Source organism: Alterinioella sp. B-7, assembly GCF_056857775.1.
On the sequence record NZ_JBSXNT010000023.1, the window covers coordinates 1 to 115,343 of the forward strand.

Below are 115,343 nucleotides of genomic sequence, written 5' to 3' on the forward strand. Positions count from 1 at the left end.
CTGGACCGGACCCGACTACCGGAACGACTTCATCGCTGTCTCCGGCAGCGACGATCCAACCGGCTATGAGAACTACACCTATACGCGCGAGGGAACGCCCCTCAGCCTGACCATGCCGACCGAACCGGGGACCTATGAGATCCGCTATTACGTCAACCAGGATCGCACCATCATCGCGCGGCGCCTGATCGAGGTTACCGAATTGGGCGCGACCTTGGACGCGGCTGCCACAGTCGAGCCCGGATCGACGGTCGACGTTGCGTGGTCCGCCCCCGATTACCGCAACGACTTTGTCGCCGTCTCCGCCACCGACGATCCGACCGGGTACGAGAACTACACCTACACCCGCGATGGCAGTCCGGCAGCGGTGCAGATGCCGACCGAACCGGGCGAGTACGAGCTGCGCTATTACGTCAACCAGGACCGCACCATCATCGCCCGCCAGCCGATCCAGGTCACCGCCGTTGCTGCAACACTGGACGCGCCTGCCTCAGCCGAGGCCGGATCGACGGTGCAGGTTGCGTGGTCCGGGCCGGATTACCGGAACGACTTTGTCGCCGTCTCCGCCACCGACGATCCGACCGGGTACGAGAACTACACCTATACCCGCGATGGCACTCCGGCAGCGGTCGAGATGCCGACCGAACCCGGCACCTATGAGCTGCGCTATTACGTCAACCAGGACCGGACCATCATCACCCGACGTGAAATCGTGGTAACGGAAGTCTTCGCCTCTCTCGACGCGCCCGCCACCGCCTCGGTCGATGAAACGATCCAGGTCGGCTGGCAGGGTCCGGCCTATCAAAACGACTTTGTCGCCATCGGTGAGCCTGGCGACGACTCGCGCTACCAGGACTACGCCTATGCCCGCAATGGCAGCCCCTCGTCGATCCAGATGCCGAGCGAGCCCGGCACTTACGAGCTGCGCTATTACCTGGGGCAGGATCGCCGCATCCTGACGCGGGTGGCGATCACGGTGACGGCGGAGTAGAGGGCAAAGCACAAGGCCGGTCCGCATGTTGCGACCGGCCCTGTTCCTGGGTCAGCGGATGCCGGTCACATGTGGATGACGCGCCCGTAGGCATCCAGCACGGCCTCGTGCATCATCTCGGACAGCGTGGGGTGCGGGAAGACGGTGTTCATCAGGTCTTCCTCGGTGGTCTCCAGCGTCTGGCCGACGACATAGCCCTGGATCAGCTCGGTCACTTCCGCACCGATCATGTGGGCACCCAGAAGCTCTCCGGTCTTCTCGTCGAAGACGGTCTTGACCAGCCCCTCGGCCTCACCCAGGGCAATCGCCTTGCCGTTGCCGATGAAGGGGAACCGCCCGATCTTGACCTTGTATCCCGCCTCTTTCGCCTTGGCCTCGGTCAGGCCGACGCTGGCGACCTGCGGGTGGCAATAGGTGCAGCCCGCGATGGAGTTGGGCTTGATCGGATGCGGGTGCCCGCCCGAGATCAGTTCGGCCACCATCACGCCCTCATGGCTTGCCTTATGCGCCAGCCACGGCGCGCCCGCGATATCGCCGATGGCGTAGATGCCGTCGACGCCGGTGCGGCAATATTCATCCGTCACGATATGGGTGCGGTCGACCTTGATGCCGAGCGCTTCCAGCCCCAGGCCTTCCGTGTTGCCGACGATGCCGACAGCGGAGATCACGGTGTCGAACTCGTGCTTCTCCAGTTTGCCACCCATCTCGATATGGGCGGTCACCTTGTCCTTGTCGCGGTCAAGCTGCTTGACCATGCCCTTTTGCAGGATCTTCATCCCCTGCTTCTCGAACGCCTTCTTGGCGAATTTCGAGATTTCCTCATCCTCGACCGGCAGCACCCGGTCCATCACCTCGACCACCGTCGTGTCGGCCCCGAGCGTGTTGTAGAAGCTGGCGAATTCGATGCCGATCGCGCCAGAGCCGATGACAAGCAGTTTCTTGGGCATATGCGGCGGTTGCAGGGCGGCCTTGTAGGTCCAGACACGCTTGCCATCGGCCTCCAGCCCCGGCAATTCGCGGGCGCGGGCACCGGTCGCGATGATGATGTTCTTGGCCGCAAGCTCCTCCTTGCCATTGTCGGTCTCAACCGAGACCTTGCCCTTGGCGGGGATCGTGGCCGAGCCCATCACGGTGGTGATCTTGTTCTTCTTCATCAGGTGACCGATGCCCGAGGAAAGCTGTTTCGCCACCCCGCGCGAACGTTTGATCACGGCGTCGAGATCAAAGCCGATATTGTCGGCCTTGAGGCCGAATTCCTTGGCGCGGTGCATGAGGTGGAAGACCTCGGAGGAGCGCAGCAGCGCCTTGGTCGGGATACAGCCCCAGTTGAGGCAGATGCCCCCCATATGTTCGCGCTCGACGATGCAGACCTTCTGACCCAGTTGGGCGGCGCGGATCGCCGCGACATAGCCACCCGGACCTGCGCCGATTACGATGGTATCGAAAGATTGTGCCGCCATGAGTCCAGTCCCTCCGCCAGAATTAGTTTAGCCCTAAACCATTCTACAGCGCGGCGCAAGGAAGTTTGGCGCGGTCGGCCGTGACTATAGTTTAGTCATTAAACCACCGCGAGTCTCACGCCGCCTTCTGCATCTCGTTCAGTATCTTGGCATAGCCGCCATCCGTGAGAAAGGACTTTTCCTGCGACGTGCTTTTCCGACCGAGCGCATCATTCCTATAGGGAAACCGCCCGTATTTGCGGATGATCTCGCGGTGAACGCGGGCGTGCAGCAGGCTGCCCTCGCGGCCCTCCTCCATCTTCTGGCACATCAGGCGCACGGAATGGTCCTGGTCGGTCAGCGACTCGGAATGCATGAAGGGCATGTAGAAGAACTGCCGCGCGGGTTCGTCGAACCGCATGTCCCACCCGTGTTTGAGCGCCGAGCAAGCCACCGATTTGGCGCGCTGGTCGGTGGCGAAGGCGCGAGCGTCGCCACGGAACATGTTGCGCGGAAACTGGTCCAGCAAGATGATCAGCGCCAGCGCCTTGCGCGGATGTCCGGCCCAATCGGCCAGCTTGCCGTCGCGCGCGTCGCGCCACAGCTCAAGGAAGCGGTCGCGGATCAGGGCGTCGAACGCCTCGTCGCTGGAATACCATTTCTGCGGGCCGGTCTCGTCCAGCCAGAATCGCAAGATGTCTTCGGAAATATGTGACATGGGCCTTTTGCCTCCTTCTTATGTCTCCTGCCCCTCGGTGCCGGTTCAGCCCGGCGGGTTGTCGTCGGCCTGCGCCTCGGCCATGTCCTCGGCGGCCTCGGCGTAAAGCTCCTGCGCGGTCACGACAGCATAGGGCGTCGCGGTCGGCAAGACCTGTGCATAGGGAACGGCGTCGTAATCCCCGGCTTCAACTGCATAGGCCGAGGGCCGAACCGTCATGCGATAGAGACAATACAGGGCAATTGCGGCCAAAACGAGGGCCAGGAACAGCCAGAAGCCCGCGGGCCCCACCGCCCCCATCAGCCAGGCCACCAGGGGCGGGCCCGAAATCGCGCCAAGCCCGTTGATGAAGATCAGCCCGCCCGAGGCCGCCGCCATCTCGTCGGGGTCCAGGTAATCGTTGGTATAGGCGATCAGCAGCGCATAGAGCGGCTGCGCCAGCCCGCCGGCCAGAAGCGCCGAGAGGATCAGGATCTCGAAGACCTCGCCGAACAGATAGCCAAGCCCCGAGGCCAGCGCCGCGACCGCGGCCACGCCGGTGATCAGCCTGCGACGGTCCATCCGGTCGGACAGCCAGCCGATGGGGTATTGCAGCGCGATCGCGCCCACGAAGAAGGCCGATACCAGGATCGCGATGTCGCGCACGCTCAGTCCCACCTCGGAGCCGTAGACAGCCGTCATGCCGAACTGCGCCGAAAAGACGAAGCCAAGCAGGAACATGCCAACGAAGCCGGTGGGCGAGCGGGTGTAGAGCGCGGCAAGGCTCATCGGCTTGACGGTCTCGAAGGCCGGTGTGGGGGCCACCGCCAGCAAGATTGGCGCGAAGGAGAGCGAGACCAGCACCGAAGGGATGATGAAGAGGATATACCCGCCGGGATCGCCGAAATTCAGCATCCCCTGCCCCAGGACAAGGCCGATCATCTGGCACAGCATATAGGCCGACAATGCCTGACCACGGGTCTCGTTGGTGGCCGAGTTGTTGAGCCAGCTCTCGGCGGTCACATAGACGCCCGAGAGCGAAAAGCCGATGATCACCCGCAGCGCCATCCAGAAGTAGGGGTCGGGGACCACGGGATAGAGGATCAGGGCCGCCGAGATGAACGAGCCGAGGGCGGCGAAGACACGCACATGGCCCACCCGCTGGATCATCAGGGGGGCCATGCGCGACCCGCCCAGGAAGCCCAGGAAATAGGCCGAGGCGATCAGCGACAGCTGGAAGGTCGAGAACCCCTCGATGCCGCCGCGAATACCCATCAGCGAGCCCTGCAACGAGTTGCCGACCTGGAGCAGCATCAGGCCCAACAAAATGGCCCATGCGCTGGCGATGACCTGTTTCATGGCGTGGCTCCCGCCTTTCCCGTCCGCATGTTCACTATGACAGCCCCGTACCGCGAATCTTGCCCCATTGCGACCCGATACCGCCCGGTTTTCAATCGTTTGCGGCAGATTGCGGAATAAGCAGCGAGGCATCGCCATAGGAGAAAAAGCGATAGCCCCCGGCCACGGCATGGGCATAGAGGGCGCGGATGCGCTCCACCCCCATCAGTGCCGAGACCAGCATCATCAGCGTCGATTTAGGCAGGTGAAAGTTGGTCATCAGCGCGTCGGTGACGTTGAAGCGGAAGCCGGGATAGATGAAGATGTCGGTCTCACCCTGCCAGGGCGTGATCTGGCCCGTTTCCCGCGCCGCCGTCTCGATCAGCCGCAATGCCGTGGTGCCGACGGGGATGATGCGCCCGCCAGCGGCTTTCGTGGCGGCAATCTCCTGCGCCGCCTGCTCGCTGATCTCGCCCCATTCCGCGTGCATCTTGTGTGTCGTCACGTCCTCGACCGTGACCGGCAGGAAGGTGCCCGCGCCGACATGCAGCGTGACATGGGTGAAACTGATGCCACGGGCGAGGAGCATAGCGAGGAGCGCGTCGTCGAAATGCAGCGATGCGGTCGGGGCCGCGACCGCACCCTTGTTGCGTGCCCAGACGGTCTGGTAATCCTCGCGGTCGCGCTCGTCGGCGGGGCGGCGCGCGGCGATATAGGGTGGCAACGGCATGGCCCCCGCCGCGTTCAAGGCCGCGTCGAAATCGTCGCCCGCAAGGTTGAAGCGCAGGCGCAGGCCACCCTCCAGCGCGACGACTTCCGCCGACAAGCCGCCGGGAAAGCCGACGCTCTCGCCAGGTCTCAGCTTGCGCATCGGCTTGGCCAGCGCGGACCAGGTGCCGTCCGGCCCCGGCTCCAGCAGCGTCACCTCGATCTTCGCGGCCACGCGGCCTTGCGCACTGTCACGCCAGCGCTGTCCGGTCAGGCGCGCGGGGATCACCTTGGTGTCGTTCAGGATCAGCCGGTCGCCCGCGCGCAACAGATCGGGCAGGTCGCGCACATGAAGGTCGCGGGTCGTGTCGCCATCCGCCACCAGCAGGCGCGCCGAGGAGCGCGGGCGCGCGGGCCGCGTCGCGATCAGGTGCTCGGGCAGGTCGAAATCGAAATCGGAGAGGTTCATGGCGCGGCTACTGTGCGGTTTGGGGCGGCGGGCTGCGAAAGATCTCGCGGAAGATGCCGGGCGTGAAAACAGAGAGCGGATTGACGGTGACGGTGCTGTTATCAGCCGGTCCTGTCATGCGATAGGTGAAACCGAAAAGCCCCTCGCGCCGCGTCGCAAAGAGCGCGCCGACCAGCCCGTTGACCACGTAGAAGGGCGACACCACGCCCTGGAAATCGACCCGGTTGGTGGCGGTGTCATAGACGCCGTCCAGCGACAGGCCCATCGACGGGCCGACGGCGGTGCCCTCGACGACCGTGATCGCGCGGGGGCTGATGCGGAAATCGGCGCGCACCTCGCCAAGCGCGATGCCCTCGCCCGAGGCCATCTGCTCCAGCAGGCCCACGACCGAGACGAGGTTCAGAAGCTCCGCAATCGCGGGCGCATCGCGCAGGCGCGGGTTGTCGATGGTCAGCAGGCCCGCATAGTTGCCCTGCCCCGGATGCGGGCGCAGGATCAGGTCCAGCGCGCCGCCATAGGCATTGGAGTAGATCCCCGCCGCGCGCAGCACCGCGCCGCCATCCTCGGCGCGCAGGCGCAGCGACATGCCGTTGGTCTCGGCCAGGATCGAGCCGACGACGCCCGCCTGCCCCCCGACCCGGCCCCGGAAATCCCCGCTGACCGGGCTGCCGCCGATGCTGGCGCTGAGATCGGTCAGGTAGATGCTGTCGGTCACCGTCAGGCGGTCCAGCAGCATCTCGATCGGCAGGCTTGTGGTCGCGCCTCCGCCCGAGCTTTGCGGCAGGCCGCGCAGGTCGACCGTTCCGCCGGTGATGCGCACCAGGGGGCGGTTGTCGCGCAGGGTCAGCCCGCCGGTCACATCCATCCAGTCCCCGATGTGAAACTCGTCGAGGCTGAGCTGCGAGAACTGCGTGCCCTGCAATGTGACCGCGCCGCGCATCTCAAGCCCCGCGCCGCTGATCGCCAGAACCGGCACCTCCGGTTCGGGACCAAGCGTCATCTCGGCGCGCAATTGCCCGGTCGCCGCTTCGGGCAGTTGCCAGCCAAGCGCCGGAATGGCCAGGCCGATCCCGGCAAGGTCGGACCGCAGCGACAGGGCGGGCGGCGCATCGGGGCTGAGGTCCAGCGTGAACTCGGCCGTGCCCTGCCCGCGCAGCATGCCGTCCGGCAGGATCACCCCGAAATCGGCCAGCGCGGCGGGGGACAGCGTCGCCCTGCCCTGCACCCGGCTGGCGGTCGTCGTATTGGCCCCGAGCGCGCGCGACCAGGTGGCGTCGGTGCGCAGATTGTCCAGCCGCGCGGGGCCGCCGATCTCCAATCGCGTGTTCCCCGCCTCGATCTCCAGACGCTCGGCCCGCAGCACCCGCCCCTCGACCAGTTGATCCGATCGGACATCCGTCAGGCTGCCGCCAATGCGGAAATTGACATCGGCGGGGGTGATCCTTTGCTGCATCCGGAAATTCAGTGCCACCTCAAGCGCGACATCGCCGGTCGCGACGGTGGCGGGATCATAGTCGAACCGGTCCAGCAGGGTCAGGGGCTCTGCCGCGATAAGGGTCAGGGCGGACGGCACGCTGCCCGCGACCGACAGGTCGAAATGCGTATCGGCCTGGGCCACGCGGGTATCGGCGATGCGCATGGTCGAGCCCGCAAGGTCCAGCCGCCCGCCATCGGGGGCGGTGACATGGCCGCCATGCAGCGCCAGCGTCATCGCGTTATCCGACATCTCCACATAGCCGCGCCCGTCCTCGACCGGGGCCATCGCGCGCAGGGCGCGCACGCGGGCATCTTCGAAATCGAAAGTCACGGCATAGCGCGGCTCGGTCCCGGGCGCGAGGCGCAGACCGGCATTGAGGTTCGAGATGGTGCCGCCCAGAAGGTTCTGTTCCAGCCAGTCGCGCGTGTTCGGGATCGACACGAGCGGCCAGAGCGGCAGGATCTGGCGTGCCTCGACCCGCGGGCTGGACGCATCCAGCCGGATCGCGACACCGCCCTCCTCGACCGCGACCTGCCCGCGCGCACTCAGATGCAGACCGTCATCGAAGAGCACCGCCTGCCCCAGATCGACGCGCAGAGCGGGCAGAAGCTGCACCCGCATATCCAGCGCGCCGCCCTCGAACCGGATCGGGTTTTCCAGCAGGCCGGGGGCCGCGGAGCGGATATCCTCCAGCTGGAACTGCGCCACGTAGACCGGCCCGTCCAGCAGATCGGCATGGCCGGCGATGCGCGCGCTGAAAAGCCGCGAGGCGACGTCCAGCTCCTCGACCTGCAACCGGCGCGTGGCGGCGTCGTAGTCAAAGGACAGGTCCAGACCCTCCAGCGCGATCGGCGTCACATCCGGGCCGGGGCGCAGAAGGCCCGCGCCGACCTGCAAGCTGCCGGTCAGGCGATCCAGCGTGGTATCATCGCGGATCACGGTCGACATCTGGCCGCTCAGCCCCGCCTCGATCAAGTCGAGCCAGGCCAGCGCATCGCTCACCGAGGCCACATCGCGGGCTTGCAGGTTCTCGAAAAAGGCGACGATCTCGGTCTCACCGCGCGCGGCCCATCGTGTAAAGCTGAGATCCAGCCGCCCGGCGCGCCCGCCCTCGATCGTGCCGCCAACGGCCAGCGTCAGCGCATCTTGCATCGGGATCAGCGTCAGGTCCGCCCCCGCCACCTCCAGCCGGTCGCCGGTGCCCGCGTTCTCGATCACTAGGTCGGCATCCTCGGCCGTCACCGTCTCAAGCCGCGAAAAGACGGGCTGCGAGAACATCGCGTCGATTCCCCTCAGCGTCTCGGCCAAATCGCGCGCGGTATCGCTGCCGCCCCCCGCAAAGGCCAGGTCGAGCGAGCCATCATTGCTGCGCACCAGCCGCAGGCCGGCGCCCGCCACCCGGACATGGCGCGGGCGGACCGTGCCCGACAGAACGGCGCGCGGATCGACCGAGATGCTGAGCTGCGGCAACACGATGCGCTGCTGGCCATCGCTGGTCAGCGCGACATCACGGAACCGGATCTGGGGCAGCATCCTCTCGCGCGAGAGGCGGATCCCGACCGCGCCGACGGTGACATTGCCGCCGGGCATCGCCGCATCCATGCGCGCCTCGATCCGGGCGCGGGCCCAATCGGGCAGCGAAATGTCGCGCCCGCCCGGCGGATAGGCCAGCACCGCCAGCGAGGCGATGGCGAGGATCACCAGCAGGTAGACGCCCCTCAGAGGCCAGCGCAAGGCACGCCAGCGCCGTTTCGGCTGCGGGTCGGTGGAGGGCTCTGTCATCGGGGTGCGCCGGGGCTCGTGTGCCTTTGGTTTTTCGGGCTTTATTCTGGCGGCATTTGCCCTAGCTTGCAAACGCCGGGACGTAAAGACCCGGTGATCAGAGCGCAAAGGAGCCGACACAGATGATCGAGACCGGAGACATCGCCCCCGATTTCACCCTGCCGCGCGAGGATGGCAGCCCCGTCACCCTGTCCGGCTTTCGCCCCGGCAAGGTGGTGCTCTATTTCTACCCGCGCGACGACACGCCGGGCTGCACCACCGAGGCGCAGGATTTCACCGCCCTCAAGGACGATTTCGAAACTGCCGGGATCGCCGTCCTTGGCGTCTCGAAGGATACTGTCGCCAAACACGCGAAATTCATCGACAAGCGCAACCTCGGCGTGGCGCTCCTGTCGGATGCCGAAGGCTCGGTCTGCGAGGAGTATGGCACCTGGGTCGAGAAGAACATGTATGGCAAGACCTCGATGGGCATTCAGCGCGCGACATTCCTGATCGACGGCGAGGGGCGGGTTGCCCGCGTCTGGCCCAAGGTCAAGGTGGCGGGACATGCGGCCGAGGTGCTGGAGGCGGCGCGGGCGCTGTGACGACGCTGACCGAAATGGCCTGTGCGGTGCTGGAAACGGCGGATGCGCGCGAGAAGACCACGCTCAGCCGCCGTCTGGCCGCCGACTGGTTCGCCGCGCGCCGGGGCGAGGCCGCGCCGATCGAGATCGGCACCGCCACCCCGCCCGACATCCCTGCCCGCCCCGCGAAACCGGACCTCCTGTCGCCGCGCGACGTGCCGCGCCGCAAACCGGGAACGCCCGAGGGGCGCAAGGCGCTGCTCCATGCTGTCGGCCATATCGAGCTGAACGCGGTCGACCTGCATTGGGACATCATCGCGCGCTTCGGACATATCCCGATGCCGATGGGCTTCTACGACGACTGGGTCAAATCCGCCGATGAGGAGGCCAGGCATTTCCAGCTGATCGAGGACTGCCTGGCCGAGATGGGCAGCTTCTACGGCGACCTGCCCGCCCATCTGGGCATGTGGCGCGCGGCGCAGGACACGGGCCGGGACGTCTTGGGGCGGCTGGCCGTGGTGCCGATGGTGCTGGAGGCGCGCGGCCTCGACGTGACGCCCGGCATGATCGAGATCTTCCGCGAGGCCCCCGATCCTGCCGCGCAGAAGGCGGTGGCGGCGCTGGAGGTGATCTATGCGGAGGAGGTTCACCATGTCGCCTACGGCTCCAAGTGGTTCCATTTCCTGTGCGGACGCGAAGATATCGACCCGAAAGAGGCGTTCCACGCCCTCGTCAAACGCTACTTCCACGGTGCCCTGAAACCGCCCTTCAACGAGGAGAAACGCGCCGAGGCAGGTATCCCGCCGGACTTCTATTGGCCGTTGACGCTAGGGAACCCAGCCGGATAGGCAGCGAATCGCCGGTGAATTTGGGCGGAAATTTGCCCAATTCTGGACAAAATCGCGATTTACCGTGGGTGTGGCATAAAAAGGTTTGAGACCGGCGGCCCTTTTGGCCTAAGCGGTTGACGTCGATACCTTGTGTGGGGACAGGAAGGTTTCGGCGATGGAGAGGGTAACGGGGCAACCAGACGTGAAATTGAGCCTGACCAGTCGCATGGGCGCGGCAATCGAAAAATTCCTGCCGGAACAGCGGCTGTTTCTGAAATCCGATCAGGGGATGCGCTATGTCCGGCTGCGGCCGATGACACAGGCGATCATGATCGGGGGATCCTCGCTGTTCGTCGGCTGGACCGTGATCGTCACCGCGATCTTCCTTATCGACGCGATCAGCGCGGGCGGCGTCCGCGACCAGGCGGATCGCGCGCAGGAGGCCTATCAGGCCCGCCTGAACCAGATGTCCGAGGAACGCGACATCCGCGCCGCCGAGGCGCGCGCCAGCCAGACCCGGTTCTCGGTCGCCATGTCCGAAGTGTCCGACATGCAGTCGCGCCTGCTGGCCTCGGAGGAACGTCGCCGCGAGCTGGAAACGGCGGTCGAGGTCATCCAGACCACGCTGCGCCGGGTGATGGTCGAACGCGACGAGGCGCGCACGCAGGCCGCCGAGATCCTGGCCGAGATCGAGGCCGAGACAGGATCGAGCCAGACCACCGCCGGACGCCTGCGCGACATGGAGCAGACGCTGGACTACCTTGCCGCCGCCCTGCGCGACGCCGCCGATGAGCGCGACGAAGCCTTCGAGATCGCCGAGGCCGCCCGCGAGGAGGTCGATGAGCTGCAATTCGCCGCCGCCCTCGCCGAGGAACGCAACGAACGCATCTTCACCCAGCTGGAGGAGGCCGTGCAGGTCTCGATGGAGCCGCTGGACGCCATGTTCAGCGCGGCCGGCCTCTCGACCGACGAACTGGTCAACCGCGTGCGTGCCGGCTACCAGGGCCAGGGCGGGCCGCTGATGCCGATCACCATGTCCTCGCGCGGCGAGGAGCCTGACCCAGTGTCCTTGCGCGCCAACGAGCTTCTGGCGGAGCTCGACACGATCAACCTGCGCCGGATGGCGGCAGAACAACTGCCCTTCTCGATGCCGGTTCTGGCCCGTTACACCCAGACTTCGAACTTTGGCTTGCGCAATGGTCGGCAACATACCGGCGTCGATATGGCCGGTCCGCTCGGCACGCCGCTATACGCCACCGGCGATGGCGTCGTCACCCATGCGGGCCGGATGGGCGGTTACGGCTTGCTGGTCACCATCGAACACCCGATGGGGTTCGAGACCCGATATGCCCATATGTCGCGCATCGGGGTGTCCGCGGGGCAAAGGGTCTCGCGCGGGGACAGAATCGGTGATATGGGCAATACAGGACGGTCGACCGGATCTCATGTGCATTATGAGATCCGCCGCAATGACACACCACTCAACCCGATGAACTTCCTCACGGCAGGTAGAGATGTTTTCTAAATCAAAGATCAACGAGCCGGGGCCGAAACAGGCCGGCGGTTCCTCGGATCAGGCGTCAGACGCGTCTGCATCCTCTGACAAATCCTCCAAAGAACGGAGCTCGATGCCCTTGACCAGCAATAACAAACCCAAGCCCGCAGTTTCCACGCTCAGCACCGATCTGACCATCGTGGGCAACCTGCGCACCACCGGCGACATCCAGGTCGAGGGTCACGTGCAAGGCGACATCCGCGCCCATCTTCTGACCGTGGGCGAAGGTGCCACGATCGAGGGGGAGATCGTCGCCGATGACGTCGTCGTCAATGGCCGCGTGATCGGCCGGGTGCGGGGCCTCAAGGTCCGCCTGACGGCCACCGCCAAGGTCGAGGGCGATATCGTCCACAAGACCATCGCGATTGAAAGCGGCGCGCATTTCGAAGGCTCGGTTCAGCGGCAGGAAGACCCGCTTGCCGGCGGCAGCGGCGCACAGCCCGCCGCGTCGCGCCCCGCCGGTGCGGCGACTGGCGGCAATGCCGGCCAGCAGAGTGGCCAGGCTCAGGCCAACAAGCCCGCCTTCGGCGCGCAGCAGAACAAGCCCGCCGACGCCAACAGCTAGGCGGCCCGCGATACCGCGGCACAGACACCCCCGGCCTCAACCGCCGGGGGTTTTTTCTTGCGCGGCGATCAGGGCGTGTCGCGCAAGGCCCGCCGGTAGATATGCCATGACGCATGGCCCAGAACCGGCAGCACCACGAAAAGACCCAGGAAGCCGGGCAGAAGCGCCGCGAAGGTCAGGCCCGCGATCACCACGCCCCAGACCAGCATCACGCGCGGGTTTCGCCGCACGGTGGCAAAGCTGGTCAGCATCGCGGTGACGAAATCAAGCTCCTTGTCCAGAAGCAGCGGCAGCGAGATCACCGTCAGGCAAAACAGGACCAGCGCGAAGACCGCGCCGAACCCCGTGCCCACCAGCAGCATCATCAGACCTTCGGGCTGGAACAGGTAGGCATAGGAGGTCGAGACATTCATCAGCACCGATGGCCCCATGAAGAGCGCGAACAGCATATGGGCGAAGAAGGACCAGAACAGGAAATAGACGATGATCACCCAGGACATCAGCGGCAATTGGCGCAAGCGCTGTTGCCAGACCACCCCCAATATGTCGCGTATCGTGTAGGTCCGGTCCTGCTCCAGCCGGTGCGAGACCTCGTAGAGCCCCACCGCCAGGAACGGGGCCGCCAGCGGAAAGCCCACCGTGAGCGGGATCGCCCACCAGATCTGATCGGTCACCACGAGGAAGAAGTAGAGCGCCCACCCGCCAAGCACGTAGATCAGCGCGAAGAACAGGCCCATGGCGGGCGCGCGGCGAAAATCATGCCAGCCCGCACGCAGGGCCGCGCCGATGTCGCCCATGTCCATATCATTGATCTCGGGAACCTGTGAGGCCGCGGGCAATGATGTGGTGCTGTCTGGCATGGTGATCCTTCCCCTGGCTTGCCGGGAAGAGTCTAGGCAGCGACAGGGCCGGGTTCAAAGGGTTTCTGCCGCTTCGGGGCGGGCTGGGGCGCGGAGAGTCTTGCAAGACTCTCGCCAATTTCTCAGCAGAAATTGGCCGCGCTCAATCCTCCGCCCGCGCGTCGGCCCGGCTCTTGCCCGCGACATCCATCGCCAGCGTCGCCGCCATCAGCCCATCGAGGTCGCCATCCAGCACGCCGGACGTGTCCGAGGTCTCATAGCCCGTGCGCAGATCCTTCACCATCTGATAGGGCTGCAACACGTAGGAGCGGATCTGGTTGCCCCACCCCGCGTCACCCGCGCTTTCATGCGCCTCGTTGACCAGCGCGGATCGCTTGTCCAACTCCATCTGGTAGAGCTTCGATTTCAGCGCCTTCATGGCAATGTCGCGGTTCTGGTGCTGCGATTTCTCCGACGAGGTGACGACAATGCCCGTCGGGGCGTGGGTGATGCGCACGGCGGAATCGGTCGTGTTCACATGCTGCCCGCCCGCGCCCGAGGAGCGGTAGGTGTCGATGCGGATATCGGACGGGTTGACCTCGATCTCGATATTGTCGTCCACCACCGGGTAGACCTTGACCGAGGTGAACGAGGTGTGGCGCTTCGCGGCGGAATCGAAGGGCGAGATGCGGACCAGCCGATGCACGCCGCTTTCCGATTTCATCCAGCCATAGGCGTTGTGGCCGCTGATCTTGTAGGTGGCCGATTTGATCCCGGCCTCCTCGCCCGCGCTCTCGGCCTGGAGCTCGACCTCGTAGCCCTTCTTCTCGGCCCACCGGACATACATCCGCGCCAGCATCGCGGCCCAATCGCAGCTTTCCGTGCCACCCGCGCCCGAGTTGATTTCGAGGAAGGTGTCGTTGCTGTCGGCCTCGCCGTCCAGCAGCGCCTCAAGCTCCTTCTTGGCGGCGGTCTTCTCCAGGGCTGCCAGGGCGGCCTCGGCCTCGGCAACGACCTCGGCGTCGCCCTCCATCTCGCCCAGTTCGATCAGTTCGGCATTGTCGTTGAGGCCGGTCTCGATCGCCTTGTAGGTGCCCATCTGATCGACCAGCATCTGCCGGTCGCGCATCAGTTTCTGCGCCTTTTCGGGGTCGTTCCACAGGTCCGGATCTTCGACGCGGGCGTTGAATTCCTCCAGCCGGTGCGGCGCGGTCTCCAGGTCCATCCGCTGGCCCAGAAGCTCCAGAGATTTCCGGATTTTCTCGATATGGCTTTGGGTTTCGGCCCGCATGGTCTGCTCACTCGGCTGGTTGGTTCGCGATGATAGGGATGTAGTCCAGCCCCTGCTCCGCTGCAAGCAGGCAGGAACGGGCTAGTAGAGCCCGCCCGAAGTCAACTCGCCAAAGCCGGTGCCAAGCGGAACCCGTGCCGTGCCGCCCGTCGAGGTCGTGACCGTGCCGCCATCGCTCGGGACCGGATCGCCATCGACAACCTCGCCATTCGCATTGGGATCGCCGGGGCTGAACATCGGCAGGTTCGACCCCATGCCGAAGCCGCCATCGACGATGGACAGCATCCCGAAAAACGGTTCCTCGCCCTCGCGGAAATACTCGGCCACCACATGCGGGCCGCTTTCGCCATCGGGCAGGCGCTGGCCGGAAAAGCGGTCGATATTGTAGAACTGGCCGCCCGGCGGCACCCGGAACGGACCGCCACCATATTCCTCGACCGCCTGCTGCATGAACTCCTGGAACACGGGGGCGCAGGTGCCGCCGCCCGAGGCCCCGTGCAGGCTGCGCGGGTTGTCATAGCCGATATAGCAGCCCGCCGCGATGGTCGAGGTGAAGCCCACGAACCAGACATCGCGCGAATCGTTGGTAGTGCCGGTCTTGCCCGCCGTGGGCACGCCCAGGTTGACCCGGCCCGCAGCGGTGCCACGTTCGACCACGCCGCGCATCATCGAGGTCAGCTGATAGGCCGTGATCGCATCCATCACCTGTTCGCGGTTCGACACGATGGTCGGCGCCTGACCGGGATCGAGCGAGGCCAGCTCGCAATCGCGGCAGATGCGTTGGTCATGGCGGTAGACGGTGCCACCGAAGCGGTCCTGGATGCGGTCCACCAGCGTCGGTTCAACCCGCTCGCCGCCATTGGCGAACATCGAATAGGCCGCGACCATGCGGAAAAGCGTGGTCTCCTGGCTGCCAAGCGCATTGGCGAGATAGGGCTGCATCTCGTCATAGACGCCGAAGCGCTCGGCGTAATTGGCGACAACCTCCATGCCGACATCCTGCGCCAGCCGAACCGTCATCAGGTTGCGCGACCGTTCAATGCCCGTGCGCAATGGCGCGGGGCCATAGAACTGGTTCGAGGCGTTGGTGGGCCGCCAGATACCCTCGCCCGTATCGACCTCGATGGGCGCGTCGATGATGATGGTGTTGGGGCTGTAGCCGCTGTCGAGGGCCGCGGCATAGACGAAGGGCTTGAAGCTGGAGCCCGGCTGCCGCGTCGCCTGCGTGGCGCGGTTGAAGCTGGAATACTGGTAGGAGAAGCCCCCCTGCATCGCCAGCACCCGGCCCGAATTCACGTCCATCGCCATGAAACCGCCCTGCACCTCGGGGATCTGGCGCAGGGTCCAGCGGATGAAACTGCCATCGCTGTCGCTGGTCATGGCGCGCACATGGATCACGTCACCCACCTCAAGCAGGTCGCCGGCATTCTGCGCGCGGTTGCCGGTGTTGCCATCCGCATCGACGGGGCGGGCCCAGGTCACATCCTCGGGCGGGATCCAGTGGCCGTCCTCGTCCTCCTCGACGCCCTCGATGCCGATCCGCGCATGTGTGGCGCCGACCTCCAGCACCACCGCCGCGTACCAGCCCTCGACGTCGCGGGGGAACTCCACCTCCTCCAGCGCGGCGCGCCAGACCTCCTCGCCGCCCTCAAGCTCGGACGGGTCGATGGTGGCCAGCGGATCGCGCCACAGGCCCTGATCGCGGTCATAGCGCTCCAGGGCGCGGCGCAGCGCGACCTCGGCGGCGGCCTGAAGGCTTTCGTCCATCGTCGCGCGCACGGCGAAACCGCCGGTAAAGAACTCATCCTGCCCGTAATCGCGGCTCAACTGGCGGCGGATCTCGTCGGTGAAATAGCTGCGCGGCGGCAATTGGCTGCGGAAGGGCTCGATATGACCGCCCTGCACGGTCTCCAGCGGGGCGGCCTGGGCCACTTCCATCTCTTCACGCGACAGGTAGCCGTTCTGGAACATCTCGCGCAGCACGTAGTTCCGGCGGATGATCGCGTCCTCGTAATTGCGCACCGGGTGCAGCGCGGTGCCGCCCGATTGCGGCAAGGCCGCCAGATAGGCCGCCTGTTCGGCGCGCAATTCACTGAGGTCGGCGTTGAAATAGGTCTGCGCGGCGGCTGCCACGCCAAAGCTGCGCTGCCCCAACTCGATCTCGTTGAGGTACAGCTCCATGATCCGCTCCTTGCTGAGCGTCTGTTCGATGCGCGCGGCCAGGATGATCTCGCGGATCTTGCGCTCGACCCGGCGCGAGCCGTCCAGCAGGAAGTTCTTGACCACCTGTTGCGTGATGGTCGAGGCCCCGCGCACGTCCTGTCCGCGCGATCGCACCGCGTCGATGATCGCAACAGCAATGGCGCGGGGATCATAGCCGGGATGTTCGAAGAAATTGCGGTCCTCGGCGCTGACGAAGGCGTGAACGACGACGTCCGGTATTTCCTCGTAGGGCGCGAAAATGCGGCGTTCGGCGGCAAATTCATCCATGATCTGGCCCTCACCCGAATAGATGCGGCTGATCGTGGCGGGCGAATATTGCGCCAGCGTGTCGTGATCGGGCAGGTCGCGGGCATAGGTGAATATGACGCCGCCGATGATCAGGGCACCCATCACCAGACCATTGGTGATGAGGCTGAAAATCGCTCCGAGAAAGGAGAGGATAAATCGGATCATGAACGCGCGACTCGAAAGGGCTTGGGCGTCCTATATAGGGGGGAAGCACGGGGCGGTCAAAAGCCCTGATCGCCCCAAGGCGGGTTTCCGCGACGCGGGACGCGCGCGCGCCCTAGCCCTGCGGCGGAATCGCGTAGGTCAGCGAGGCGCGGGCCACTGGCGCATCGCTGCCTTCCGACCGGATCAGGCAATCGCCAACGGCCAGCAGGCGGCCCAGTTTCAACAGGCGTGTATCGCCGATCAGGTCCGTCCCCGCCGCCGGTTTGCGCATGAAATCCATCGAGATATTCGTCGTCACGGCCAGCGCCACCGGCCCGATCATGGCGAGAATCGCCAGGTAGACCCCGACATCGGCCAGCGCGAACATCGACGGGCCCGAGATCGTGCCGCCGGGGCGCAGGTGTCGGTCCGAAACCCTAAGCCTGACGCTGAGCGCCATCTCCTCGACGCGCTCGATGCTGTAGTCGTCCGAGACCTGAGGAAATTCCGAGACCAGAAACGCCTCAAGCGCCGCTTTGTCCATCACCACTGCCATTGCCCTGCCCCCTTCTTTGGCCATAGGGTTTGCCCGAAACCGCGCTGATGACAAGAGGAAGGCACAAGATATGGCCGAGGATATTCTGATCCGCGAGGACATGGGCGCGATCACGCGGCTGACGCTGAACGCACCGGGCAGCCTGAATGCGCTGTCGGACGCGATGCTGGCGCGGCTATCCGAAGAGTTTGGCAAACTGATGCTCGATGCCGGACAGCGCGTGGTGATCCTGCGCGGCAATGGCAAGGCGTTCTGCGCGGGCCATGACCTCAAGGAAATGATGCAGAAACGTCAGGCCGAGGATGGCGGCGCGGCAAGCCTCGCCAACCTCTTCACGCGCTGCTCCGAGGTGATGCAGACGATCCGCCGCCTGCCGCAGCCCGTCATCGCGCAGGTCCACGGGATCGCCACGGCGGCGGGATGTCAGCTTGTCGCCTCCTGCGATCTGGCCGTCGCCGCCGATGACACGCGGTTCGGCGTCAATGGCGTCAATATCGGGCTCTTCTGCTCGACCCCCATGGTGGCGCTGTCGCGCAACATCCCGCGCAAGCAAGCCTTCGAGATGCTGACCACGGGCCGGTTCTTCTACGCCACCCGCGCGGTCGAGCTTGGCCTGATCAACAAGGCCGTCGCCGCCGAGGCGCTGGAGGCCGAGACGCTGGACCTGGCCGAGACCATCGCGGGCAAACTGGGATCGGCCGTGCGCATCGGCAAGCGCGCCTTCTATGACCAGATGCAGATGACCCAGGACCAGGCCTATCACTATACCGGCGCGGTGATGGTCGAGAACATGCTGGAGGACGACACCGCCGAGGGCATCACCGCCTTCATCGAGAAGCGCCCCCCGAACTGGCCGCAAGACTGAGCACAACCCGCGCAAGCCCCCCCGACCCCGCCACCAGCACCAAAGACAACACCAGCAGCCCCGGCACCCCCGGCCCGGCCAGCATCACCGCGCCGACCAGCGGGGCGGCGGCCCCCGCCAGCAGCGCGGGCATCTGGATCGCGCCCGCAATCGCGCCGTATCCCCCCGGCCCCATGACGGTGGCGATCAGCACCGGGCGCAGGATCGTCATCACGCCGATCGCCCCGCCCTGCACAGCGGTGAACACGAAGATCAGCCAGGGCGCCAGCCCCGCCAGCCACAGCGCGCCGGTGCCAATGATCATCCCCGCAAGGCAGATCAGCGTCGTCCGGCCCGTGCCAAGACGCGCCTCGAAGCGGAAGAGGATGAGCCGCCCGGCCACCTGCGCGGGCCCCACGGTGGAGGCCGCCAGAACCGCCACCCCCTGCCCCGCGCCCCGGTCCAGGAAGATCGGCACCGCGAAATTGACCACCATCCAGTGATTGAGGCTGACGGCGGCGAAGATCGCCGCCAGCAGGTAGAACTGTGGCCGGGTCAGCGCGCGGGCCAGCGCGCCCCGGTCGGCCTCCGGCGTAGTGATGACCGGCAATCCGGCAGATCGGATCACCCGCCCCGCCGCGACATAGAGCGGCAGGAGGATCAAGGCCGCCACCCCCGCCGCGACCATGACCGCGCCGCGCCAGCCGATGCCCTCCGACATCGCGGCACCCGCCGGAAAGGCGATGGTGCCCGCAAACCCCGCGACCAGCGTCACCCGCGTGATCGCGGGGCGGGCATGGTCGCCCAAACGGCGAATGAGGAAGGCGAAACAGACCTCGTAAAGGCAGGCCGCCTGCGCCAGCCCGATCACCCCCCAGGCGATCAGGTAGCTGCGCGGGGTCTCCGAGACGGCCAGCAGCACCAGCGCCCCCGCCCCGATCAAGGCCCCGCCCGCCATCACCTCGGGGCCCCGTCCGGCATCGACCAGGCGTCCCATGACCGGGGCCAGCGCCGCCGCGATGATGATCGAGAGGGTCGGCCCCGCCGCCAGCACCGTGCGCGCCCATCCAAGATCGGCCTGCCAGGCCACGATCAGGGCCGCGAAGATGTAGTAGAAACAGGCATAGGCCAGCGTCTCCGCCAGCGCCAGCATCCAGATGGCAGGCCCGCGCGCGACATCCCTGACCCGCGCGGACATTGGGTCAGACCCCGTAGACCGCGCCGAACTTGGCGTCGAGATAATCCAGCAACGGGCCTTCGCTGACCTGCATCCGCGCGGCGCGCTCGACCACATCGCGCGGCTCGTAAAGCCCGCCATGGGTTTGCACGTTGGCCGCCATCCAGGACGTGGCAGGCGACGGGTCGCCCATGGCCAGGGCCACGTCAAGCTCCGGCACATCGCCGCGCAGGGTCTGGAACAGGCACCCGGCATAGGCATTGCCAAGCGTGTAGGTCGGGAAATAGCCGAAAAGGCCGACCGACCAATGCACATCCTGAAGCATGCCGTTGGAAGGTTTATCGACAGCAACCCCGAAATCGGCCTTGAACCGGTCATTCCAGGCCGCCTCCAGATCCGCCACCGCCAGGTCACCCGAGATCAGCGCGCGCTCAAGGTCAAAGCGCAGCAGCACGTGCAGGTTGTAGTGCACTTCGTCGGCCTCGGTGCGGATATAGCCCGATTGCACCCGGTTGACGGTGGCGTGAAATGCCTCCGGCCCGTCCAGCCCCAGATCGCCGAACTGGTCCGTCATCGCGCCGTAAAGCCAGCCGGTAAAGGCGCGGCTGCGGCCCATCTGGTTCTCATAGGAGCGGCTCTGGCTCTCATGCACCCCCATCGAGACCCCCTGCCCGAGCGCACTCAGATGATAGGCCGGGTCGATACCCAACTCATAGCAGGCGTGGCCAACCTCGTGGATGGTCGAATAGAGGCAATTGAACGGATCGGTTTCCACCACCCGCGTGGTGATGCGCACATCGCGGCCCGAGCCGGAGCTGAACGGATGCACCGCCTTGTCGATGCGGCCATGGCGGAAATCATAACCAAACCGCATCGCCAGATCATGGGCCAGCGCCATCTGTGCCTTGTCGTCAAAGCGCCCTTGCAACGGCGCCGGGGTCACGCCGCTTTCCATGATGCGCGCGCGCAGATCGACCAGCCGGGGCCGCATCCGGCCAAAAAGCGCGGCGATCTCCGCGCCCGTGATCCCCGGCTCGTAATCCTGCAACAGCGCGTCATAGGCATCGCCCCCTTCGGCAATCGCCGCCGCCTCCTCGCGTTTCAGCCGCAGCACCTCGGCCAGTGTCGGCAGGAAATCGGAGACCGACTCAGCGGCGCGCGCCTCGGCCCAGATGCCCTGCGCCCGCGACGTGACCCGCGCGATCTGGCTGGCGAGCTTTTCGGGCACCTTGGTCGTGCGCCTGTAGACCCGCTCGATCAGGCGCAGCGTGGCGCGCTCGACATCGTCCGCCGCCTCGGCCTTCGCCAGCCACTCGCCCACGCGCGGATCGGTCCGGCGCGCGTGCAGCACGGCCTCCATCGCCGCCATCTCGTCGGAACGCTGATCGGCCGCCCCGCGCGGCATCACGGTTTCCTGGTCCCACCCGAGCCGGCCCATCACCTGCGCCAGCGCCTGGGTTTCGCGATCGAACGCGATCAGATCGTCATAGGCGCTCATGTCGCGCGCCCCCGGACCGATTGCGCCAACGGATGAATGGCCAGGAACCGCGCCCGCAGGATCAGCACGACCGTCAACACCGCGCCAAGCTGGTGCACGATCGCCAGTTCCAGCGGCGAGGAATAGATCACCGTGACAATCCCCAGAACGGCCTGCAGCAGCACCATCGCGCCCGCCACCTGAAGCGCCCCGCGCGAGGCGATCCTGCCCGAGCGCCGCGCCGCGATCATCGCGCCAAGGGCGACCAGCGCCAGGCCATAGCCCAGAAGACGGTGGAAGAATTGCACCGTGCCCGCATTCTCGAACAGGTTGCGCCAGGCGGGCTCATAGAGGGACCACATATAGGGCGGGAAGAACTCACCGGCCATCAGCGGCCAATCGGGGAACAGGCGACCTGCGTCGATGCCCGCGACCAGCGCGCCAAGGATGATCTGCAGGAAGGCCAGGATCAGCAGATCGTCGCACCAGCCCTGCAGCCTCGTATCACGATCACGCCGCGCGCCCATCAACTCGGCCTCCTCGCGGCCAAGGCGGAAGGCATACCAGGCGATGAAGGCCAGGATCAGGAAGGCCAGCCCCAGATGCACCGCCAGACGGTAGGAGGCGACATCGACCATGCCCTCTTGCAGGCCCGAATACACCATCCACCAGCCGATCGCGCCCTGCAATCCGCCAAGCGCCCCGATAAAGAGGAACCGCCCCGACCAGCCGCGCGGCATGCGCGCGGTCAGCGCCATGAAGGCGAACCCCGCAAACCAGACCAGCCCGACGACCCGGCCCAATTGCCGATGACCCCATTCCCACCAGAAGATGGTCTTGAACGCCTCAAGCGTCATGGCGCTGTTTTGCAGCTGAAATTCGGGCGTCTCCTGGTAGGCGGCGAACTCCGCCTGCCAATCGGCCGCGCTCAACGGCGGCAAGGCGCCGCTGAAGGGGGCCCATTCGGTGATCGACAGACCGCTATCGGTCAGCCGCGTCAAACCGCCCACGACGATCATCCCCACGACGAGCGCGAAGAGCACCATCAGCCAGCCGCGCGCGAAAGCCCGGCCCCGCCCCGCGCGTCCCGCGCTCATCGCGCCGGGCGTTGCCGCCCGCTTCTCTGTGCTCTCGACCTCTTCGAAAATGCTGCGCTTCCCAGCCATCACATCCCTCACGATACAATCCGCCGTCAGACCTAGCCCCCAAGGCAGTCCGCTTCAAGCGCGCCCTTGCTTCATCTTCTTGGCCAAAATACTCAAAATCCGCCGGTCGGTCCCGGTCCCGACGCCGCCGATCACCCGCAGCGGACGATCCGGCCGAGGAGGGCCGCAAGGCCCGAGGAGGCGCCTCACCCCCGCTCCTTCCAGCGTACCATCTGGCGCAGCACCCCGTGCAGCGTTTGCACATCGGCGCGCGTCAGCGCCAGCCGCGCCCACATGTTGCGCAGGCTCACGCGCATATGGCCTGCCTTGGTCTCGGGAAAGAAGAACCCGGCCGCCTCCAGCCGCTCCTCGAAATGATCGCCGAGCTTCTCGACCTCCAGCCCGGATGCGAAATCGGTGCGGGCCAGTTCCATCACCTCCGGCGGCACCTCCACGCCCGCGCGCCGCCATTCATAGGCTGTCAGCAGCACGCATTGCGCCAGGTTGATCGACGGAAAATCCGGGTTCACGGGAACCGAGATGATCGCATTGGCCAACGCCACATCCTCGTTCTCCAACCCCGCGCGCTCCGGCCCGAACAGCACCGCCACCTTGCCGCCTTCGGCATGGATCGCGCGGGCCTGCGCCATCGCGCGTTCCGGGCTGACGATGGGTTTGGTCAGGCCCCGGCTCCGACCCGTCGTGGCAAAGACGTAAGTGCAATCGCGGATCGCCTCGGCCACCGAGCCCACCACGCCCGCCCGGTCCAGCACCCGGCCCGCACCGCTGGCCAGCGCCACCGCGCGTTCATTGGGCCAGCCGTCGCGGGGGGCCACCACCCGCATATGCGAGAGGCCGAAATTGAACATCGCGCGGGCGGAAGCCCCGATATTCTCGCCCATCTGCGGGCGCACGAGGACAAATGCGGGCTCGGGTGTGTCATGTGTCATGGCGCGTCTCGTAGCCCCGCGCGCGGCCCCGCGCAAGCTGCCCATTGTTCTGGCGGCGCGAGGGCGGTATCAGGCGCGGTGACACTGGCCAAGGACGAGAGAGAGATGAGTGACGACACACGCGATGCGCCCCGGATCTACCTGGTCAGCCCGCCCGCCTTCGACCCCGAAAGCTTTGGCGCCACGCTTGCCCGCGTGCTGGACGCCCATGACATCGCCTGCCTGCGCCTCGCCCATGCCTCCACTGACGCCGATGAAGTCGCCCGTGCCGCCGATGCCCTGCGCCTCATTGCCCATGAGCGCGACGTGCCGCTGGTGATCGAGCGTCATATCGGTCTGGTCGAGAAACTGGGCCTCGACGGCGTCCACCTGACCGATGCTGCCCGCTCCGTGCGCAAGACGCGCAAGGATCTGGGGGCCGATGCCATCATCGGGGCCCATTGCGGCACCTCCAGCCACGAGGGGATGAGCGCGGGCGAAAATGGGGCCGATTACATCGCCTTTGGCCCCGTCGGCGACAGCCCGCTTGGCGACGGCACACGCGCCGAGCATGACCTTTTTGCCTGGTGGTCGCAGATGATCGAACTGCCCGTGGTGGCCGAAGGCGCGCTGACCGCCGATCTTGTGGCCGCATTCGCCCCCGTCACCGATTTCTTCGCCATCGGGGCCGAGATCTGGAGCCAGGACGATCCCGCCGCAGCACTGACCGCGCTTACCGCCCCGCTGCGCTGAAGCCCTCGCGCACCGCCCGTTCGGATACCGCCGCCAGCGCCTTTCTGTCCGGCATATCAGCGGGCGCAAGGGCTGCGTGATAGGTCACATGCACCCGGCCCTGACGCCTTGCTGCCAGCACCTGAAGCAGACTCGGGCCGAATTCCATGCCGCCCCACCAGCCGTAGAAGCGCGGATCCGCCGCCTCGGGCGCCTCGTAGCGGATCGAGACCGGCTGCACCATGATCCTCTCGCGCACGTCCTCGGCGCAGAAGGCCGCGAACAGGGTTGGCTTGAAGGGCAGGACGCGCTGGCCATCGGTGCTGGTGCCCTCGGGGAAGAGGAGCAGCCGGTCGCCGCGCAGAAGGCGCTCCCGCAAGATCGCCTGCTGCGTCCCGGCCTCGCGCCGGTCGCGGCAGATGAAGACGGTGCCGGTGGCGCGGGCGAGCCAGCCGATGACCGGCCAACCCGCAACCTCGGCCTTGGAGACGAACACGACCCGCGCGCTCGCGTTCAGGACGAAGATATCCAGCCACGAGGCGTGATTGGCCACCATCGCGCCTTTGCCACGCAAAGGAATACCCTTCATGTATCGCTTTAGCTGCATGATCCAGAGCGTTGATATACATACACTTTGAGTCACAAGTGGCGTGACGATGCGTCGCCCGCGCAGTGTCACAAGCTCCACCAGCCGCAGGACCAGCAGAACGGCCAGGCCAATCGCCAGCAGCACGGAGATCGCTCCGCCGCGCAAGACAACACGCGCCCATCCAAACGGCCCGATGGGTTGCGCCTCGGGTCGAGTCCCGTCATCCCAGGTGCTCATCCGCGCAAGCCTTGCGCATAAAACCCGCGATGGCGGGCCGGGATGCGGGCGACATCGACCACGAGGCAGATATCGGTCGTGTTGAAGGCATGGTCGATGAACGCCCCCGCGCCCACGAACCCGCCCATGCGCAGGTAGCCCTTGATCAGCGCAGGGATCTTCCGGCTGGCGGCGGCGCGGTCCAGGTCGGCCTGCGCGATCAGGTCCATCCTTTGCCGCCCCGGTTCACGGGCGGTGACGCGCAAAGCGGGCGGGGCGAGGTGACGGTGATGCAGGAACGAGAGCTGTGCTGCCAGCGGGGTGACGTCGGTGCCGTGGAACGAGGCAACGCCGAAGATCACTTCAACCCCATGCGCCTCGACGTAAGCGGCCAGCCCCGACCACATCTGCGCCATCGCCGTGCCACCGCGATAGTCCGGGTGCAGGCAGGATCGGCCAAGCTCAAGCAGCCTGCGCCCCGAGGCGCGGAGCACGCCCAGATCATATTCATCGTCGCAATAGAATTGCCCCGCTTCCCGCGCCCGGTCCTCGCGCATCATCCGGGTGACACCGACGCAAGGATTGCCCGCGCGGGTCCGGTCGAACAGCATCAGGTGATCGAAGAACGGGTCGAACCGGTCGGCCTCCAGCCGCGCGGCATGATCGACCAGTGGCCCGTCCGCGCCCAGTTCGGCCACGAACACCTCGTAGCGCAGGGCCTGCGCCAGCCGCAGATCGACCGCGTCGCGGGCCAGCCGCATCTCGAACCGGGCATCATCGAGGATCATCTGCCATCCCTGCCTTTTCCTGACCCGGCCCCGCAGGTAAGCGATTGCCCGCCTGTTTGCAACGGGAGGGGCCTTTGCGTTAGCCTTCTGTTAACCTTCGCACAGGTAGTCTCGGCCCAACCCCGAGACACGCGGAGCAAAGGTCAGGACGCGATGATCAGACCCACCTCATCCCCGTTGATCACCACCTTTCCGGCGTGTTCGAAATTCACCGTGATGCGGCCGCCGATATTGGACTGCACCTGCCCCAGGCCCCAATCGGGCTGGTCGGGGTGGCGCACCAGCATCCCCGGTGACAACATCGCGTTCAGCCCCTTGGACATAGTGGAGACCCCCTTGTGATGGATGACCGACGGGACTTCCCGGCCAGTGACCTTTCGCAGCTTGTCGGCTCGCGGCTTTGCCACGACCTGGTAAACCCGATCAGCGCCATATCGAACGGGCTGGAGTTGCTGGCGCTCTCCGGCACCGCCCCCTCACCCGAACTTGAACTGATTGGCGACGCGGTCAAGGACGCTTTGGCGCGGATCAGGTTTTTTCGCATCGCCTTCGGGGCCGCGCGCCCCGGCGAAACCCTGTCGGCGCGGGAATTGCGCGAGGTGCTCGGCGGCATATACGGGGCCGGTCGGCTGGAGGTCGACTGGCAGGTCGCAGGCGATCTGCCGCGCCGCGATGCCAAGCTGGCCTTCCTGATGCTGAACGTCGTGGAAACCGCCTTTCCGCTCGGCGGCACGCTGACGATCCGGCAGGACGGCACGGCCTGGAAGCTGGACGGAACGGGCCGCAAGCTGTCGGTCGACGATCCGTGCTGGCAGGCGCTGGCGACACCGGGGATTGTCGCGGCCCCGCCGCCCGCCAAGGTGCAATTCGCGCTGCTGACACAGGAGGTCGAGGCCCGCGACGCGGCGCTTGAAACGCGGATCGACATCGACGCGCTTGGCCTCTCCATGCGGATCGACCTGCCTTAAAGCGCGCGCAACCCGTCGCGGAAGCGGCGCATGTTATCCTGGTAACGCCGCGCCGAGTCGCGCAGCGCCTCCAGCGCCGCCTCATCCAGCCTGCGCACCACCTTGCCGGGCGAGCCCATGACCAGCGAGTGATCGGGGATCTCCTTGCCCTCCGTCACCAGCGCGCAGGCCCCGATCAGGCAGCCCTTGCCGATCTTCGCGCCGTTCAGCACCGTGGCCCCCATGCCGATCAGGCTGCCATCGCCGATGGTGCAGCCATGCAGCATCGCCTTGTGCCCGATGGTGCAGTCCCTGCCGATGGTCATGGGATAGCCCAGATCGGTATGCAGCACCGCGTTTTCCTGGATATTGGTGCCCGCGCCCACGCGAATCTCCTCGATATCGCCGCGCAGCGTGGCCCCGAACCAGATCGCCGCGCCCGCCTCCAGCACAACCTTGCCGATGACATTGGCATCGGGCGCGACCCAGGTATCTTCGTCGATCTGCGGCGCGATGCCGTCCAACTCGTAAATCACATCTGTCCCTCGATGAATTCCTGGTGCAACCGGCGCACGTGATCCTTGAGCCCCGGCTGCTGCGCGCGGCGCAGACGCTCGGCGGTCAGGATCGTCTTGAGCTGCGCCTCGGTCGCATCCAGATCGTCATTGACCAGGACATAATCGTAGCCGTCCCAATGGCTGATTTCATCCCAGGATTTCTGCATCCGCTTGGCGATGGTCTCCTCGTCATCCTGACCCCGCGCCTCCAGCCTGCGGCGCAGTTCGGTGATCGAGGGCGGCAGGATGAAGATCGACAGCGTGTGAAGCCCCAGGACCGAGTTGCGGATCTGCTGCGCGCCCTGCCAGTCGATATCGAACAGTACGTCGCGGCCCGCCTCGATGGCTTTTTCGACCGGGGCCATGGGCGAGCCGTAGAAATTGCCGAAGACATGGGCGTGTTCCAGCATGGCCCCATCGGCGACCATGGCCTGAAACGCGGTCTTGTCGTGGAAGTAGTATTCGCGGCCATGCTCCTCGCCGGGGCGCGGGGGCCGCGTGGTGGCGGACACCGAGAAACTGAGCGTCGCGTCCCAGTCCATCAAGCGCCGCGCCAGCGTCGATTTGCCAGCCCCCGAGGGCGACGAAAGAATGACCAGAAGGCCGCGGCGGGGGTTGGTCAGTTCCATGCTCACTCCACGTTCTGCACCTGCTCGCGCATCTGATCAATCAACACCTTGAGGTCAAGCCCCACCTGGGTCAGCGCGCCGTCGCCGGATTTGGAGCAGAGCGTGTTGGCCTCGCGGTTGAACTCCTGCATCAGGAAGTCGAAGCGCCGCCCGATGGGGCCATCCGTGGCCAGCAGCGTCTCGGCCGCGTCGATATGTGCGGCCAGGCGGTCAATCTCTTCCGTCACGTCGGATTTCACCGCCAGCAGCGCCAGTTCCTGCGCGATGCGGTCGGGGTCGGCCGCGTCCGTGGCCCCGAGCAGCTTGGCCACGTTGTCGCGCAGCCGCTCGGCGGCGGTTTCGTTGCGCGCCTTCGCCAGCGCCTGCGCCTGCTCAACCAATGGGCGCATCTGCGCGATCTGACCTTTCAGACTGTCGTGCAGCGCCGCGCCCTCGGCGGCACGGGCGGCGACGAACGCCTCGGTGAGGCTGTCGAACTCGGCCAGCAGCACCTCATCCTCGGGCAGCCCCATCTCGGCGGCGTCGCTGGTCATCACGCCCTGCATGGTCAGGATGTCGGTGGGCCGCGCGCTGGTCAGGTGCAACCCCTCGGCCATCGCGGCGCGTTCGACATGGGCGATGGCAGAGAGCGCGCCCATCAGGGCGGTCTCATCCACCGACACCGCGCCGGTCGCGCTGTCGCGGGTGATGCGCAGGTTGACAGTCACATTGCCACGCGCCAGCCGCGCTTTCAGCCGGTCCCGCAACGCCGTTTCCAGCCGCCCCAGCCGGTCCGGCAGGCGCATCCGTATATCCAGCCCCTTGCCGTTCACGCTGCGAATTTCCCAGGCGCGCATCTGCCCGTCGCCCGCCACGTCCTGGGCCGCGAAGCCCGTCATCGAGTTAACCACTGCGCAGATTTCCCCCTGCTCGAACAATTTTCAACGTGTTATTAAGAAACGGGTAAGGATTTCGCGCCTAGCGTTAACACAAGGCCACGTGTGACGCCAATGCGAGACCCTGAGCTGGGGCATGGTTTTGGTAGGAGCACTGAAGTGGTGAGCCGAAATACTGTGACACAGGACAATGTCGTTGCCCTCTGGCAGCGCCGGGATGCCATGATCAATCCGATCGTCAGCGATTTCATCCGATACTGGGAAGGGCTGCGCCAGGGCGCCGCCGTGCCGCGCCGCGCCGATGTCGATCCGCGCGACATCAGGCAGGCGCTGAGCTACGCCTTCATCCTTGATCACCTGCGCCCCGGAACCGTGCGGTTTCGCCTCGCGGGGCAGCACCTGACGCAGTTGATGGGGATGGATGTGCGGGGGATGCCGCTGCGGTCCTTCTTCGAGCTTTCCGACCGCAAGCGCTTGATGGAGCACGTGGAAATGGTGTTCGAGGGGCCCTGTTCGCTGGATATCGACCTGGTCTCGGACGCGCAGGGCCGCGCGCCGCTGGAAGGGCGGATGACGCTGATGCCGCTCACTGACAACAAGGGGCGGGTCAGCCGCGCGCTTGGCATCATGGTCACCGATGGCGTGATCGGCCTGCCGCCGCGCCGGTTCCGCATCCGCCGCCCTGCGCTGCATCCGATCCAGCCGGGCAAACCGGTCGCGCCCGCCGCCGGCTTCAACGAGGCCACGCCCCCCTATGACGCACCGGCCCCGCGCAGGGCCCCCCGGCTGACGCTGCTTGATGGTGGCAAGGGTTGACCGGTTAACCGAAACCACGGCATTGAACGGAAAAACCCCCGGCGGCCTTGCGGCAACCGGGGGTGTTTTTTTGCGTCCGAAGCTGGCCGATTAACCAATCGCGCGCGACGGTGCGGTTTCGCGGTTGGACAATTCCTCGGCCACCAGGAAGGCCAGTTCCAGCGATTGCGAGGCATTGAGACGGGGATCGCAGGCGGTGTGGTAGCGGTCCGACAGATCCTCATCCGAGACGGCGCGCACGCCGCCGGTGCATTCCGTCACATCCGCGCCCGTCATCTCGAAATGCACGCCGCCCGGCACGGTGCCTTCCGCGCGGTGGATGGCGAAGAATTCCTGCACCTCGCGCAGCACGCTGTCGAAAGGCCGGGTCTTGTAGCCGCTGTCGGACTTGATGGTGTTGCCGTGCATCGGGTCACAGGACCAGACCACATTGGCCCCTTCGCTGCGCACCGTCTCGATCAGCCGCGGCAGATGGTCGCCCACCGATCCGGCCCCGAAGCGCGCGATCAGCGTCAGACGCCCGGCCTCGTTCTCCGGGTTCAGCTTCTCCATCAACACCTTGAGGTCCTCCGCCGTCGTGGTCGGCCCGCATTTCAGGCCCACCGGGTTCTGCACGCCGCGCGCAAACTCGACATGCGCACCGTCGGGCTGGCGGGTGCGGTCGCCGATCCAGATCATGTGGCCCGAGCCCGCGACCGGAAGGCCGGAGGTGGAATCGATCCGGCAGAGCGCCTCCTCGTATTCCAAGAGCAGCGATTCATGGCTGGTGTAGAAATCGACCGAGGCGATGGTGTGCGAGGTATCGGCATTCACGCCCGCGGCGGTCATGAAGTCCAGCGCGTCCGAGATCCGGTTCGCCATGTCGCGGTAGCGGTCGGCCTCGTCATCCTCGGTAAAGCCGAGGGTCCAGGAATGTACCCGGTGGATATCGGCGAAGCCGCCCTGGCTGAAGGCGCGGATCAGGTTCAGCGTCGCCGCCGACTGGGTATAGGCCTGCAACATCTTCTCGGGGCTCGGGATGCGCGCCTCGGGGGTGAAATCCAGCTCGTTGATGATGTCGCCCCGGTAGGAGGGCAATTCCACGCCGTTCTTCACTTCGGTCGGCGCCGAGCGCGGCTTGGCAAACTGTCCGGCCATGCGCCCCACCTTGACCACCGGCACCTTGGCGGCGAAGGTCAGCACGATCGCCATCTGCAACATCACCTTGTAGGTGTCGCGGATGCTGTCGGCGGAAAAGGCGGCAAAGCTCTCGGCGCAATCACCACCCTGAAGCAGGAACGCATCGCCGCGCGACACGGCCGCCAGTTCGCGTTTCAGGCGGCGCGCCTCGCCGGCGAAGACCAGCGGCGGATAGCTGGCAAGCTGGGTCTCGACGCGGGCCAGGGCCTCGCCGTCCAGATAGTCGGGCATCTGAACCCGAGGCTTCTGCCGCCAGCTTGATTTCGTCCACGCCTGTGCCATCACACGTCTCCTGATTGAAGTCCGAGGCCGCTTATACGCATCCCTTTGCCCTTGGCCAATGCGAAAATCGGGCCTGCGGGGATTGCGCCAGCGCCGAATTGGTGGTTTCGCTACTTGCAGCAACGTCTCGCTGACGCCATCTGGGAGGATTGCAGCGGCATGGTAACCTTGGTCAATGGTGTGCCCCGGCACCCCAAGAAATTCGTTTTTGTCCTGATGGACAATTTCACCATGCTTAGCTGCGCGGGCGCGGTCGATGCGCTGCGCATTGCCAACCGGCTTGCCGAGGCGAAGCTCTATGACATCGTGTTCGCGGGCGAAGGCGGCGAGGAGGCGCGATCCAGCTCGGGCGCCGTGTTCAGGCTGGCCATGGACCTGGAGGAGTTGAACCGCGAGGACACCGTCGTGCTGTGCAGCGGCGTCGAGGTGCAGGCCGCGACCACGCGGCGGCTGGTCAACTGGCTCAGGCGCGAGGCGCGGCGCGGGGTCAGCATCGCAGCACTTTGCACCGCCGGTCACGCGCTGGCCAAGGCGGGACTGCTGGATGGCAAGCGGGCCACGATCCACTGGGAAAACCAGGACAGCTTTTCCGAGGAGTTCGAGGAGGTCGACCTGACCAAATCGGTCTTCGTCATCGACGGCAACCGGATGACCACGGCGGGCGGCACCGCGTCCATCGACCTGATGCTGACGATCATCGCCACCGATCACGGCGAGGAACTGGCGAGCCAGGTGGCCGACCAGATGATCTATAGCTCGATCCGCACCGACCAGGACACGCAACGCCTGTCGATCCCGACGCGCATCGGCGTGCGGCACCCGAAGCTGAGCCAGGTCATCCGCATGATGGAGCAGAACATAGAGGAGCCGATCAGCCCCTCGATCCTGGCGCAGGAGGTCGGCATGTCGACCCGGCAGCTTGAACGCCTGTTCCGCCGCTACCTCAACCGCAGCCCGAAACGCTATTACATGGAACTGCGCCTGCAAAAGGCGCGCAACCTGCTGTTGCAGACCGACATGAGCGTGATCAACGTGGCGCTGGCCTGCGGTTTCGCCTCGCCCTCGCATTTCTCGAAATGCTACCGGGCGCATTACGACACCACCCCCTACCGCGAACGCGGCACCCAGGCGGCGCGGGTGACAAGCTAGAGCCGCCCCGCACGACCGCCGCGCCTGCCCTTCGCGGGCGGCGTCTCCAGCCCCTCGCGCAGCACTTTTGTCATCGGATGATCCGGGTGCGTATCCCCGTGTCGCGCCAGCAGCAGGCGCAGATGCGGGGCGGGGTCGGGGTCGGAGAGGCTGAGCGCCCAATCGACGAAGATCGAGCGGCACTGGGAAGCGTCGATCCCGTCGATCCGGTAGGCCTCATGGATCAGGTGTTTTGGGTCGCTCGCGTCGCGCATGTCACGCATCCTTCGGTGGCTTGGCCATGGCCTTCGCGATGATACCCTCGGCCCGTGCCCGTATGCTTTCCGTTTTCGCGGCAAGTTCGCCCACATCCGCGACATCCGTCTCACGCGAGAGGAAGCGCCGCCCGCCAAGGCCGATCTCGTCGAGGTCCAGCCGCTTGTCGGTCAGAAGCCGGGTGGCCTGGTTGAGACGGCCATAGAGGTGATGCGCCTCCTGCAGCGCATCCGCCTGCCCCGCCTCCAGCCAGCCAAGCGACACGCCTGCCCGCAATTGCGCCGCGACATCGCGGCGGGGGCAATGCGCGATGAGGGCAGCCGCCTGTCCAACCAGTTCGATATCCTTCATCCGGCCCGGCCCCTCCTTGGCATCCAATCCCTCGCCCACGCGCCCCGCCGCGGCCAGCCGCGCGCGCATGTCCTGCGCGTCGGCCACCACCTTGGCCGGGTCGCGGGTGACGGTCAGGACCTCGACGCGCACGGCCTCGATGGCGTCCAGAAGCGCAGGCTTGCCCGCAAGGGGCCGCGCGCGGGTCAGCGCCAGGTGTTCCCAGGTCCACGCCTCGCCCAGGTGATAGTTGCGGTAGCTGTCCACCGAGGTCGCCACCGGCCCCTGCCGCCCCGAGGGGCGCAGCCGCATATCGACCTCGTAAAGCGTGCCGTCGCCGGTGGGGGCCGACAGCGCGGTGATCAGCGTCTTGGTCGCCTTGGCGTACCAGCCGCGCGCATCCAGCGGGCGCTTGCCCTCCGACATCTCGACCCCGTCCGCGTCGTAGATCACGATCAGGTCGAGATCCGATCCGGCGGTCAACTGCCCCGCGCCGAGGCTGCCCATTGCCACCACCGCGCCACCCTTGCCGGGGGCCGGCCCATGCCGACGCGCGACCTCCTCGGCGACGCGGGGCCAGAGCGCGCGGATGATGGTGCTGGCCAGTTGCGAATATTGCGCGCCTGCCTCCTCGGCGTCGATCAAGCCGCGCAGGTGATGCACCCCGATGCGGAAATGCCATTCCTTCTTCCAGCGCCGCGTGGCGTTGAGGACATCCTCGTAATCCAGCCCCTCCAGGTCGCTTTCAAGATCGGCCTCCAGCGCCTCCTCGCCCGGCCAGGCCTCGAAGAACCCGCCGCCGATCACCGCGTCCAGCACGCCGGAATTGCGTGACAGGTGGCGCGACAGGCCGGGCGCGGTGCCGCAGATATCGACCAGCAGATCGACAAGGCTCGGGTTGGCCTCGAAAAGGGCGAAGAGCTGCACGCCCGCAGGCAGGCCGCGCAGGAAGCCGTCGAAATTGGTCAATGCCTCGTCGGGGCGCGGCGTGTCGAGGAACCGGGCCAGGATATCGGGTTTCAACCTCGCAAAGATCGCCTGCCCCCGCGCCGAACGCAGCGCCGGATAGCCGGGCCAGCGCGCGACGATATCCTCGGCGGTCTCGCTGAGGTCTGGCATGTCATGGGCGGGTGTGGTCTCGGTCTTGAAGAAGGGCTCGCACAGCGCGTCGACAGCGGCCAGCCGTTCCTGCAACCCCGCACGGAAACCCGCCACGTCGCTTTGCCCGCAGAGATTGGCCAGCCGCCGGAACCCGTCCTCATTGGTCGGAAGGTCATGGGTCTGGGTGTCGTGGATCATCTGCACCCGGTGCTCGATCTCGCGATGCGCGCGGTAGTGATCGGTCAACTCCCTTGCCGTCTGATCGCTGATCCAGTCCTTTTCCGCCAGCATCGCCAGCGCCGGAACCGTGCCGCGCAGCCGCAGATCGGGGTCGCGCCCGCCCGAGACGATCTGGCGGGTCTGCGCGAAAAACTCGATCTCGCGGATGCCGCCGGGGCCAAGCTTCATGTCATGCCCTTCCAGCTTGATCGGCCCGTGCAGCCCCTTGTGGCTGCGGATCTTGCGGCGCATGTTCTGGGTGTCTTCGATGGCAGCGAAATCCAGGTGCTTGCGCCAGACGAAGGGGGTCAGGTTCTCCAGGAACCGCTCGCCCGCCGCGATGTCGCCCGCCGCCGCGCGCGCCTTGATATAGGCGGCACGTTCCCAGTTGCGCCCCTCGGCCTCATAATAGCGTTCTGCGGCGGTCATCGAGATGCAGACCGGCGTGACAGAGGCATCGGGGCGCAGCCGCAGGTCGGTGCGAAAGACGTAGCCCTCGCGCGTGACGTCGTTGAGCGTCGCCGCCATCTTGCGGGTGACGCGGATGAAGCCTGCCCGCGCCTCCATCTCGTCCGCATCGTCAAAGCGGTCATCGTCAAAGAGGCAAATGAGGTCGATATCGGAAGAATAGTTCAGCTCCCGCGCGCCCATCTTGCCCATGGCAATGGCGACCATGCCCGCGCCGGTCGCCGCGTCCTCCTCACCCAGCCCGGGGATCTTGCCGCGCCTTGCCTCGGGCACCAGCAGGCGGCGCAGGCAGACCGAGACTGCGGCATCGGCGAAATCGCTGATCAGGCCGGTGACCTCCTCCAGCGGCCAGACACCGCCCAGATCGGCAAGTGCTGCATAGAGATGCACGCGGCGCTTGGCTTGCCTGAGGCCGGACTCAAGATCGGCCCGCTCCAATGCGGCGGTGTCTTTCAGCAGGTCGGACTGCACGTCGCCCGGATCGCGGGTCAGCGCCTCGGCCAGCCACTCCGCCTCCTTGCCGATCAGCAGCGCCAGGTAGGGGCTGCACCCGGCGGTGCCCTCAATGAGCGGGCGCAATTCCGGGGCCAGATCGGGCAGATGGGTCAGCGCATCCGCGCCAAGCCCCTTGTCGAAGGGGATCGGATGGCGGGTGAGGCGGGATGCAAGGCTCATCCTTCCTTGATGGCGTTGCCCGCCCCCCGCGTCAACGCCTTGCCAAGCCCCGCGCGGCGCGGCAAGAACACAGCCATGAGCAAGAGCCTGAAACGTGTGCGCGCGGCGCTGGAGGCGGGCGGGGTCGCACCTGACATCCTGGAAATGGCCGAGGGAACCCGCACGGCAGCCGATGCGGCGCGCGCGGCGGGATGCGAGATCGACCAGATCGCCAAGTCGATCATCTTTCGCGGCGAGTCCAGCGGCGAGGCGCTGCTTTTCATCACCGCGGGCGGCAATCAGGTCTGTGCCGAGAAGGCCGGCGCATTGGCGGGCGAGACCCTGGGCAAGGCCGATGCGGGCCTGATCCGGGCGCAGACGGGGTTCGCCATTGGCGGGGTGGCACCCGTGGGGCATCTGACCCCGATCCGGGCCTGGTGCGATCCGCGCTTGCGCGGTTTCGCCACCGTCTATGCCGCCGCCGGAACGCCGCGCCACATCTTTCCCATCGCGCCGGATGATTTGCTACGCCTGAGCGGCGCGCAAGAGGCTGATTTCACGCGCTGATCTGCGCCAGGACGGACCGGGCAGCGCGCAATCCCGGCGCCTCGCCACCCTGCCCCAAGCGCTGCATCGTCAGCGTCATCGCGTCTTGCTGCGCCTCCCGCGCCTGCGGGTTTCCCGCCAGGTCCGACAGCGCCGCGCCGATCGCGGCGGGCTGGCAGGCGGGGCCGAGAAATTCCGGGATCACCCGCGTCTCCGAGACCAGGTTCACCAGCGTGACCGTGTCAATGAGCGCCGCGCGGCGCATGAGCGCCCAGGTGATCCGGTTCATGTCATAGGCGATCACCATCGGCGTGTGGCTGGCCGCCAGTTCCAGCGACACGGTGCCCGATGCCGCCAGCGCGAAATCCGCCGCGGTGAAGGCCGCGCGCTTGGCCGCCGCGATCCCCGGCATATGGCGCGGGTCCAGCACCAGCGGATCAACCGGCCAATCGGCCAGCAACTCGGGCAGGATCGGCGCGACATGGGCCACGGTGGGCACCACGACACGCAGGTCGGGATGGGCCGCCAGCACCGGCGCGATGGCGCGTCCGAAGATCGGGGCCAGCCGCGAGACCTCGGACCGGCGCGAGCCCGGCAGGACCAGCAGGAGCGGCGCATCGCGGGCAATATCGTGGGCGTGACGGAAGGCCATGGCGTCTGCGACCGTGGCCTGAGGCTCTGCCACCACCGGATGTCCGACGAAATCGCAGGACATGCCCGCGGCCTCCATATAGGGCGGCTCGAAGGGCAAGAGGGCCAGCACATGATCGACATGGCGTGCCATCTTCGCGGCCCGCTTGGGGCGCCAGGCCCAGACCGAGGGCGCAACATAGTGGATTACGCGCATCCCCGGCGCGGCGGCCTTCACCTGCTTGGCCACCCGCAGGCAGAAATCGGGGCTGTCGATGGTGATCAGCGCGTCCGGCTTCCAGTCCAGCACCGCGCGCGCGGCCTGGTCCTTCAATGCGAACAGCTCGCGCAGTTTCGGCAGCACCTCGGCAATGCCCATGACCGAGAGCCTCTCCATCGGAAAGAGGCTGCGCATCCCCTGCGCCGCCATCAAGGGCCCGCCGACGCCGTGAAATTCCACCTCGCCCGCCAATTCGCGCAAGCCCGCCATCAGTGCCGCGCCAAGCCGGTCGCCCGACGCCTCGCCCGCGACGAGGAAAAACCGCCGGGTCACGCCCGCGCCCAGAGGGTCAGCCCCGCCGCCTCGGCCGCATCCGCCACCGCGTCACGGTCGAGGATCAGCACCGACCGGGCCGCGATCTCGATGCCCGAGAGCCCTGCCTCGGCGGCTTTCATCACCGTGTCGGGGCCGATCACCGGCGTATCCATGCGCAGATCCTGCCCCGGTTTGGGCCGTTTGACCAGCACGCCACCAGACCCCGGCGCGGTGACGGAGACGAAACGCAGCATCGCGTCGGTGCCTTGCAGGGTCTCGACCCCGATCACCTGGCCCCTGGCGGCAATCGCGCCCTGGCCCACGTCAAGCGGCCCGAGCGCCTCCAGCACCGCGCGGGCGCGGGCGGCGTCCCCCTCCTGCGCCTGTGTCGGCGCACCGCAAATCGCGCCCGCATCCGCGACCAGATCGGGGCGCAGGTCGATGGCGCCGGTAACGGTAAAGCCCTGTTCCCCGAAGATCGCCGCAATCTCGCGCAACAGCGTATCATCCCCCTGGCCGATCGCGGCGGCGATGCGCGGCATCAGGGCCATGGTCTCGGCATCCATCAGCGCGGGGTCGAACTTCGGACGGGCAAGCGCCCCGGCAAAGGCCACCTCGGTCACATCCGCCGCATTGAGGTCCGCGAATAGCTGGCCGAACTGCTCGAACCGGGCGGCGATTTCGGGCGCGTCCAGCGGGGCGCTGGCGACGCCTTCCAGCCGAACCACGCAAGCGGGCCCCGCCGCCAGCAAAAGCCCCGGCAACGCCCCTGCGCCTGCGATGATTGCGCGTGCCATATGCAACTACCCCGGTGTCAGGAAGGACCGTTCGCTTGCGCCCAGGATGAACGCCACCATCTCGCGCACGTAATCGCTGTCGGGATTGTCATCCGAGAGGCGCTGCGCCCGGTCCAGGAACGCCCCCTCGCCCTGCGCAAGCTGCTGGAACGCAGCGCGCAGCGCGGTGATGTCGGTGCGCGCCACGCCCTTGCGTTTCAGCCCGACGAGGTTCAGCCCGTCCAGCACCCCGCGCGGGCCCTGCACCAGACCGTAGGGCATCACGTCTTTCGTCACCATGCAGACCGCGCCGATGATGGCGCCCTTGCCGATGCGCACCCATTGATGCACGCCCGAGAGGCCGCCGATGATCACGTCATCCTCCAGCACGCAATGGCCCGCGATGGCCGCCGAGTTGACCACGATCACCCGGTCGCCCACCTGCGCGTCATGCGCGATGTGGCAGCCCGCCATGAAGAGGCCGTCATCGCCCACACGGGTCACGCCGCCACCGCCCTCGGTGCCGCAATTCATCGTGACGCTTTCGCGGATGCGATTGCGCTTGCCGATGATCAGGCTGGTATTCTCGCCGGCATATTTCAGATCCTGCGGGATCTCGCCGATCACCGAGAAGGGAAAGATCACCGTCTCCTCGCCGATCTGCGTCCGCCCCGTCACCACGACATGGCTGCGCAGCGCGACACGGGGACCAAGTTCCACCTCCGCGCCGACAATGCAGAACGGGCCGACCGAGGCCCCGGCCCCGATCACGGCCCCCTCCTCGATCACGGCGGAGGGGTGCACCTGCGCTGTGGCATCAATGGCCATCGGTTTGCCCCCTTAACCGGTCAGGTCCATCATCGCGGTGAACTCGGCCTCGCAGGCCAGATCCCCCTCGACCTCGGCGCGGCCCCTGAACTTCCAGACCTTGCCGCCGGGCTTGCCGCGGATCACCTCGACATGCAGCTCCAGCACATCGCCGGGGCCGACCTTGCGACGGAACTTGGCCCCGTCTATGGCCATGAAATAGACGAGGAAATTCTTGTCGGCGAGGTCGGCGGAGACCCCCACCATGACCGCCGATGCCTGCGCCATCGCCTCGATGATGGTGACGCCGGGCATGATCGGCACGCCGGGGAAATGGCCCTGGAAATGCGGCTCGTTCATGGTGACGTTCTTGATCCCCACGGCCGATTTGAAGGGCACGATATCGCGCACCTTGTCGACCAGCAGGAACGGGTAGCGATGCGGGATGATGCGCTGGATCAGGTCGATATCGGCGCTGGTCGGGGTCTCGGCTGTCACGGGGCGTTCATCCTTCTTCTGGGCCTTGGACCTTGTGGTAGCAACTGTCGCCCCGCCCCACAAGCGCGTCAGGGCTGTTGCGGGGCGAGCGGGTCTTCGGGCAGGACGGGGATTTCCGGCGCAAGGGGGCTGTCGGGCGTCTCGGGCGCCGCCGGGGCCTGGCCCGGATCAGTGTCCAGCAGGTTCAGGATCGGCCCCGCGCCGCCATTGCCGATCTCGGCGTCGATCCGTTCCAGCGCCAGCTCGGTGATGTCGATGCCCTCGACCGAATAGATCACCGCGCGGCTGTCCAGAACCGCCGCCGCACCACGGTCTTGCAAGAGCTCCACCAGAACCGGCGTCGTGGCCTGGATGAAATAGCGCCGCGCGGCCTCGGCCTGGGCGGTCAGGCGGCGCAGGCGTTCGGATTGCTCGTCGCGGATCGACTCGACACGGGCGTCGAACTCGTCGGCCAGGGGTCGGAACTCCTCCGAGGACAGCTCGGCCCGGCGCGTGGTCAGGCGGCGTTCCTCCTGCAGGAGCTCGGCCTCGATCTCGCGGTTTTCGCGTGCCAGTGCCGCCGATGCCGCGTCGATCTCGTCTTGCAGGCGCTGGCCGAAGCGCGATTCCTGGAACAGGCGTTCCTGGTTCAGCGTCACCACCGGCGGCCCTTCGATCTGGCCGAAGGACAGGGGTTGCGCAAATGCAGGCAGCGCCGCCCACAGGGACAGCGCTGCCAGAAGTGCCGGGATCAGGCGCATGGGAGCGGGATCAGAACCGGGCTTCGACGGTGAAGTCGAAACTGCGGGTCCGGTCATAGGCCTCGGCATCCAGGACACGCGTGAAGTTGAAGCGCAGCGGGCCGATCTGGGTATCCCAGAAGATCGAGAAGCCGACCGACTGGCGCAAATGCAGGCTGTCGTCGACGGGGCCGCCAAGACCGGCGGTATCGTCCAGCCCCCAGACGGTGCCGATATCGTAGAACACGCCACCGGAAATGCCGTATTCCTCGGGCAGGCCGATCGGGAAGGCGGCCTCGAACCGGGCCACGGCGTAGTAATTGCCGCCCAACCCGTCCTCGGCCGTACTGGGGTTGGACAGGTCGCGGGGGCCAAGCCCGCCAGCCTCGAAGCCGCGCATCTGGCGTGAGTTGAGGCGGAAACGCTCGGTGGTGCGGCTGTTGCCCGACAGCATGTTGAGCGCGCCGCCCTCAAGCGTCGCGCGCAGCGACACTTCCTCGCGCAGCACGCTGGTCTCGCCGGTGACGGAGGCGGTGGTCTGGATATATTCACGATCGCCGCCAAGGCCCGCAAACTCCTGGCCAAAGCGGAACTGCACGCCCGCATTGGTGTTCAAACCACTGTTGCGGGTGTCGTAGACATAGTTGTAGCCGATCGAGGACGTCAGGAACTCTCCCATCTCTCGTGTAAGGATCGGAGAAGACGTAGTCGGCACGTTGGTGATGCTGTCCTGGCTGATGCTGTAGAACAGGCCAAGGCGGCTATTTTCCGACAGCGGGAAGCTGAAGGAGGGGCGGATGCCAAACCCTTCCGTGTCGAAGGTCGCGTTATTGTCCCCCGTCGTGGTCTGGTAATAGGCGCTGAAACCAAAGGTCACGTCCCGGCCCAGGAACGCCGGTTCCGAGAAGGCGAAGTTGAAGCCGCGCGAGGATTCGGTGGTGTCGAAACCGAAGCTCAACGACTGACCCCGGCCCAGGAAGTTGCGTTCCGAGAAGGACACGTTGAGGCCGACGCCGCCATCGGTGGAATAGCTGGCCCCGAAGCCGAGCGAACCGGTCGGCGCCTCTTCCACGTCGACATCGACGATCACCTGATCTTCGGTCGAGCCGGGGCGCGCGGCGACCTGCGCATCGGCGAAAAAGCCGAGCGCACGCACGCGTTCGGCGCCGTTGCGGATCTCGCGCGGGTCCAGCGGGTCGCCTTCGGCGGTGCGGAACTGGCGGCGGATCACGCGGTCCATGGTTGTGGCGTTGCCCTCGATGTCGATGCGTTCGACAAAGACCCGCTCGCCGCGGGTGACCTGGAACTCGATATCCAGTGTCAGATCCTCGTCATTGCGCGTCAGCACCGGTTCGATGCGGATGAAACGCAGGCCCATCTGGGTGGCGAGGTTCTCCATCCGGGTGATCTGGTTGTCGATCAGGCGCGGCGAATAGGTCACGCCCGAGCGCAGCCGCAACACGGCATGGAACTGGTCGGGGTCGATATTGGGCAGGTCGGTCGTGGTGGTGATTTCGCCAATGCGAAAGCTCTGGCCTTCACGGATGTTGAAGGTCACGAAATAGGCGTCGCGGGCGCGGGTCAGCTCGGAGGTGGAGCTTTGCACGGTGAAGTCGATATAGCCGCGCTCGCGGTAGAAATCGGTCAGGAGCTGGCGGTCGAACTCGATCCGGTCGGCGACGAAGGTGTCGGACCGGATGAAGGTGCGGAAGAACCCGGCCTGCGTGCTTTCCAGAACCCGGCGCAACCGGCGGTCCGAATAGGCGCGGTTGCCGACGAAGGCGATGCGCTCGGTCTCGGTGACGCGGCCTTCGGTGACCTCGAAGACCAGATCGACGCGGTTTTGGCTGCGCCGGATGATCTGCGGGGTGACGGTCGCGGTCAGGCGGCCCTGAAGGCGGTAGGCTTCGGTGATCTCGGCGGCATCGGCCTCGGCGGTCGCAGGTGAATAGGCGCGGCGCGGCTGCGAGGCCAGCAGCGGCAGCAGATCCTCATCGTCAAGCCGCCGGTTGCCTTCGATATTGATGCGGTTGATGGTCGGGTATTCCTGCACGATGATGACAAGCTGGTTGCCGCGCGGCACGACCTCGACCGTTTCGAACAGGGTCGAGTTCTGCAGCCGCTGAAGCGCATCGTTCAACTGTCCGGCGGTGACGGTTTCGTTGCGCGGGATGCTGGCGAAATTCAGAACCGTTGCCTCGGCGACACGCTGGTTGCCCTGCACATCGAAGGACGTGAAGCGGAAGGTCTGCGCGTCGGCCCCGGACGGGATCAGGAACAGCACCATCAGAAGAACGGCAAAGACGGCGTCCAACCGTAGTCCACGCCTCAGGAATCCTGCAAAACCATCCATCGAATCCGCCCCGTCAGAAATACATCTCTGTTGACCTGCTCTATCGCGCGGGCGAAGGGTTGTCAAAACGCCATTGGCGCAGGGATGGAGGTATTGTGCGACCGTGGCACAAGATATACACGTATCGACAGGAAAACCGGTCAGCCGACCGGAAGGATTTTCAGCAAAATCAGAGGCTCACGAGCCATCCGGCCAGTGTCAGCGCGCCCACGATGGTCACCGGCACCAGCAGGCGGTCGATATTGACCTCCACGAAGAAGCTGAAGGAGCGGTAGCTATGCGTGATCGTTTTCATCGGTCTTGGCCTCGGGTCTGATCTCGAGGGCGCACTGGCCCTTTGCCCGACCATCGCGCCCGAATGCGGCACGAATACGGCACGTTAACGGCTGATTAGCGGAATTTTCCCCTTACGGGCAGAAGAGATCATTGGTCAGTGCAAACAGCATCAGCCCCAGGATCAGCGTCAAGCCGACGGTCATGAAGATGCGCAGCGCCTTGTCCGAGGGCGGACGTCCGGCCACGGCCTCGAAGGCATGGAACAGCAGGTGACCGCCATCCAGAACCGGGATCGGGAAGAGGTTCAGAAGGCCCACGGCGGTGGACAGCACGGCGATGAACCAGAAGAAGGAATCGAGACCCTGGCTGGCCGCCGCCCCGGAGGTTTCGGCAATCCCGATCGGGCCTTGCAGGTTGCAGCTTGAAATCGCGCCGGTGATCATGTGCCACAGGCCCGACAGCGAGGTCTCGATCACGTAACCCACGGTGGTGACGCCGCGCATCAGCGCCTCGCCAAACCCGACCCTCTCGACCTCGGGGTCGAAGAAAAGCCCCCCCGTGACGCCCATCAGCCAGCGCGTCTCGAAGCCGCCATCGGGCGACGGCAGGTCCATCCGGCGCGGCGCAAGGGTGATGTCCAGCATCTCGCCGTCACGCCAGACGCGCAAGGACAGCTCGGCGCCTTCCGAATTTTCCACCGCCTCGCGCAACTGGCTGAAGGCATGGACGGTTTCGCCGTCGATCTGCCGGATCACATCGCCCTCGCGCAGGCCCGCATCCATCGCCGCAGACCGCGGCGTGACGCTGCCAATGGCCGGGATCAGCGGAAAGGAGGCTTCGACCTGCATCGCCTCGCCACCCCGAAGGATGTCATAGGTCAGGGTCGCGGCAGGCTCCAGCGTGCGCCCAAGCTCGAACACGTCCGACAGATCCTCGACCGGCTCACCGGCAATCGCGGTGATCTCGTCGCCCTGTTCCAGCACCGCCATTTCGGCGGGCATCGGGAGGATCTCGCCCACGCGGGGCGCCTCGGACGCCTGGCCCGAGAAGAGCAGCACGGCGGCAAAGATCAGGATCGACAGGATGAAATTGAAGATCGGCCCGGCGGCGACGGTCGCCGCGCGCGCCCAAAGCGGTGCGCCATGCATGGAGCGGCGACGTTCCTGCGCATCGAGCGCATCAATCGCCACCGCATCCTTGCCCGAGGCCGCATCGGCATCGCCAAGGAACTTGACGTAGCCGCCGAAGGGAAGTGCCGCGAATTGCCACTTGGTGCCGTGCTTGTCGACGCGGGAGGCCAGAACCGGGCCGAAGCCGAGCGAGAAGACCTCGGCATGGATGCCCGACCAACGCCCGACGATGTAATGGCCGTATTCGTGGATCGCGACAATGATGGAAAGCGCCACGACAAAGGCTAGGATCGTAAAGGCAAAGCCGCCGAATTGCGGGATGAGGTCGGTCACGCGCGTTTCTCCTGTAGCTGGCTGGCCTGCTCGGCTGCTCTTATCCGTGCCAGATGGTCGGTTTGCAGGACGGTGTCCAGTGTCTCTATGGCACCCTCAAGGCGAAATTCGCGCGACATGGCGTCAAGCGTGGCCTCGACCAGCGGGGCCATGTCCATGAACCCGATGCTGCCTGCGATGAAGTGATCCAGCGCCACCTCCTTCGCGGCGTTGAAGACGGCACCCGCATGGCCGCCCGTTGCCATGACCTGGCGCGCCAGGCGCAGGGCGGGAAAGCGGGCCGTGTCGGGGGCCTGGAAATTGAGCGTGGCGATCCGGGCCAGATCGATGCGGTCCACCGGCAGCGCGGCGCGGTCGGGCCAGTGCAGCGCATAACCGATGGCATGGCGCATATCGGGCGCGCCCAGATGCGCCATCAGCGCGCCGTCATTGAACCCGACAAGGGCATGAACGATGCTTTGCGGGTGGATGACGGTGTCGATCTTTTCCGGCGCGACGCCGAAATACTCATGCGTTTCAATCAGTTCCAGAGCCTTGTTGAACATCGAGGCGCTGTCGATGGTGATCCGCTGGCCCATCACCCAATTCGGATGGGCCGAGGCGTCTTGCAATGTCGCATATCGCAACCGTTCCAGCGGCCAATCGCGCAGGGCGCCGCCCGAGGCGGTGATGATGATGCGCTCGACGGCGGCCATATCCTCGCCCACCAGCGCCTGGAAGACGGCGGAATGTTCGCTGTCCACCGGCAGGATGCGCGCGCCCTGTTCCTTCGCCTTGGCCATCAACAGAGGGCCCGCCGTCACCAGGCTTTCCTTGTTGGCCAGCGCCAGGGTCGTGCCGTGATGCAGCGCCCGGAACCCCGGCGCGAGGCCCGCGGCCCCCACGATGGCCGACATGATCCAGTCGGCGGGCCGGTCGGCCGCCTCCAAAAGCGCCCCTGCCCCGGCGGCGGCGGCGATGCCCGTTCCGGACAGCGCGTCGCGCAAGGCAGAGAGGCCGTCTTCATGCGCGGTAACGGCGATCTCGGCGTTGAACTCGCGCGCATCCCTGGCCAGTTGCGCCACGTTGCGCCCGCCGGTCAGGGCCACCACGCGGTAGGCGCCCCGGTCGCGCCGGATCAGGTCCAGCGTGTTCTGCCCGATGGACCCGGTCGCACCGAATATGCTGACCGTCCGCGTCATGCCCAAAGCCCGACGCCCGCCATCACCAGCGTCGCCAGCGCGCCCGCCCCCGCCATGGCGTCGAACCGGTCCAGCACGCCGCCATGACCGGGGATGAGGTCCGAGCTGTCCTTGACCCCCGCCTTTCGCTTGATCGCGCTCTCGACGATGTCACCCATCTGCGCGGCCAGCGCCAGAAGCGGGGCCACGACGAAGACCATCAGCGGCTCATAGCCCAACACGGCCCAGGCCACCGCGACGGCGGCAATCCAGCCCGCGACGGTGCCCGACCAGGTTTTCTTGGGGCTGACGCGGGGCCAGAATTTCGGCCCGCCCAGAATACGCCCGGCGAAATAGCCCGCGATATCCGAGGCCACAACCACCGCGACGACAAAGAGGATGAAGATCAGGCCATGCACCACGCGCAGGTAGAACATGCCGATCACGGCAAAGAGGAAAAGCGCGCCGTAGAGGCAGAAGATCCAGCGGTGTTGCAACGGCACGGTCTGCACCCCCGCCCACAGCGCCACGCCCAGAAAGGGCACGATCCAGGGGGTCAGGTGCAGGTTGTCCAGAAATCCGTAGCCCGAGGCCAGCGCGACGATCTGTGCGGCCAGCACCGCGAAAACGGCCAGCGCGCCAAACCCGCCGGCCTTCTTCGCCACTCGCCCGCCAAGCATCCGGTGCAATTCCCAGATGCCGATGCCACCGATTGCGATGAGGCCCGCCGCCATCGGCAACCCGCCGACATAGATCAGGCCAAAGCCCACCCCCGCCAGCACCAGGCCCGAGATCACGCGCGGGGCCAGGTCGCCCCATTTCGCCGCCGCGTTGCTCATGTGCTGACCGCACCGAACCGTCGGCTACGCTGGCCGAACCGGCCCACGACCTTGGCGAATTCATCGGCGTCGAAATCGGGCCAGAGCGTGTCGATGAACTCATATTCCGCATAGGCCGATTGCCAGAGCAGGAAGTTTGAGATCCGCGCCTCGCCGCTGGTGCGGATCACCAGGTCGGGATCGGGCAGGAAACAGGTATCGAGGTATTTCGGCAGCGTCTCGTCGTCGATCTTGTCCGGGTCCAGCTTGCCGGCGGCCACGTCATGGGCCAGCCGCTGCGTGGCGCGCGCGACCTCGTCCCGGCCGCCGTAATTCAGCGCGATGGTCAGGTGCACGCCGGAGTTCTCCGCTGTCAGCAGCTCCAGGTTGTCCATCAGATCCTGCAACCGCGCGTCCAGCCGCACCCGGTCGCCGATGAAGCGCACACGCACGTTCTTTTCGTGCAACTCCGCCGCCTTGGCCGAGATGAAGCGCTTGAAGAGGCGCATCAGCCCCGCCACCTCGGTCTGGGTGCGTTTCCAGTTCTCGGTCGAAAAGGCAAAGATCGTCAGGTACTTGACGCCAAGCGGCAGGCAGGCCTGGACAATCTCCTGCACGCGCTTGGCGCCCGCGTGATGCCCCACGAGGCGCGGACGCTTGCGCAGTTGTGCCCACCGGCCATTGCCATCCATGATGATCGCCACATGCCGCGGAGGGGTTGGTGGGTCGTCCTTCGGGGCCATCGGCGCTCCAGTATCGGGATCGGGCTGGTGCTCAGACCTGCATGATCTCTTCTTGCTTGGTGTTCAGGAACTCGTCGACCTTGGCGATATGGGTGTCGGTCAGCTCCTGCACCTCGTCTTCCCACAGTTTCTGATCGTCCTCGGACAGGCCCTGCGCCTTGCCCTTCTTGATCTGGTCCATGCCGTCGCGGCGCACGTTGCGGATCGAGACGCGGGCATGTTCGGCATATTGCGCGGCGACCTTGGCCAGCTGCGCGCGGCGTTCCTCGTTCAACTCGGGGATCGGCAGCATGATGATGGTGCCGTTGAGTTGCGGGTTGATACCCAGGCCGCTTTCGCGGATCGCCTTTTCGACCTTGCCCACCAGCGACTTGTCCCAGACATTCACCGTGACCATGCGCGGTTCCGGCACGTTGACGGTGCCGACCTGGTTGATCGGCGTCGGGCTGCCATAGGCGTCGACCATCACCGGCTCCAGCATCGAAGCCGAGGCGCGGCCCGTGCGCAGGGATGCGAATTCGGTGCGCAGCGAGGCCAGCGCGCCCTCCATCCGGCGCTGCAAATCGTCCGTATCAAGCATGAAATCGTCTGACATGAGGGTTCATCCTGTGGTGGGGCCGCTTCATGGGCTCTTGCATGGGGGGTATATCGCAACTGGCGGTCAAAACACCAGTGGCGGTTTCGGGGCCCGCGCCGTGCGTCAGCCGGAGACTTTGGTATAGGTCCCCTGCCCCTCCAGGATGCCGCGGAAGCCGCCCGGCTCATCCAGGCTGAAGACCACGATCGGGATGGCGTTCTCACGCGCCAGCGCAATCGCCGAGGCATCCATCACGCCCAGATGCTTGGCCAGCACCTCGTCATAGGTGACGGTGTCATAACGCGTGGCGTCGGCATGCTTGGCCGGATCCTTGTCATAGACGCCATCGACCTTGGTGCCCTTGAAGATCGCCTCGCATTTCATCTCGTTGGCGCGCAGCGTGGCGGCGGTGTCGGTGGTGAAATAGGGGTTGCCGGTGCCGGCGGCGAAGATGCAGACGCGCTTTTTCTCAAGGTGGCGCACGGCGCGGCGGCGGATATAGGGCTCCGCGACCTCGTCCATGCGAATGGCGCTGATCACGCGGGTATGGATGTTGAGCCCCTCAAGCGCCGATTGCATCGCCAGCGCGTTCATCACGGTGGCCAGCATGCCCATGTAATCGGCGGTTGTGCGCTCCATCCCCTGCGCCGAGCCTTGCAGCCCGCGAAAGATGTTGCCGCCGCCGATGACCATGCAGATCTCGACGCCCATTTCATGCACCGTCTTGACCTCGCGCGCGATGCGCTCGACCGTGGGGGGATGCAGCCCGTAGCCCAGGTCGCCCATCAGCGCCTCGCCCGAGATCTTCAGCATGACGCGGGAATAGGCGGGCTCTGCGGCGGTGTCGGAGGGCATGGGACGCGTCCTGTCTGCTATATCATGTGAGGGCCTGCTTTGCGGCCTGCGCCAACATGGCCTAAATGACCCACGGGTTCAACGCCCAATCCAGCCCCGGAATTTACATGAATATCGGCCTGTAGAGCATTGATTGATATAGACACATTATCAAGGGAAGTTCCGATTCTGATCGCCGGACCGACGGCATCGGGCAAATCCGCCCTGGCCCTGGAGATCGCCGAGCGTCAGGGCGGCAGGATCGTCAATGCCGACGCGTTGCAGGTCTATGACGGCTGGCGCATCCTGACCGCGCGCCCGTCCCCCGAGGACGAAGCCCGCGCGACCCATGCGCTCTATGGCCATGTGCCGTTCACCGGCGACTATTCCACCGGCGTGTGGTTGCGCGATGTGCGGCCCCTGCTGACCGGCGGCCTGCGCCCCATCATCCTGGGCGGCACCGGGCTGAACTTCGCGGCGCTGACCGGGGGGCTGGCCGATATTCCCGAGACCCCGCCCGAGATCCGGGCCGAGGCCGAAGCGCTGCCGCTGGCCCAGATGCTGGCCGATCTCGACCGCGGCGACCCCGTCATCGCCGCACGCATCGACCGCGCCAACCCGATGCGGGTGCAGCGCGCCTGGGAGGTTCTGCGCGCCACTGGCAGGCCGCTCTCCGATTGGCAGGCCGACACGCCCGCCCCCGACCTGCCGCTTGCCGCCTGTCAGGCGCTGGTCCTCGACGCGCCGCGCGACTGGCTGAATGCCCGGATCGCGCGGCGATTCGACCAGATGTTGCAGCAAGGCGCCCTGGACGAGGCGCGCGCCATCCTGCCCCTGTGGGACAAGGCGCACGGCGCGCGGAAGGCCATTGGCGGGCCGGAGCTCATTGCGCATCTGAAGGGCGAGATGACGCTGGAAGCCGCGCGCGAGGCCGCGATCACCGCCTCGCGTCAATATGCCAAGCGTCAAAGGACATGGTTTCGCGCACGCATGGCCGATTGGCGGCGGATTCCAGCCGACCAAGGGTAATCCAACCAAATTGGAGGTTTAGCGCCTGATATAGGGCCTTTCCTTTCACATTTCGGACCTCTAGCCTCCGCCCATGCCATCCGCCTATGCCGTCACCCCCCTGGCCCGACTGCGCGCACGCGCCGAATGGCGCTATGGCACATTACATTCCAAACCCCATGCGCAGCTTTACTGGTTCACCCGTGGCCAGGGCCGCTTTACCATCGGCGCGGTGACGCGCGGCTACGGGCCGAATACGGCCGTGTTCATCCCCGCCCGCGTGATGATGTCGCTGGATCTGTCCCCGCAGGCGCAGGGCGTGCTGGTGAAACTGCCGATGGACCCGACGCTTGGCCTGCCGGGCAACCCGTTCCATATCCGCGTCGCCACGGTCGAGGCGCAATCGGCGCTGTCGGGCTATTTCGACATGATCGAGCGCGAACTGGCCGGGTTCGAGACCGCGCGCGACCATGCGCTCAGGGCCTGGGGGCTCTTGATCTCGGTCTGGATCGCGCGGCAGCTGGCGCGCCAGGACGGGTCAATTCTGCGTGATCGGACGCATGTTCTGGCCGAGAAATACGCCGCCCTGCTGGAGCAGGATTTCCGCAGCGGCCAGGGCGTATCCGATTATGCCGAGACGCTTGGCGTGACGCCCACGCACCTCTCGCGTGTCTGCCGCGAGGCGGCGGGGCGCGCCGCACTGGCCATCTTGCAGGAGCGCCTGATGCACGAGGCCTGCACCCAATTGGTCGATACAGACAGGCCCGCGCGCGAGATCGCAGAGGAATTGGGCTTTTCCTCGGCGGCCTATTTCACCCGTTCCTTCGCCAATCTGACCGGGCGCACCCCGTCCGAGTTCCGCCGCCTCAGCCCCTCGCAACAGGCCATCAAGGCGGGCTGAGCCAGCGCTGCAATCGCATGCCGTTTTCGGCCCCATCGGCGGGGCGTGTCGCATTCATTCAGTCACCATGTCGCAAACAGGACATTTTTTCCCACCGGGCCTGTTGACGCTGTGCCGGTATTGGTGCGCTAATGCGGGACAGAAATGATGGCAGCCGCCCGCGCGTCCCGCGGGTCAGGACGCCACGCGACAGACCAACACAAGATCGTGTCACAGGGAGACAAGAATGACGCAATCCACCCAAGACCAATTGCAGACGCACCCGGCTGCAGAGATGTATGCCCGGGAATACAAGGACGGTCACCTCGACCGCCGCGAATTCCTCGTCCGGGCCACGGCGCTCGGCGTCAGCGCCGCCGCCGCCTATTCCATGATCGGCATGAGCCCGGCCAACGCCGCCGGACACCGCCAGACCCCGCCGATGGGCGGCACGCTGCGCATCCAGCAGGAAGTGCGCGTCGGCAAGGACCCGCGCACCTATGACTGGTCGCAGATGGGCAACCTTGGCCGGGGCATCACCGAATACCTGGTCGAATACAACCGCGACGGCTCGTTCTCGGGCATCCTGCTGGAAAGCTGGGAAGCCAATGAGGACGCGACCCAATATACGCTGAACGTGCGCCAGGGCATCATGTTCAACAATGGCGACGAGTTCACCGCCGAAGACGTGGCCGCCAACATCCGCGGCTGGTGCGATGCGACGGTCGAGGGCAACTCGATGTCGACGCGGATGGGCATCCTGGTCGATGCCGATACGCAGCAGGCCATCGAGGGCGCGATCGAGGTTGTCGACAGCCACACCGTCCGCCTGAACCTGCCGAGCCCGGACATCACCATCATTCCGGGCATTGCCGACTATCCCGCCGCGATCCAGCATCGCGAGTATATCGGCCAGGATCCGCTGGAACATGGCGTCGGCACCGGGGCCTACCGTCTGGCGGCCCATGAGGTCGGTGTTCAGGCCGTGCTGGAGAAGAACCCCGATCACGAATACTGGGGCGAGGCCTATCTGGACCGGATCGAGTTCGTCGACCTTGGCCAGGATCCCGCCGCATGGATGGCCGGCGCCGAATCCGGCGAGCTGGACATGACCTATGAGACCACCGGCGATTTCGTCGACCTCTTTACCTCGATCGGGTTCGAAGTGTCGGAAGTGACCACCGCCGCGACCGTGGTGATCCGGCCCAACCAGAACAACCCGCCCTATGACAACCGGATGGTGCGCCAGGCGCTGCTCAAGGCCGTCGACAACCAGGTTCTTCTGGATCTGGGCATGGCCGGACGCGGCGAGATGGCGCGCGACTACCATGTGTCGCCGATCCACCCGGAATGGGCCGACGTCCCGGCGATCGAGGTCGACAAGGACGCGGCCTATGCTCTGCTGGAGGAGGCGGGCCAGGCCGATCACGTCTTCGAGGTGATCTCGATCGACGATGGCTACCGGCGCGACACCACCGATGCCTATGCCTCGCAGCTGCGCGATGCGGGCTTTAACGTGGAACGCACCGTGATCCCCGGCTCGACCTTCTGGAACGACTGGACCAACTATCCGCTCAGCTCGACCAACTGGAACCACCGCGAGCTTGGCGTGATGATCCTCAACCTCGCCTACCGGACCGGTGTGCCGTGGAACGAGGCCGCCTTCTCGAACGAGGAGTTCGACAGCCTGCTGGATCAGGCCAACGGCATCCAGGACGCCGATGAACGGCGCGAGGTGATGCGCCGGCTGGAAGAGATCATGCAGGAAGAGGGCGTGGCGACCATTCCCTACTGGCGCTCGCTCTACCGGCATTACCGTCCCGGCGTGATCAATGCCGAGATGCACCCCAAGTTCGAGATCAACCCCCATTACCTGGGGATTGAAGCCTAAGACGTCTTGGGCGGCCTTTCGGATGAGAGGCCGCCCTTTTCGACAGCGGCGATGGCACAGGGCAGGCCAGACCGCGCCCCGAACGGTTCATCAAGAAACCGGATCGCTACCTTTCCAACGGCAGCATGAACAACAGGGACAAAAATGGGACTCTTCATTCTTCGCCGCCTCGGCGTGATGCTCCTCACCGCACTTTGCCTGACATTCATCGTGTTCTTCCTGACCAATCTCGGGCCCAACCTCGAGAAACTGGCCAAGACGCAAGGCAATAACCGCATGTCGGATGCGGAAGTGGTCCAATGGCTGGAAAACCGCGGCTACACGCGGCCCCTGGTCGTGCGATACGGCGAATGGCTTGGCGTGGCGCCGGGCTGGACCCGCGTGGCCGCCGATGGCACCGAGACCGGGCGCTGCGTCGACCGGGGCATGACGATCGAGACCGCGCCGACCTTCTGCGGTGTGCTGCAAGGCGATCTGGGGTTCTCGACCGTTTCGGATAACGAGGTCTCGGCCATTGTCGGCGGGCGTCTGGCGCTGACCGGCTGGCTGATGCTCATTGCCTTCTCGGTCATGGTCCCCGCCGCCCTGATCATCGGCATCCTCGCTGGCATGAAGGAGGGGAGCCGAACCGACCGGACCCTCTCGACCATCTCCATCGCCTCGACGGCGACGCCCGAATATGTCTCGGGCGTGATCTTCATCATCCTTCTGGCGTCATCGACCGCGGGGCTGTCGCCCTGGCTGGCCGAGAACGGCTGGATCGAGGGGCGCACGCTGTTCCTGGGCTCATCCCGCTCGGCGATGGAGGACATCACCTTCTGGAACTTCACCCTGCCCGTCCTGACCATCGCGCTCTACGGCATGGGCTATATCGCGCGCATGACGCGGGCCTCGATGGCCGAGGTGATGACCGCGCAATATATCCGCACCGCGCGGCTCAAGGGCGTCAGTTTCCGCAATATCGTGCTGAAACACGCGCTGCGAAACGCGCTGATCGCGCCCTTTACCGTCATCATGCTGCAAATCCCGTGGCTTCTGACCGGTGTGGTGATCGTGGAAACCCTCTTCAACTATAACGGCTTTGGCTGGACCCTGGTGCAGGCGGCATCAAACAACGATATCGAGCTGCTCCTGAGCATCTCCATCGTCGCCGTGATCGTGGTTCTGACGACGCAGCTGATCTCGGATATCGGCTATGTCTACCTGAACCCGCGCATCCGCATATCCTGAAGGAGCAAGAGCTATGGATCCCCTTACCTGGTCCGGGTCGCTTGGCCCCTTCCTCAATCCGCTGATGTTGGGCTGCGTGCTGGTCTTTGTCGCCGCCTTCATCCTCAACATCGTCATGAGCCTGATCGGCATGCGCCAGGCCGAGCCCATCGTGAACGCGGATCACACGATCAGCTACCGCCTTGGCGCCCCCGATTACATGCTCCTGGCGATGAAATGGGCGGTCTTCGTCTTCCTGGGTGCCATCGTGATCTACATCCTTGGCGGAATCCTGCAGCCGAGCATGGAGGCCAAGGGCATCATCGGCGGGGTCGGCGCGCAATTCCTGCCGGTCTGGATCTCGCTCATCGTGATCTACGCGCTGTCGATCCGGTTCAAGCGCCGCCTTGGCCTCTACGGCAAGCTCTTCGACAACCTCATCGGCATGATCGGGTTCGGCCTGGTGATGTTCTGGGTGCTCACCGCCATCTTCGCGCCGATGATCGCCACGCATGGCCCCATCGACGTGATCTCGGGGCTTCGCAACGACCCGCCCGGCACGCCGGTCAGCGGCGGGCCCGAGGATGCCTTTCCCTATTACCTGCTTGGCGGAGACGCGCTTGGGCGCGATGTGTTCAGCCGCATGGTGGCGGGCGCGCGCGAGGTGTTGACGATTGCACCGCTGGCCACGCTTTTCGCCTTCATGGTGGGGATCACGCTCGGACTGCCGGCGGGCTACCTGGGCAGCCGGCTGGACACGTTCATCACCTTCATCGCCAACATGGTGCTGGCCTTCCCAGTGATCTTGCTCTTCTACCTTCTGGTCACCCCCGAGATCATCGAGGCGGGCGTGCCGGTCTACATGGCCGCCGTCCTCTTCGTGCTGCCGATCGGGTTCCTCTGGGTGCTGCTCTACTCCCGGTTCCGGGCGCAGCCTCATATCATCAAATGGGTGGCGATCCCGCTGGTCCTGCTGCTGACGCTCTTCTACCTCGGGACCGTGTTCCGCTTCGATCCCATCGTGTGGCTGGCCACTTCCTTCATCGGCTATCTCAACCAGGGCAACCCGGTGGGCGAGTGGATGCAGACCACGCGCGACTCCTACGAGCCGCTCATCGGCATCAATATCGACGGCAACCTGCTGATCGTCTTCGTCTCAGTCGTCTTCGTGAACAGCCCCACGGTCTACCGCATCGTCCGGGGCCTGGTGCTCGACATCAAGACGCGCGACTACGTGGCGGCGGCCCAGACCCGTGGCGAGGGGCCGTGGTACATCATGCTGTGGGAGATCCTGCCAAACGCGCGCGGGCCTCTCATCGTCGATTTCTGCCTGCGCATCGGCTACACCACGATCCTTCTGGGAACGCTCGGCTTCTTCGGCCTCGGCGTCGATCCCGAAAGCCCGAACTGGGGCTCGACCATCAACGAGGGACGACGCCTCCTGACGGTCTATCCGCACCCGCCCCTGCCGCCCGCGCTGGCGCTGTTGACGATGGTGCTCGGCCTGAACCTGCTGGCCGACGGCCTCCGCGAAGAAAGCCTGAAGGACTGATATCATGAAAGATGACACCTATGACGGCCCGATCCTGGAGATCGACAGCCTCTCGATCAGCTTCTTCACCCGGCTGAGGGAAATCCCGGCGGTGATGGATTTCTCCTGCCGCGTGCGCCCCGGCGAGGCGATGGGGCTGGTCGGCGAATCCGGCTGCGGAAAATCCACCGTGGCACTTGGCGTGATGCAGGATCTGGGCGTCAACGGGCGCATTGTCGGCGGCTCGATCAAGTTCAAGGGTCGCGAGTTGAACGACATGTCGCCCACCGAGCTGCGCCATATCCGGGGCCGCGAGATCGCGATGATCTACCAGGAGCCGATGGCCTCGCTCAACCCCGCGATGAAGATCGGCAAGCAGTTGATGGAAGTGCCGATGATCCATGACGGTGTCGGCGAAAAGGAAGCCTATGCGCGCGCCCTTGAGGTCGTCACCGATGTGCGCCTGCCCGACCCCAAGCGGATGCTCGACGCCTATCCGCACCAGCTATCTGGCGGGCAGCAGCAACGGATCGTCATCGCCATGGCGCTGATGGCGAATCCCTCGCTCCTGATCCTGGACGAACCCACCACCGCGCTCGACGTGACGGTCGAGGCCGCCGTGGTGGAACTGGTCAAGGATCTGGGCAAGAAATACGGCACCTCGATGCTGTTCATCTCGCACAACCTTGGCCTCGTGCTGGAAACCTGCGACCGGATCTGCGTGATGTATTCCGGCGAGGCGGTCGAGACCGGCTCCATCGAGGATGTGTTCGACAAGATGCGCCACCCCTATACGCAGGCGCTGTTCCGCTCGATCCCGCTGCCCGGCGCCGACAAGCACTCGCGCCCGCTGGTGGCGATTCCCGGTAACTTCCCCCTGCCCCATGAACGCCCGCCCGGCTGCAATTTCGGGCCGCGCTGCGATTATTTCGAAACCGGGCGCTGCGACGCGCAGGAGATCAAGATGCACAATGTGGAGGGCGACGAACGGCACCGCAGCCGCTGCATCCGCTTCGAGGAGATCGACTGGAACGCGCCGATTGCCGCCTCGATCAAGCAGGAAAAGGCCCCCATCGGCGATGTCGTGCTGAAGGCGGACAACCTCAAGAAATATTACGAGGTCGCCGCCTCGGCGCTGTTTTCCTCGGGCCAGAAAAAGGTGGTCAAGGCCAACGAGACGCTCAGTTTCGAGGCGCGCGAAAGCGAAACCCTGGCCATTGTCGGCGAATCCGGTTGCGGCAAGTCCACGCTGGCCAAGGTGCTGATGGGGCTGGAGACGGCGACCGACGGCCATGTCGTGCTGGATAACCGATCCATCGAGGCGGTCCCGATCGAGGAGAGGGACACCAAGACCGTCTCCTCGATCCAGATGGTGTTCCAGAACCCGTTCGACACGCTGAACCCCTCGATGACCGTGGGTCGGCAGATCATCCGGGCGCTGGAGGTCTTCAAGATCGGCAAGAACGATGCCGAGCGGCGGCAGCGGATGCTGGACCTGCTCGACCTGGTGAAGCTGCCCCGCGCCTTCGCCGACCGGATGCCGCGGCAATTGTCGGGCGGCCAGAAACAGCGCGTCGGCATCGCGCGGGCCTTCGCCGGCGGCGCGCGGATCGTGGTGGCGGATGAACCGGTCTCGGCGCTGGACGTGTCGGTGCAGGCGGCCGTGACCGACCTGCTGATGGAGATTCAGCGCAACGAGAAGACGACGCTTCTCTTTATCTCCCACGACCTCTCCATCGTGCGCTACCTGAGCGACCGGGTAATGGTGATGTATCTGGGCCATGTGGTCGAGATCGGCAGCACCGACCAGATCTTCAGCCCGCCCTATCACCCCTATACAGAGGCGCTTCTCTCGGCGGTTCCCATCGCCGACACCTCGGTCAAGAAGCGCCATATCGTGCTGGAGGGCGACATCCCCTCGGCCATGAACCCGCCCCCCGGTTGCCCGTTCCAGACCCGCTGCCGGTGGAAATCGGAAGTGCCGGGGAACCTGTGCGAAACCGAGGTGCCGCCGATGAAGACGCTGGCCACGGGCCATCAGAGCAAGTGCCACCTGTCCGACGAGGTGCTGGCGCGGATGGAGCCGGTGATCGAGATGCCGGGTGCCGAACTGGCTGCCCCGGCGGTGGAGAACAAGGCGGAGGCGTGAGGCGCTTTAACGTCGGGTTCCATCACACTGGATAAAAAAGAAAAAGGGGAAGCCAAGGCTTCCCCAGTTTCGCTGTTCAGGCTCACTTATATATACTGCCCGTGTTTTCTGCCTGCGGCCTGAACCGCGTCAGGGGCGAGCGCACCCGCCCCGTGTCTCAGACACCGCGCCGGGGCAATGGCGCGGAACCCGACCTCTTGATGCGGGCGGAAACTCTTTGAAGAGTTTCCGCAGTCCCTTCGAAGGGACTGCGTCCCGCTCAGCTACACCCCGACGTCCCGCCGCAGGTGTTGCATTTCATGCAGGTGCCGTTGCGCACCAGCGTGTAGTTGCCGCATTCGCCGCAGGCCTCGCCCTCGTAGCCCTGCATCTTGGCCTTGACCCGCGCATCCATCGGGGCCGCCGTGCTGGTCATGACCACGGTATTCGTCGCCACCTCCGGCACCAGGCTCTCCAGCGTCGCGACCGGGTCGCCGCCGGGGTCCAGCGCGGTGATGCCCGCGGCGCCGCCCTGCAACACGACCAGTTCCTGCGGCACCCGCTTGCGCAGATACCCGGTCGAGCTGATCTGGCGCAGCACGTCGATGGGCGATGCGGCGCGGCTTTGCGGCACTTCCTCGAAATTGCGCACGCCTTCCTCGGCCCCGCGCCCCAGATCGTCGAAGCTGGCCCCTTCCGGCTTCACATGCGCCAGGTCCGTGCGGTCGAGATAGGAGACCGCCAGTTCGCGGAAGATGTAGTCCAGGATCGAGGTCGCGTTCTTGATCGAGTCGTTGCCCTGCACCATGCCGGCGGGTTCAAACTTGGTGAAGGTGAAGGCGTCGACGAATTCCTCCAGCGGCACGCCATATTGCAGGCCGACACTAACCGCGATGGCGAAATTGTTCATCATCGCGCGGAAGCCCGCACCTTCCTTGTGCATGTCGATGAAGATCTCACCCAACTGGCCGTCCTCATATTCGCCGGTGCGCAGGTAGACCTTGTGCCCGCCGACAATCGCTTTCTGGGTATAGCCCTTGCGGCGCTCCGGCAGTTTCTCGCGATGTGCCTTGATGACCTCCTTGATCACGATCTTCTCGACGATCTTCTCGGCCAGCACCTGCGCGCGCTCCATCGTGGTGCCGCTTTCCAGCACCTCCGCCGCCTCATCGTCATCCTCGACCAGGCTCGCGGCCAGAGGCTGCGACAGTTTCGAGCCGTCGCGGTAGAGCGCGTTGGCCTTGACGCCGAGGGACCAGCTGAGCTCATAGGCCTTCTGGCAATCCTCGATCGTGGCGTCATTGGGCATGTTGATCGTCTTGGAGATCGCGCCGGAAATGAAGCTCTGCGCCGCCGCCATCATCTTGATGTGGCTGTCGACGGAAAGGAACCGCTTGCCCTTCTTGCCGCAGGGGTTGGCGCAGTCGAAAATGCTGTAATGCTCCGCCTTCAGATGCGGCGCGTTCTCCAAGGTCATGGTCCCGCAGACATGATCATTCGCGGCCTCGATATCGGCACGGCTGAAGCCCAAATGGCGCAGCAGATCAAAGGTGGGATCGTTCAGTTTCGCCGCCGGAATGCCGAGCGTTCCGGTGCAGAACTCCTCGCCCAGGGTCCACTGATTGAAGACAAAGCGGATGTCGAAGGCGGACGGCAGCGCGGCTTCGATCTTCTCCATCTCGCCCGGTCCGAAACCGTGGCCTTTCAGCGATGTGTGGTTGATCACCGGCGCATTGCCGAGCGTGCCGTGGCCCACGGCGTGGGAGGTGATCTCCTCGATCTGGCTCGGCGAATAGCCGAGGTTTTCCAGCGCGCCGGGGACGGCCCGGTTGATGATCTTGAAATAGCCGCCGCCCGCCAGTTTCTTGAACTTGACCAGGGCGAAATCGGGCTCGATCCCCGTGGTGTCGCAATCCATCACCAGCCCGATCGTGCCGGTGGGGGCGATCACGCTGACCTGCGCGTTGCGGTAGCCGTGGGTTTCGCCCAGTTCCAGCGCCTCGTCCCAGGCCTGCTGCGCCAGGGCGATCAGCGTCTGGTCGGGACAGCTTGCGTGGTCCAGCGGCACCGGCTTGACGGCGAGGTCTTCATAGCCATCCGTCGCCCCCTTGGAGGCAAGACGGTGGTTGCGCATCACCCGCAGCATGTGGTCGCGGTTGCGCTCGAACCCGGCAAAGGGCCCAAGCTCCCCCGCGATCTCGGCCGAGGTGGCGTAGGACACGCCGGTCATGATCGCGGTCAGCGCACCGCAAAGCGCGCGGCCCTCGTCCGAGTCGTAGCCGTAGCCCATCGTCATGAGGAGGCCGCCGATATTGGCATAGCCAAGCCCGAGCGTGCGGAAATCATAGGAGAGCTGCGCGATTTCCTTGGACGGGAATTGCGCCATCATCACCGAGATTTCCAGCGTCAGCGTCCAGAGGCGCGTGGCGTGCATGTATTCCTCGGCATCGAACACGCCATCCTTGAGGAAGGTGAGCAGGTTCATCGAGGCCAGGTTACAGGCCGTGTCATCGAGGAACATGTATTCCGAGCACGGGTTGGAGCCGCGGATCTCGCCATCCGCCGGGCAGGTGTGCCAGGCATTGACGGTGTCGTGGAACTGGATACCGGGATCGGCACAGGCCCAGGCCGCATGGCCGACCTTCTCCCACAGGTCGCGGGCCTTGACGCTCCTGGACACCGAGCCATCGGTGCGGTTGATCAGATCCCACATCTCATCGTTTTCGACGGCGCGCAGGAAGGCATCGGTGACGCGGATCGAGTTGTTGGAGTTCTGGCCGGAGACCGAGTTATAGGCCTCGGAGTCCCAATCCGTGTCATAGGTCGGAAACTCGATGCTGGTATGGCCCTGCCGGGCGTAATCCAGCACGCGCTTGATATAGGTCTCGGGGATCGCCAGCTTCTTGGCCTCGCGGATCGCCGTTTTCAGGCTCTCGTTCCTGGCCGGATCGGCGGCGTCCTCCATCAGCCCGTCCCACGAACTGATGGCCGCGAAGATCGCGTTCAGCATCTTCTCGTGCATCTTGGAGCCGGCCACGATCGAGGCGACCTTCTGCTCCTCCAGCACCTTCCAGTTGATGAATTCCTCGATATCGGGGTGGTCGGCATCGACGATGACCATCTTGGCCGCGCGCCGCGTGGTGCCGCCCGACTTGATCGCGCCCGCCGCCCGGTCGCCGATCTTGAGAAAGCCCATGAGGCCGGAGGATTTGCCGCCGCCCGACAGTTTCTCGCCCTCGCCGCGCAGGTGGCTGAAATTGGTGCCGGTGCCCGAGCCGTATTTAAAGAGGCGTGCTTCGCGCACCCACAGATCCATGATCCCGCCCTCGTTCACCAGGTCGTCCTGTACCCCCTGGATAAAGCAGGCATGGGGCTGTGGGTGCTCGTAGCTGCTGCTCGATTTGATCAGCTTGCCGGTCTTGTAATCAACATAATGGTGGCCCTGCGCGGGGCCGTCGATGCCGTAGGCCCAATGCAGGCCGGTGTTGAACCACTGGGGAGAGTTCGGGGCCGCCATCTGGCGGGCCAGCATCATCTGCATCTCGTCGAAATAGGCGCGGGCATCGGATTCGTCGGTGAAGTAACCGCCCTTCCAGCCCCAGTAGCACCAGGCGCCCGCCAGACGGCGGAAGACCTGCTTGGCGCTGGTTTCGCCGCCGTAGCGCTCTTCCTTGGTCAGGTCGGCCATCGCCGCCTCATCGGGGACCGAGCGCCACAGGAAGGAGGGCACGCCCTTTTCCTTGACCGGCTTCAGGATCGCCGCGACACCTGCCTTGCGGAAATATTTCTGCGCCAGCACGTCCGAGGCCACCTGGCTCCAGCCGACGGGCACTTCCAGCTCATCGAGCTTGAACACAGCCGTGCCATCCGGGTTGCGAATCTCCGAGGATTTCAGGGTGAATTCCAGCCCTGCATAGGTCTCCGCATCTGCCGATGTGAATCTGCGTTCGATCTTCATGAGTGGTCCCTGCCCAAAATTATCCCAACCCCTGCCAGCACCACTGCGCGAGGGCGTCAGGTCGTCCAATGTCATGCAAAGCTTCCTCGCGCCCCGGCAGGTCTTGCGACAGGCCGGTCGGACATGCGATGGCACATCCCATGCGATGAGGAAGTCATCTGCCCCAGTTCTGGCCCGATCCACTATATGTAGTGTTGATCCGGCCAGTCCCTACAACCTGATGCAATTCGGGTCGGTGCGTCAACGGATTTTTTACCGCTTTCGGGTCCAATTATGACTTGCAATGTGACCGATCCACGGGCCGCCGCCGCCTGCAACGATTCATCCCCAGGCCGCTGGACAGGAATTTCTGTTGAAACGTGGCAAGTTTAGAAGGCGTTGTTGCGAAGTGTTAACCGTTGGCCACCGCGCGCGCACCTGAATCCGGTGCGGGGATTAAATCTTGTGGATAATCCTCGCACGTGACCCGAATGACACAAGATGTGGTGTGCGGCGCCCGACCCTGCCCCGGACTCAGAGCTTTTTCAGCAGCACCGCCAGCCAGAGCATCGCCTGCCCGACCCGGCCCTGCCGCCAGAGCCCGAGCCCGGCGAATCCGCGCAGACGCGACAGAAGCCCCGCGCGCCGCATGTCCACGAACGCGGCCAGCAGCCTCTGGTTCTCCTCGGTCAGGCGGTGGCGCGAGGCGTCCAGCGCGCGGATATTGGCATCGACCCAAGCCTTGAGATCGCCGCGCCAGACCTGTTTCAACCGCGCCTTGATCGCCTTGCGCCCGCGATTGGTGCCGAAGATGTTGCCGCCATGCTGCCGGTAGAGCAGCGTCGGGCGATTGTCGCGCAGCACCGTGCCGCCCGCGCCCGAAATCAGCTGGTAGAGCCACCAATCGTGCATGTAAGGCCCACCCACCGCCATCGCCTCGCCCGCCGCGTCGCGCGCCATTTCCCAGGCGGGCCGGTTGAGCAGCATGGTATTGCCGCCCGCGATGCTCTGGACCAGCGCATTGCGGAAGGCGGGCGGGTGCGGAAATGTCGGCGAGCGGCGGGGATTGGTCAGATCCTCCTCGACGATCCAGGTCGCGGACCCATAAAGCGCGGGCCGGTCGGCGGGCACGGACGCCAGCGCCGCGATGCCATGCGCCAGCCGCTCGGGCAGCCACACGTCGTCCTGGTCGGAAAAAGCCACGTAGTCGGGCTCGCCCTCGATCCCCACCAGGGCGGACAGGAAATTCATCGTGCCGCCTGCACGCGGACCGGCCATCACGCGCACCGGGTGCGTGGCCGCAAACTCCGCGATCACCTTGTCGCTGTCATCGGTGGAGCCATCGTCGCTGATCACGAGATCCCAGTCGCGATGGGTCTGGCCCGCGAAGCTTTCCATCTGCGCGGCCAGGAATTCGGCCCCGTCATAGACCGCCATCACAATGGTCACGTGTTCGGTCACGGGGGAAATCGCCCTTGTTCAGTCAGGTCCGGGGACTATCAGAGATCGGCGCGACAGGTAAAGCGCGAGGGGCGGCCGGGGGCCGGGGAAATGGTCGGGGAGGCGAGATTCGAACTCACGACCTTCTGTACCCAAAACAGACGCGCTACCAGGCTGCGCTACACCCCGACTCGAGGCCCCCTCCTAGCGCGGGTCACGCGCCGATGGAAGCCCGATTATTCGCAGGGCCAGGCGGCCAGATCCTGATCGACATCGGGGTGGCGCAGCACGTCGCCCTCGCTGATGCCGATCTGCCGGGCCAGGCCGCCATTGATCTCCAGCACATATTGGATGTCGGTGCCGCCGGGGATCGGCGTGCGGTCAAGCGGCACGGCGTTTTCATGCACGCGCGTCACGGTGCCGGTGGCGTCGAGAAACAGCATGTCCAGCGGGATAAGCGTGTTCTCCATCCAGAACGAGACCCGCTGCGGGCTGTCATAGACAAAGAGCATCCCCGCCGACAGGGCCATCTCCTCGCGGTTCATCAGGCCGATGGCGCGTTCCTCGGGATCGTCGGCCACCTCGACGCGGAACCGCGCCGTACCCCAATCGCCGCGCAATTCCACCCGGCCCGGCGCGCAGGCCGCCTGGACCTGGCCCGCCATGACAAGGGCCACCACGAGGGACAGCCCCCCCAAGCGCAAACTCCGCATCCTAATCCTCCTGAACGTAATCCCAACTGCGCACTTCGCCCGCCATCTTGCCCCGTGGACCGTCGACAACGCGGATCGCCACCGCCTCTCCGGGTTGCAGGTCCGACAGGCCGAACCGGCGCAGCACCTCGACATGCACAAAGACATCTTCGGCGTTGCCGAAGACATTTGCAAACCCGAATCCCTTGGCCTTGTCGAACCACTTCACCCGCGCCGCGACAAAGGGCACGTCCTCGGGGATCTCGACACCCGGGCCAAGCTCCTCGTCGACATCCACAGCTTCGGGCGGGGCGATCGAGATCACCTCCTGCGCCTGCGCGCCCCGTTCCGTCTGCTGCACAATGACCTCGATCCGGGCCTGGTCCGCGACCGAGCCCTGACCGAAATTGCGCAACACGTTGGCGTGCAGCAGGATATCCGGCCCACCCTCATCCGCGACGATGAACCCGAAACCCTTGGAAATATCAAACCATTTAACAGTACCCGCAATCATCGCGCCCTTCGGACGCTCTTCATCCGCCATGGTCTCCCAACCTTATTTTGCGGTTCAATGACAGGTCTGTGCCTAGAGCCGTAACTTGACGGTTAGTTTGCAACTTCGCAAGAATAAAAAGGTATTGAAAAACAATACTTTGTGGCTAGAATTACAGGTTTTGCGCCGGTGCGGCAGGCAATCCCGCCCGCGATCTCAGGGGTTCAGGCGGGAAATCGCCCACGGGTCGGAGGCGTCCGCCCTGGTCCAGCGGAACCTGTCATGCAGACGAAAGGCCCCGTCGGCCCAGAACTCGATCTCGACCGGCGTCAGGCGGAACCCGCCCCAGTAGGGGGGCCGTTCGGGATGCGTGCCCTTCTGCGCCGTGACCTTCGCCACCTCTGCCATCAGCGCCGCGCGCGAGGACAAGGGTTGCGACTGGTCCGAGGCCCAGGCCCCAAGGCGGCTTTTCAGCGACCGGCTCTGGTAATAGGCGTCGGCCTGCGGGCCATCCTCGCGGGTGACGGTGCCGCGCACGCGCAATTGGCGGCGCAGCGATTTCCAGTGGCAGACAAAGGCGGCCTTGCCGGTGGCCTCGATCTCGCGCGCCTTGGCCGAGCCGTAATTGGTATAGAAGACAAAGGCGCCGGCCTCGATCTCCTTCAGCAGCACCATGCGCGCATTGGGCAGCCCGTCCGCATCCACCGTGGCCAGCGCGATGGCGTTGGGGTCATTCGGCTCACTCGCCTCGGCCTGCGCCAGCCAGTCCCGCGCGATGGCAAAGGGGTCATCCCCGGCAAAGATGCCCGTTCTGTCGCTCATGTCCCGCCTCGCCTGATGATCGCCGCGATGCGCAGGCTATCCGCCGCTTTCTCCCTCCGCAACCGCGCGTCTTGATGCAACCGCGCCAATGGCCTAAACGGACGCAAGTGTTAATAAACAGAAAAAACACCAAAGGGACGCGCGATGGGGTTGATGACGGGAAAACGCGGGCTGATCATGGGGCTCGCCAATGACAAATCCATCGCCTGGGGCATCGCGAAAGCCTGCGCCGACCAGGGCGCGGAACTGGCCTTTTCCTACCAGGGTGAGCAGTTGCTGAAACGGGTCAAACCGCTGGCCGCCCAGATCGGCTCGGACCTGATGATCCCCTGCGACGTGACGGATACCGCGTCGATGGATGCCCTGTTCGAGACACTGAAAGAGAAATGGGGCAGCATTGACTTCGTCGTTCATGCAATTGGTTTCTCGGATAAATCCGAGTTGCGCGGTCGCTATGTCGATACCTCTTCGGACAATTTCAAGATGACGATGGACATCTCGGTCTATTCCTTCACCGCCGTCTGCCGCCGCGCCGCCGCGATGATGGAGCCGGGCGGATCGCTGCTGACGCTGACCTATTACGGGGCCGAGCAGGTCATGCCGCATTACAACGTGATGGGCGTGGCCAAGGCCGCGCTTGAGGCCTCGGTCAAGTATATCGCCGAGGATCTGGGCAAGGACGGCATCCGCTGCAACGCCATTTCGGCCGGGCCGATCAAGACGCTGGCGGCCTCGGGCATCGGCGATTTCCGCTATATCATGAAATGGAACGAGCTGAATTCCCCCCTGCGCCGCAACGTCACGCAAGAGGAGGTCGGCAAATCGGCGGTCTACTTGCTCTCCGATCTCGGCTCGGGCACCACCGGCGAGACGCTGCATGTGGACGCAGGCTATCACGTGGTCGGCATGAAGGCGATCGACGCGCCCGACATGACCCTGGACAAGAAAGAGGGCGAGGCGCGATGAGCACACAACTGCCGCATGAAAAGGGGTTCCACATCTCCTGGGACCAGATCCACCGCGACAGCCGCGCGCTGGCCTGGCGGCTGGACCGGCGCGGACCGGGCGAGGATGGCGCGTGGAAGGCCGTGGTCGCGATCACCCGTGGCGGCATGGCGCCCGCGATGATCATCGCGCGCGAGCTGGACATCCGCACCGTCGATACCGTCTCGATCAAGTCCTATGACCACCAGACGCAGAGCGAGCCCGTGGTGCTGTCGAAACCCGACCCCGAGATGGTGGGCGACGGCACCGGGGTCCTGGTCATCGACGACCTTGTCGATAGCGGCAAGACGCTGGAAGTGGTGCGCAGGATGCTGCCGCAGGCGCATTTCGCCACCGTCTATGCCAAGCCCAAGGGCGAACCGATGGTCGATACCTTCATCACCGGGGTCAGCCAGGATACCTGGATCTTCTTCCCCTGGGACATGGCGCTGCAATATGTGAAGCCCTATAGCGGCAAGGACGACTGAGGCCGGAAAAATCTTGTCCAGGATTTTTCGGGCGAGAAGAATTTTGTCGCAAAATTCTTCCGCCTACCGCCCGCTCAGCGCGTCTTCCAGCAGACCGCGCACAGCCTCACGCGGGACATCCGCCGTCACGAAGGCATCCCCAATCCCGCGTGCAAGGATGAAGCGCAATTGCCCGTCCAGCACCTTCTTGTCCTGCGCCATCAGTGCCAGCAGACCGTCGGCGTCGGGCAGGTCGCCCTCGATATCCGCAATGTCGCGCTTCATGCCCATGTCGGCGAGATGCGCGCGTACCCGGCTCGGATCTTCCTGCGAACACAGGCCCAACCGCGCCGAGAGTTCAAACGCCAGCGCGCAGCCGATCGCCACGCCCTCGCCATGCAGCAGACGGTCGGAATAGCCCGTTGCGGCCTCCAGCGCGTGACAGAAGGTGTGGCCGAGGTTGAGCAGCGCGCGGTCGCCCTGCTCGGTCTCGTCGCGCACGACAATATCGGCCTTCATCTGCACCGAGCGGCGCACCGCCTCCAGCCGCAAAGCCTCGTCGCCCTTGGCCAGCGCGGGGCCGTTTTCCTCCATCCATTCAAAGAAATCCGCATCGCCAAGCAGCCCGTATTTCGCCACCTCGCCATAGCCAGCCCGGAAATCGCGGGGGCTCAGCGTGCCGAGCACACCGATATCGGCCAGCACCAGCGCGGGCTGGTGGAAGGCTCCGATCAGGTTCTTGCCAAGGGGTGAGTTGATCCCGGTCTTGCCGCCGACCGAGCTGTCGACCTGCGCCAGAAGGCTGGTGGGCAGTTGCACAAAGCGCACGCCCCGGCGCAGGATGGCGGCCGCGAAGCCGACCAGATCGCCGATCACGCCGCCACCGAAGGCCACCACGACATCGCGCCGTTCGGCCTGTTTTTCCAGCAGCCATTCAACCACTTCTGCCAGATGCGCCCAGTTTTTCGTGGCCTCGCCGGGCGGCAGGGTCAGCACCTCGGCCGCGATCCCCTCCGACGCCAGCCCCGCCTTCAGCACCTCCAGATGCAGCCCCGCCACGCGGCTCTCGGTCACCACAAAGACGCGGGGGCGGTGCAATAGCGGCGCGATCTCGGCCCCGGCGCGGTCCAGCAGCCCGGACCCGATCCGCACGACATAGGCGCGCGCGCCCAGGGAAACATGCACCACGGCGCCGCTCATCGCGCCACCTCCACCACGCCCGCGCCCGTGAGGCTTTTCAGAACCGCCTCCGTGGTCTGGTCGATCGACCAATGCGCCCGCGTCTCGACCGTGATCGCGGCCTGTTCATAGGCGGGCGTGCGCGCGACGAGAAGCTCCGCCAATGTGGCGCGCGGGTCGTCGGTGCGCAAAAGCGGCCTCGTGTCCTTGTGGCGCACGCGGGTCCACAGAAGCTCCAGATCGGCCTTGAGCCAGACAGACACCGCGCGCTCCGCGATCATCGCCCGGTTCTCGGCGCTCAACCATGCGCCGCCGCCGGTGGACAGCACGCAAGGCGGTCCGTCCAGCAGGCGCGCGATGATCCGGGCTTCCTTCTCGCGGAAGAAATCCTCGCCGTAGCGCTCGAATATCTCGGAAATCTCGAACTTGGAGGCGGCGACGATCTCGGCATCGGAATCCTCGAACGCCACGCCCAACCGCGCGGCGAGCGCACGGCCGATGGCGGTCTTTCCGGCCCCCATCATGCCGACCATGACCACGGTGCGCGTCAGTTGTAAACCCGGCTCCGGCACTCTTTCGCCCAATCCCAAAAAATTCTTCCCCGCACTGGCGCAATCCCCTTCCAGATGGCTTATAGTGAATCAAAAGCGGCGGCAAACGCCGAAAACAGGCAGGCTGGGAAAGAATGATAGGGCGTCTCTTCAAACTCCTCTTTATATTGGCGGTTCTCGCGGGCATCGGGCTGGTGGCCTATGCCTATTCGGGCATGATGCAGCCCCCCACGCGCGAGATCACGCGCCCGGTAGATCTGAATGTGGATTAGACCCGCCTGTATCGCCCTTGCGCTGGCCGGACCGGCGCTCGCGCAGGAGGAGACGGGCACGCCCCCCGACTGGCTGTCGGAAACCATCCTGTCGCCGCATGGCGATATCGCCACCTCGGCCACGCCCGAGGAAATCACCGTCATGCCCATCGGCGCGGTGCAACTGGATGCCGTGGGCCTGTTGACGCCCAGGCAGACGGGGCTGCCCGCCGATCTCTGGGGCGGTTCCTCATCCGCGACGCTGGCCAGCCTCTTTCGCGCGCAACCCTATGAGGGGCTGCCCGCGATCCAGTCGATGACGATGATGCTGGCGCTGGCAGAGGTGAACCCGCCCGAGGATGCGGCGCCTGACTCCGAGCTGTTCCTGGCCCGGCTCGACCTGCTCCTGGAACGTGGCGCGATCGAGCCTGCGCGGTCGCTGATGGAGCGCGCCGGGCCGACCGCGCCGCAGGTGTTCCGCCGCTGGTTCGACGTCAGCCTCCTGGCCGGACAGCCCGACCGCGCCTGTGCCGCGATGCGCGCCAATCCCGATATCGCGCCCTCCTTTCCCGCGCGCATCTTCTGCCTTGCGCGCAACGGTGACTGGCCCGCCGCGGCCCTGACGCTGGAAACCGGCGAGGCGCTTGGCTTCATCTCCCGGGACGAGGGCGATTTGATCGCCCGCTTCCTCGACCCCGAGCTGTTCGAGGGCGAGCCACCGCTGCCGCACGACCCGGTGCCCTCGCCCCTGCATTACGAGATGCGCGCCGCCATCGGCGAACGCCAGGGGGCCGCCACCCTGCCGCTGGCCTTCGCGCATTCCGACCTCACGGCCACCGCGGGCTGGCGCGCGCAGCTTGACGCCGCCGAACGGCTGGCGCGCTCGGGCGCGATCACGCCCGACCAATGGCAGGTGATCTATACCTCCCGCGTGCCGTCGGCCTCGGGCGGGGTCTGGGACCGGGTCGATGCGTTGCAGGAGTTTGACGTGGCGATGCTGGCCCAGGATCCGGGCGAGGTCGCCCGCCTGCTGCCGACGGTTTGGCGCGCCATGGACGAGGCGCGGCTGGAAGTGCCCTTTGCCGAGGTCTATGCCGAGCGGCTGATGCGCCTGCCGCTGACCGGCGAGACCGCCGAACTGGCCCGGCTCATCGCGCTTCTGTCGGAAAACTATGAACGCGCGGCGCAGCTTTCGGTGCCCCAGACGGATCGCGAACGCTTTCTCTTTGCCATTGCCCGCGGGCAGGCCCCGGAGGTGACGTTGCGCGGCGCGATGGCGGATATGATCGCGGCGGCCTTCGCGCCCCCCGTGGTCCCAGACCGCTACGCCCGCCTGGTCGAGGAGGACCGCATCGGCGAGGCGATCCTGCGCGCGGCGCTGGTGCTCAGCCGGGGCGATGGCGACATGGACGACATGCGTGACGCTCTGCAACTTCTGCGCGCCATGGGGATGGAGGGCACCGCGCGCCGCGCCGCCCTGCAACTGATGATCCTGGAGCGGCGCGGATGACCAGCTGGATCTCGCCCTTCCTGGAGGCGCAGGCGGCCGAGTTGAACGCGGCCGAGAACACGCTCCTGGCCTATGGTCGCGACCTGATGGATGTCGAGGGCTGGCTGGCGGATCGGGGCAAGGGCTTCGACACGGCCACGCGCGGCGAGATCGAAGGCTACCTGATCCATCTCGACGCGCAGGGCATGGCGAAATCGACCCGCGCCCGCAAGCTTTCGGCGATCAAGCAGCTTTACCGCTTCGCCTATGAGGAAGGGCTGCGCGGCGACAACCCGGCGCTTCAGATCAAGGGGCCGGGGCGCGACCGGGCGCTGCCGAAAACGCTGAGCATGGCTGAGGTCGACCGCCTGCTGGAGGCCGCCGAGACCCATGGCCGCAGCGCCGGCGACCGGTTGCGCAACACCTGCCTGATGCAGGTGCTCTACGCGACGGGCATGCGGGTGAGCGAGCTTGTCTCCCTGCCCGTTTCCGCCGCGCGGGGCGATCCGCAACTCCTGCTGATCCGGGGCAAGGGCGGCAAGGAACGCATGGTGCCGCTCTCGCCCCCTGCCCGCACCGCACTTGCCGCGTGGCTCGCCCATCGCGACAAGACCGAGGAGGTTGCGCGGGTCGAGACCGGTGCGCAACCCTCGCGCTTCCTCTTCCCCTCGCGCGGCAAGTCCGGCCACCTGACGCGGGTGCGGTTCTTTACCCTGATCAAGGAGATCGCGGTTGCCGCCGGGATCTCGCCCGCGACCGTCACGCCGCACACGCTGCGCCATGCCTTTGCGACTCATCTCCTGGAAAACGGCGCCGACCTGCGCGCCATCCAGACGCTTTTGGGTCACGCCGATATCGCCACGACCGAGATCTATACCCATGTGCTGGATGAACGTCTGAAATCGCTGGTGCTGGAACGCCATCCGCTGGCCGAGGACTGACCGGCCCATTTGCCAAAGACTTGCCGTAATGTAGCTGTAACGTAAGGCAAACGACCCGCGTCGGCGGGCACTTTCGGGATGGGCAGCGTCATTTCTGAACCCCTGTCAGATATCACCGCGCGTCACTGGGACGCGATCGTGATCGGCACCGGCATCGGTGGCGGCACGGCTGGCCGCGCGCTGGCCGAGGCGGGGCTGTCGGTCTTGTTCGTGGAAAAAGGCCGCGAGGGGCTGCGCGCCGAGGAACCCGGGCTGGATCAGGGGATATTCGATCCCGTCGCGCGCGCGGTGCGCGGGCTCTGGCCCGATCCGATCCTCGCCGAGGTGAACGGCACGCGGCAGGAGATGTTCGCGCCGCTTGGCGCGGGTGTCGGGGGGTCTTCGGTCTTCTACGCGGCGACGCTGGAACGCCCCGAGCCGCATGACCTGGATGACAGCGAAGAGCGCCCGCATCCGACCGGCGGCTGGCCGCTGAGTTTCGCCGAAATGCAGCCCTGGTTCGACAAGGCGACGGCGCTCTATGCGCTGCATGGCGACCCCGATCCCCTCTCGGACCAGCCCAATTCCGCGCTTTCCGCGCCGCCGCCCGCCCAACCCGGCGATGCCATGATCATGGAGAGGTTGCGCGCCAACGGGTTGCATCCCTACCGGCTGCACACGGCCTTGAAATACCTCGATAATTGCGCCGAATGTCTTGGCCGCAAATGCCCGCGTGCCTGCAAGATGGATGGCCGCTCGGCCGGGGTGGAACCAGCGCTTGCCACCGGCAAGGCGGTGCTGCTGACCGGCTGCGATGTGACGCGGTTGGAGCGCGACGGAGCAAACGTGACACAGGTACTTGCGCGCAAGGGGGGCGAGGAGATCACCCTCACCGCCCGCCATATCGTTCTGGCCGCCGGTGCGCTGTCTTCGCCGCGCCTGTTGCTGGCCTCGGCGTCTGAGTCTGACCCGACCGGCATCGGCAACGCGCATGACCTCGTAGGCCGCAATCTGATGTTCCACCTCAACGAGATCTTCGCGCTTTGGCCGGGGCGCGCGGCGGGATTCACCGGACCGTCGAAATCCGTCGGCTTCCGTGACCTCTATTTCAAGGACGCTCAACGGCTTGGCATGGTGCAGGCGATGGGGATGGATGTGGGCTATGGCGAGATCGTGCATCACTTGCGCGGGCGGGTCGCGCGTTCCTGGCTCCGGCATATCCCCGGCGCCATGGACGCCACCCGCATCCCGGCGGCGATCGGCGCGAAGCTGATGGGGCAGGCCAAGGTTTTCGTCGGCCTGTTGGAAGACCTGCCCTATGCGGAAAACCGCGTGACGGATGAGGCGGGCCAGATTGCCCTCACCTACCGCATCGCGCCCGAGCTTCTGGCCCGCCGCCGCGCCTTCCGCCGTCATATCCGCCGCGCCTTCAAGGGCCAGCGCACCGCCTTCCTGACCCACGCGCCCGAGCCCAATTTTGGCCATCCCTGCGGCACGCTCGCCATGGGCACGGCCCCCGCGACATCGGTGCTGGACGCGTCGGGCCGGGTTCACGGAATACGCAATCTCTGGGTGACGGATGCCTCGGTCTTCCCGACCTCGATGGGCGTCAACCCGAGCCTGACCATCGCCGCCAACGCGCTGCGGGTGGCCTCGATCATGGGAGAAGAGAGATGAACGCGATCACGGATGGATGCGCCATCGTCACCGGCGCGGGCGGCGGGCTTGGCAGGGCTCTGGCGCTGGAACTGGCGCAACATATGCAGGTCGCGGGGCTTGGCCGGGGCATGGCGGCGCTGGAGGAAACCGAAAGCCTCGCGGGCGGCAATTTCCTGCCCCTGCAGGCGGATGTCTCGGACCCCGTGCAGGTCGCGCAAGCCTTCGAGGCGGCACGCAATACCGCGCCCATCACGCTTCTCATCAACAACGCCGCCAGCTATCCGCGCCGCGATTTCCTGGATGAGACGGCGGGCAGTTTCATGGACACGGTCGCCATCAACCTCGGCGGCATCGTCACCTGCACCCGCGCCGCGCTGAGTGACATGACCGCAACGGGCTTTGGCCGCATCCTCAACGTCGCCACCTTCGCCGACATGCACCCCCTGCCCGCGTCGTCGGCCTATGCCGTGTCCAAGGGCGCCGCGCGCATCTTCACCCGTGCGCTGATCGCCGATATCGGCGACCGGTTTCCGGGCATCGTGGTCAATGACTGGATGCCGGGGATGCTGAAGACCGGCATGGGGATACCGGACGGGCTGGAGCCTTCGCAGGCGGCCAGGTGGGGCGCGAAACTGGCGCTCTGGCACGATCCGTCGCTGACCGGCACCACATGGGAGATGGGAGCGGAGATCCCGCCGCCCCGGTCCCTGAAACGCCGCTTGGCGGACCGCGTGCTACTGCGCCCGCGCGTGAACCCGCGTCACCTTTGACGCATCCGCCAGGAGCGCCAGAGATGGCCGGGCAGGATCAGGGCGGACAGGATGTAGCGCCGCGCCATACGTCGCGGGTCGGACAACATCCGCCAGGCCCATTCCATCGCAATGCGGCGCACCCATTCCGGCGCACGGACCTGTTTTCCCGACAGGAAATCCAAGCCCGCCCCGATGGAGGCAAAGCCGATCCCCGGCGTGACCTGCCGCCCGAGGGCCGCCAACCTCTCCTGCTTCGGGGCGCCGAGGGCGAGGAAGCAGAGGCCAACGCCCGCCGCATCCAGCCGGTTCAGCACCGCGCGCGCGGTATCCCCGTCGGGATCGAACCCCATCGGCGGTGCGATCCTCTCGACCACGCGCAACCCCGGCACTGCCCGTTCCAGCGCCTCGGTCGCGCCTGCGAGGCTGTCCTCGGTGGAGCCGACCAGCCCCACCGCCACGCCCATCCCGGCCGCGATGCGCGCCAGCGGCAAGATCAGGTCGGATCCCGGCAAAAGCTCCACCGACCGCCCCGCCAGCGCGGCACACCAGACGATCGGGTTGCCATCGGCGGTGACGAACTCCTGCGCGGCGTAGGCGTCCCGAAACGGTCCCTCGACGCGCAGCTTTTCCAGGTGGTCGAGGTTCAGTGTCGCCAGCGCAAAGCCCTGCCCCCGCGCGAAGCGGTCGCGCATGTTGTGCTCCAGCACTGCCCGGTCCGGCACCGTGACGGCGACCGCGAAACTGCCTGCCTGAAACTCCACCCGAACGCTCCTCGCCACCCGACCCCGTTGTCGCAAGAGATTGCGATACAAGACAAACTGTTGCCATGCTTTTATGGTCACTATGAACGAAACGACAAGGCAGAGCGGACCGGACATGGCAGGCGAGACGCAGCGAACCAGCGCAAGCGCGCGCGGGACACCTGATGGCGTGACCGTGATCGGCTGCGGTTTCGTGGCCGATCTCTATATGCGGTCGCTCAGGACTTTCCCGCAAATCCAGGTGCTTGGCGCCTTTGATCACGACGCACAGCGCATGGCCGCCTTTTGCGCGCATTGGTCCATCCCCGCGCTGCCCGACATGGGCGCGGCCCTGGCCACCGGCGGACTGATCCTCAACCTGACCAACCCCACCTCCCATGCCGACGTGATCCGCGCGAGCCTTGAGGCAGGCCGCCATGTCTTCAGTGAAAAGCCGATGGTGCTGGATCTCGACACCGCGAAATCCCTGCGCGCGCTGGCGGGCGAACGCCGGGTGCAACTGGCCACGGCCCCCTCCTCGGTCCTGGGCGAGGCCGCGCAGACCCTGGGCCATGCCTTGCGCAACGGCCTGCCCGGCACCCCGCGCCTGATCTATGCCGAGCTGGATGACGGCTTTATCCCGCAAGCCCCGGTCGAGGCCTGGATCAGCGAAAGCGGCGCGCCCTGGCCCTTTGCGGATGAGTTTCGTACCGGCTGCACGCTGGAACATGCGGGCTATTACCTGTCGTGGCTGATCGCCCATTTCGGCGCCGTGACCCGCGTGGTGACGGCCACGGCCGAGGTCATCCCGGCCAAGCGGGGCCTCAAGGACTGCGCCCCGGATGTCTCGGTCGCCATGCTTTATTTTGCCTCCGGCCCCGTCGCGCGGCTGACCTGTTCCATCGCCGCCCCGCATGATCACCGGCTGCGCATCGTCGGCGATGACGGCGTGTTGCAGATCGACAGGGCCTGGGACAACGCAGCGCCCGTGCGCCACCGCAAGCGGCTGCGCATCCGGCGGCGTCTGCTGGAAAGCCCGGTCGCCAAGCGCATCCGGCTGCCCGGGCCGACCCATCCGCACCTGCCCCGCAAGGGCGCGGCGGCGATGAATTTCGCGCTTGGACCGGCGGAAATGCTTGAGGCGATCCGCGCCCGCCGCCCCTCGCGTCTGGCGGGCGACTACGCGCTGCACCTGACCGAGGTGACGCTGGCCTGCCAGAAGACGGGCATGCACGAGATGACCACGTCTTGCGAAAAGATGAAGCCGATGCCATGGGCGTGCTGACCCTCCTTGTCACCGGGGCCGCGGGCCATATCGGGCGGGCGGCGGTCGCACGGGCGCTGGAACGTGGGCATAGCGTGCGCGCGCTGCTACGCGGCGGCGCGCCGTTCGGGCCGCAAGACCGCCTGACCGTCATCCGCGCCGACCTGGCCACCGACGACCTGACCCTGGCGCTGAAGGATGTGGACACCGTGCTGCATTGCGCGGCAGCGATGCACGGTAATGAGGCCGCGATGCAGCGCGATACGGTCACCGCCACCGAACGGCTGGTGCAGGCGGCGGGCGTGGCGGGCGTCGCGCATATCGTGCTGGCCGGATCGGTCTCTGTCTACGGGCTGAAATCCATCCCCGAGGGCCACGTCATCACCGAGGACAGCCCGCTTGAAACCGACCTGAAACACCGTGACGCCTATACCCGCGCCAAGCTGGCGCAGGAGCATGTCGCGATCGGCGGCCCCTGCCCCGCCACGATCCTGCGCATCGGCGCGGTCTGGGGGCCGGGGCGGCTGTGGAATGGGCATCTCGGGGTGGCGAAGGGGCCGATTTTGATCCGCCTCGCCCGCGACGGGCAGATCCCGCTGGCCCATATCACCCGCGCCGCGGCGGCGCTGGTCGCGGCGACGGAGCTTGGCCCGAGCGGCGCCAACCCGCTCAACATCCTCGACCACGACCTGCCCGACCGCGCGCGTTACCTGGCCGCGTTGCAGACCGGCGGCTGGCCGAAACTGGTGCTGCCCGTGAGCTGGCACGCGCTCGACCGGATCGCCGCGCATCTGCCGGGTGCGCGCCGCCCCGGATTTTTGCGGCAAGCCACATTGCACGCGCGCATGAAACCCGTCGGCTGGAGTGCCGCGAGAGCCGAGGCCGCGCTGGACCTGCCCGAACAACCGGGCTTCGAGGCGCTGATGGCCGCCGCGCTGGAGGCCCAATGAAGATCGCCTATCTCACCGGCGAATACCCCCGCGCCACCGACACCTTCATCCAGCGCGAGGTCGCCGCCCTGCGTGGCCTTGGCTTCGACGTTCTGACCTGTTCGATCCGTCGCACCGGGCCTGCGCACCTTGTCGGCGAGGAGCAGAAGGCCGAGGCCGCGCGCACCTTCCACGTCCTCGCGAATGCGCTGAACCTTTGGACGCTCGCCCGCGCGAAGCTCTCCGCCCTGCGCAGCCCCGCCCGATATTTCAAGGCGCTGGCGCTGGCCTGGCGCACGGCCCCCAGGGGTCTGCGCGGGCGCGCCTATAACCTGGTCTATTTCGCCGAGGCGCTGGTGCTGGCCCATCACCTGCGCCGCGAGAGCGTCACCCATCTGCACAACCATATCGCCAAAGCCAGCTGCACCGTCGCGATGCTGGCCAGCCAGCTCTCGGGCATCCCCTACAGCTTCACCCTGCACGGCCCCGACATCTTTTTCGCACCCGAGCACTGGCGGCTGGACGAGAAGATCGCCCGCGCGCGCTTTGTCTCCTGCATCAGCGATTTCGCCCGTGCGCAGGCGATGCTGTTCTCGGACCAGGCCCATTGGCCGAAGCTCAAGATCGTCCATTGCGGGGTGGACCCCGCCCGCTATGACGCGTCCGGCCCGCGTGACGGGCATCACCTGGCCTTTGTCGGACGCTTGGATGCGGTCAAGGGCGTGCCGCTGCTGCTGGAAGCACTGGCCGCGGCGCGCGAGAGCCTGCCCGATCTGTGCCTGACCCTCGTGGGCGACGGCCCGGATCGTGAGGCGCTGCTGGACCGGGCCCGCGCGCTGGACCTGTCGGAGGCCGTCGAATTCGCGGGCTACCTCTCGCAAACCGAGGTCGCGGCCCTTCTGACTTATGCCGATTGCCTTGTCCTTCCCAGCTTTGCCGAAGGTGTGCCCGTGGTGCTGATGGAAGCAATGGCCGCGCGCCTGCCCGTCATTGCAACCCGCGTCGGTGGCGTCAGCGAACTGGTCGAGGACGGTGTGTCCGGCCTCCTGGTGCCGCCGGGCGACGTGGCGTCCCTGACGCAGGCCATCAAGCAGGTCATGAAGTCCGACCGTGCCGCCATGGGCCAAGCGGGCCGCGCCGCCGTCGAGGCCGGGTTCGACATCGGGACCGAGGCCAAGCGGCTGGCGCATCTGCTGCGCGCAGGCCCCGACCTGCCGCATGACAAACGCCCGGAGGCCCGCCCATGACCAAGCTTGCCATCATCGCCATCGGCCGGAATGAGGGCGAGCGCCTGCGCGCCTGCCTGACCAGCCTGCAAGGGGCGGATGCACGGATCATCTATGTCGATAGCGGATCGACGGATGACAGCGTGGAGTTTGCCCGCAGCCTCGGCGTCGAAGTGGTCGAGCTTGACCAGGACACCCCCTTCACCGCCGCCCGCGCGCGCAATGCAGGCATCGCGGCCCTGGGCGAAGACCTGCCCGATTTCATCCATTTCATCGACGGCGATTGCGTGCTGGTCGAAGGCTGGCTGGAGACGGGACTTGCCGCCATCGAGGCCGACCCGCAGCTTGGCATCGTCACCGGCTGGCGCCGGGAGATCGCGCCCGAGGCCAGCATCTACAACGCCATCTGCGACCATGAATGGCAGCGTCCGGCGGGCCCGATCACGGCCTGCGGCGGCGACATGCTTGTGCGGTCGGAGGCGTTCCAGGCGGCGGGCGGCTTCAATCCAGAGGTCATCGCGGCGGAGGATGACGAGTTCTGCCTGCGTGTCGCCATGTCCGGCTATACGCTCCTCCGCCTGCCGCATGACATGACCCGCCACGACGCCGACATGCACCGGTTTTCGCAATGGTGGCAGCGCGCCGTGCGCAACGGGCATGGCTTCGCGCAGCTTGGCGCGCTGCACCCGAACCACCTGACGCGCGAGAGGATGCGGGTGCTGATCTTCGCGCTGATCCTGCCCGCCCTCGCCCTTATCGGCGCATTCATCACGCCCTGGCTGCTGCTTGGCGTTGTCGCGGTCTATCTCGGATCGTATCTGCGCACCTGGCTCGGACTGCGGCAGGGCGGCATGGCCACGGGGCTGGCGGCGCATCAGGCGCTTTTTCTCAGCCTCTCGAAATTTCCCAACCTGATCGGCATGGCCCGTTTCCACCTGCGCAAGCGGCGCGGGGCGGATATGCAGATCATCGAGTACAAGTGAGAGGTCCGGCAATGCCCTCCCTCATCCGCGTCGGCCTGATTGGGGCTGGCTACATCGCCGACTGGCACGCCACCGCACTGAAGGCCACGAAAGGTGTGCGGATCACCGCCATTTGCGACCGGAATGCGGCGGCGGCGCATCCCCTGGCCGAGGCCCATGGCGCGCAGGTCTTCAGCGACCTTTCCGACCTGATCGCCAGCGGCACCTGCGACGCGGTCCATATCCTGACACCGCCCGACCTGCACCGCGACATCGCGGTCGAATGCCTGTCCGGCGGCCTGCATGTGCTGGTGGAAAAGCCCGTCGGATTGAGCGTGGCAGAGGTCGAGGCGATCGAGGCCGCCGCGCAGTCATCGGGCAAGTCCTTCATCGCGGGGCATAATTTCCTCGGCCTCCCACGCTATCTGCGCCTCAAGGATCAAGTGGCCACCGGCATGCTTGGCCGCATATCCTCGGTTCATATCACCTGGGCGCTGCCGCTCTCCCCCCTGCGTTCGGGGCCTTACGGGCTGTGGCTGCTGCGCGAGGCGAAGAACCTGCTGCTGGAGCTTGGGCCGCACCCCTTTTCCTTCGCGGTCGACCTGCTCGGCCCGCTGGAGATCCGCGCGCTGGAGACCGGGCAAACCGTGACCCTGCCGGGCGGCGAGACCCGACCGCAAAGCTGGCGCATCCTGGCGCGCGCGGGCGAAGTGGATGTCAGCTTTCACCTCGGCCTTGTCGAGACCACCGATGACCGCAGCGTTACCGTGCGTGGCTCCACCGGCATGGCACGGCTGGACTATGCCGCCGATACGGCGGTCACTAGCCGCGACAACACCGCCGATCTGGTGCTGAACCCGCTGCGCAAATCGCTTGGCCAAGCGGGCGGGCACCTGCGCGAGGGCCTGCGCAATGCCTCCCTGCAACTGGCCTCGCTCAACCGCAAATCCCCCTACGGGCAGAGCTTTCGCGGCATGGTTTCGACGGTCTATGCCGATCTGGCCGCCGGTCGCCCGGTCGATGGGCGATTCTCGGGGGCCTCGGCGCGCATGGTCATGCAGGGGATCGAGGATACATTGGCCCGCCTGCCCGCACAGCCCGCGCCCGCCATCCCGCAGGGCACGCCCAAGCCGCGCGTCATGGTCATCGGCGGCACCGGCTATGTCGGGCGCAACCTCACCCGCGCGCTGGTGGCCCGCGGCCATGACGTGCGGGTGCTCAGCCGAGGGCGGCACGGGCCGTTCAGCGACATTGCCGATCACGTCGAGATCATGCCCGTGGATCTGCGCGACCAAGGCGCGATTGCGCAGGCGATGGACGGCATCCACACTGTCTACAACCTCGCCAAATCCATGGACATGACGTGGGGTTCGGCGCTGGAAAACGATGTCGGCACCGCCATGCGCATCGGCGAGGCCGCGTTGCAGGCAGGCGTCAGCCGCCTGATCTATACCGGCACCATCGCCAGCTACGACATGTCCGACCCCAGGGCTGTCATCACCGAGAAGACCCCCTTCGGCGACACGGAAAACCGCAACCTCTATGCCCGCTCCAAGGCCGAATGCGAGGCGCGGCTTGCGCGGATGCAGCGCGATCGTGGCCTGCCCCTGATCATCGCGCGCCCCGGCATCGTGGTGGGCGGCGACGGGCCGTTGCAGCACTGGGGCATCGGGCGTTGGCACGGGCCGGGGGCGGTCAAGCTCTGGGGCAACGGGCGCAATATCCTGCCCTTCGTGCTGGCCGATGACCTGTCGGATGGGCTGATTGCGATGATGGACGCGCCGGGTGCGATCGGGCAAAGCTTCAACCTGACCGGAGAGCAGATGCTGTCGGCCCGCGACTATTTCGACGCGATCCATGCGCGGCTGAATGCAGGGATACGCGTCTCCACCGGGCATCTGACCGGGCTCTGGCTGGCGGGGTCTGTCAAATACGCGCTGAAACGGTATGCGCTTGGGCGAAGCGATGCGGTGCGGCCCTCGCTTGCCGACTGGAAATCGCGCGCGCATCTGGCCCGGTTCGACAACAGTCATCCCAAGGCGGCGCTGAACTGGCAGCCGGAACCCGACCGCGCGGCCTTCCTGGATCGTGCTATCGACGGGCCGCGATTGTTTGGAATATGAGAAAACCGGCTTAATTCTGCCAAGATCACCGGGCAGGATGCGCCGCATGGCGCGGGCCGCCCAATGACGACAAAGTAAAGGCCGAGATGAGCAGAGACAGGACACGCCCCGGCGACGACGCCCTGAGCGACAGCGAACGCGCGCGGCGCGAGCTGGAAAAGCGCCTGCGCGCGGCGCTGATCGAGGGCGAGGAACCGATCCCGGATGAGGCGGAGCAGGAGGACGACGCCCCCCTGCCCCTGACCGACCGGGTCGAGGATGCGCCGGAGGTGCAGGCCGAGATCTCCCCGGTGGCGGTGGAGGAAGCGCCCGCAGCTACACCGGTCGAAGCCCCTGCCGAACCCGCACCCGCCGCGCAGTCCCCTGCCGAACCTACCCAGCAGGCCCCTGCCGAACCGGCACCCCAGGCCGCCGCCGAACGCACACCGCAGCCGAACCTCTGGAACCGCCTGCCCCGCATCCCCGTCGATCCCGCCCGGATGGAGCGCAACCTCGTCATCACCGCGAACCGCCACGACCCGGCCCACGCCGCCTTTGACGTGTTGCGCACGCGGATGATCCAGGCGATGCGCGACAAGGGCTGGCACCGGGTCGGCATCACCTCGCCCACGGCGGGCTGCGGCAAGAGCTTCACCGCCATCAACCTCGCGGTCAGCCTGTCGCGGCTCAGCGATTTCCGCACCGTCTTGCTGGATTTCGACCTGCACCGGCCCGGCCTCTCGCGGATCCTGGGCCTCAAGGACATGCCCGCCACCGCCGATTTCCTGCGCGGTGAGATCGGGGCCGAGGACTATCTCTCCACCTTCGCGCCCAACATGCTCAATATCGGCGACCGGCTGGCGCTTGGCGTCAATGGCCGGGTGGAGCCCTTCGCCTCCGAATTGTTCGCCAACCCGCGCTCGGCCGAGGTCATCGCGCGGATGCAGACCGATCTACAGGCCGATCTGGTCCTTTTCGACCTGCCGCCCGCGCTGGCGATGGATGACGTGCTGGCCCTGCGCCCGCATCTCGATTGCGTGCTGATCGTGGTCGGCGGCGGCGAAACCCGCGCCCGCGACATGCGCGAGGTGCAGAGCCGCTTGGGCGAGGATATGCCCATCCTCGGCGTCGTCATGAACAAGGCCGAGGTCGACGCGTCGGCGGGCTATTCCTACGGCTACTGACCCCGGCGCAACCCGGCCAGCCGTGTCTGCATTGCCGGCAGGTTCTCCGCGATCCTCCGCCAGAGCGCGCGCGCCAGCGCCGCCAGCCCCGCGACGATGGCCACCAGCGCCCCGATCCAGATAAGCCGCCCGCGCCGGATGTCGTGACGGGTGCGCAGGTTGGGGATGGCGACAACCGGCGTCACGCCCAATTCACGCTCAAGCTGTGCGGGGCTGCGGATGCGCCCGTCGAGGATCTCGATGGCTAGCGCCGTGCCAAGCGCCAGCAGCGTCACCACCACGGCCCCCGCCAGCGCGATCTTGCGGCGGCTGGCCGAGACGGGAAATTCCGGCGCGATGGCGGTTTCCAGCACCTCGAAACGCTCGGCCTGGTTGCGGCTGTCCAGAAGCTGGTTCATCGCCGCCTCGGCGCGGCTGGAGGTGATCACCTCCATCTCGCCCTGCAGTTGCGCGATCTCGCGCTCATAGGCGTTGATCTGGCGCTGCACCTCGGGGGCGGCGGCAATTGCGGCCTCAAGCTCGATGATTGCATCGACGACCAATGCCAGGCGCTGGTTCAGCAACTCGGCCCTGCGTTGTTGCGATTCGGCCAGCAGGCGACCCGAGGCGTTCTCAAGCTCGATGATCTCCTCCTCGATCTCGATCCGGCTCTGCATGAGGCTGGCCAGCTGGGTGCGTTGCGTGGCAATCGCGGCCGGCAATGATCCGGCGTTCTCCTGCTGGAATTGCGAGAACTCATATTCCAGCGCGTCGATGGCGGTGCCAAGCCGGGTCTCCTCGGCGACCAGAAACTCCAGCGTCGCCGCCGTCCGGCCCGAGGTGCGCGCCTCGGCCTCTTCCAGCACTCGGTCAAGGAACACGTTGGCCACATCGGCGGCCACATCCGGATCACCAAGCCGCACCGTGATGACCAGGCCCGAGGGGTGCACATCGGGCCGCCAGGCCTGTTGCTGGTCGATCAGCTTGACGATCGAGACCGCCTCACGCAGCAAGGCCACGCGTTCGGTCATGCTCCGACCGTCCGTCCAGAGGTCGAACTGGTCCAGCACCGACAGGATATGATCGCGCGACATCAATTGCTGTTCGATCAGGTCCAGCTCGCTATCGGGGTCGAGCGCGCCGGTGCCGCCGCCCGATTGCGTCGCCAGCCGTTCGACCACCTGCGCCGCCTCGATCTGGATCACCGCCGTCGCCTCGTAGACGCGCGGCTGGCTGAGCGCATAGTTCAACGCCAGCGGAAATCCGATCAGCACGATCAGGGCGACGATGCGCCATTGCCGCTTCAAGATGCGCGGGATGTCGCGCAGCGATGTAATCGGACCCATGCCGATTGCTCCTCTTTCCGAGCCGTCCTCGGGCGCGCACGCCCCTGACATACGATCTCGGCCTGGCGCGCTGCCCCCGGGGCTGCCCTGCCAATGCCTCAATTTAGATGAAGTATCGTCAAATTTCCAAGGCTTCGGGGGGATTTGCGTGGAAACATTGCATTTCCATATCCGGGATCGCGGCCCTATTCTGGCCACATTCGTCCGCCGGGGGCAAGACCAGCGCGGTCACGATCCTGTCGGCATGGGTCAGGAGATGGCCGGTCAGTTCCGTGCCGGGGCCGTATGGGCCGAACCCGATATTGAGACGCGCCATGAACCGCCGCCAATCTGGGTCGGGGCGAATGGTCATGGCATCGAACCCCACGACCGCGCCCGTAAGAGGATAGAGCGCCTTGTAGCTCGCCTCCTTGGCGGAAAAGATCATCCGCGCGAGGGGGCCGCGCGCCGCCGCATCGCGCATCGACAGCCAGCGGGTCTCCGCCGGGATCAGGACGGTTTCCCACAAGTCACACGGCAGATCCTCATGCGGCTCCATGTCCAGCCCCAGCCCCGCAACGCCTTGGAACCGCGTTACAATCGCCATTGCCTGATCCCCGTCATGGCTGATCGAGCCGATCACGCCGCGCGGCCAGATGGGCGACCGGTCGGGGGCCATGGGGATGGGCAAGGGCACCAGCCCGATGGCCCGCAAACCGGCCCGTGCAGCGCTGCGTCCAGCGGCGAACTCGGCCCGGCGCGCGGGTGTGGCGCGCGCCATCGCCAAGCTTTCCTCGGGGCGCAGATCGTCCCCGTCGCCAAGCCGCGCCTGACCGATGCCGATCCGGCCCCCGAGCGCATGCGCCAGATTAGCGACAAGCCCCCTCATCCGCGCCCGCCCCGCGCCGCGCGCATCGCCCTGCGGCGCGACATCGCCTCGCTGCGGTTTGCCGCGCGCGTCTCGGCCTGGCTGTCCGGCACCGGGTCGGGCGTGGAGGGGCCGCTCAGCTTGTCGATCTGGGCCGCCAGCGCCGACAACACCGGAAAACGGAAGATGTCGGTGATGGAGAGCGCCTCGGCCCCCAACTCGGCCCGGATCTCACGATGCGCCTGCACCGCCAGCAGGGAATGGCCTCCAAGGTCGAAGAAATGATCCTGCGGCCCGATATCCGCCACACCCAGGATGCGCGACCAGATCGCCGCCACCTGGCCCACCGTGCCGCGCTGCTGCGCGATCGGGGTGACGCTGGCACTGCGCCGCGCGACGGGCTCCGGCAGCGCCTTGCGGTCGATCTTCTTGTTGGGCGTCAGGGGCAAGGCGTCGAGCTTCATGAACCGCGCCGGGACCATATGGGCGGGCAGCACCTCGGCCAGAGACCGGGCCAGCGCGCCCTCGTCCACGACCCCGTCGGCCAGGTAGTAGCCCGCAAGCTGCACATTGCCGGGGCTGTCCTCGCGCGCCGTGACAACGGCCTGTCTTACCCCGGCAAAGCCCTCCATCGCGGTCTCGATCTCGCCCATCTCGATGCGGTAGCCGCGCAGCTTGATCTGGGTATCGGCACGGCCGAGGAAATCCAGCCCCCCCTCCGCCCGCCAGCGCGCGAGGTCGCCGGTGCGGTAGAGCCGCCCTGCGCCAAAGGGGTTCTCCACGAACCGTTCCGCCGTCAGGTCGTCGCGCTGCCAATAGCCGCGCGCCACGCCCGCGCCGCCGATGTAAAGCTCACCCGCGACGCCCGTCGGCACCGGCTGCATGGCCTCGTCCAGCACATAGACCTGCGTGTTGGCAATCGGCGTTCCGATGCCGTTCACCGGGGCCTCCGTCGCCGGGGCGGTGGTCGACCAGATCGTGGTCTCGGTCGGGCCATACATGTTCTGGATCCGCGCCTCCGTCGCCGCGCGCAGATCGCGCACCAGCGTGCCCGGCAGGGCCTCGCCGCCGATCATCAGATGCTTGACCCGGGCCAGCGCGCGCCGCGCCTCGTCATTGCCGACCAGCATCCGCGCCATCGAGGGCGTGCATTGCAGATGGGTCACGTCATGGCGGATGATCTGCGCGGCGATGGAGTAATCCCCCTCCTCCACCGCGTCGCCCATGTTCGAGAGGCGCAGCACCTCGGCCAGCGGGCGCAGCCCCTCCAGCACCGTGTCGCGCGCGATGCCATAGTCGATCAGGCAGGCGATCTCATCAACGCCGATGCGCTTGAGCTGCTCGACGCGGGCCAGGCAATCGGTCACCGTGCCGAAGAGGCCGCTGTCGTTGAAATAGCGCTCGAAGGCGAAATCGAGGATCGCTTCCAACTCGGACTCGTCCAGCGTGCCGAGGTCCAGCTGCATCGGGTTGTCGACGCCCTTGGGCTTCTTGAACGCCGGAAAGACCCAGGCGAATTGCTTGATCAACCCGGCGGCCGAGCGCAGGTAATCCTTCATCGGCTCGCGGGCCACCTCACGGGCCTTTTCACGGCTATCGGCGACGTAGGAATGCAGCATCAGCGTGACGCGGTGATCGGCGGGGTCGCGGCCCGTTGCGCGCAGCGCGTCGTGGTAGATCTTGATCTTCCCACCCACCTCGGCGACGTCCTGGCCAAGCAGATGGGTCAGCACGTTGGCGCCGATCTCGCCCGCCTCGCGCCAGGTGTCGGGATTGCCCGCCGTGGTCACCCAGATCGCCAGCTCTTTCGACACCGGGCGCGGCTGCGTCATCACCTTGTGCGGCGTGCCATCGGCCATCGGAAACGCGACCTCTTCGCCGCGCCAGAGGGCGCGCAGCTTTTCGATCGTGTCATACATGGCCGACTTGTTGTTGGGCGGCGCGTTCTCGGGCCGCAGCACGAAATCATGCGGCTGCCAGCCGCTGGCAATACCAAGGGCGGCGCGCCCATTGGTCAGGTTGTCGATCACGGCCCATTCCTCGGCCACACGCGCAGGGTGATGCAACGGGGCCACGCAGGAACCGGCCCTGACAGACAGGTTGCGCGTCACCGCAGCGACGGCGGCCCCGGTGACGGAGGGGTTGGGATAGGGCCCGCCAAAGGCATGGAAATGCCGCTCGGGCGTCCAGACCGCGCAAAACCCGTTGCGGTCGGCGAACTCGGCCCCGTCCAGCAGCATCCGGTACTTGTCGCGGCCCACGCCATCGTCATTGCCCCAGTAGAACAGGCTGAACTCCATGCCCCGTCCCGTCTGCCCGATGGGGCGGTCCGAAACCATGGTCCGGCTCTCATCGCCCGAGATCACCACGGTGAAGCCGCGCGCGAGGGTCCAGAAAAGCTCCAGCACCGAGATATCGAAGCTGAGGCTGGTCAGGGCCAGCCAGGTGCCGCCAGTTTCGTGGTCGATGCGCGCATCCATCCCGGTGAAGAAATTGGCCACATTGCGATGTTCGACCATCACCCCCTTTGGCGTGCCGGTCGAGCCTGACGTGTAGATCAGATAGGCCAGATCGTCGGGGGTGACGCCGCTCTCCGGGTTGGTCTCGGGGGCCTCCGCGATGCGCGGGTCACTGTCGATCTTGACCAATGCCGCGTCATTGGGCGGCAGGTCGCGCGCCAGGGCGGCCTCGGTCAGGATGATCCCCGCGCCGCTATCCGCGATATAGAGCGCGACACGGTCGGCGGGATATTCAGGGTCGAGCGGCACATAGGCCGCGCCCGCCTTCTGAATGGCCAGCGCGCCGATCAGCAGCTCTGTCGAGCGCCGCATATACAAGCCCACAAAGCCCCCCGGCCCCGCGCCCATCCCGCGCAGCACATGCGCCACCTGGTTGGCGCGGGCATTGAGCGCGGCATAGGTCAGCCGCTCGCCCTCGTAGATCAGCGCCTCCGCGGCGGGCGTGCGCGCGGCCTGCGCCTCGAAGGCGGTGTGGATGCAGGTGGGATCGACCTCCGTGTCGGTGGCGTTGCGGGCCTCCAGCAGATCGCGGCGTTCGGCCTCAGGCAGGATGTCGAGACTGGCGATCTCGGTCTCCGCACGCATGTTCAGCACGTGAACCAGCCGGGCGGCGAAGAGGTCGATATCGGCCTGGCTGACCAATGCCGTGTCGCCGATCAGCCGGGTGCAATCGGCAGAAAGGCTCAGCGCGGCACCGGGCACCGGGTCGCCATCCGAGGAGACGGCAATCGGCGGACAGGCGCGCGGGGCCTGCATCCGGGCCGGCAGATCGGCGGCGTGGGGGCCTTTCTCCAGGGCCAGCCCGATCTCCTCGACCAGGGCCGCGGCGGCCTCCTCCAGCGTGCCGTCGGCATGGATCGTCAGCGGCAGCCAGCGGCAGAGATAGCCCGGCGCGATGTCCAGCGTGCCGAGCGCCAGGTGGGTCAGGCCCATCCGCGCGGCAAGCGCCGCCAGACGTCCGCGCACCTCGTCCAGGTCCATGCCCGATGGCAGGCACAACACTGCCTCGCAAGGCTCGGGCGCGGCGGCGGGCTGGAAGGGCGGGGCCTGATCCGGCATCGCCAGCAGCCTCGCGCGCCAGAACGGATCGGCCTTGGCGGCGCGATGCGCGAAATCCGGGTCGGGCGGGGTTGGGGTGCCGAGAACCTGACCCTGTGCCAGGATCTCCGTCGCATCCACCGGCCCGCCATCCGCCGCACGCAGGCCCGTCAGCCGGATCGCGCCATCGCGCGTGGCAATCGTGGCGCTGGTCTCTTCGACCGCCAACACGCGGCCCGCATCGTCGGACCCCTCGGCGGGTGCCGCGCCCGAGATTAACAGGACGGCCTCGCCCGCATCCAGCTTGGGACAGGTCAGGGGGTTCCAATAGTCGCCATGATCCAACGCATGAACAATGCGCAGCAAGTCACTTGTATTGTTGGAAAACTCCAGCGCGCCCATGGTCGCGGGGCGGTCGTGACGCCCGTAATAGCTGCGCTCGCTCAAATCCTGCTTCCGGCCCTCGGCGGTATCGCCTGCCAGCGCCTCGATCACGTCGGGAAAGCTCTCCATCGCGGCGGCGAAGCATTTGGTGTTGAGGCTGAGAGCGGTCTCATTCGGGGCGATGTCGAATGTCTTCTGGACCAGGATATTGCCCTCATCCACCCCGCCCGCGATGCGGTGCCAGGTGATGCCGTGGCGGGTCTCCCCGTTCAGAAGCGCCCAGACCGGCGCGTTCAGCCCCGCATAGCGCGGCAGCGGGCCGTCATGAAAATTGACCGCCCCCTTGCGCGCAAGGCCGAGAACCGCATCGGGGATGATCTCGAGATTGGCGATGGAGAGCAGCCAGTCGGCGCTGACCCCCTCCAACGCCTCGCCGGGTGTCTTGCAGGCGATCCCCTCGGCCCCCGCCCAGTCCCGGAACGCGGCGTGGCGGGTGACGATGGCGCGGATCTCGTGGTCCGCCTCGCGCAGCATACGGGCGCAATTCAGCGCCAGCGTGTCATGGCCGATGATGAGGGCGGAAAAGGACATGATCTATACTCCGTTCACAGGCGCGGTATCGGACCGCGTTCGGGGGGCTTGCGGCGCGGGCCGGCGAAATTCATGGGCGATCAGATCGCGCAGGAAACCCGGCGGGTCGGCGGGCTTGCGTCCCGTGACCAGGCAGCGCAGACGATGCAAGCCGCCCCCCGCGACATGGGCCAGCGTCGCCAGCACACCATAGGCGCGGCCATGCGTCTTGCTGAAATAGCGCCTGCGCGAGGCGAACCAATACTCAGGCACGGCCTGCCATTCCTTCATGCCGGTCGAGACGGAGCCGATATGCGTGACCGAGCTTTCCCGCACGAAATCCGTGGGATACCCGGCGTTCTTCGCGCGATGGCAGAGGTCGGTTTCCTCGAAGTAGAGAAAAAAGCCCTCGTCGAACAGCCCTGTCTCCTCCAGCACCTCGGCCCGCATCATCAGGCTGGCCCCGGCAAGCCAATCGACGCGCGTGGTCGCCTCGGGGATCGGCACCGGCACGGCGCGGGCCTTCAGCCAGCGACTGATAGGGCCAAGCCGGATCGCGCCCTCGAACTCGCTGGCGATGGAGGGGAAACGGAAGGTCGTCAGGTGCGGATCGCCATCCTCGCCGTGGATATAGCTGCCCGCGAATCCGGTCTTTGGATGCGCCTCCAGATGGGTCAGCAAGGCCCGGATCGCACCCGGATCGGGGAAGGCGTCCGAGTTTAGGATATAGATGTAATCGGGCGCCGTGCCATCCGCCATCCCGGCGCGAATGCCGACATTGTTGCCCGCGCCGAAGCCGCCATTCCGGCCCGATTGCAGGACGCGTACGCGGGACCAGCCGCGCGCCGTGACCTCTTCCTGCATCCTCTCAAACGAGCCATCCTGGCTGTCATTGTCGACGATGGTGATCTCGCCCGCGATCCCCTCCATCTCGCGCAAGGCGGCATCAGTGGCGCGCAGCGTCATTTCGGGCGTGCGCCAGTTCAGGATCACGGTCAGCAGCACCGGCTCATTCCGCGGCATGGCTGCCCTCCCAGGCCTGCGCGACATCACGGGCGCGGTCGGCGGCGTCGATGACGCGCTTTATGCGGGCGGCCAGAACCCGTACATTGGGCTCCAGCACCATGCTGTCATGATCGCCGGGCACCTCGTAGACCTCGAGCGCGGGGGCCCATTCGGTCCAGTCATTATCGGGCGTGACATAGGCGCGTTCCGAGTTGATCAGGCGGTCCCTGGCCACCTGCCACTTGCCGCGCAACGGCGGCCGGAAGAGGGTGAGCGGCCCGGTCCAGGGTTCCAGCTGGTAGGCGGCGACCGCCTCCAGGAAGGCCGCCTCGATCGCGGCGTTGTGGAATTGCGGCGTCTCCCCGGTGGCGTCCACCTGGGCCCGGCGCCTGGTGATCTCCCACCTGATCCGACGCGCAAGCCATTGGAACGGATAGGCAAATCCGCCCGATTTCAACTCGGCCATCTGGATCGCGATACGGTCGGCACGGCTGAGCGCGCGGCGTTGCGGCAGGGGCGTGTCGAGCATGACCAGCGCCGCGACGTCCTCGCCGGCCTCGGAAAGCTGCCGCGCCATCTCATAGGCCGTGATGCCGCCGCCCGAGAACCCGCCGAGCATGTATGGCCCGTGCGGCTGGATCTGGCGCAGCTCGGCGATGTAGTCGCGCGCGGCCTCCCTGATCGAGCGGTGCGGCGCGGCGTCGCCGAACAGGCCCCGCGCCTGCAGCCCATAGAAAGGCCGGTCGGTGCCCAGAAGATGGGCCAGGTGGCGCAGGTTGAGGACATTGCCGAACATGCCCGCGACCAGGAAGAATGGCGTGCGCGGCCCGCCCTCGCCCTGGTGCATCGGGACAAGGTGGGTGAAGCGGCGTTGCGGCTCCTCGCCCGCTGGCGCGCGCGCCTCGCTTGTGTCGACGCCCTGCGCGGCGATCAGATCGGCGCATTTGCGGATGGTGGGCGCCTCGAACAGGGCCGAGATCGGCAGGTCGATCCCCCAGGTCTTCCTGATCATCGCGAAGAGGCGCACGGCAATCAGGGAATGGCCGCCGAGATCGAAGAAACTGTCCTCGGCCCCGACTTGGCCCACGCCCAGAAGATCCCGCCAGAAGCCCGCGAGTTTTGTCTCGATCTCGCCTTCGGGCTCCACGAAATCGCTGTCGAGATCGGGGCGCTCAAAACCAGCCTCGCCGGTGGTCTCGACACTGTCCTGCTCCGCCTGACGGATCAGCGCATCGAGCGGCAGCGAGGTGATCGCCACCTGCGCATGATCCGAAGCGAGCGCGCGCAGGAAGGCCTCGGCGCCTTCATCGGGGCGGATGCCCTGAGCGAGGGAGTGGCGCAGGCGTTCCTCGGCGGGCGAGAGCGGGCGCGGGCCGGTGGGCTCACTGGCTTTGGCCGATGCGCTGGCGAAACGGATATCGCCCTGCATCCGCCGGATTGTGAACCCGGAGATGTCCACGCAGACGGTGCCATCGGGCGCGGCCAGGGTGATGTCGAAACTGGCAGTCTGCGCGCTGGCCTCATTGCTCCCGGCATTGCGGACATGGCTGATAACGTCGCCAGGTAGAGGTTTGAAAACCTTGACGGATGCGTAATTGACCGGCACCCAGAGCGCACTGCCATCATAGCCCGCGATCAGGTCCATGGCCCATCCCGTCGCCAGGTCCATCAGGCCCGGATGCAGCCCCATGTCGCGGGGGGTATCGACCGAGAGCCGGGCCAGCCCTTCGCCATCCCCAAGCCGCGTTTCGCGCAGCACGCGCCAATTCGGGCCAAAGCGCAGATGCCCCTCCTGCGGTGAGGTCAAGGCACCCTCCTGCGCGCGAATCGGCGGGCCCATCCGGGCCTCGATCGCGGCAATGTCCATTGGCTCGGGCGGGGTCAGCGGCAGCAGGCTGATCGCGGCCTCGGCGGTCACGTTCCACCCGCGCCCCGTGCCCGCCTCGACCGTCATCGTGTAGCCCCTGTCGCTGCGCGGCAGGGTCAGGCGGATCTGCGTCGCCGCCCCGTCGGGCGTGTTCAGCGGGCGCAGGAACCACAGGTCGGTTATCTCGAAAGGCTGATCCTCGCCCTGCCCCGCCAGCGCCTCGGCGGCCAGTTCCAGGTAGCCGGTCCCCGGCAGCAGCGCATCGCCCGCGCGGGTCCGGTGATCGTCCAATACCCACCGTTCGGACGGCACCCACGCCGCCATGAACACGCGGTTGCCATCGGCATCGAACCCGGCAGCGTCGAGTAGCGGCAGGTCGACGGGCACCGGCGCGGGCGGCTCGGCCACGCGGGCCTGCATCGCCTCGGCGGCCATGCCGACGCCGGACCAGATGCCCCAGTCGATGGCCAGTACGCGCGTGCGGTCGCCCTTGCGCGATTTGGCGTAGGCGTTGAGATATTCATTGGCGGCGACGTAATCGACCTGGCCCGCGGGCGCGGTGGCGGTGGAACTGGAGGAAAACAGCACCATCCAGTCCAGCGCGCCATCGGGGAAAAGCTGATCCAGCACCTGGGCCCCGTGGACCTTCGGCGTGAACACATCCTCGATGGACAGCGAGGATTTGCCCAGGATCGGTGCGTCGTCGATCACGCCCGCCGCGTGGACAACGCCGCTGATCTTGCCGAAGCGCGTCTCGGCCATGGTCAGCGCGCTGCGCATCTCCTCGATATTGGAGACATCGGCAGAGAGAGTCAGCACCTCGCCGCCGGCCTGTTCCAGCCGTTCCACCGCGCGGATGCGGGCGGCGGTGCGGTCGGTCGGCGCGGCATTGGCCAGCAGGGTCTGCCAGCGCGCGCGCGGCGGCAGGGCATTGCGCGAGATCAGCACGATCCGGGCCTGGTGGCGGGTGATCAGCGCATGGGCCACCGAGGTGCCGATGCCGCCGAACCCGCCCGTGAGCAGCACGGTGGGGTGATCGCTGATCTCCAGCGATTCGGCCCCAGGCAGAGAGGTCGGACGCCATGTCGCCTCATATCGCTTCGTCTTGCGCAGCGCGGCGATGCGGTTGGTGGGCGGGCTCAGAAGTTCCTCCAGCGCGGCGTCCCTGTCGCCTGTGTCGATATCCAGAACGGCGCAGGTCAGCCCCGGAAATTCACGCGGGATGACGCGGGCGGGGCCCATGATGGTGGATTTCTCGGGATGCGGCAGAGCCTCGTCGCGGACCTGCGTCGCGCCCGATGTGATCACGTCGATATGCAGGGGGCCGCTGCCCTCATCGGCCCAGGCCTGCGCGAGGTAGAAGAGGCTCCAGAACCCCTGTTCCTGGCAGCGATGGAAGAAGGAGGAGCCGGGGCGGTGGCCGGTCCCTTCCGTCACCAGCCAGAGATGCGCGATGCGGGTGGGCAATGTGTCGGCGGCGGCCAGCGCGCGCAGCAATTGGTCATAGCCTTCGCGCCCGCGCTCGGGCGGCAGCAGGTAGCCATCCGCCGTCTTGGCGAAGGCATCGCCGGGGCGCACAAGGGTCACGGTCTGGCCCGCATCCGACAGGCGTTTCGCGGCGGCCTCGGCCAGCCCGGTATCATCGGAGAAGATCAGCCAGGTCTCCTGCGGGGCATCGGCCAGGTCGCCCGCCACGTCCACCGCGCAGGGCGCATAGGTGGGCTGCCAGACGGGCCGCCAGCCCCATGTGTCGGGATCGTCATTGCGCATCAGCCAGTCGTCGCTGACCTCACGCGCCGCCCCCGGTTCGATGAAATAGCGGCTGCGCTGGAAGGCGTAGGTGGGCAGGACAACGCGGTTGCGCCGCGCCGCGCCCCAGTATTGCCCCCAGTCGAAATGGCCGCCGACGGCCCAGATCCGGCCCAGTTGCGCCAGGAAATAGGCATCGTCTTGCGTGTCGTCATCGGCATGGCGCAGGGTCGAGAGCACCTGGCCCGCGTCAATATCGGGGTGCTGACCGGCGAGCGAGGACAGCGCCTTGCCGGGACCGACCTCGATATAGGCGCGGTTCGGGGTGGCGGCGAGGGTCTTGAGCCCCTCCGCGAAGAGGATCGCGCCGCGCAGGTGCTGCACCCAGTAGTCGGGATCGGTGGCCTCGGCGTCGGTGATGAACGCGCCGGTCCGGTTCGAGATGAACGGGATCTGCGGCGGGGTCAGGGTGATCTTGCGCAGATAGGCGCCAAAGCGCGACAGGACCGGGTCCAGCAGGCGGCTATGGGCGGCGATGTCGATGGCGATGCGCTGGTTGGTGATCTCCTGCGCATCGAGCCGCGCGGCCAATGCGTCCAGCGCGGCATCGGGGCCGGAGGCGACGCAGAGCGCGGGGCCATTCACTGCCGCAAGGTCCAGATCCTCGCCCAGATGGGGGCGCAAGTCGTCGGGCGAAAGCGCCACGGACAGCATCCCGCCCCGCTCCACGCTGTCCATCAGTTGCCCGCGCAGATGCACCAGCCCGATGCAATCCTCGAAGCCGATCACACCGGCCAGGCAGGCGGCGGTGTTCTCGCCCATGGAATGACCGATCAGCGCCTTCGGGGCCACGCCCCAGGACATCCAGAGCTGCGCCAGCGCATATTCGACGATCATGATCAGCGGAAGCTGGACGGACGGCTTGCGCAACCGCTCCTCGGCCTTCGCCTCCTCGCCTGCCTCGGGCAGCCAGACGGCGCGGATATCGAAATCGAGCTTGGGCGCCAGCAGGTCCAGCCCCTTGTCCATCCAGTCGGCAAAGACCGGCTCGGTCTCGTAGAGATCGCGCGCCATGCCCGCGTATTGCGCGCCGCCGCCGGGGAACATGAAGGTGATCTCGGGCGCTTCCATCGCGCTATGGGTGAAGACGCGGCGGGGGTCGTTTTCTTCCAGAAGCTGCGCCGCCTCCTCATGGCTTGCGGCCACCACGACGCGGCGGCGGTCGAAACCATGGCGGCCCTCTGCCAGCGTCCAGGCGATATCGGCGAGGTCTTGCTCCGGGTGGTCCCGCAGATGCGCCGCGAGGTTGGCGGCATTGCCCTCCAGCGCGCCCTTGGATCGGGCAGAGAGGCAGAACAGCTGGAACGGCCAGTCCGATGGCTCGGACGCCGCGCGCGCGGGCGCTTTTTCCAGCACGGCATGCGCATTGGTGCCACCGACGCCGAGCGAGTTGACCCCCGCGCGTGGCGGATGATCGGTTTCGGGCCAAGGCGTCAGCCTGTCATTCACCCGGAAGGGCGAGCCGTCGAAACCGATCGCCGGGTTGGCCTTTTCGAAGCCGAGCGACGGCGGAATCTCGCCGTGATGCAGGCTGAGCGCGGTCTTGATCAGGCTGGCCACCCCGGCGGCCGTGTCGAGATGGCCGATATTCGTCTTCACGCTGCCGATGCGGCAGAACCCCTCGGCCCGCGTGGTGCGCCGGAAGGCGTCGGTCAGCGCCGCAACCTCGATCGGGTCGCCCAGATAGGTGCCGGTGCCGTGGCATTCGACATAGTCGATGGTGTCTGCGGGGGTTCCGGCGACGGCCTGCGCTTCGGCAATCGCTTCGGCCTGACCGCCGACCGAGGGCGCCAGGTAGCCCGCCTTGTCGGCCCCGTCATTGTTGATCGCCGAGCCCTTGACAAGCGCCCAGATATGATCGCCGTCGCGGATCGCGTCCTCCGCGCGCCGCAACACGACGCAGCCCGCGCCGGAGCCGAAGACCGTGCCTTGCGCGCGGTGATCGAAGGCATGGCATTGCCCGTCCGGCGAGAGGATCTCGCCCTCCTTGAAGAGATACCCGCGCGCATGCGGCAATTCGATGGTCACGCCGCCCGCCAGCGCCATGTCACATTCGCCCATGAGAAGCGCCTGTGCCGCGTAATGCGTCGCCACCAGCGAGGTGGAGCAGGCCGTTTGCAGGTTGATCGAGGGGCCTTTCAGATCGAAAATATGGCTCACCCGCGTGGTCATGAAATCCTTGTCATTGCCGGTATGGCGCAGCAGAAACATGCCGGTCTGATCGACCAGGTCGGGGTTGGAGCAGACGTTGAAATAGAAATAGCTGCCCATGCCGCAGCCGGCATAGACGCCGATGGGACCAGGGAATTTCGAGGGCGGATGGCCCGCCTGTTCCATCGCCTCCCAGGCGACCTCCAGGAACTGGCGGTGCTGCGGGTCCATGATGGCGGCTTCTTTCGGGGACAGGCCGAAGAACTCCGCATCGACATGGTCGAACCGGTCCAGCGTCGCGGCGAAGGGCACGTAATCGGGCCGGTCGATCAGATGCGGGGCCTCGCCTGCCGCCAGCAATGCCTCGCGCGATTGCCGCGTGATTGCGCAAACGCCTTCGCGCAAGCCACGCCAATAGGCCGCCACATCCGCCGATCCCGGCAGGTGCGCGGCCATTCCGACAATGGCGATATCGTTCTCTCCGACGCCCTGGTCGGTGCGGCTGTCACTCATCGAAAGACGTATCCAAAATCGTTCCTCGAACAGTATGGCGCAGATTTCGCCCGGCTTCATGGTGATTTTAGGGCAAAGCCATGGAGTGAGGGCGATATCGCAAGGGCGGAGCGGATCAATCCCGCAGGACAGACCTGCGCCACTTTCCTTCGGAAACGAATCTACTATGGTGGAGAAAACACCGAGACAAAAGGACCGCGCGCCCCATGACATCCGAGGATCCCGACACAATCGCCTATGGCCGCCTGATGCACCGGGCGATGCGCGGGCTGATCCAGACGGTCCTGACGGATGTGGCCGAGCGCGGCCTGCCGGGTGAGCACCATTTCTTCGTGACCTTCGACACCCGCGCCGACGGCGTCGATATCGCGCCCTGGCTGCACGATAGATACCCCGAGGAAATGACCATTGTGATCCAGAACTGGTTCGACGGGCTTTCCGTCGATGATGAGGGGTTCTCGATCACGCTGAATTTCGGCGACAGCCCCGAGCCCCTGCGCATCCCCTTCGACGCGATCCAGACCTTTGTCGATCCCTCCGTCGAGTTTGGCCTGCGTTTCGAGACACAAGGCCATGACGACCCCGATGGCGAGCCGCCCGAGGATGACGACCCCGAGGATGAGGACGCCCCCCATCACGACGCCGAAGTGGTCAGCCTGGATACGTTCAGAAAGACCCATTAGCCATTGATCTTGAACATCTTTTGAAAGTCTTGCGCCAATGTCGGGCGATCTTGGCCTGTTCTGGGGCCAACTCTTCAGAAAACCGGATCAGGTCGTGGCGCTGGCCCCGTCCTCGCGCGCCCTGGCCGAGGAAATGGTCGCGACGCTGGACCCTCGCCGCGGCCCGGTGATCGAGCTTGGCGCGGGCACGGGCCGCATCACGCGCGCGATCCTGGCGCGCGGCTTCGCCCCCGACCAGGTCCACGCGGTCGAGATGAACCCGGCCTTTTGCGACAATCTGCAGACGCGGTTCGCGGGCCTCAACGTGCATTGCCTCTCGGCGGCGGATGTCGGCGGGCTTGCGCTGCGGGGCGCGCAGGCGGTGGTATCCGGCCTGCCGCTGCTGTCGATGCCATTGGCCCTGCAACACGCAATCCTCGCGGGCAGTTTCGCGCATCTTGACCCCGGCGCCCCGTTCATCCAGTTCACCTACGGCCCCAGACCGCCGGTGCGTGCCGAGTTGCGCGCCTCCCTGGAACTGACCTGGACGAAAAGCGCCAAGATCTGGGGCAACCTGCCGCCCGCGCGCGTCTATCGCTTTTGCCAACCCGACCGGAGGCCCATGGAATGAGTGAGAACCCCGCCGATCCCGATTTCTGGCATAGCCGTTGGCAGGAGAACCGCATCGGGTTCCACCAGGCGCAGGCCAATGCGCTCCTGCGCGCCCATCTCGGCGCGCTCGACCTTGAACCGGGGGCGCGGATTTTCCTGCCGCTTTGCGGCAAGACGCGCGATATCGGCTGGCTGCTGTCGCAAGGCTATTCCGTCACGGGCGTGGAGTTGAGCACATTGGCGGTCGAGCAGCTCCTTGACGATCTCGACGTGACACCCCGGATCACGCAACACATGAACCTGCGCCGATACAGCGCAGAGAATATTGACATTTTTACCGGCGACGTCTTCGACTTGACCGCGAATATCCTCGGCCCCGTCGACGCCATCTATGACCGCGCGGCGCTGGTCGCCCTGCCCTTTGACACGCGCCCGCGATACGGTGCGCATCTGGCGCGCATCACCGGCACCGCGCCGCAATTCCTGATCTGTTTCGAATATGTCCAGAACCTGATGGATGGCCCGCCCTTTTCCATCGACGCAAGCGAGGTTGCCCGTATCTACGGGCAGACTTACGCCCTGACCGACCACGCCGCGGAGAAGGTCGCGGGTGGTCTCAAGGGCAAGATCCCGGCCACGGAACGGGTCTGGCTGCTGCGCTGAACAGGTCGCATTGCCCCCGCGGCCGCGCCCACGTATAGCCATGTCCAGACGCGTTTCGTTATCTTCCGGAGGCCCCGATGACCGCAACCCGCACTGAAACCGACAGCTTCGGCCCGCTCGAGGTTCCCACCGACAAATACTGGGGCGCGCAGACGCAACGCTCGCTGATGAATTTCCCCATCGGGTGGGAGAAACAGCCCACGGCCATCGTGCGCGCCTTGGGCGTCATCAAGCGCGCCTGCGCCGAGGCCAACAAGGAAAGCGGCAAACTGGACGCCCGCCTTGCCGATGCCATCATCCAGGCCGCGCAGGAGGTCATCGACGGCAAGTTCGACGACAATTTCCCGCTGGTGGTCTGGCAGACCGGGTCCGGCACGCAGTCGAACATGAACGCCAACGAGGTCATCGCCAACCGCGCGATCGAGATCCTCGGCGGCGAGATCGGCTCGAAAGACCCGGTGCATCCCAATGATCACTGCAATATGGGGCAAAGCTCCAACGACACCTTCCCGACCGCGATGCATGTCGCCACCGCCATGTCGGTCCGTGACGTGCTGCTGCCCGGGCTGACCAAACTGGCCGAGGGGCTGGAGGCCAAATCCGACGCCTTCAAGGACATCATCAAGATCGGCCGCACCCATACGCAGGACGCGACGCCCCTGACCCTGGGGCAGGAGTTTTCCGGCTACGCGCACCAGGTGCGGATGGGCATCTCGCGCATCGAGGCCGCCATGCACGGCATCTACGAGCTTGCACAGGGCGGCACGGCTGTCGGCACCGGCCTGAACACCTCGCAAGGCTGGGACACCACGGTTGCCGCCAACATGGCGCGGATCACCGACCTGCCCTTCGTCACCGCCCCCAACAAGTTCGAGGCGCTGGCCGCCCATGATGCGATGGTGTTCCTGTCAGGCGCCATCGCGACGGTGGCGGGATCGTGCTACAAGATCGCCAATGACATCCGGTTCCTCGGCTCGGGCCCCCGCTCGGGCCTTGGCGAATTGATCTTGCCGGAAAACGAGCCGGGCAGTTCCATCATGCCGGGCAAGGTGAACCCGACCCAGGCCGAGGCGCTGACGCAGGTCTGCGCGCATGTCATGGGCAATGACGCGGGCATCAAGTTCGCGGGCAGCCAGGGGCATTTCGAGCTCAACGTCTACAACCCGATGATGAGCTACAACCTGCTGCAATCCATCCAGCTTCTGGGCGATGCCACCGACAGTTTCACCGAGCGGATGCTCAATGGCATCGAGGCCAACGCGCCGCGCATCGACAAGCTGATGAAGGAAAGCCTGATGCTGGTCACGGCGCTGGCCCCCACCATCGGCTATGACAACGCGACCAAGGTGGCCAAGACGGCGCATAAGAACGGCACCACACTGAAGGAAGAGGCCATCGCGCTTGGTTTCGTGGATGAGGAGACCTTTGACAAGGTGGTCCGCCCCGAAGACATGATCGGGCCGAAGTGAATGGCCGCCCCGGTGAACCTGAACCGGGCGCGGAAGGAGAAAGCGCGGGCCGAGAAGAAGGCCCGCGCCGACGAGAATGCCGCGCGATTCGGGCGGACCAAGGCGGAACGGATGCTGGATGAGGCGCGGGCCAGGAAAGCCGCCCGCGAGCTTGATGGCGCCAAGCGCGAGGAGCCATGACCGGCCGCCCCGTCAAACGATCGCTCACCCTGCGCGGGCATCGCACCTCGGTGTCCCTGGAGGAGGCGTTCTGGCAGGAATTTCGCACCATCGCGGACGAAAAACACCTGTCCATCAATGAATTGGCGGCCCTTGTTGATGTAGAACGCGGGGTCGAGAGCGGGCTTGCCTCGGCGATCCGTGTCTACATCCTGCGCGAGGTCAAAGCGCGCCGAACGCCTGTTTCTGACGCGCCGTCCAGTTGACGCTGATACGGTAGCCGTCTTCGCCCGCCTCCTCCGCCTCGATCACGCCTTCCTCATGCAGCCAGGCGCGCTTGCGCCCCTCTGCATAGGGCAGGTCCAGCACCTCGGCGAAGCGCGGCGGTGCCAGCGCCTGGCCCATCGCCTCCAGAACCGTGTCGATGCCCTCGCCGGTCAGGGCTGACAGCGTAAAGACCTCCTCCCGCCGATCGGCAATGGCCTGCAATTCGGCGCGCGCCTCGCCCGCGACCATGTCGATCTTGTTCCAAAGCTCCAGCTGCGGCACCTCGGAGGACACCCCCAGATCGGCCAGGATCGCGGCCACATCCTCGGCCTGCGCGGCGCTGTCGGGGTGGCTGATGTCACGGACATGCACGATCAGGTCGGCCTCCAGCACCTCCTCCAGCGTGGCGCGGAAGGCGGCGACCAGTTGCGTCGGCAGGTCCGAGATGAAGCCCACGGTGTCGGACAGGATCACTTCGGCCCCGTCGGGCAGTTGCAATGAGCGCATGGTCGGGTCGAGCGTGGCGAAGAGCATGTCCTTCACCATCACCTCGGCCCCCGTCAACCGGTTGAACAGCGTCGATTTTCCCGCATTGGTGTAGCCCACCAGGGCGACCACCGGATAGGGCACCTTGGCGCGCGAGGCGCGATGCAGGGCGCGGGTCTTCACGACCTTCTCCAACTGGCGGCGGATGCGCACGATGGCGTCGTCGATGGCGCGGCGGTCGGCCTCGATCTGGGTTTCGCCGGGACCACCCACGAAGCCCAATCCGCCGCGCTGGCGTTCCAGGTGGGTCCAGGCGCGGACAAGCCTTGTGCGCTGATAGCTGAGCGCGGCCAGTTCCACCTGCAACACGCCTTCGCGGGTGGCGGCGCGGTCGGCGAAGATCTCCAGGATCAGCCCGGTTCGGTCCAGAAGCTTGACGCCCCATTCCTTTTCCAGGTTGCGCTGCTGCACCGGGCTGACGGGGCCGTCGATCAGCACAAGATCGACCTCGGCGGCCTCGATGCGGGTCTTCAACTCGGCGATCTTGCCGGTGCCGAACAACAGTCCGGGCTGCGCCCTGGGCAGGCCCACGATCTCGGCCCCCACGACCTGAAGATCGGGCAGCGCCGCGGCCAGCGCCACGGCTTCCTCGAGCGCGGGGCCCGCCGGGCGGCGGTCGCGGTCGGCACGGATATCGGGGTGGAGGACAAAGGCGCGGGTCGGACCCGGGCCGTCAGTGTCCGTCAGCTCTGAAGAGGTCACTCTTCCCCGTCATAAAGGTTGATCGGCTGCGCCGGCATCACGGTGGAAATCGCGTGCTTGTAGACCAGTTGCGATTGCCCGTCACGGCGCAGCAATACGCAGAAATTGTCGAACCAGGTGATCACGCCCTGCAATTTCACGCCATTGATCAGGAAGATCGTCACCGGAACCTTGGTCTTGCGCACATGGTTCAGGAATGCGTCCTGCAAATTCTGCTTGTTTTCCGCCATTGATCACGCGCCCTGTCGTTATCTGCCGTCCTTACATCCGAACGGTAATTTTCTATCTCGGGCGAGTATGCGGGGGATCGATGCGGATTTCCACCCCGATTTCAGCGGTTTGCTGTTTGAGATGCGGGCGATGTGGCGGGAATCGGCCTAGAGGCGCCAGTAACTCGGGCTGAAAAGCGCGATCAGGACCAGCGATTCCAAGCGCCCGACGATCATGGCGGCGGCGAGGATGCCCTTGGCGGCGGGCGTCAGCGAGGCATAGACGATGGGCGCTTCGGCCCCATGCGCGGCCAGCGGCCCGGTCGTGGTCAGCGCCGCAACCGCCAGCACCAGCGCGTTTTCGAATCCCACGCCCGCGATGGACAGCGCCAGCATCGTGGCCGCCATCGACAGGACGAAGAGCATGAAGAACACCCAGGCGATATAGGCCCCCTGGCGGCGGATGCGGCGGCCGAGATGCCCGCCCGGCGCGACCGAGTTGGGATGCACCAGCTTGCCCAACTCGCGCGTGCCGTGCTTGTAGAGGGCATAGACGCGCAGCAGCTTGATGCCGCCTGCCGTTGTCGCCACGCCGCCGCCCATCATGGCCAGCCCCACCAGGACCAGACCCGGCGTCGGCAGGCCCGACCAGCTGCGCGAGGCGCCCCAGTATTCCGACACGAAGCCGGTGGTGGTGACAAAGGACAGCGCGGTAAAGAACCCGCCCCAGAGCGCCGCCAGCGCATGGCCGCCGCTGCCCCCCGCCGTCACTTCCATCGTCGCCACCCAATGGCGCAGGAAAAGAAGTGCCGTCAGGGTGACGGTGACATAAAGCGCCAGGCGCAGTTCCCGGTCATGGATCAGGGTGCGCGCCATCCCGAGGCTGAGGCCGTCGCTGAAACTGTGCCGAGTGATCGCGAAGACGAAGAAGAACAGGATCAGCGCCTCGGCCAGCACCCCGCCGCCGCCCGCGCTCAAGCCCCCGCCCGGCACGATGCCCGAGGTCGCCATGGTCGACATCGCCAGGCTGATCGCCGTCAGATCGCCCTTGCCCGCCAAGACCAGGAGCAGCCACAGAACCCCGGTCAGCCCGACATAGATCGGGGCCAGCAGGCGGATGGTGCGGCGCAGGCGGTGGCCGGGACTTGCGGCGCGCATCTGGGCGGCGGAGCTGACGAAGTTTTCGGATTGCGTCTCGGCCGTCACCTCGAAGCCGCCGAGCGACAGCGGGGCCAGCACGGCGGCGGCGGTGGCCCAGACCAGAAAACCGCCGAACCAGCCGACCAGCGCGCGCCACAGATGCACCGAGGGCGCCAGGCGCGCGGGGTCGAAGAGGGTCGCACCGGTTGTGGTCAGGCTCGAGACCATTTCGAAATAGGCGTTGAAAAAGGTGGTGTTGCGCACCGCGTCATTCAGCGGCACCGCCAGCACCACGGGCAGGAAGACATAGGCCGCGATCAGCCACAGAAGATGTGTGCGCGAGGAGGTGACGGGGCGCACCCCTTGCGTGGCAAAACCCATCAGCAGGGTCAGCACCAGGAAGAACAGCGCCGAATACAGGAAGGTGCGCCCGGTCTCGAAATCCTCGGTCGCCATCGCCATCGCGGCGGGCACCAGCATCGCCAGCGCCGCGATGCCGGTGAAGGCGACCAGGAGGGGCATTCTGGCGAGAAACTGCATCATGGCTCAGAAGAAATCGACCGAGACCCTGAGCAGCGCCTCCACCCCCGGCACGTCCTTGGACAGGGCGAAGATGACCACCGTGTCACCCTCCTCGATGCGCAGCGATCCGGTCGGGCGCACCACCTTGCCGCCCTTGCGCACCGCCCCCAGAAGCGCGCCTTCGGGAAAGTCGATATCGCGGATCGCCTTTCCGGCAATGGGCGAGGTCGAAAGCACCTGCGCCTCGATCACCTCGGCCTCGGCATCGCCGATGGAATAGACGCCGCGCACCCGGCCATGGCGGATATGGCGCAGGATCGAACTCACGGTCGTCGCGCGCGGATTGACATAGGCGTCGATATCCAGCGCTTCCATCAGCGGCACCATGGTGGGGTCGTTGACCAACGCGATGGCCATTTTCGCGCCGAGCGATTTCACCCGGACCGAGGCCAGGAGGTTGGTCTTGTCATCCGAGGTCACGCAGAGCACGGCATCGGTGCGCTCCACCCCCGCCTCGCGCAGGATGTCCACGTCCAGCCCGTCGCCATGCAGCACGATGGTGCGGCTCAGCGCATCCGCCGCGCGTTCGGCATTGGCGCGGTTCATCTCGATCATGCGGGCGCGGATGCGGGTCGAGCTTGCCTCCAGCTCCTGCGCCACGCCAAGCCCGACATTGCCGCCGCCCAGGATGATCACCCGCTCGGGGCGTTTCACCGGCTTGCCGAAGATCTCCAGCGTGCGGGCGGTGTCGCTTTCATGGGTGAAGACATAGATCTGATCCTCGGCGAACAGCTGATCGCCGGGATCGGGGGCGATCAGGTTGCCGTCGCGCCGGACGCCGACGACAATGGCGCGCAGCGTCGAGAATAGCTCGGAGAGCTGTTTCAGCGGCGTGTTCAGCACCGGGCAATCGGCGTCCAGGCGAATACCCAGAAGCCGCGCCTCGCCGCCCAGGAAGTCCTCGGCCTCGAAGGTGGAAGGGGAATTGAGACGGCGCAGCGCCGCCTTGGCGACCTCGCGCTCGGGGCTGATCACCACGTCAATGGGCAGGTGTTCGCGGCGGTAGAGGTCGGAATAGATCGCCGTCAGATAGCTTTGCGCGCGCAAACGGGCGATCTTGCGCGGCACCGCGAAGATCGAATGCGCCACCTGGCAGGTCACCATATTGACCTCGTCCGAGAAGGTCGCGGCAATCACCATGTCGGCGTCGCGCGCCCCGGCGCGGTCCAGGATATCGGGATAGGAGGCGAAGCCGGTGATGCCCTGCACGTCCAGCGTGTCGGTGGCCCGGCGCACCAGGTCGGGGTTGTTGTCGACCACCGTCACGTCGTTGTTTTCGCGTGAAAGATGGCGCGCGATCTGCCAGCCGACCTGGCCCGCGCCGCAAATGATGACCTTCATCCGCCCCTGCCCTTCGGGTGATGGCCGGATGGTCCGGCCCGGGCGTTCTGAATGGCAGAGACAGGGGCCAAGGTCAATTGCGCGCGCTTTCGCCTTGCCGGCATCGCTGCTCGGATGGTGATCCCCCCGCGAATGGACATGTTGCCATGATCCGCGTGATAGCGATCTGCCCGCCCTCTCGCCCTGCCGGATCGGCGAATCTCAAGCTGAAGGAGCCAGTGGCGCGGGACCGGCCCGAGGCCGGGGGAAGGTGGCGCGCGCCGCCATGAGGGACGCGCCGTCGATGGCGCTTGTCCCGCGCGGGGATCGACCCCGCGCATCCCCTACCCCTCCTGGCTCTCGCCCACCTGCGCCACGCGGGCGCCCGCCTTGTTCGTGGTCACGACGCCGAGCGATTTCAGCTTGCGGTGCAGCGCGCTGCGCTCCATCCCGACGAAATTGGCCGTGCGGCTGATATTGCCGCCGAAGCGGTTGATCTGCGCCATCAGGTATTTGCGCTCGAAAAGCTCCCGCGCCTCGCGCAGCGGCAACGTGGTCAGACCGGTGGACAGCGCCACATCGTCATCGCCCGCCTCGGCCACCTGCCCCGGCAGGTCGCGCGCCTCGATCGGGCCGGTTCCATCGCCCAGGATCAGAACGCGTTCGATCACGTTGCGCAATTCGCGGATATTGCCGGGCCAGCGCATGGTTTGCAGCATCGCCTCGGCATCCGGCCCCAACGCGCGCAGGGGCAGGCCCTGGTCGCGGTTGAACCGTTCGATGAAATGGCGCGCGAGGTCGGGGATGTCCTCGCGCCGTTCCTCCAGGCTCGGCACGTCGATCGGCACCACGTTCAGCCGGTGATAGAGCTCCTCGCGGAAGCGTCCGGCGGCGATCTCCTCGGTCAGGTTGCGCGTGGTCGAGGACACGACCCGCAGGTCGACGCGCACCTTGGAGGCCCCGCCGACGCGGGTGAAACTCTGATCGACCAGCACGCGCAGGATCTTGGACTGGGTGCCAAGCGGCATGTCCGCGACCTCGTCGAAGAAGATCACGCCGCCATGCGCCTGTTCCAGCAAGCCCTGTTCGACGCCGCGTTCCGGGCTTTCGCGGCCGAACAGCACCTCCTCCATCTGCTCGGGGATGATCGAGGCGGAATTGACCGTGACAAAGGGCGCATCGGCGCGGGCGGAATGGGCGTGGATGTAGCGCGCCGAGATCTCCTTGCCCGATCCCGGCCCCCCGGTCAGCATCACCCGTCCATTGGATTTCGTCACCTTGTCGAGCTGGCTTTTCAACAGCTTGAAGGCCGCACCGCCGCCGATCATCTCATCCCCGCCGCTGTCCTGGCGGCGCAGGGCCGAGTTCTCGCGGCGCAAGCGGCTGACCTCCATCGCGCGGCGGATCACCACCATGAGCTGGTCGATATTGAAGGGCTTTTCGATGAAGTCGAACGCGCCTTGCTTGATCGCCGCGACCGCGATCTCGATATTGCCATGGCCCGAGATGATCACCACCGGCACGCCGGGATTGTCGCGCTTGACAGTGGACAGGATGTCGATCCCGTCCATGTTGCTGTCTTTCAGCCAGATATCGAGGATCATCATGCCGGGCGGCTCGCGCGTCAGTTCCGCCATACATTCGTCCGAGTTCGAGGCCATGCGGGTCGCAAAGCCCTCATCCTCAAGGATATCGCAGATCAACTCGCGGATATCGCGTTCGTCATCGACAACCAGAATATCGGTCAACTTTCCTCTCCCTCTTGCTCCGTGAGGCGCGGCAGCACGACCCGCGCCGCAGCCCCTTGATGCGCGCCCTCGGAAAACGGCTCCGCATCCAGCAGCTCAAGCGTGCCGCCATGTTCCTCGATGATCTTCTTGACGATGGGCAGGCCAAGCCCGGTGCCCTTCTCGCGTGTCGTCACGTAAGGCTCGAACAGGCGCGAGCGGTCGGGCGGCAGGCCGATGCCATTGTCGCTGATGGTGATCTCGACCGTCTCTGGGGCCAGCGCCATCTTGATCCTGAGCTCCGGCTCATGCCCCTCGGGCGCGCCTTTTTCCTGCAAGGATTCAATCGCTTCGCCGCCGTTCTTGATCAGGTTTGTCAACGCCTGAAGGATCATGGTCGCGTCGATCTCGGCGGGGACGGGATGATCGGGGATGTCGGTGACAAAGCGGATATCGGGCTGGCCCGCCTCCTGCAAGGTCACCGCGTCGGTCAGCAGTTGCGCGATGTCGTCGGGCGCGCGCTCGGGCTCCGGCATCCGGGCGAACTTGGCGAATTCATCGACGATGCGGCGCAAATCACCGGTCTGGCGCACGATCACGCCGGTCAACTCGCGCAGCTTCTCGGCGTCGGCCTCCTCCAGCAGGCGGCTGAACTTGCGCTGCACCCGCTCGGCCGACAGTTGGATCGGCGTCAACGGGTTCTTGATCTCATGCGCGATGCGCCGGGCCACGTCGCCCCAGGCCGCCATGCGCTGCGCGCTGACCAGGTCGGTCACATCGTCGAAGGCCACGACGTAGCCCTCCAGCGCGTCATCCTCGTCGCGGCGCATCGACATGCGCACCAGCAGGCTTTGCTGTGTGCCGCCACGGGTGATCTTGGTCTCCTCCTGCACCACCTGGGCGCCGCGCCCGCGCAGTTTCTCGAACAGCGCCGCAAATTCCGGCACCGCGACCGACAGGGTCAGCCCGTGGTCGCGCGCCTCGACCAGGTCGAGCAGCTTGATGGCGGAGCGGTTCATGAAATCGACCCGGCCCTCGGCGTCCAGCCCGATCACGCCCGAAGTCACCGAGGTCAGCACGCTGTCGAACTGCCGCCGCCGGGTTTCGGTTTCCTCGTGCTGTTCGATCAGGGCGTCGCGCTGGCCCTTCAATTGCCGGGTCATCTGGTTGAAGAGACGGCCCAACATGGCGATCTCGTCCTCGCCTGCCTCCTCGGGCACGCGCACGTCAAGATCGCCGATCCCCACCCGCTGCGCCGCGCCCGCCAGACGGCCCACCGGGCGCGACAGGCGTTCGGCGAACCACAGGCCAAGCCAGATCGCAGCCAGGATCAGGATGACGGCAAAGCCCAGGTAGATCAGGCCGAACTGAAACAGGAACTGGCCCCGTTCGCTCTCCAGTTGCCGGTAGAGGCCGACGGTTTCCTGTGTCTCATCGAGCAGCGCGATGATCTGGCCATCGACCTCGCGGCTGACATAGAGGTAGCGGTCGGCGAAGGCGTCCAGCCGGATGAGGGCGCGGAACTCGTTCACGTCGCGATCCTCGATCAGCACCGTCTCGCCGGCGGCGGCGCGGGCCAGATCTTCCTCCGAGGGCTGTTCGAAATCAAACAGGTAGCTGCGTTCGCCGCGCGCCTGGATCTCGCCCACCCCGTCGATCACGAAGGCCTCGCGCAGGCCCCGCTGGATCGCCTGCTGGCCCTGGCTGAGCAATTGGCGCAGGTCGCCATCGGCCAGGAACGGCGTCGCGCGGCGGTTGATGTCGAGGAACTGCGCCAGCGCCTCGGCATCGGCGGCCAGATCCTCGCGGTGTTCTTCCTCATAGGCATAGGCGGCCTCGACGGAATGGCCGAGCGCCGAGCGCACCCGGTCGGAAAACCAGCCCTCAAGCCCCAGATTGACGGTGATCGTGGCGAAGACGGCGATCAGGATGGTGGGCAAGAGCGCGACCAGCGCAAAAACACCCGTCAGCCGCAGATGCAGGCGCGATCCCGCCGACCGGGCGCGGCGCGCAGCCACCATCTTGGTCACGCGGTAGAGGACAAGGGCCGCCACCACGAGGATATAGACCATGTCGGCCAGCAGAATCAGCCGCAGCGCGGGCGAGGTTGAGGTTTCGGCCAGCGGCCCGAGAATGAAGAAGGTCGACAGCGCCAGAACGGGGCCCAGGATGACCAGTCCGAAAGTGCCGATGGTCCGCCATTTCCGGCGCAATCTCAACGACATCAACCGCATCAACGGAGAAGTTGCCTCACTCTGCGCCGGGGTATCCACCCAAATGCCTCACCAAATATGGGGCAATAGACCTGCCCAAACCGCCAAACCTTGACGCGCGCCCGGACCCTGTATCCAGAGGGCAACGCACCTGTTGCGGTTTTACATCAACTTGCGGCGGCGTGTCACGCGAATATCCAGATCGCTGATCTTCTTGCGCAGCGTATTGCGGTTGATGCCAAGCAGGTCGGCGCATTTGGCCTGGTTGCCGCCGGTCGCCTCCAGCGCGATCTCGATCAGCGGTGTCTCGACCTCGCGCAGGATGCGGGGGTAGAGGCCGGGGGGCGGAAGGTCGCCGCCATGCAGGTCGAAATAGCGTTTCAGGTGCCGCGCGACCGAGGTCGACAGCTTGTCGCCATTGCCGCCGTTATCGGGTTCCGTCGCGGTCGCGGGGCCGAGGACACCCGTCACGTCGCCCCTGGAGATTTCCTCGGCGGGGCTGGTCACCATCAGGCGGCGCACGGTGTTCTCCAGCTCGCGCACATTGCCGGGCCAGGGATGGGCGCGGATCCTTTCGGCGGCGTCTTTCGAGAACCGGCGCGGGGCCAGCCCGCCCTGTTCACCGCGGGCCAGGAAATGATCGGCCAAAAGCGCGATGTCATCGACGCGCTCGCGCAGGGGCGGCACCGCCACGGTGATGCCGCCAAGCCGGTAGAACAGATCCTTGCGGAACGTGCCCGCCTTGATCCGGGCGGCAAGATCGGCCTGGCTGGTGGCCAGGATGCGCGGCCCGTCGGACCCAAGCCCGTCCAGCATCCGCACCACCCGCCCTTGCGCGTCATCATCGAGGTCGCCCACCTCATCGAAGAGCAGCGCGCCCCCCTCGGCCCGGTCGAGCAGATGCGCGGGGCCCTCCGCCGCATTCAGATCGCGCGGGCGCACCACCACGAAGGGCCGGTTGCGCCGGTCGGAAAAATCGTGGATCGCGCGGGCGATGAGGCTTTTCCCCGTGCCGCTTTCGCCGGTGACCAGCACCGGCAGATCGGTGTTCATCACCTTGGCGACCAGCCGGTAGAGCGCCTGCATATTGGCGCTGCGCCCGATCAGGGGCAGGTCCTGGCTGGCCGTCGGCTCTTCTTTGCGCGGCTCGGGCGTGGGGGCGCGGCGCTTGATCTCCAGCGCGCGGGCCGCCCGTTTCATCAGGTCGGGCAGGTCGAAGGGCTTGGGCAGGTAGTCATAGGCCTCCTTCTCGGTGGCGCGGATCGCGGTCACGATGGTGTTCTGCGCCGAGATGATGATGACCGGCAGGCCGGGACGCGCCCGTGTGATCTTCGGCAATGTCTCCAGCCCGTTGCCATCGGGCATGACCACATCCGAGATCACCAGGTCGCCCTTGCCCTCCTCGACCCAGCGCATCAGCGTGATCAGGCTGGCCGTGGCATGAACCTTGCAGCCCGCCCGCGTCAGCGCCTGGGTCAGCACCGTGCGAATGGTGCGGTCGTCATCGGCGACCAGAACGGTGCCATCCATCAGGTTTCTCCTTCTGCAACGGGCAGCGACACGCGAAACACGGTCCGGCCGGGGCGGCTTTCCACGCCGATCCAGCCGTCGTGATCGGCGATGATCTTCGAGACCAGCGCCAGGCCAAGCCCGGTGCCGTTCTCGCGCCCCGACACGAAGGGCTCGAAGATGTCGGCGGCGATCTCGGGGGACAGGCCGGGGCCGTCATCGGCGATCTCGACCTGCAACGGAACATGCGCGGGCCGACCATCCTTGCGGCTGACCTTGAGGCCGGGCTCATAAAAGCTGCGCAACCGGATCGTGCCGCCCTCTGCGCTGGCCTCGGCGGCGTTCTTGAGCAGGTTGAGGAAAACCTGCTGCAACTGGTCCGGGTCGGCATAGGTCAGCGGCAGCGACGGGTCATAGGCATCGGTGATCTGCATATGCGCGGCGAACCCCACCGCCGCCGAGCGTCGGGCGCGGTCCAGCACGTCATGCAGGTTGACGGGCGCGCGGGCGGGGGGCGAGACGTTGCCGAACTCCTCGACCTGGTTCAGCAGGGCCACGACGCGGCGGGTTTCCTCGACGATCAGGTCGGCCAGGTCACGATCCTCGCCGCTCAGCGATTCGGCGATCAGTTGCGCCGCGCCGGAAATGCCTGCCAGCGGGTTCTTGATCTCATGGGCCAGCATCTCGGCCATGCCGATGGCCGATTTCGCCGCCGTCTTGGCCGAGCGCCCGCGCGTCAGCCGCCGCGACAGGGCGCGGGATTCGAACAGGATCAGCACGTCATCGGCATCGCCCACCGGCGCGATCTGCACATCGCAGAGCTCCGCCGGTTTCGCCCCCGTCGCCACCGAGACCGCGTTGAGGTAGAGCGGCGCGCGGCCCCGGAGGACGCGGGCGATGGCGTCGTCCAGACCGGGCTCGACCGTGACCCGCTCGGCCAGCGCCGCGCCGGACAGCCAGCGCGACGAGATGTTGAAGAAGGATTCGGCGGCCGGGTTGACCTCGCCGATCAGGCCGGTGGCGGTCACGATCACGCCGGGGATCGGCAGCGAGGCCCAGATGGCAGCGTGATCGCTCATGCGGCGGCCAGTTCGGGCAGGGCCCGCGTGACGCTGCGGATCACATGGGCCGGGTCGGTCGCGGTCAGAACCTCGCGGCGCAGGGCCGGGTCGGCCCCCTCCAGATACCAGCCCAGATGCTTGCGCGCGACGCGCAGGCCAAGATCGAGGCCGTAGAAGGACAGCATCGCCTCGTAATGGTCCACGATCATGTCGACCAGCGCCGCGCCTTGCGGAATGCGCGGCGCGGGAGCGCCAAAGAGGTCATGCGCGATCTGCGCCAGCGCCCAGGGCCGCCCCTGCGCGCCGCGCCCGACCATGACGCCATCGGCGCCCGAGCGGTCCATCGCTTCCCGCGCGCTGGCGCTATCCGTGATGTCGCCATTGGCAATCACCGGGATGCGCACCGCCTGCTCCACCGCACGGATCGCGTCCCAATCGGCGGCCCCCTTGTAGAACTGGCACCGGGTGCGGCCATGGATCGTGATCATCTGCACGCCCGCACCCTCGGCCCGCCGCGCCAGATCGGCGGCGTTGAGGCAGGTCTCATTCCATCCAAGCCGTGTCTTCAGCGTGACCGGCACATTCACCGCGCCGACCACCGCCTCGATGAGGGATAGCGCGTGATCCAGGTCGCGCATCAGGGCCGAGCCCGACAGGCCGGTCGTCACCTTCTTGGCGGGGCAGCCCATGTTGATGTCGATGATCCGCGCGCCGCTCGCCTCGGCCATGCGGGCGGCCTCGGCCATCCAATGCGCCTCGCGGCCCGCCAGCTGAACCGCCGTGTTCGCCGCCCCGAACCCCAGCTCGGCGCGGGCGCGGACGGAGGGTTTGGCCTCCACCATCTCCTGGCTTGCGACCATCTCGGACACGACCAGCCCCGCCCCGAAACGCGTGACCAGGTTGCGGAACGGCAGATCTGTGATCCCGGCCAACGGGGCCAGGAGCACGGGCGGGCTGAGCCTCCGATCTGCCAGTGAAATCGCCAAATGCCTAATCCTTGTGCAACTGCCGCCAGATTTACGCGCGTTCGGTCCAGAGTGCAAAGGTTCTGGGGCAGGTTTCGCGCGCGTTCCGGATATGCCCAAAAATGAGGCACCCTGCCGCGCCGCCTGCCCCCTGATTGTGCCTTGCGGCAATTCCTCCTATCACGGAGGGCATGAGCGACACCGCCCCCGATCCCTCCCTGCCGCGCGCCGCTGCCCTGATCGTGGCCGCCGGGCGCGGCACGCGCATGGGCGGAGAGGTTCCCAAGCAATATCAGGTGCTTGGCGGTGAAGCGGTGCTGACCCGGACGATCCGCGCCTTTTCGGAACATCCCGGCATCGAGGCCGTCGTGATCGTGCGCCACGCCGATGATTCCGACCTCTGCCGCGCCGCCCTGCCCCGTACCGGGACGCCCCTGATCGAGGTGATCGGGGGGGCCAGCCGCGGGGCCTCGGTCAAGGCGGGGCTGGCGGCGGTGCCGGAGGGGGTGGCCCATGTCCTCATCCATGACGGCGCGCGGCCCCTGGTCTCTGCCGCGACAATCTCGGACGTGCTTGCGGCGTTGCGAGCGAGCCCCGGTGCCGCGCCGGGCCTCGAAGTCACCGATGCGCTTTGGCGCGGCGATGCCCATGTCACGGGCTTTGCCCCCCGCGACGGCCTCTACCGGGCGCAGACACCGCAGGGCTTCGACCTCGCTTCGATCCGCGCCGCGTATGAGGTCCATGACGGCCCCGCCGCCGATGACGTGGAGGTTGCCCGCGCCCACGGGCTGGACGTGGCCATTATCCGCGGCGATGAAGACAATCTGAAACTGACCCGCGCGGGGGATTTCGCCCGCGCCGAGGCCATTCTGAAGGCAAGGGCAATGCTGGACATCCGCACCGGAAACGGCTTCGACGTGCATCGCTTCGGCCCCGGCACCCATGTCATGCTGGCGGGCATTCGCGTGCCGCATACGCGCGGATTGCAAGGCCATTCCGATGCCGATGTCGGGCTGCATACCGTCACCGACGCGATCTACGGCGCGCTGGCAAAGGGCGATATCGGCCAGCATTTCCCGCCCTCCGACCCGCAATGGAAGGGTGCCGCCAGCCACATTTTCCTGACCCATGCGGTCGATCTGGCGGCGGGCGACGGCTTCGCCCTCACCCATGCCGACCTGACGCTGATCTGCGAGACCCCCAAGATCGGCCCGCACGCGCCCGCAATGCGCAAGGAACTGGCCCGCCTTCTGCGCGTCGATACGTCCCGCGTCTCCGTCAAGGCCACGACCAGTGAACGCCTGGGCTTCACGGGCCGGGGCGAAGGCATCGCCGCATTGGCCACCGTCACATTGGTGAAATCATGACCCGCCTCATCACGACCTTCTTCTATATCGGCCTTCTGCGCCCCGCCCCCGGCACCTGGGGCAGCCTGGCCGCGATTCCCGCCGCCTGGGGGCTGCACGCCATTGCAGGGTTTCCCGCGCTTTTCCTCGCCACGGGGCTTGTCGCCGCCCTCGGCTGGTGGGCCACCACCGAGGAGATCCGGAACCGCGCCGACAAGGATCCCGGCGAGATCGTGATCGACGAGGTTCTCGGCATGTTCCTGGCGCTCTGGCCGGTCTCCTACGGCGCGATGATGGCGGGCGCGGGCCTCTTCACGCTCTGGCCCGGTGTCGTCACGGCCTTCCTTGCCTTCCGGTTCTTCGACATCGTGAAACCCGGCCCCGTCGGATGGGCCGACCGCCAGAAAGGCGCCATGGGCGTGATGGCCGATGACGCGATCGCGGGCGCGCTGGCCTCGCTGGTTGTCGTCGTGCTGGCCGTGATCGCGCATGGGGTGATGCGATGAGCGCCGAGGCGGTCCTGGAGGCGCTGATCGCGCGCGGGCTGATGCTGGCGACGGCGGAAAGCTGCACCGGCGGCATGATTTCCGCCGCGATCACCGATGTGGCGGGCAGTTCCGCCGCGTTCGACCGGGGTTTTGTCACCTATACCAATGCCGCCAAGACCCAGATGTTGGGCGTCGCGCAGGCCACGCTGGCCGCCCATGGCGCGGTATCCGAGGAGGTCGCGGGCGAAATGGCGGCGGGCGCGCTGGAGCGCTCGGGCGCCGGGATCACCATCGCCGTGACCGGTATCGCGGGTCCCGGCGGGTCCGAGCACAAACCGGAAGGCCGCGTCTGTTTCGGCCTCGCCACCACGGCAGGCACCCGCACCGAGACCGTGGAGTTCGGCGCGATCGGCCGCGCGAAGGTGCGCCAGGCAAGTGTCGATCACGCGCTGGCGCTGGTACTGGCGGCCCTCTCCGACTGACCCGCCGCGCGCTGCACGAAGCTTGCCACCTCTTGCAGCTCACCCTCCATCGGGGTCGTCTTCCGCCAGATCATGCCGATGGTCCGCGACGGGCGCGGTTCTGCGAAACGCACGATGTCGACCGGGGCGGCGCGGCCCTCGACCGCCACCGCCATCTCCGGGATCAAGGTCAGCCCGAGCCCCGCGCCCACCAGTTGCACCAAGGTCGTCAGCGACGAGCCATCCAGCCCGTCCTTGGGCACCGGCGTCTTGAGATTGCAGAAGCTGATCGCCTGGTCGCGGAAGCAATGGCCTTCCTCCAGCAGCAAGAGCCGCATTTTCGCAAGCGCGGCACCATGCGGCACCGGCTGGCCGGCCTCGGCGCCGGGACGGACCAGCAGGAAATCCTCGTCGAAAAGCGGCAACTCGCGGAAGGCGGGTTCGGAGACGGGGAGCGCCACGATGGCCGCATCAATCGCGCCCTCGCCCAGTTCCTGCAACAGCCTGGGCGTCAGCGTCTCGCGCATATGCAGGTCAAGACCGGGGCGCGCCGCAGTCAGCAGCGGCAGAAACTGCGGCAGGAGATAGGGCGCAATCGTCGGAATCACCCCAAGGCGCAGCCGGGTCAGCCCCTGCCCCGACCCCGTGCGCGCCTGATCGTGCAGATCCTCGGCAGCCGACAGGATCGCGCGCACGCGCGGCAGCAGGTCGGCCCCGAAGGCCGTCACCCGCACCGCGCGGGCCCCGCGTTCGACCAGCGCCGCGCCGAAGGTATCCTCCAACTCGCGTATCTGCACCGACAGGGCGGGCTGCGAGATCGCGCAGGCCGCCGCCGCCTGCCCGAAATGGCCGTGACGGGCGAGCGCATCGAAATAACGCAACTGTTTCAATGTGAAGGTTTTCATAACCCCACCCTATCGTTCCAATGAAAAAATGCAACTTAGCCCTCGCGGGAAAATCCGCTATGCAATGGGAAAAGACGGATCAACCAGTATCCAGGGAGGACCGAGACATGGACGGCAACAACATGGGCAAATGCCCGGTGATCCATACGACAAATTCCGGCAGCGCAACGCGGCAGTGGTGGCCCGATCAGCTCAACCTCAAGATCCTGCACCAGCATCAACCGGCGACGAACCCGCTCGGCGAATCGTTCGACTATGCGGAGGCGTTCAAGAGCCTCGACCTCGATGCGGTCATCGCCGATCTGCACGCGCTGATGACCGACAGCCAGGACTGGTGGCCCGCCGATTACGGCCATTACGGGCCGTTCTTCATCCGCATGGCCTGGCACAGTGCGGGCACCTATCGCTCGGCGGATGGGCGCGGCGGGGCGACCTCCGGTTCGCAGCGCTTCGCACCGCTCAATTCCTGGCCCGATAACGTCAACCTCGACAAGGCGCGCCGCCTGCTCTGGCCGATCAAGAAAAAATATGGCGCGGCTTTGTCCTGGGCCGATCTGATGGTGCTGACCGGCAATGTCGCGATCGAAAGCATGGGCGGCAAGACGCATGGTTTCGCGGGCGGTCGCGTCGATGTCTGGGAGCCCGAGGAGGATATCTACTGGGGCCCCGAGACCGAATGGCTGGCCGATCAGCGCTATACCGGCGACCGGGAGCTTGAGAACCCGCTGGCCGCCGTGCAGATGGGCCTCATTTACGTCAACCCCGAGGGGCCGAACGGCAACCCCGATCCGGTCGCCTCGGGCCGCGATATCCGCGAGACATTTGCCCGCATGGGCATGGATGATGCCGACACCGTCGCGCTGACGGCGGGCGGGCATACCTTCGGCAAGGCGCATGGCGCGGGCGATCCGGCGCTGGTGGGCGTCGACCCCGAGGCGGAAGGTCTCGCCGCGCAGGGCCTGGGTTGGGCCAGCCGCCACGGCGCGGGCTTCGGCGTCGATGCCATCGGCAGCGGCATCGAGGGCCCCTGGACCGCGAACCCGACCAAGTGGGACCAGGGCTATTTCGACGTGCTTTTCGGCTATGACTGGCAACTGACGAAGAGCCCCGCGGGCGCGCATATCTGGGAAGCGGTGGACCTCCGCGAGGAGGATCACGCGCCGCAGGTCGATGGCTCGGGCACGCCGGTCAAGCTGATGATGACGACCGCCGACATGGCGATGCGGATGGACCCGGACTATGAGAAGATCTCGCGCCGCTACCACGCCAACCCCGAGGAATTCACCGAAGCCTTCGCCCGCGCCTGGTTCAAGCTGACCCATCGCGACATGGGGCCGAAGACGGTCTACCTGGGCCCGAAAGTGCCCGAGGGCGATCTGCTGTGGCAGGACCCGATCCCGGCGCTGGATCATGAGGTCGTGGATGATGGCGACATCGCGGACCTCAAGGCGAGGATCCTGGACAGCGGGCTTTCCGTCGCGGACCTCGTCTTCGCGGCCTGGGCCTCGGCCTCGACCTTCCGCAATTCCGACCGGCGCGGCGGGGCCAATGGTGCCCGCATTCGCCTGGCCCCGATGAAGGATTGGGAGGCGAACGAGCCGGAGCGCCTGGCCCGTGTGCTGGACAAGCTGGAGGACATCCAGACCGCGTTCAACGATGCGCAATCGGGGGACAAGCGGGTTTCGATGGCCGACCTGATCGTGCTTGGCGGTGTCGCGGCGGTGGAAAAGGCAGCCAGGGATGGTGGGCATGACGTGTCCGTGCCCTTCCG

98 protein-coding genes and 1 tRNA gene (1 of these 99 running past the window's edge) are annotated in these 115,343 nt (G+C 66.3%); 40 read left to right on the plus strand and 59 right to left on the minus strand.

Translation table 11 applies throughout. The features are described 5' to 3' along the window. Nucleotides 1–991 (plus strand): hypothetical protein (locus AC13C7_RS03815; protein WP_482866649.1); only part of this gene is annotated, 991 nt, incomplete at its 5' end. A 65-nt stretch (nucleotides 992–1,056) separates the two neighbouring features. Here the strand turns inward: AC13C7_RS03815 and lpdA are convergent. The 5 genes from lpdA to AC13C7_RS03840 form a co-directional block, all read right to left on the minus strand. Further along, nucleotides 1,057–2,451 (minus strand): dihydrolipoyl dehydrogenase, encoded by a 1,395-nt coding sequence (gene lpdA, locus AC13C7_RS03820; protein WP_482866650.1) that lies wholly within the window; start codon nucleotides 2,449–2,451, stop codon nucleotides 1,057–1,059. A 115-nt stretch (nucleotides 2,452–2,566) separates the two neighbouring features. Beyond that, nucleotides 2,567–3,148, minus strand: coding sequence for a DUF924 family protein (locus tag AC13C7_RS03825; protein ID WP_172319235.1), 582 nt, complete (start codon nucleotides 3,146–3,148; stop codon nucleotides 2,567–2,569). 45 nt (nucleotides 3,149–3,193) lie between these two features. Further along, nucleotides 3,194–4,486, minus strand: a complete 1,293-nt coding sequence (locus tag AC13C7_RS03830) for an MFS transporter (RefSeq protein WP_482866651.1) — start codon at nucleotides 4,484–4,486, stop codon at nucleotides 3,194–3,196. Between the two features lie 91 nt (nucleotides 4,487–4,577). Further along, a complete protein-coding gene (gene queA, locus AC13C7_RS03835) occupies nucleotides 4,578–5,642 on the minus strand; it encodes a tRNA preQ1(34) S-adenosylmethionine ribosyltransferase-isomerase QueA (RefSeq protein WP_482866652.1) in 1,065 nt (354 codons plus the stop codon). 7 nt (nucleotides 5,643–5,649) lie between these two features. Beyond that, nucleotides 5,650–8,901, minus strand: coding sequence for a hypothetical protein (locus AC13C7_RS03840; protein WP_482866653.1), 3,252 nt, complete (start codon nucleotides 8,899–8,901; stop codon nucleotides 5,650–5,652). 122 nt (nucleotides 8,902–9,023) lie between these two features. On the opposite strand from AC13C7_RS03840, the gene bcp reads away from it, so the two are divergent. From bcp to AC13C7_RS03860, 4 genes are all read left to right on the plus strand, one after another. Then, a complete protein-coding gene (gene bcp / locus AC13C7_RS03845; RefSeq protein WP_172319239.1) occupies nucleotides 9,024–9,485 on the plus strand; it encodes a thioredoxin-dependent thiol peroxidase in 462 nt (153 codons plus the stop codon). Nucleotides 9,486–9,499: 14 nt separating this feature from the next. Further along, a complete protein-coding gene (locus AC13C7_RS03850) occupies nucleotides 9,500–10,312 on the plus strand; it encodes a ferritin-like domain-containing protein (RefSeq protein WP_482866751.1) in 813 nt (270 codons plus the stop codon). A 184-nt stretch (nucleotides 10,313–10,496) separates the two neighbouring features. Then, nucleotides 10,497–11,819 (plus strand): DUF5930 domain-containing protein, encoded by a 1,323-nt coding sequence (locus AC13C7_RS03855; protein ID WP_482866654.1) that lies wholly within the window; start codon nucleotides 10,497–10,499, stop codon nucleotides 11,817–11,819. Then, nucleotides 11,809–12,414 (plus strand): bactofilin family protein, encoded by a 606-nt coding sequence (locus AC13C7_RS03860; protein ID WP_482866655.1) that lies wholly within the window; start codon nucleotides 11,809–11,811, stop codon nucleotides 12,412–12,414. The genes AC13C7_RS03855 and AC13C7_RS03860 overlap by 11 nt, the downstream gene beginning before the upstream one ends. Nucleotides 12,415–12,482: 68 nt before the next feature. Here AC13C7_RS03860 and AC13C7_RS03865 read toward each other — a convergent pair whose 3' ends face one another. The 4 genes from AC13C7_RS03865 to AC13C7_RS03880 form a co-directional block, all read right to left on the minus strand. Beyond that, nucleotides 12,483–13,274 (minus strand): DUF2189 domain-containing protein, encoded by a 792-nt coding sequence (locus AC13C7_RS03865; protein WP_235952641.1) that lies wholly within the window; start codon nucleotides 13,272–13,274, stop codon nucleotides 12,483–12,485. Nucleotides 13,275–13,416: 142 nt separating this feature from the next. After that, nucleotides 13,417–14,544: a peptide chain release factor 2 gene (gene prfB / locus AC13C7_RS03870; RefSeq protein WP_172319241.1), complete on the minus strand. Its 1,128-nt coding sequence runs from the start codon at nucleotides 14,542–14,544 to the stop codon at nucleotides 13,417–13,419. Between the two features lie 81 nt (nucleotides 14,545–14,625). After that, entirely contained in the window at nucleotides 14,626–17,220 is a 2,595-nt protein-coding gene (locus AC13C7_RS03875) for a penicillin-binding protein 1A (protein ID WP_446117680.1), read from the minus strand. A 112-nt stretch (nucleotides 17,221–17,332) separates the two neighbouring features. Further along, on the minus strand, nucleotides 17,333–17,755 hold the full coding sequence (locus AC13C7_RS03880) for a PaaI family thioesterase (RefSeq protein ID WP_172319243.1): 423 nt from the start codon (nucleotides 17,753–17,755) through the stop codon (nucleotides 17,333–17,335). A gap of 70 nt (nucleotides 17,756–17,825) precedes the next feature. Between AC13C7_RS03880 and AC13C7_RS03885 the strand changes: the two genes are divergently transcribed. After that, a complete protein-coding gene (locus AC13C7_RS03885; protein WP_482866656.1) occupies nucleotides 17,826–18,620 on the plus strand; it encodes an enoyl-CoA hydratase in 795 nt (264 codons plus the stop codon). On the opposite strand, the gene AC13C7_RS03890 is transcribed toward AC13C7_RS03885, so the two are convergent. From AC13C7_RS03890 to AC13C7_RS03905, 4 genes are all read right to left on the minus strand, one after another. Beyond that, entirely contained in the window at nucleotides 18,583–19,797 is a 1,215-nt protein-coding gene (locus tag AC13C7_RS03890) for an MFS transporter (RefSeq protein ID WP_482866657.1), read from the minus strand. The genes AC13C7_RS03885 and AC13C7_RS03890 overlap by 38 nt on opposite strands. A gap of 4 nt (nucleotides 19,798–19,801) precedes the next feature. Continuing rightward, nucleotides 19,802–21,274, minus strand: a complete 1,473-nt coding sequence (locus AC13C7_RS03895; RefSeq protein ID WP_482866658.1) for a carboxypeptidase M32 — start codon at nucleotides 21,272–21,274, stop codon at nucleotides 19,802–19,804. Continuing rightward, nucleotides 21,271–22,419: a heme A synthase gene (gene ctaA / locus AC13C7_RS03900; RefSeq protein WP_482866659.1), complete on the minus strand. Its 1,149-nt coding sequence runs from the start codon at nucleotides 22,417–22,419 to the stop codon at nucleotides 21,271–21,273. Before ctaA ends, AC13C7_RS03895 begins: the two co-directional genes overlap by 4 nt. A gap of 185 nt (nucleotides 22,420–22,604) precedes the next feature. After that, entirely contained in the window at nucleotides 22,605–23,348 is a 744-nt protein-coding gene (locus tag AC13C7_RS03905) for an RNA methyltransferase (RefSeq protein ID WP_482866660.1), read from the minus strand. Nucleotides 23,349–23,453: 105 nt separating this feature from the next. Between AC13C7_RS03905 and AC13C7_RS03910 the strand changes: the two genes are divergently transcribed. Continuing rightward, entirely contained in the window at nucleotides 23,454–24,080 is a 627-nt protein-coding gene (locus tag AC13C7_RS03910; RefSeq protein WP_482866661.1) for a thiamine phosphate synthase, read from the plus strand. On the opposite strand, the gene olsA is transcribed toward AC13C7_RS03910, so the two are convergent. The 3 genes from olsA to AC13C7_RS03925 form a co-directional block, all read right to left on the minus strand. Further along, nucleotides 24,061–24,885 (minus strand): lyso-ornithine lipid O-acyltransferase, encoded by an 825-nt coding sequence (gene olsA / locus AC13C7_RS03915; protein ID WP_482866662.1) that lies wholly within the window; start codon nucleotides 24,883–24,885, stop codon nucleotides 24,061–24,063. The two genes, AC13C7_RS03910 and olsA, sit on opposite strands and share 20 nt — an antisense overlap. Beyond that, a complete protein-coding gene (gene olsB, locus AC13C7_RS03920) occupies nucleotides 24,882–25,652 on the minus strand; it encodes an L-ornithine N(alpha)-acyltransferase (RefSeq protein ID WP_482866663.1) in 771 nt (256 codons plus the stop codon). Before olsB ends, olsA begins: the two co-directional genes overlap by 4 nt. A gap of 143 nt (nucleotides 25,653–25,795) precedes the next feature. Further along, nucleotides 25,796–25,975, minus strand: coding sequence for a DUF3553 domain-containing protein (locus tag AC13C7_RS03925; RefSeq protein ID WP_446117670.1), 180 nt, complete (start codon nucleotides 25,973–25,975; stop codon nucleotides 25,796–25,798). An 18-nt stretch (nucleotides 25,976–25,993) separates the two neighbouring features. Between AC13C7_RS03925 and AC13C7_RS03930 the strand changes: the two genes are divergently transcribed. Next, nucleotides 25,994–26,620, plus strand: a complete 627-nt coding sequence (locus tag AC13C7_RS03930) for a histidine phosphotransferase family protein (protein WP_482866664.1) — start codon at nucleotides 25,994–25,996, stop codon at nucleotides 26,618–26,620. On the opposite strand, the gene AC13C7_RS03935 is transcribed toward AC13C7_RS03930, so the two are convergent. From AC13C7_RS03935 to AC13C7_RS03945, 3 genes are read right to left on the minus strand one after another with little or no spacing between them, the layout of a single operon-like run. Further along, a complete protein-coding gene (locus AC13C7_RS03935; RefSeq protein WP_482866665.1) occupies nucleotides 26,617–27,135 on the minus strand; it encodes a gamma carbonic anhydrase family protein in 519 nt (172 codons plus the stop codon). The two genes, AC13C7_RS03930 and AC13C7_RS03935, sit on opposite strands and share 4 nt — an antisense overlap. Next, nucleotides 27,132–27,785: a guanylate kinase gene (gene gmk, locus AC13C7_RS03940; RefSeq protein ID WP_482866666.1), complete on the minus strand. Its 654-nt coding sequence runs from the start codon at nucleotides 27,783–27,785 to the stop codon at nucleotides 27,132–27,134. Before gmk ends, AC13C7_RS03935 begins: the two co-directional genes overlap by 4 nt. Nucleotides 27,786–27,787: 2 nt before the next feature. Then, a complete protein-coding gene (locus AC13C7_RS03945; protein WP_482866667.1) occupies nucleotides 27,788–28,663 on the minus strand; it encodes a YicC/YloC family endoribonuclease in 876 nt (291 codons plus the stop codon). A gap of 159 nt (nucleotides 28,664–28,822) precedes the next feature. Here AC13C7_RS03945 and AC13C7_RS03950 point away from each other — a divergent pair, with 159 nt between their 5' ends. After that, nucleotides 28,823–29,476, plus strand: a complete 654-nt coding sequence (locus AC13C7_RS03950; RefSeq protein WP_172319257.1) for a PAS domain-containing protein — start codon at nucleotides 28,823–28,825, stop codon at nucleotides 29,474–29,476. Between the two features lie 90 nt (nucleotides 29,477–29,566). On the opposite strand, the gene AC13C7_RS03955 is transcribed toward AC13C7_RS03950, so the two are convergent. Continuing rightward, nucleotides 29,567–30,937, minus strand: coding sequence for a class II 3-deoxy-7-phosphoheptulonate synthase (locus tag AC13C7_RS03955; RefSeq protein WP_172319258.1), 1,371 nt, complete (start codon nucleotides 30,935–30,937; stop codon nucleotides 29,567–29,569). A gap of 159 nt (nucleotides 30,938–31,096) precedes the next feature. On the opposite strand from AC13C7_RS03955, the gene AC13C7_RS03960 reads away from it, so the two are divergent. Further along, complete coding sequence (locus AC13C7_RS03960; RefSeq protein ID WP_172319259.1) at nucleotides 31,097–32,086, plus strand: GlxA family transcriptional regulator; 990 nt, start codon at nucleotides 31,097–31,099, stop codon at nucleotides 32,084–32,086. Here the strand turns inward: AC13C7_RS03960 and AC13C7_RS03965 are convergent. Together AC13C7_RS03965 and AC13C7_RS03970 are read right to left on the minus strand one after the other, a co-directional pair. After that, entirely contained in the window at nucleotides 32,083–32,340 is a 258-nt protein-coding gene (locus tag AC13C7_RS03965) for a hypothetical protein (protein WP_328700479.1), read from the minus strand. The genes AC13C7_RS03960 and AC13C7_RS03965 overlap by 4 nt on opposite strands. Before the next feature lies 1 nt (nucleotide 32,341). Beyond that, entirely contained in the window at nucleotides 32,342–35,134 is a 2,793-nt protein-coding gene (locus AC13C7_RS03970; protein WP_482866668.1) for a [protein-PII] uridylyltransferase family protein, read from the minus strand. A 75-nt stretch (nucleotides 35,135–35,209) separates the two neighbouring features. Between AC13C7_RS03970 and AC13C7_RS03975 the strand changes: the two genes are divergently transcribed. Further along, nucleotides 35,210–35,680: a YbaK/EbsC family protein gene (locus AC13C7_RS03975; RefSeq protein ID WP_172319262.1), complete on the plus strand. Its 471-nt coding sequence runs from the start codon at nucleotides 35,210–35,212 to the stop codon at nucleotides 35,678–35,680. Here the strand turns inward: AC13C7_RS03975 and lpxB are convergent. The 13 genes from lpxB to pyrH all read right to left on the minus strand — a co-directional run bounded on the left by lpxB (nucleotide 35,670) and on the right by pyrH (nucleotide 47,869). Further along, a complete protein-coding gene (gene lpxB / locus AC13C7_RS03980) occupies nucleotides 35,670–36,842 on the minus strand; it encodes a lipid-A-disaccharide synthase (protein WP_172319263.1) in 1,173 nt (390 codons plus the stop codon). The genes AC13C7_RS03975 and lpxB overlap by 11 nt on opposite strands. Then, entirely contained in the window at nucleotides 36,839–37,621 is a 783-nt protein-coding gene (locus tag AC13C7_RS03985; protein WP_482866669.1) for an LpxI family protein, read from the minus strand. The genes lpxB and AC13C7_RS03985 overlap by 4 nt, the downstream gene beginning before the upstream one ends. 6 nt (nucleotides 37,622–37,627) lie before the next feature. Beyond that, complete coding sequence (gene lpxA / locus AC13C7_RS03990; protein ID WP_446169492.1) at nucleotides 37,628–38,428, minus strand: acyl-ACP--UDP-N-acetylglucosamine O-acyltransferase; 801 nt, start codon at nucleotides 38,426–38,428, stop codon at nucleotides 37,628–37,630. A 12-nt stretch (nucleotides 38,429–38,440) separates the two neighbouring features. After that, on the minus strand, nucleotides 38,441–38,905 hold the full coding sequence (gene fabZ, locus AC13C7_RS03995; RefSeq protein WP_474888137.1) for a 3-hydroxyacyl-ACP dehydratase FabZ: 465 nt from the start codon (nucleotides 38,903–38,905) through the stop codon (nucleotides 38,441–38,443). Nucleotides 38,906–38,973: 68 nt separating this feature from the next. After that, on the minus strand, nucleotides 38,974–39,645 hold the full coding sequence (locus tag AC13C7_RS04000) for an OmpH/Skp family outer membrane protein (RefSeq protein WP_446117658.1): 672 nt from the start codon (nucleotides 39,643–39,645) through the stop codon (nucleotides 38,974–38,976). 10 nt (nucleotides 39,646–39,655) lie between these two features. Continuing rightward, a complete protein-coding gene (bamA, locus tag AC13C7_RS04005) occupies nucleotides 39,656–41,977 on the minus strand; it encodes an outer membrane protein assembly factor BamA (RefSeq protein WP_482866670.1) in 2,322 nt (773 codons plus the stop codon). A gap of 169 nt (nucleotides 41,978–42,146) precedes the next feature. Continuing rightward, nucleotides 42,147–42,272, minus strand: coding sequence for a hypothetical protein (locus AC13C7_RS04010; protein ID WP_268879079.1), 126 nt, complete (start codon nucleotides 42,270–42,272; stop codon nucleotides 42,147–42,149). A gap of 112 nt (nucleotides 42,273–42,384) precedes the next feature. After that, a complete protein-coding gene (gene rseP / locus AC13C7_RS04015; protein WP_482866671.1) occupies nucleotides 42,385–43,716 on the minus strand; it encodes an RIP metalloprotease RseP in 1,332 nt (443 codons plus the stop codon). Continuing rightward, complete coding sequence (gene dxr / locus AC13C7_RS04020; protein ID WP_482866672.1) at nucleotides 43,713–44,897, minus strand: 1-deoxy-D-xylulose-5-phosphate reductoisomerase; 1,185 nt, start codon at nucleotides 44,895–44,897, stop codon at nucleotides 43,713–43,715. The genes rseP and dxr overlap by 4 nt, the downstream gene beginning before the upstream one ends. Further along, nucleotides 44,894–45,715, minus strand: coding sequence for a phosphatidate cytidylyltransferase (locus AC13C7_RS04025; protein WP_172319271.1), 822 nt, complete (start codon nucleotides 45,713–45,715; stop codon nucleotides 44,894–44,896). Before AC13C7_RS04025 ends, dxr begins: the two co-directional genes overlap by 4 nt. Next, the gene (locus tag AC13C7_RS04030; protein WP_172319272.1) at nucleotides 45,712–46,437 is read right to left on the minus strand and encodes an isoprenyl transferase; all 726 of its coding nucleotides are present in this window, start codon (nucleotides 46,435–46,437) and stop codon (nucleotides 45,712–45,714) included. Before AC13C7_RS04030 ends, AC13C7_RS04025 begins: the two co-directional genes overlap by 4 nt. A gap of 31 nt (nucleotides 46,438–46,468) precedes the next feature. After that, the gene (gene frr, locus AC13C7_RS04035; RefSeq protein ID WP_172319273.1) at nucleotides 46,469–47,032 is read right to left on the minus strand and encodes a ribosome recycling factor; all 564 of its coding nucleotides are present in this window, start codon (nucleotides 47,030–47,032) and stop codon (nucleotides 46,469–46,471) included. 105 nt (nucleotides 47,033–47,137) lie between these two features. Then, nucleotides 47,138–47,869 (minus strand): UMP kinase, encoded by a 732-nt coding sequence (gene pyrH, locus AC13C7_RS04040; protein ID WP_482866673.1) that lies wholly within the window; start codon nucleotides 47,867–47,869, stop codon nucleotides 47,138–47,140. 129 nt (nucleotides 47,870–47,998) lie between these two features. On the opposite strand from pyrH, the gene miaA reads away from it, so the two are divergent. From miaA to AC13C7_RS04070, 6 genes are all read left to right on the plus strand, one after another. Continuing rightward, the gene (gene miaA / locus AC13C7_RS04045; RefSeq protein WP_172319275.1) at nucleotides 47,999–48,877 is read left to right on the plus strand and encodes a tRNA (adenosine(37)-N6)-dimethylallyltransferase MiaA; all 879 of its coding nucleotides are present in this window, start codon (nucleotides 47,999–48,001) and stop codon (nucleotides 48,875–48,877) included. A gap of 73 nt (nucleotides 48,878–48,950) precedes the next feature. Further along, a complete protein-coding gene (locus AC13C7_RS04050) occupies nucleotides 48,951–49,757 on the plus strand; it encodes an AraC family transcriptional regulator (RefSeq protein ID WP_284465436.1) in 807 nt (268 codons plus the stop codon). A 226-nt stretch (nucleotides 49,758–49,983) separates the two neighbouring features. Further along, nucleotides 49,984–51,627 (plus strand): ABC transporter substrate-binding protein, encoded by a 1,644-nt coding sequence (locus AC13C7_RS04055; protein ID WP_482866674.1) that lies wholly within the window; start codon nucleotides 49,984–49,986, stop codon nucleotides 51,625–51,627. 144 nt (nucleotides 51,628–51,771) lie between these two features. Continuing rightward, the gene (locus AC13C7_RS04060; RefSeq protein WP_172319278.1) at nucleotides 51,772–52,857 is read left to right on the plus strand and encodes an ABC transporter permease; all 1,086 of its coding nucleotides are present in this window, start codon (nucleotides 51,772–51,774) and stop codon (nucleotides 52,855–52,857) included. A gap of 13 nt (nucleotides 52,858–52,870) precedes the next feature. Further along, nucleotides 52,871–54,388 carry an ABC transporter permease gene (locus AC13C7_RS04065; RefSeq protein ID WP_284465438.1) on the plus strand — a complete coding sequence of 506 codons (1,518 nt, stop codon included), beginning with the start codon at nucleotides 52,871–52,873 and terminating at the stop codon, nucleotides 54,386–54,388. Between the two features lie 4 nt (nucleotides 54,389–54,392). Next, nucleotides 54,393–56,516: a dipeptide ABC transporter ATP-binding protein gene (locus tag AC13C7_RS04070; RefSeq protein WP_284465439.1), complete on the plus strand. Its 2,124-nt coding sequence runs from the start codon at nucleotides 54,393–54,395 to the stop codon at nucleotides 56,514–56,516. A 259-nt stretch (nucleotides 56,517–56,775) separates the two neighbouring features. Here the strand turns inward: AC13C7_RS04070 and AC13C7_RS04075 are convergent, their stop codons facing one another. The 6 genes from AC13C7_RS04075 to pdxH form a co-directional block, all read right to left on the minus strand. Beyond that, nucleotides 56,776–60,453 carry a vitamin B12-dependent ribonucleotide reductase gene (locus tag AC13C7_RS04075; RefSeq protein ID WP_482866675.1) on the minus strand — a complete coding sequence of 1,226 codons (3,678 nt, stop codon included), beginning with the start codon at nucleotides 60,451–60,453 and terminating at the stop codon, nucleotides 56,776–56,778. Nucleotides 60,454–60,966: 513 nt separating this feature from the next. Continuing rightward, entirely contained in the window at nucleotides 60,967–61,893 is a 927-nt protein-coding gene (locus tag AC13C7_RS04080) for a glycosyltransferase (protein ID WP_328700481.1), read from the minus strand. Nucleotides 61,894–61,984: 91 nt separating this feature from the next. Then, nucleotides 61,985–62,061: transfer RNA gene (locus AC13C7_RS04085), tRNA-Pro, on the minus strand. A gap of 47 nt (nucleotides 62,062–62,108) precedes the next feature. Further along, nucleotides 62,109–62,585 carry a DUF192 domain-containing protein gene (locus tag AC13C7_RS04090; RefSeq protein WP_172319282.1) on the minus strand — a complete coding sequence of 159 codons (477 nt, stop codon included), beginning with the start codon at nucleotides 62,583–62,585 and terminating at the stop codon, nucleotides 62,109–62,111. A 1-nt stretch (nucleotide 62,586) separates the two neighbouring features. Beyond that, a complete protein-coding gene (locus tag AC13C7_RS04095) occupies nucleotides 62,587–63,108 on the minus strand; it encodes a cold-shock protein (protein ID WP_172319283.1) in 522 nt (173 codons plus the stop codon). 165 nt (nucleotides 63,109–63,273) lie between these two features. Next, a complete protein-coding gene (gene pdxH, locus AC13C7_RS04100; protein WP_482866676.1) occupies nucleotides 63,274–63,879 on the minus strand; it encodes a pyridoxamine 5'-phosphate oxidase in 606 nt (201 codons plus the stop codon). Between the two features lie 153 nt (nucleotides 63,880–64,032). On the opposite strand from pdxH, the gene fabI reads away from it, so the two are divergent. Together fabI and gpt are read left to right on the plus strand one after the other, a co-directional pair. Then, a complete protein-coding gene (gene fabI / locus AC13C7_RS04105) occupies nucleotides 64,033–64,845 on the plus strand; it encodes an enoyl-ACP reductase FabI (RefSeq protein ID WP_482866677.1) in 813 nt (270 codons plus the stop codon). Continuing rightward, the gene (gene gpt, locus AC13C7_RS04110) at nucleotides 64,842–65,351 is read left to right on the plus strand and encodes a xanthine phosphoribosyltransferase (protein ID WP_446117645.1); all 510 of its coding nucleotides are present in this window, start codon (nucleotides 64,842–64,844) and stop codon (nucleotides 65,349–65,351) included. Before fabI ends, gpt begins: the two co-directional genes overlap by 4 nt. A gap of 63 nt (nucleotides 65,352–65,414) precedes the next feature. Here the strand turns inward: gpt and aroB are convergent, their stop codons facing one another. Continuing rightward, the gene (gene aroB / locus AC13C7_RS04115; protein ID WP_482866678.1) at nucleotides 65,415–66,530 is read right to left on the minus strand and encodes a 3-dehydroquinate synthase; all 1,116 of its coding nucleotides are present in this window, start codon (nucleotides 66,528–66,530) and stop codon (nucleotides 65,415–65,417) included. After that, nucleotides 66,527–67,042 carry a shikimate kinase gene (locus AC13C7_RS04120; RefSeq protein ID WP_172319457.1) on the minus strand — a complete coding sequence of 172 codons (516 nt, stop codon included), beginning with the start codon at nucleotides 67,040–67,042 and terminating at the stop codon, nucleotides 66,527–66,529. The genes aroB and AC13C7_RS04120 overlap by 4 nt, the downstream gene beginning before the upstream one ends. Nucleotides 67,043–67,194: 152 nt before the next feature. Between AC13C7_RS04120 and AC13C7_RS04125 the strand changes: the two genes are divergently transcribed. The 5 genes from AC13C7_RS04125 (at nucleotide 67,195) to AC13C7_RS04145 (ending at nucleotide 72,149) form a co-directional block, all read left to right on the plus strand. After that, on the plus strand, nucleotides 67,195–67,332 hold the full coding sequence (locus AC13C7_RS04125) for a hypothetical protein (protein WP_172319289.1): 138 nt from the start codon (nucleotides 67,195–67,197) through the stop codon (nucleotides 67,330–67,332). After that, nucleotides 67,322–68,821, plus strand: coding sequence for a hypothetical protein (locus tag AC13C7_RS04130; protein ID WP_482866679.1), 1,500 nt, complete (start codon nucleotides 67,322–67,324; stop codon nucleotides 68,819–68,821). The genes AC13C7_RS04125 and AC13C7_RS04130 overlap by 11 nt, the downstream gene beginning before the upstream one ends. Next, the gene (locus AC13C7_RS04135; RefSeq protein ID WP_482866680.1) at nucleotides 68,818–69,741 is read left to right on the plus strand and encodes a site-specific tyrosine recombinase XerD; all 924 of its coding nucleotides are present in this window, start codon (nucleotides 68,818–68,820) and stop codon (nucleotides 69,739–69,741) included. The genes AC13C7_RS04130 and AC13C7_RS04135 overlap by 4 nt, the downstream gene beginning before the upstream one ends. A gap of 78 nt (nucleotides 69,742–69,819) precedes the next feature. Then, nucleotides 69,820–71,397, plus strand: coding sequence for a GMC oxidoreductase (locus AC13C7_RS04140; protein WP_482866681.1), 1,578 nt, complete (start codon nucleotides 69,820–69,822; stop codon nucleotides 71,395–71,397). Then, nucleotides 71,394–72,149: an SDR family oxidoreductase gene (locus AC13C7_RS04145; RefSeq protein ID WP_482866682.1), complete on the plus strand. Its 756-nt coding sequence runs from the start codon at nucleotides 71,394–71,396 to the stop codon at nucleotides 72,147–72,149. The genes AC13C7_RS04140 and AC13C7_RS04145 overlap by 4 nt, the downstream gene beginning before the upstream one ends. Here AC13C7_RS04145 and AC13C7_RS04150 read toward each other — a convergent pair. Beyond that, nucleotides 72,140–72,892: a WecB/TagA/CpsF family glycosyltransferase gene (locus AC13C7_RS04150; RefSeq protein WP_446169837.1), complete on the minus strand. Its 753-nt coding sequence runs from the start codon at nucleotides 72,890–72,892 to the stop codon at nucleotides 72,140–72,142. The genes AC13C7_RS04145 and AC13C7_RS04150 overlap by 10 nt on opposite strands. 115 nt (nucleotides 72,893–73,007) lie before the next feature. Between AC13C7_RS04150 and AC13C7_RS04155 the strand changes: the two genes are divergently transcribed. From AC13C7_RS04155 to AC13C7_RS04180, 6 genes are all read left to right on the plus strand, one after another. Further along, nucleotides 73,008–74,156, plus strand: a complete 1,149-nt coding sequence (locus AC13C7_RS04155; RefSeq protein ID WP_482866683.1) for a Gfo/Idh/MocA family protein — start codon at nucleotides 73,008–73,010, stop codon at nucleotides 74,154–74,156. Continuing rightward, complete coding sequence (locus AC13C7_RS04160; protein ID WP_482866684.1) at nucleotides 74,144–75,085, plus strand: NAD-dependent epimerase/dehydratase family protein; 942 nt, start codon at nucleotides 74,144–74,146, stop codon at nucleotides 75,083–75,085. The genes AC13C7_RS04155 and AC13C7_RS04160 overlap by 13 nt, the downstream gene beginning before the upstream one ends. Further along, entirely contained in the window at nucleotides 75,082–76,311 is a 1,230-nt protein-coding gene (locus tag AC13C7_RS04165; protein WP_482866685.1) for a glycosyltransferase, read from the plus strand. Before AC13C7_RS04160 ends, AC13C7_RS04165 begins: the two co-directional genes overlap by 4 nt. Continuing rightward, complete coding sequence (locus tag AC13C7_RS04170; RefSeq protein WP_482866686.1) at nucleotides 76,308–77,273, plus strand: glycosyltransferase family 2 protein; 966 nt, start codon at nucleotides 76,308–76,310, stop codon at nucleotides 77,271–77,273. The genes AC13C7_RS04165 and AC13C7_RS04170 overlap by 4 nt, the downstream gene beginning before the upstream one ends. A gap of 11 nt (nucleotides 77,274–77,284) precedes the next feature. Next, nucleotides 77,285–79,375 (plus strand): NAD-dependent epimerase/dehydratase family protein, encoded by a 2,091-nt coding sequence (locus AC13C7_RS04175; protein WP_482866687.1) that lies wholly within the window; start codon nucleotides 77,285–77,287, stop codon nucleotides 79,373–79,375. Between the two features lie 86 nt (nucleotides 79,376–79,461). Then, nucleotides 79,462–80,538, plus strand: coding sequence for a CpsD/CapB family tyrosine-protein kinase (locus AC13C7_RS04180; protein WP_172319300.1), 1,077 nt, complete (start codon nucleotides 79,462–79,464; stop codon nucleotides 80,536–80,538). On the opposite strand, the gene AC13C7_RS04185 is transcribed toward AC13C7_RS04180, so the two are convergent. From AC13C7_RS04185 to AC13C7_RS04205, 5 genes are all read right to left on the minus strand, one after another. Beyond that, nucleotides 80,532–81,863: a Wzz/FepE/Etk N-terminal domain-containing protein gene (locus AC13C7_RS04185; RefSeq protein WP_482866688.1), complete on the minus strand. Its 1,332-nt coding sequence runs from the start codon at nucleotides 81,861–81,863 to the stop codon at nucleotides 80,532–80,534. The genes AC13C7_RS04180 and AC13C7_RS04185 overlap by 7 nt on opposite strands. A 118-nt stretch (nucleotides 81,864–81,981) precedes the next feature. Next, nucleotides 81,982–82,731, minus strand: coding sequence for a 4'-phosphopantetheinyl transferase family protein (locus AC13C7_RS04190; protein WP_482866689.1), 750 nt, complete (start codon nucleotides 82,729–82,731; stop codon nucleotides 81,982–81,984). Next, nucleotides 82,728–87,242, minus strand: coding sequence for a MupA/Atu3671 family FMN-dependent luciferase-like monooxygenase (locus tag AC13C7_RS04195; RefSeq protein WP_482866690.1), 4,515 nt, complete (start codon nucleotides 87,240–87,242; stop codon nucleotides 82,728–82,730). Before AC13C7_RS04195 ends, AC13C7_RS04190 begins: the two co-directional genes overlap by 4 nt. A 3-nt stretch (nucleotides 87,243–87,245) precedes the next feature. Further along, nucleotides 87,246–88,244 carry a glycosyltransferase family 2 protein gene (locus tag AC13C7_RS04200; RefSeq protein ID WP_482866691.1) on the minus strand — a complete coding sequence of 333 codons (999 nt, stop codon included), beginning with the start codon at nucleotides 88,242–88,244 and terminating at the stop codon, nucleotides 87,246–87,248. Further along, complete coding sequence (locus tag AC13C7_RS04205; RefSeq protein ID WP_482866692.1) at nucleotides 88,231–94,566, minus strand: type I polyketide synthase; 6,336 nt, start codon at nucleotides 94,564–94,566, stop codon at nucleotides 88,231–88,233. The genes AC13C7_RS04200 and AC13C7_RS04205 overlap by 14 nt, the downstream gene beginning before the upstream one ends. A gap of 206 nt (nucleotides 94,567–94,772) precedes the next feature. Here AC13C7_RS04205 and AC13C7_RS04210 point away from each other — a divergent pair, with 206 nt between their 5' ends. From AC13C7_RS04210 to AC13C7_RS04235, 6 genes are all read left to right on the plus strand, one after another. After that, entirely contained in the window at nucleotides 94,773–95,249 is a 477-nt protein-coding gene (locus AC13C7_RS04210) for an SspB family protein (RefSeq protein ID WP_482866693.1), read from the plus strand. A 37-nt stretch (nucleotides 95,250–95,286) separates the two neighbouring features. Continuing rightward, complete coding sequence (locus tag AC13C7_RS04215; RefSeq protein ID WP_482866694.1) at nucleotides 95,287–95,859, plus strand: class I SAM-dependent methyltransferase; 573 nt, start codon at nucleotides 95,287–95,289, stop codon at nucleotides 95,857–95,859. Then, the gene (gene tmpT / locus AC13C7_RS04220; RefSeq protein ID WP_482866695.1) at nucleotides 95,856–96,503 is read left to right on the plus strand and encodes a thiopurine S-methyltransferase; all 648 of its coding nucleotides are present in this window, start codon (nucleotides 95,856–95,858) and stop codon (nucleotides 96,501–96,503) included. The genes AC13C7_RS04215 and tmpT overlap by 4 nt, the downstream gene beginning before the upstream one ends. A gap of 77 nt (nucleotides 96,504–96,580) precedes the next feature. After that, nucleotides 96,581–97,972, plus strand: a complete 1,392-nt coding sequence (gene fumC, locus AC13C7_RS04225) for a class II fumarate hydratase (protein WP_482866696.1) — start codon at nucleotides 96,581–96,583, stop codon at nucleotides 97,970–97,972. Next, on the plus strand, nucleotides 97,973–98,152 hold the full coding sequence (locus AC13C7_RS04230; protein ID WP_482866697.1) for a DUF4169 family protein: 180 nt from the start codon (nucleotides 97,973–97,975) through the stop codon (nucleotides 98,150–98,152). Beyond that, nucleotides 98,149–98,397 (plus strand): ribbon-helix-helix domain-containing protein, encoded by a 249-nt coding sequence (locus AC13C7_RS04235; protein WP_474888026.1) that lies wholly within the window; start codon nucleotides 98,149–98,151, stop codon nucleotides 98,395–98,397. The genes AC13C7_RS04230 and AC13C7_RS04235 overlap by 4 nt, the downstream gene beginning before the upstream one ends. Here the strand turns inward: AC13C7_RS04235 and hflX are convergent. The 9 genes from hflX to dusB all read right to left on the minus strand — a co-directional run bounded on the left by hflX (nucleotide 98,354) and on the right by dusB (nucleotide 110,393). Beyond that, the gene (gene hflX, locus AC13C7_RS04240) at nucleotides 98,354–99,646 is read right to left on the minus strand and encodes a GTPase HflX (RefSeq protein WP_482866698.1); all 1,293 of its coding nucleotides are present in this window, start codon (nucleotides 99,644–99,646) and stop codon (nucleotides 98,354–98,356) included. The genes AC13C7_RS04235 and hflX overlap by 44 nt on opposite strands. After that, entirely contained in the window at nucleotides 99,643–99,876 is a 234-nt protein-coding gene (gene hfq / locus AC13C7_RS04245; RefSeq protein ID WP_025312876.1) for an RNA chaperone Hfq, read from the minus strand. The genes hflX and hfq overlap by 4 nt, the downstream gene beginning before the upstream one ends. Before the next feature lie 147 nt (nucleotides 99,877–100,023). Further along, on the minus strand, nucleotides 100,024–101,517 hold the full coding sequence (locus AC13C7_RS04250; protein WP_235952642.1) for a TrkH family potassium uptake protein: 1,494 nt from the start codon (nucleotides 101,515–101,517) through the stop codon (nucleotides 100,024–100,026). A 24-nt stretch (nucleotides 101,518–101,541) separates the two neighbouring features. Beyond that, nucleotides 101,542–102,918, minus strand: coding sequence for a Trk system potassium transporter TrkA (trkA, locus tag AC13C7_RS04255; RefSeq protein WP_172319313.1), 1,377 nt, complete (start codon nucleotides 102,916–102,918; stop codon nucleotides 101,542–101,544). A 323-nt stretch (nucleotides 102,919–103,241) separates the two neighbouring features. Next, a complete protein-coding gene (ntrX, locus tag AC13C7_RS04260; RefSeq protein ID WP_482866699.1) occupies nucleotides 103,242–104,645 on the minus strand; it encodes a nitrogen assimilation response regulator NtrX in 1,404 nt (467 codons plus the stop codon). Next, nucleotides 104,642–106,858 carry a sensor histidine kinase NtrY-like gene (locus AC13C7_RS04265; protein ID WP_482866752.1) on the minus strand — a complete coding sequence of 739 codons (2,217 nt, stop codon included), beginning with the start codon at nucleotides 106,856–106,858 and terminating at the stop codon, nucleotides 104,642–104,644. The genes ntrX and AC13C7_RS04265 overlap by 4 nt, the downstream gene beginning before the upstream one ends. Before the next feature lie 141 nt (nucleotides 106,859–106,999). Continuing rightward, nucleotides 107,000–108,367, minus strand: a complete 1,368-nt coding sequence (locus AC13C7_RS04270) for a response regulator (RefSeq protein ID WP_482866700.1) — start codon at nucleotides 108,365–108,367, stop codon at nucleotides 107,000–107,002. Further along, nucleotides 108,367–109,425, minus strand: a complete 1,059-nt coding sequence (locus AC13C7_RS04275) for a two-component system sensor histidine kinase NtrB (protein WP_482866701.1) — start codon at nucleotides 109,423–109,425, stop codon at nucleotides 108,367–108,369. Before AC13C7_RS04275 ends, AC13C7_RS04270 begins: the two co-directional genes overlap by 1 nt. Then, complete coding sequence (dusB, locus tag AC13C7_RS04280) at nucleotides 109,422–110,393, minus strand: tRNA dihydrouridine synthase DusB (RefSeq protein ID WP_482866702.1); 972 nt, start codon at nucleotides 110,391–110,393, stop codon at nucleotides 109,422–109,424. The genes AC13C7_RS04275 and dusB overlap by 4 nt, the downstream gene beginning before the upstream one ends. 170 nt (nucleotides 110,394–110,563) lie before the next feature. Between dusB and AC13C7_RS04285 the strand changes: the two genes are divergently transcribed. From AC13C7_RS04285 to AC13C7_RS04295, 3 genes are read left to right on the plus strand one after another with little or no spacing between them, the layout of a single operon-like run. Then, nucleotides 110,564–111,739 (plus strand): bifunctional 2-C-methyl-D-erythritol 4-phosphate cytidylyltransferase/2-C-methyl-D-erythritol 2,4-cyclodiphosphate synthase, encoded by a 1,176-nt coding sequence (locus tag AC13C7_RS04285; RefSeq protein WP_482866703.1) that lies wholly within the window; start codon nucleotides 110,564–110,566, stop codon nucleotides 111,737–111,739. Continuing rightward, on the plus strand, nucleotides 111,736–112,224 hold the full coding sequence (locus tag AC13C7_RS04290; protein WP_482866704.1) for a phosphatidylglycerophosphatase A family protein: 489 nt from the start codon (nucleotides 111,736–111,738) through the stop codon (nucleotides 112,222–112,224). Before AC13C7_RS04285 ends, AC13C7_RS04290 begins: the two co-directional genes overlap by 4 nt. Continuing rightward, entirely contained in the window at nucleotides 112,221–112,688 is a 468-nt protein-coding gene (locus AC13C7_RS04295; protein ID WP_482866705.1) for a CinA family protein, read from the plus strand. The genes AC13C7_RS04290 and AC13C7_RS04295 overlap by 4 nt, the downstream gene beginning before the upstream one ends. Here AC13C7_RS04295 and AC13C7_RS04300 read toward each other — a convergent pair. Next, a complete protein-coding gene (locus AC13C7_RS04300; RefSeq protein ID WP_482866706.1) occupies nucleotides 112,649–113,572 on the minus strand; it encodes a LysR substrate-binding domain-containing protein in 924 nt (307 codons plus the stop codon). The genes AC13C7_RS04295 and AC13C7_RS04300 overlap by 40 nt on opposite strands. A gap of 107 nt (nucleotides 113,573–113,679) precedes the next feature. On the opposite strand from AC13C7_RS04300, the gene katG reads away from it, so the two are divergent. Further along, nucleotides 113,680–115,343: the 5' portion of a catalase/peroxidase HPI gene (gene katG, locus AC13C7_RS04305; RefSeq protein WP_172319323.1), read on the plus strand. 535 nt of this gene lie beyond the right edge of the window; the window shows 1,664 of its 2,199 coding nt (coding positions 1–1,664); its start codon is at nucleotides 113,680–113,682; its stop codon lies beyond the right edge, outside the window.

Coding starts and splice junctions, on each gene's coding strand:
- dxr (WP_482866672.1), bottom strand. CDS start 44,897: ATGACGCGGACGGTCAGCATATTCGGTGCGACCGGGTCCATCGGGCAG.
- AC13C7_RS04095 (WP_172319283.1), bottom strand. CDS start 63,108: ATGGCGGATGAAGAGCGTCCGAAGGGCGCGATGATTGCGGGTACTGTT.
- bamA (WP_482866670.1), bottom strand. CDS start 41,977: ATGGATGGTTTTGCAGGATTCCTGAGGCGTGGACTACGGTTGGACGCC.
- AC13C7_RS04160 (WP_482866684.1), top strand. CDS start 74,144: ATGGGCGTGCTGACCCTCCTTGTCACCGGGGCCGCGGGCCATATCGGG.
- AC13C7_RS04065 (WP_284465438.1), top strand. CDS start 52,871: ATGGATCCCCTTACCTGGTCCGGGTCGCTTGGCCCCTTCCTCAATCCG.
- AC13C7_RS03945 (WP_482866667.1), bottom strand. CDS start 28,663: ATGACGGGCTTCGCGGCCCAGGACGTGGCGGGCGACGGGCAGATGCGC.
- queA (WP_482866652.1), bottom strand. CDS start 5,642: ATGAACCTCTCCGATTTCGATTTCGACCTGCCCGAGCACCTGATCGCG.
- AC13C7_RS04025 (WP_172319271.1), bottom strand. CDS start 45,715: ATGAGCAACGCGGCGGCGAAATGGGGCGACCTGGCCCCGCGCGTGATC.
- AC13C7_RS04235 (WP_474888026.1), top strand. CDS start 98,149: ATGACCGGCCGCCCCGTCAAACGATCGCTCACCCTGCGCGGGCATCGC.
- AC13C7_RS03930 (WP_482866664.1), top strand. CDS start 25,994: ATGGATGACCGACGGGACTTCCCGGCCAGTGACCTTTCGCAGCTTGTC.
- AC13C7_RS04285 (WP_482866703.1), top strand. CDS start 110,564: ATGAGCGACACCGCCCCCGATCCCTCCCTGCCGCGCGCCGCTGCCCTG.
- AC13C7_RS03875 (WP_446117680.1), bottom strand. CDS start 17,220: ATGATCCGATTTATCCTCTCCTTTCTCGGAGCGATTTTCAGCCTCATC.
- AC13C7_RS03830 (WP_482866651.1), bottom strand. CDS start 4,486: ATGAAACAGGTCATCGCCAGCGCATGGGCCATTTTGTTGGGCCTGATG.
- AC13C7_RS04185 (WP_482866688.1), bottom strand. CDS start 81,863: ATGGGTCCGATTACATCGCTGCGCGACATCCCGCGCATCTTGAAGCGG.
- AC13C7_RS04250 (WP_235952642.1), bottom strand. CDS start 101,517: ATGCCCCTCCTGGTCGCCTTCACCGGCATCGCGGCGCTGGCGATGCTG.
- AC13C7_RS04135 (WP_482866680.1), top strand. CDS start 68,818: ATGACCAGCTGGATCTCGCCCTTCCTGGAGGCGCAGGCGGCCGAGTTG.
- AC13C7_RS03965 (WP_328700479.1), bottom strand. CDS start 32,340: ATGCGCGACGCGAGCGACCCAAAACACCTGATCCATGAGGCCTACCGG.
- lpxA (WP_446169492.1), bottom strand. CDS start 38,428: ATGGCCATTGATGCCACAGCGCAGGTGCACCCCTCCGCCGTGATCGAG.
- AC13C7_RS04155 (WP_482866683.1), top strand. CDS start 73,008: ATGGCAGGCGAGACGCAGCGAACCAGCGCAAGCGCGCGCGGGACACCT.
- AC13C7_RS03885 (WP_482866656.1), top strand. CDS start 17,826: ATGGCCGAGGATATTCTGATCCGCGAGGACATGGGCGCGATCACGCGG.
- AC13C7_RS04180 (WP_172319300.1), top strand. CDS start 79,462: ATGAGCAGAGACAGGACACGCCCCGGCGACGACGCCCTGAGCGACAGC.
- AC13C7_RS04000 (WP_446117658.1), bottom strand. CDS start 39,645: ATGCGCCTGATCCCGGCACTTCTGGCAGCGCTGTCCCTGTGGGCGGCG.
- AC13C7_RS03890 (WP_482866657.1), bottom strand. CDS start 19,797: ATGTCCGCGCGGGTCAGGGATGTCGCGCGCGGGCCTGCCATCTGGATG.
- prfB (WP_172319241.1), bottom strand. CDS start 14,544: ATGCGGGCCGAAACCCAAAGCCATATCGAGAAAATCCGGAAATCTCTG.
- aroB (WP_482866678.1), bottom strand. CDS start 66,530: ATGAGCGGCGCCGTGGTGCATGTTTCCCTGGGCGCGCGCGCCTATGTC.
- AC13C7_RS04070 (WP_284465439.1), top strand. CDS start 54,393: ATGAAAGATGACACCTATGACGGCCCGATCCTGGAGATCGACAGCCTC.
- AC13C7_RS04145 (WP_482866682.1), top strand. CDS start 71,394: ATGAACGCGATCACGGATGGATGCGCCATCGTCACCGGCGCGGGCGGC.
- fabI (WP_482866677.1), top strand. CDS start 64,033: ATGACGGGAAAACGCGGGCTGATCATGGGGCTCGCCAATGACAAATCC.
- AC13C7_RS04120 (WP_172319457.1), bottom strand. CDS start 67,042: ATGGTCGGCATGATGGGGGCCGGAAAGACCGCCATCGGCCGTGCGCTC.
- AC13C7_RS04265 (WP_482866752.1), bottom strand. CDS start 106,858: ATGCGGTTGATGTCGTTGAGATTGCGCCGGAAATGGCGGACCATCGGC.
- AC13C7_RS04165 (WP_482866685.1), top strand. CDS start 75,082: ATGAAGATCGCCTATCTCACCGGCGAATACCCCCGCGCCACCGACACC.
- pyrH (WP_482866673.1), bottom strand. CDS start 47,869: ATGCCCTCCGACACCGCCGCAGAGCCCGCCTATTCCCGCGTCATGCTG.
- AC13C7_RS04215 (WP_482866694.1), top strand. CDS start 95,287: ATGTCGGGCGATCTTGGCCTGTTCTGGGGCCAACTCTTCAGAAAACCG.
- AC13C7_RS04275 (WP_482866701.1), bottom strand. CDS start 109,425: ATGAGCGATCACGCTGCCATCTGGGCCTCGCTGCCGATCCCCGGCGTG.
- AC13C7_RS04190 (WP_482866689.1), bottom strand. CDS start 82,731: ATGAGGGGGCTTGTCGCTAATCTGGCGCATGCGCTCGGGGGCCGGATC.
- AC13C7_RS04175 (WP_482866687.1), top strand. CDS start 77,285: ATGCCCTCCCTCATCCGCGTCGGCCTGATTGGGGCTGGCTACATCGCC.
- AC13C7_RS04170 (WP_482866686.1), top strand. CDS start 76,308: ATGACCAAGCTTGCCATCATCGCCATCGGCCGGAATGAGGGCGAGCGC.
- AC13C7_RS03910 (WP_482866661.1), top strand. CDS start 23,454: ATGAGTGACGACACACGCGATGCGCCCCGGATCTACCTGGTCAGCCCG.
- AC13C7_RS04030 (WP_172319272.1), bottom strand. CDS start 46,437: ATGGCCCCGAAGGACGACCCACCAACCCCTCCGCGGCATGTGGCGATC.
- AC13C7_RS03975 (WP_172319262.1), top strand. CDS start 35,210: ATGAGCAAGAGCCTGAAACGTGTGCGCGCGGCGCTGGAGGCGGGCGGG.
- gpt (WP_446117645.1), top strand. CDS start 64,842: ATGAGCACACAACTGCCGCATGAAAAGGGGTTCCACATCTCCTGGGAC.
- olsB (WP_482866663.1), bottom strand. CDS start 25,652: ATGATCCTCGATGATGCCCGGTTCGAGATGCGGCTGGCCCGCGACGCG.
- AC13C7_RS03840 (WP_482866653.1), bottom strand. CDS start 8,901: ATGACAGAGCCCTCCACCGACCCGCAGCCGAAACGGCGCTGGCGTGCC.
- pdxH (WP_482866676.1), bottom strand. CDS start 63,879: ATGAGCGACAGAACGGGCATCTTTGCCGGGGATGACCCCTTTGCCATC.
- ctaA (WP_482866659.1), bottom strand. CDS start 22,419: ATGGCTGGGAAGCGCAGCATTTTCGAAGAGGTCGAGAGCACAGAGAAG.
- AC13C7_RS04140 (WP_482866681.1), top strand. CDS start 69,820: ATGGGCAGCGTCATTTCTGAACCCCTGTCAGATATCACCGCGCGTCAC.
- lpdA (WP_482866650.1), bottom strand. CDS start 2,451: ATGGCGGCACAATCTTTCGATACCATCGTAATCGGCGCAGGTCCGGGT.
- AC13C7_RS04010 (WP_268879079.1), bottom strand. CDS start 42,272: ATGAAAACGATCACGCATAGCTACCGCTCCTTCAGCTTCTTCGTGGAG.
- hfq (WP_025312876.1), bottom strand. CDS start 99,876: ATGGCGGAAAACAAGCAGAATTTGCAGGACGCATTCCTGAACCATGTG.
- AC13C7_RS04130 (WP_482866679.1), top strand. CDS start 67,322: ATGTGGATTAGACCCGCCTGTATCGCCCTTGCGCTGGCCGGACCGGCG.
- tmpT (WP_482866695.1), top strand. CDS start 95,856: ATGAGTGAGAACCCCGCCGATCCCGATTTCTGGCATAGCCGTTGGCAG.
- AC13C7_RS04200 (WP_482866691.1), bottom strand. CDS start 88,244: ATGCCGCGGAATGAGCCGGTGCTGCTGACCGTGATCCTGAACTGGCGC.
- AC13C7_RS04125 (WP_172319289.1), top strand. CDS start 67,195: ATGATAGGGCGTCTCTTCAAACTCCTCTTTATATTGGCGGTTCTCGCG.
- AC13C7_RS03880 (WP_172319243.1), bottom strand. CDS start 17,755: ATGGCAGTGGTGATGGACAAAGCGGCGCTTGAGGCGTTTCTGGTCTCG.
- AC13C7_RS04050 (WP_284465436.1), top strand. CDS start 48,951: ATGCCATCCGCCTATGCCGTCACCCCCCTGGCCCGACTGCGCGCACGC.
- AC13C7_RS03955 (WP_172319258.1), bottom strand. CDS start 30,937: ATGGCACAGGCGTGGACGAAATCAAGCTGGCGGCAGAAGCCTCGGGTT.
- bcp (WP_172319239.1), top strand. CDS start 9,024: ATGATCGAGACCGGAGACATCGCCCCCGATTTCACCCTGCCGCGCGAG.
- AC13C7_RS03825 (WP_172319235.1), bottom strand. CDS start 3,148: ATGTCACATATTTCCGAAGACATCTTGCGATTCTGGCTGGACGAGACC.
- gmk (WP_482866666.1), bottom strand. CDS start 27,785: ATGGAACTGACCAACCCCCGCCGCGGCCTTCTGGTCATTCTTTCGTCG.
- trkA (WP_172319313.1), bottom strand. CDS start 102,918: ATGAAGGTCATCATTTGCGGCGCGGGCCAGGTCGGCTGGCAGATCGCG.
- AC13C7_RS03860 (WP_482866655.1), top strand. CDS start 11,809: ATGTTTTCTAAATCAAAGATCAACGAGCCGGGGCCGAAACAGGCCGGC.
- AC13C7_RS04270 (WP_482866700.1), bottom strand. CDS start 108,367: ATGGATGGCACCGTTCTGGTCGCCGATGACGACCGCACCATTCGCACG.
- fumC (WP_482866696.1), top strand. CDS start 96,581: ATGACCGCAACCCGCACTGAAACCGACAGCTTCGGCCCGCTCGAGGTT.
- AC13C7_RS04055 (WP_482866674.1), top strand. CDS start 49,984: ATGACGCAATCCACCCAAGACCAATTGCAGACGCACCCGGCTGCAGAG.
- AC13C7_RS03985 (WP_482866669.1), bottom strand. CDS start 37,621: ATGGCACGCGCAATCATCGCAGGCGCAGGGGCGTTGCCGGGGCTTTTG.
- frr (WP_172319273.1), bottom strand. CDS start 47,032: ATGTCAGACGATTTCATGCTTGATACGGACGATTTGCAGCGCCGGATG.
- olsA (WP_482866662.1), bottom strand. CDS start 24,885: ATGAGCACCTGGGATGACGGGACTCGACCCGAGGCGCAACCCATCGGG.
- AC13C7_RS03895 (WP_482866658.1), bottom strand. CDS start 21,274: ATGAGCGCCTATGACGATCTGATCGCGTTCGATCGCGAAACCCAGGCG.
- AC13C7_RS04075 (WP_482866675.1), bottom strand. CDS start 60,453: ATGAAGATCGAACGCAGATTCACATCGGCAGATGCGGAGACCTATGCA.
- AC13C7_RS04090 (WP_172319282.1), bottom strand. CDS start 62,585: ATGCGGAGTTTGCGCTTGGGGGGGCTGTCCCTCGTGGTGGCCCTTGTC.
- AC13C7_RS04205 (WP_482866692.1), bottom strand. CDS start 94,566: ATGAGTGACAGCCGCACCGACCAGGGCGTCGGAGAGAACGATATCGCC.
- AC13C7_RS04060 (WP_172319278.1), top strand. CDS start 51,772: ATGGGACTCTTCATTCTTCGCCGCCTCGGCGTGATGCTCCTCACCGCA.
- AC13C7_RS04290 (WP_482866704.1), top strand. CDS start 111,736: ATGACCCGCCTCATCACGACCTTCTTCTATATCGGCCTTCTGCGCCCC.
- AC13C7_RS04210 (WP_482866693.1), top strand. CDS start 94,773: ATGACATCCGAGGATCCCGACACAATCGCCTATGGCCGCCTGATGCAC.
- AC13C7_RS03865 (WP_235952641.1), bottom strand. CDS start 13,274: ATGCCAGACAGCACCACATCATTGCCCGCGGCCTCACAGGTTCCCGAG.
- AC13C7_RS03960 (WP_172319259.1), top strand. CDS start 31,097: ATGGTAACCTTGGTCAATGGTGTGCCCCGGCACCCCAAGAAATTCGTT.
- AC13C7_RS04300 (WP_482866706.1), bottom strand. CDS start 113,572: ATGAAAACCTTCACATTGAAACAGTTGCGTTATTTCGATGCGCTCGCC.
- AC13C7_RS03850 (WP_482866751.1), top strand. CDS start 9,500: ATGGCCTGTGCGGTGCTGGAAACGGCGGATGCGCGCGAGAAGACCACG.
- AC13C7_RS04195 (WP_482866690.1), bottom strand. CDS start 87,242: ATGTCCTTTTCCGCCCTCATCATCGGCCATGACACGCTGGCGCTGAAT.
- AC13C7_RS04295 (WP_482866705.1), top strand. CDS start 112,221: ATGAGCGCCGAGGCGGTCCTGGAGGCGCTGATCGCGCGCGGGCTGATG.
- AC13C7_RS04230 (WP_482866697.1), top strand. CDS start 97,973: ATGGCCGCCCCGGTGAACCTGAACCGGGCGCGGAAGGAGAAAGCGCGG.
- AC13C7_RS03905 (WP_482866660.1), bottom strand. CDS start 23,348: ATGACACATGACACACCCGAGCCCGCATTTGTCCTCGTGCGCCCGCAG.
- AC13C7_RS03970 (WP_482866668.1), bottom strand. CDS start 35,134: ATGAGCCTTGCATCCCGCCTCACCCGCCATCCGATCCCCTTCGACAAG.
- AC13C7_RS03925 (WP_446117670.1), bottom strand. CDS start 25,975: ATGTCCAAGGGGCTGAACGCGATGTTGTCACCGGGGATGCTGGTGCGC.